Raw genomic sequence first — 115,343 nt, forward strand, 5'->3', positions numbered from 1 at the left:
CGGGGAGCCTCCCGTGAGATAGCCTCTGCTTCAGGTCGTTGGCATTCAGGATGGCTGCCAGCTCTTCAGCATACTCCATGTCGGGAAGGTCGACAGAAGGGTGGCCCACTACAATAGCCGGCTGCCCGGTGAAAACGTCGAACACCGTCCACGTCCCATCCGGTTCCCGCCTTACCTCGTACCGCAGAGTTGCCATGAGGGGATCACATAGGTCGCCGTTAGGGGTGGGAATATTTGGTCCACGGTGACGCGCCGCCTGAAAGCACCGAGACACAGTCGGCGCTCAGTAACGCGCCCGCCCACCCGACATGTCGAATACCGCGCCGGTATTGAAGTTGCTGGCGTCCGAGCACAGCCAGGCCACCATGTGGGCAACTTCTTCGACCCGGCCGAGCCGGTTCATTGGACTATCGGCGATCATTGTCTCGACAGCTGCGACCCCGAGGTTTCGGATCATGTCCGTATCGATTGGCCCAGGAGCGACGCAGTTCACGCGTATGTTTGNCAGCTGCGACCCCGAGGTTTCGGATCATGTCCGTATCGATTGGCCCAGGAGCGACGCAGTTCACGCGTATGTTTGCATTGGCGACCTCACGCCCAAGCGCCTTTGTGAAGACTACGATACCTGCGCTGGAGGCTGAATAGGCGGCAAGGTTGGCAAGACCTTCCTTGCCCGCCAAAGAGCCCATATTGACAATGCGGCCAACACCCCATTTTCGCATGTGGGGCAAAACCAACTGCGTCACTTGCATCGTGCCGATCAGATTGGTTTCGATGATGCTTCGCCAGTCTGCAGGTTCGTGTTGGTCAAACGGGTGAAGGGTTCCTAGATAACCGGCNGGTTTCGATGATGCTTCGCCAGTCTGCAGGTTCGTGTTGGTCAAACGGGTGAAGGGTTCCTAGATAACCGGCATTGTTAACCAGAACGTCTATACGCTGGCCACGACCGACGATCATGTTGATCGCATGGGTTACCTGATCGCCGCTGGTAATATCGACCTTCGTAGACACCACACCCTTCAGTTCGATCTGATCTCGATCCCACACGTGCACTGCAGCACCCGACGCTACAAGGCGCTCTACGATTGCCTTGCCGATACTCTTTGCTCCGCCGGTTACGACGGCTGTCTTGCCAATGAGGTCATATGATACCGGCACAAAGCCCCCATTCATGCGTGTTCACACGGGCTAAGTTTAGCANCTGCAGCACCCGACGCTACAAGGCGCTCTACGATTGCCTTGCCGATACTCTTTGCTCCGCCGGTTACGACGGCTGACTTGCCAATGAGGTCATATGATACCGGCACAAAGCCCCCATTCATGCGTGTTCACACGGGCTAAGTTTAGCAGGATCGCATATTTTCGCCAGCGGCCAGACCGGTGTCACCAGGTCTTGGCAGCGCCGGAGCCAGCTATGACCTGGTCGGCAGCGAGCCAGGTCGTACACCGACGATGTTGTTCTTTGTCCCGCTCTCCTGCGGCGACACGCCATTGCCCAGTTTGAAACAACCAAAGAGACAATCAGGACAGGNGTTCTTTGTCCCGCTCTCCTGCGGCGACACGCCATTGCCCAGTTTGAAACAACCAAAGAGACAATCAGGACAGGTCGGCGATATTTCGATGAGGGGCTTTCGCCATTAGTTAGCGAGGCTAATATGTGTTCTTCGCGGTCAGAGAGCCGCCTGCATGTTGGGCAGAGATGCTTTAGCACCTAATACAATCGTGCCAGCCGCGATGCCTATCCCCATTTGCCTTGGCGTCTCCCCCGACGGGCTCTGGCTAGAAGCATTCCAAACCGATCAGGACATCCGCGCGTATTGGAGAGGCTATGCCCTTGCGGGCGTGGTCTGCGCCGTTTTGCTGATCATCGAGCTTGTGGCAATTCACCTGCTGCTCTGAGGTAGCAGCGCTGTCTTGATGGCGCTACCGCTGTAGCGGTCGGACGGCTCTAGTGCGTCTTCTCCGCCTCCATTGTTGAGCGGTCAATTTCAGCTCGAGCGGGCTGAACGAGGGAAGCGCGGGCGCATGACCGTGGTGCCTACATTCGTCGTGACCAGGCGCCCACCTCATATCGGCCGACCACCACGCTCCGCTTGCATAAGCCTCGGCGCGAATTCGATCTTGCAGCGTTTCGGGACCGAGTTCTGAAGCTGCGATAACGCCCATCTGCTCCATCACCGGAGCCATGGTCGCTGCGAGATCGGAGATCAGATCAATGCCACTCATACTGTCTGATCCACCTCCGGCGAGAGCACTTACCGCCATGCTAGGGGCCGGCAGCCCGGCTTTTACGAAGGTCGCATGGAGCTGCAGGCCCATGTTGGGGTTGGTCCCTACACGACGAATGTCTCCACAATGCACCGAAAGCAGTTGTCGTACGTTGGGACGGAGGGAAACGAGGCAGCGCCAGTCCAGTCGACTTCGTGGAATACCATCACGCCCCCGGGACCAAGATGCCGCGCAACCCCCCTCAACATCTCGGCCGGATCGGGCGCGAACATTAGGACGTATCGGCCAACAACTGCGTCGAACGCTATATCGAAAGTGAAGGTAGCAGGATCACACTGGTGGAAGATTACATTCTCCAAACCACGTTGCGCGGCTCTCGCCCGAGCAGCGTCAAGAGCCTCCGCCGATCTGTCAGAGCCGATAACAAGACCTGTGGGTCCGACAATATCAGCCGCGAGAAAGGCGACATCGCCAGCGCCGCTCCCCACGTCAAGGACATGCATTCCCGCTCGAAGACCAGCTCGCAGCAGGTAATCCCGGGTCATCGGGTCAACCAATGCCGCCTGCGTAGCCAGCCTTCTCAGTTCTCTTTCCGAATGTCCCAACTCGTATTCGTGCTGACGTTCGCTTGTCATACTGTCGTCCCCCCGGATGAAAAAGCACAACAAATCAGAGCTTGATTGCAGGCCTTGGCGCAATCTGAAGCTGAGCGGCTCATCCCTACTTTAGAGATGTCTAACATAAATATCTGAAAGGGTGCCGTCTAGGCGCATCCTCAAACGAGAGAAGTCCTTCAGAGAGGGCGTGACGGCTTGGCCACCAGCACGGCAGACGACAAAAGCGCGTTGTCCAGCAGGAGCCTTCTGGCTTCTGGTCAGCACGGATGGGCTCAACTCAATGTCACTCCGATTCGAGCACGATTGTATCGCCGGAGCTCTGGAAAGAAGCTCAAGATGCCGTGGAGCACGGGCGGCCTGTTGAACAGCGTAACAACTCAGCATAACGTCTTGAACACCGCAGCCGGGTGGCAAATGCCTTCTGATCTCGCAAATGAATTTCTTTGCCTGGCAGACTTCGAACCTGCTGCACGTGATCGTTTGCCCCATGCCGTCTATGAGTTTATCGCCGGCGCGGCTGGTGACGAAATTACGATGCGGGACAATGTAGGTGCGTTTGACCTGCTGCGGATCAGGCCGCGGGTTTTGCGGGACGTCTCGAAGATCGACACAAGCATTACGCTCTTCGGTGAAAGGCTCTCTCATCCGATCTTTCTGGCGCCAACGGCATTCCAACGCATGTCACACCCCGAGGGCGAGGTGGCTGCCGCTCGCGGGGCGGGCGAAGCCGGTGCGATATTCACTCTGGGGACCAGCGGAACAGCAACCATCGAGGAATGCGTGGCCACAAGCCCTGTGCCGATCTGGTTCCTGTTGTATTGGCAGAGCGATCGATGTTTCAACCGTGACCTTGTCGCCCAAGTCGCTGCGGGCGGAGCGAAGGCGATCTGCGTAACGGTGGATATGCCAACACTCAGCGATCGGCGAAGGCAAATGCGAGCCGGTTTCAAAATTCCCGATGCGCTCACCACCCCTTATTTCAATGACCGCAATACAGGCCTCTTCAAGATCGGTGGTTCGCCAAGCGTGCAATAATTGACATGGCCGGATGTTGAGTGGCTTCGTTCTCTCACAGCTCTGCCTATCGTGTTGAAAGGCATCCTTGATCCTGAGGACGCTGAACTGGCGATAAGCTCAGGCGCCGACGCCATTGTGGTTTCCAATCATGGCGCACGGAACCTCGACACGCTGCCGGCAACGATCGATGCACTGCCGGCAGTTGCCGAGCGGGTGGCCGGCAGGATTCCAATTATTATCGATGGCGGCATCAGACGGGGAACGGATTTTTTGAAGTCTATCGCTCTTGGAGCAACCGCGGTGATGATCGGCCGCCCATATGTTTATGCGCTTGCCTTGGGCGGATCCGATGGGGTCAGGCACTGTGTTGACCTGTTACGCCGGGAATTTGAAACGGCAATGGCGTTAACCGGGAGGACCTCAATTGGCGAGATTGATCGAAGTCTCATCTGGTGACAAGCAGGGGGATGGATGTCGCTGAGGGCTCCGGGGATGCCGACACGGACCATCTACTTGTGCTCTGGCCAAGGTTGGGACGTTGCTTCGATGTGCATTTCAGAGTGGCGGGCGGGTCCTTACAGGAGAAGAACATTTGCTTGAAGTGAGAGGGGTCCACAATCATCATGAAGATAATCTCACATGCGGAACAGCGGCGGGAGGAATGGCGAGTTGGAGTAGAAACCCGGATGCTTATATCCGCTGAGAACGGCGCGCTTCAGCTGTGCATTTTCGAGCAATGGGTAGCGCCGGCTATGGGCGCCCCGACGCACAGTCACCGTGTTGAAGAAGTGCTCTCTGTGGTCACCGGCAAAGCAGAGATTTGGATTGACAACGAGTCGGTTAGCATAATCGAAGGGCAATCACTTGTTGTTCCGGCTAATCGAAAACACGGGTTTCGAAACGTCGGCTCTGAAACCCTTCACATATATGCCGTGCTCGCATCATCAATTTTCGAGGCGGCCTTTGATGATAGCGAGCCTGTCCGTCGCTGGCTTCTATCGGCGGCAGACTGATCCCGAATTTCGACGATTATCGAGGCGCGCAGTACGCGATCCGTGCCGTGGGCAACGAATGGGTCAAAGGAGTTCCGCGCTCTTTGATCGACAAAATGATGGCCTGCCCCAAAGAAGGTCATCGCACGCTCGCTGAGCGTATCTTGCTCGCCTAACCCACGGCTTTCAGTGAGCAGCAATCAACAACGGACGATTGCACCATAGCTTTTGAGGCCAGCCAAATGGCTTTGTCGTCCTGGGCGGGTTGCATAAGGCTGCACTCCAAACATGGCTTTCNAGCTTTTGAGGCCAGCCAAATGGCTTTGTCGTCCTGGGCGGGTTGCATAAGGCTGCACTCCAAACATGGCTTTCAAGGAAGCTGGACGATTCCCTCAAGCGCCGCGTAGACCGAGATTCGAAGCCAACGGTCCATGCTTCGCGCGAGGCCGGGGTCGCCGATGAGGAAAAGGCCGCCCCTCTCTTTCTCACGCTCGATGCTGGAGCGGCCCTCCAGGATGGCTCCCAGCGAAACAACGCCGGTCTCGACGTAAAGATCGACGTCCCGGCCGGGGTCGAGCGCGCATAGCTCGGGCAAGTCTGAGCCTGGCTCGACCACAAACCAGTAATGGGGACACCTCGGTGGGGGATCGTCGCGGAAATGGAAGCGGATGACGGCGCGCCGCCGCGGCAGTTCAGCGAGGTCAATCTTTCGCCGCACGGCCCACATGAGGGTCGAAACATCCACGTCGGCGAGCGCGATCTCCGCCTCGATGTTGCATTGCGCCCATTCCGCCAGCGCGTTCATCGCCGGCTCGAGCCTTATCGACTTTTCGGTACGGAAATAGCTGATGGTGCCCGTCGCCTCGTCCTCGACGCGCTCGACCAGGCCCAACGCTTCCATTTCCTTGAGCCGCCTCGACAAGAGGGCGGACGAGACGTTGCCCACCCCCTTGCGAATGTCATTAAAGCGGGTCGAGCCGTTCCAGAGCTCGGTCAGGATTTGAATTGTCCAGCGTGGCTCCAGGAACTCGCAGGCGTGCGAGATCGGGCAGACCAGTCCGTAAGGCCGTCGCGTCATGGCTGACCGCTCCTTTGCCGCAGGTTAGGCCTTNGGGGCTCCAGGAACTCGCAGGCGTGCGAGATCGGGCAGACCAGTCCGTAAGGCCGTCGCGTCATGGCTGACCGCTCCTTTGCCGCAGGTTAGGCCTTTCGGAGGTCTGAGGCCAGTTCACAATCTGAAGCGGAACGCTTCCGAAGCTGCCCTGGCGCCTTCTCGCCTTCTGCCGTCACGTGATCGCCATTCGCATTCCCGATCAACGGAGGTTCACCATGACTTGGCGTAACATGACGCAAACGACAATAGGCCAGACCGCACGGCGCTTGCCGGGCACTTTTCTTGACCCTCCGCTCGAACGCCTGCTGGCCCTTGTCCGTGAGTGGAGGACCCGCCGCAACATAGAGCGCGGGCTCGGTCACCTGTCCAACTTCCTTCTGCGGGACGTTGGCTTGACCGAAGCGGACGTCGAAGCGGCCTGCGCCGACAGCTTCGATAGGTCCGCCTCTCGCGCGCTCCAGAGTGCAGCGCAGAACCGCACGGGAAATTGGTGAGAAGGGAGAGCCCCGGGAGCGGAAGCCGTTTTGACGGCGGCAATTGATCAGCCGAACTCAGGGCCATCCCCAGTAGCGCCTTGGTTTCAGAGATCTAGCGCGCCGAAGCGATTCGAATGCATACTTCCAAGTGGTCGGCCGGCTCTTCGGATTCATCGTGAGGAACGTCTGCTGTTGGAAGAAACCCACCGAAGCTTTGACAACCGAGTTGAGGCGCTGAGCGCACGCTCGTGCGGTATAGTAGGTCCGATAGCGAGCTACGAGCACGGCACGATCCGCAACTATCGAAGCCCGGCAATGCGCAGCCCCTCTACATAGAGAGCCCGGTGCTTGTCGTGAACGATCGGATGAAACTTGTCTACCCATTGAAGGGATAGGGACGGTTGAAGGCGCTTGGCCTGCGAAAGCGCATGAACCGCGATGTCCATTTCACCGGCCATCCCAGCGGCCGCCGCGTACGTCCGCCATGCAGACCCAAAATGGGGCCGGAGTTCAACCGCGCGACATTCGCATTCGACCGCGTCTGCATATCGTCCAGCCATGAAATGACATAAGCCAAGGATGGAGAAATTCGCAGCATATGTGTGATCGCGAGGACTTAGCCTACCCGCGATTTCAAGATGGTCGAGCCCCTCGGCGGGCATGCCCCCATATCCGTAAGTTGAGCCCAGGATCGAATGCGCAAAGGCGAAGCTCGGGTTTAGCTCGATCGCTTCATTTAGTTCTCTCACAGCAGAGTCGAAGCCGCGCGAAATCATGTGGACAAACCCTGCCGCTAAATGCGTCCACGGGTCCTCGGGGTCGCCTTGGATTGCCCGCTGCGCGAGGGCGCGAGAGGTGGGCAGAATGTCTGCTGCGTTGGCCCATCCTGACAAAACGCGGGCCGCGTGAGCCCACGCCAACAGGCTGTTGGCGCGGGGATAGTCAGGATCGAGGTCCGTAGCCTGCTTCAGAAATCCCTGTGCAATCTCGATTTCCGTAGCCGAACTCCAGGTCCAGACATATGGCATCGCCTTCATGACGAATCCCCAAGCGTCAAGATTGGTGGGGGACCTGCTCTGAAAGCGTTGCTGTTCCGCCGTGTAGAGCCGCGGCTCGATCGTAGCGATGACACTTTCGGCAATCTGATCCTGAAGCGCGAAGAATTCCGACAATTCCACATCGTATCGTTCAGCCCACACTTGTACCCCGGTCGATGTGTCACTGACTTGCGCGCTTATCCTGAGTCGATGACCTGAGCGCCTTACACTTCCGTCCAGCACATACCGCACACCAAGCTCTCGACCGACTTGTTTTAAGTCGACCGCTTTTCCCTTGTAGGTGAACAAAGAGTTCCGGGCGGACACGAAGAGCCAACGAAGACGCGACAGCCGAGTAATAATGTCTTCGGCAAGGCCGTCGGCGAAGTATTCCTGTTCGGGGTCGCCGCCCATGTTCTGGAATGGCAAGACAGCAATCGAAGGGTTGTCGGGCAGCGCCAGCTGTTCGGAGGACCCGGCAGTCGCAGCCAGATCGGTTTTTGGGACCGTGTCGCGCATACATAGGCGATAGGTGCGCACCGGGCGTGCGATATTTTTGAGCTCTTTCTCGCCCAGATCGACAAATTCTTCCTTCAGTTTGTCGCGCACCTGTTCGTAAGCGGCGGCCGATAAACAGATGCCGTTCGGCTCAGCGATGCTTTCTAGACGGGAGGCAATATTGACACCATCTCCCATCAGATCGCCGTCGCTCTCCTCGACAACATCGCAGAGATGAATGCCGACGCGAAATTCAATGCGTCGCCCGGGCGGTAAGCCAGCGTTGCGCTCAATCATGCCGTTCTGCATTTCGATTGCACAGCGTACGGCGTCAACAACGCTCCGGAACTCTACGAGGGTGCCGTCACCCATAAGCTTCACAACGCGCCCATTGTGGACAGCGATGGTCGGATTGATGAGATCGCTCCGGAGCGCCCGTAGCCGCGCCAGCGTTTGATCTTCGTCCGACCCCGCCAACCGGCTGTATCCGACCACGTCGGCGACCAGGATCGCCGCAAGTTTCCGCGTCTGGCTCACTTTGCCCACTCCTGTCGACTAAGTGGCATAGCACAGATTACAAAATCCCGTTTTCGAAGGCGACGTTCGATAGGTGAATTCCGAGATAGCCTCAAACAAAGCAGCGCGGGATCTGATTGGAAGTGAATTACGGCAACCACGATCTGTTGGCGAGGCGGACCTTAGGTGCCGTTGAAAATTTTCAGTCAACGAAGCGCGTCCTGTCAGACTTGATGATGACCTCGGCGAAATCGGGCGAGACCTTGCCGCACCAGGCCATCAAGGGTTTTCTCACCGCCCTGATACGGTGAGCCGCGCCAGCACCGTTTCAGCCTCGAGGCGAGGCACCACGGCGATACCATCGCGGTCGCCGACCAGTATGTCTCCCCGCGAGATGGTCATTCCTCCCAGTACCACCGGGAACCCGGCCGTGCCTGGACCATTGCGCGCCGGCGAGTTCGCGACGATCCCGGCACAGTAAACCGGCACCCGCCCGCCTCGATCCCGACAACATCGCGCACGAGGCCGGCGCACCCCTTGTTTCGCACCATGCCAAGGACGAGATCCTCAGTGACCGCCGCACCAGCAAAGCTGTCGGTGGCCGCAACAATGATATCGGCCAGTATCGCAGTACCTGGCGAGAGTGCCTTAATCCCTGGTGCAACGCCCCTCGCCCGCCCATGGCGTCTAGGACTAGGCTCACGGGCAAGCCGGAAAAGGCACTGATGATCTCTGCCGCAGGCCGTTCGAAACGGCTTTTGATGGTGAGCAGCGGTGGGTCTTCAATCATGTGGCGGCCTCACACCCTGAACGAACGAAAGACGAGCTGCAGCGGGATATTTGCGGTTCCTCAAAGGCGCTGCCGCAACTTCCATGCCCTTGAGAGATATCGAAGGCGAGGATCTTCGCTCTGGGGGCGAGGTGAAGTTCAAGCACCTGGCAGCTGAATTCCTCGCCATCGTAAAGAGCTGCGCGTCGTCGATCGCATCGAGGCAGCGACCCAAGGCGCCTCGCCGAGAGTGGAAGACGAGGAATAGTTCGCCCGATTCGCGTGATCGCATTTCGCGATAGCCGCCGGCGAGCCAGTCATTGGCTTCTCGGCGCCGGCCGATCTGTACTCCAGCGACCAGGTTTCAGAAAAGTTTCAGAATTTCGCCGGTACGCACCGCTCCACATGCGCCATGATCCCTACAATCTAGGGAGTGGCCATCATGGAAAACGACGTCGAAAGGCTCCGCATACGGCAAGAGCTTTACGAGTTGTACTTCAGTGGGGTCAACAGCTTGGCCTGCGCGCCAATGCCCGGCACCTTCTTCGAACTTCTAGAGTTGGGCGCCCTGGCTCGCCATGAACCCGTGCCTGAGGGGGCAGAACCTGCGGCTGCGGCAAAGGTCTTGACCGTAAGCGCGGATGGCCCCTGTATGTCGACGAGCCCGGCTCGGTTTGGCAGAGCGCTTCTGAATGTCGCATACAGAATCAGGGAGCATAGCAATCGGCGAGTGCGTGTTTGACACTTCGCGCGGCTTGCTGTTGCGCCAGGGTCATCCCGTCAAACTTCGTCCCAAGACATTTGCACTCCTGAGCCATCTCGTTGGAAAAACAGGGCACGTCGTCAGCAAGTCGGAGCTGATGGAGTCCGTCTGGCCTGGGCTGTTTGTAACCGAAGACTCGCTCACCCAAGGCGTGCGCGAGTTGCGCAAGGCGCTGCGCGATGACTCACAAAGTATAATTCGCACCGTCTCAGGCCGCGGCTACCTCCTTTCACCGCTTGGCGCGCCGGCGAGGCCGCCGTCCGACCTGCCTTCTGTAGCGGTGCTGCGCTTCACTAATGAAGGCGATGCGACCGACACGCCTCTGGTCGATGGTTTTGCCGAGGACATTGTCAACGCTCTGGCGCGATTTCGCACTGCTGTTGTCCTGGCGCGCAACTCAAGCTTTTCCTTTGCGTCGGAGGACCCCGGCAACTGGACCGAGGTCGGCAGGAGACTCGGGGCAACCTTCCTGGTTCGGGGACGCATGGGCCTTCGCGACGGCACCGTACGGGTGGCGATCAACCTCATCGAAGCGGCAAACGGCGCGGTCTTGTGGGGCGAGAAGTTCACAGCATCGGGCTCAGCTGTTTTCGACATGCAGGAAGAGATCGCGCTGCGTGTGACGAACCGTCTTGTCGCACGGCTCGACGATGCGGGCTTGACGCGCGCCCGTCCAAAGCCTCCAGCAAGCCTGGCGGCTTATGAGCTTCTTCTCAAGGGGCTGGTGCATTTGCGTGGCTACGGCGCCGACGATAATCAGGCAGCACGGAACTACTTTGCTGCGGCCGTCACCAAGGATACGCATTATGCGCTCGCGCGCTCATACCTTGCATTTGCCGACCTGATTATCGGCGATTATGGAATGGCTCCTCCGGAGGTGCTGGCCGACATAGTAGAGCAAGCCCGCTTCGCGGTAGGACTCGCACCAGAGGAGCCTCGCTGCCATCGGATTCTTGCCCAAGCACTGCTGTGCACGCGCACATACGATGCCGCCGAGCGGCACTTTCGAAGATCCTATGACCTCAATCCCTTCGATGCGGACACGATCGCGCAGATCGGCTATCTGCTTGCCATCAGGGGCAAGCCTTTCGAAGCCCTGACCTGGATCGACAAGGCGGTTCAGATCAATCCGATACATCCAGACTGGTATCATTCCGACCGTGCATTCGCCCAATACGCGGCGGGAGACTACAAGGGAGCCGTTGTCAGTTGGTCGATGTTGCCCATGACTTCGGCCGTAAGGCTCACATGGCTGGCGGCGGCACAGGCGAAGTTGGGCAACCAGGACGCGGTATCGCGGCTCGTTTCGGAACTCAAGCGTATCGCGCCATCCTACACTCCACTGGAGTCGATCCGGGCCAGCATGCTTTACGAGCATGAATCTGACGCTGACCATCTTCTCGACGGAGTCGCGAAAGCGCTGATGATGTGGAGCGCCGCCTGAACTGTTTGGTTACCGGCCGGACTGGCGGAGCTTTGGGCAACGTTGAAACATTACGACACCGATGTGTCGGATGGTTTGCATTCAAAGGTTTTTGCGACGCTATCTGAGAGCTCTCGTCGGTGATCGCGGGAGGAACTATGGAATCGCCCGAGCATGCTTTCGAAATCATCCGCTACAAGAAATTGGACCGTCCGCGTGCCGGCCTATAGCAACACGCTGACCTTCGCTTTCGAGGCAGAAAGCTACGCACGCTCCTATGCGGATGGCCAGGCTTTCCGCCTTAGCGTCGAGGTGGCTGAGCGCAAGAAGTGTGCGTGAAGGGGGCCTACAATCCTGGTCGTTTCGCCCCAGACGGCTGAACCCGACGATGTCCGCCACCAGGATTGCCGCAATCTTACGGCGCTTCGGTCATTTCTGCTGCCAAAACCGCCACAAGCTTTCGTTCTGGGCGCGCCACGATCCCCTCCGGCCCTACACCTGGGTTTGCTCTAACGTGGCACCCCTGCCTACGCGCAACCAGCTACCAGAGTCCGCTTCAATCGGCGGCAGAGCTCGGCCCAATGGCCGAATTGCGGCGCATAGCGGAATATGGCATCGCGCCTAGACGGTTGAGATTCAACCGCGGCTCAGAACTCGCCGGAGAGCACTGAAACGAATGCGATATTGCGCCGGCGTCAGCCCGACCTTGCGGCGGAAGAGACGCCCGAAAAAACTCGCATCCTCGTAGCCGACTTCATTGGCCACCCCCTCGACCGCCAGGTCGCCGGTCTCCAGCAGTTCCTTGGCCGCTTCGAGCCGGAGCGCGTGGATGTAGTCGATTGTCTTCATGTCCGTGGCCCTTGCGAAGCGGCGCACGAAGGAGCGCTCGGACAGGCCTGACAGCTTGGTCATGGCGGTGACGGGCGAAGGGGTCCGGTAGTTGCGTTCGGCCCATTTCTGGCAGCGGTTGATCACCGCGTCGTCGGTCTGGCGAAAGCGCATCAGCGCTGCGAAGGGCTGCTGGCCCATGTCGTGCCACTGCAGCATGTAGACCTTGGCGACCTCCATCGCCTCCCTGAGGCTGACGAAGCGCGCGATCAGATAGAGGGCGAGATCCTGCCAGCTTGAGCCGCCCCCGGCCATGACGATGCGCTGGGCCTCGCCGCTCAGCACGAGCGACTGGCCCGGCTTCACCTTCACGCCGGGATAGTTGTTCGTGAGCGTCTCGACATAGCCCCAGTGAATGGTGGCCTCGCGATTGTCGAGCAGCCCGGCCTCACCGAGCAGCACCGCGCCCGAACATGCGCTGGCCAGCATGGCGCCGTCGTCATGCGCTCGCTTCAGCCACGCGGCTTCGGCGTCATACTGCCCGGCAACGCTTTCGCCCGGATTGACGAAGAAATCTGGAATACAGACGATGTCGGGTGGCGGGCAATCGGCAAGGCTGTGATCTGGGCGCACCCAGATGCCGTTTGCCGCGCGAAACGGGCTGCCGTCCCCGGCGACCACATAGGGCCGCATGCGTGGCGTGCCCGCGGCTCCGCTGGTGATGAACAGGAAATCCCTGCCGGGCGAGGAAAACAAGTCGAACATGCCGTAGATCGTGGAGGCGGTAGCCTCCGGAGCGGCAAGGATCGCCACATTCAATGGTCTCGCCTGTTCAACCATGGCAGAAATGACCGCCTTCCAGCATTTTCGACTTTAGCGGCCGTGCCCGCGCCGCGCTAGCGTGTGTCAAACGAGGAGACCGCTACATGGCCGCCACCGCTACCCTTGCACAATCGAGCATCGATAGCTTCCGTTCCATCTTGTGCGGCGAGGTGCTGGAGCCGTCGAACCTGTCCTATGACGCGACGCGGGTCGTTTGGAACGGCATGATCGACCGCCGTCCCGCCCTCATCGCGCGCTGCCGGAGTGCTGCCGATGTCGTGGCGTCGGTGAATTTCGGGCGCGAGCATCGGTTAGCGATCGCGATCCGCTCGGGTGGCCACAATGTTGCAGGCTACGCCGTCTGCGAAGGCGGCCTGATGATCGACATGTCGCTGATGAAGGGCGTGCGGGTCGCGTCCGGCCTCGACCGTGCCCTCGTCGAGGGCGGCGCGACCTGGGCCGATGTCGATGCGGCCACCACCCCGCTTGGCCGCGCCACGCCGGGCGGTCTCATCTCGGCGACGGGCGTTGCCGGCCTGACGCTTTCCGGTGGCATCGGCTGGCTGCGCGGCAGCCACGGCCTCAGCGTCGATAATCTGCTGGCCGCCGATCTGGTGACCGCCGATGGCCGGCTCATCCATGCCGACGCGACGCAGAACCCGGATCTCTTCTGGGCGCTACGCGGCGGCGGCGGCAATTTCGGCGTGGTGACGAGCTTCGAGTTCAAGCTGCACCCGATCGAACCGGAGCTGATGTTATGCGGTCCGGCCTATCCCGAGGAGCGCGCCAACGAGATCATTCCGCTCTGGCGCGACTTCATGCAGACCGCACCCGACCGCCTGAGCGGCCTGGCCGAGTTCTCCACCCTGCCCGACGACCCCTCGATTGCCGAGCATGCAAGGGGCCGGCGCGTCCTGGCGCTCGCGCATGTCTATGACGGACCGGCCGACGAGGGCGAACGGGTCGTGGCGCCGTTGCGCAGTTTTGGGGAACCGCTCGTCGATTTCAGCGGCCGCATGCCATATCGCACCATCCAGTCGCTCTATGACGGGCTGTTCCCGAAAGGCCGCGACCGCTGCTACTGGAAATCCACTTACCTCTCGCGCCTCGACGACGAGGTCGTCGGGGAGACCACTGCTTGGATGGCGAAGCGCCCCTCCGAAATGACCTTCGCCTCGATCTGGAAGTTCGGCGGTTTCGTCCAGCGCGTTGCAGCCGATGAGACTGCCTTCGGCGACCGCTCCATGCCCTTCATGCTCAGCCTCGACGCCATCTGGCCAGGCGCTAACGAGGACGATGCGAACATCGGCTGGGTTCGCAGCTTCTGGCAGGACATGCAGCGCTACTCGACCGGCCGCCTCTATCTGAACTTCCCCGGCCATGGCGAAGGATCGGATCTCGTCCGCGACGCCTTCGGCGCTGAGGCTTACGCGCGGCTCGCCAAGATCAAGCACAGATACGATCCGGACAATCTGTTCCGCCTCAACCAGAACATCCTGCCAATGCGCTGACGCACAATCAAAATCGGGTGTACGGTGCGACCCTCGTCTCGCCGTGGGAGCTTTGATCGCGCTGAGTCGCGAGCGACGACCAGCGTGGTCGCCGCGATGCCCGCTTTCAATCAGTGGCAAATCTGTCCGCAACGGCTGAGATGAAGCGCAAAGCTGTCGGGCAACCTTGGGGACCGCAAGCCAACTGGCAGCTTTAAGGCTTCAATCCGTCAGAAGTGGACGTTCAGCGTGCGCGAGTTCCGGTGGCCAGGATCACGTCTGCTTTATGACTTCATCTCGACACGGATACCATGCAGGGTCTTGCTCGAAGCGTTGAGCACGCGACCCGCTGGTTGGGGGGCCATATGCACCACGAGACAGCCTTGACCGTCCCATGCCTGAATCGCCTGGATGACATCTCGATTGGGCGGCATCATGGTTCCATCCGGCGCGAAGTCGTGGATAGGGCCTTCCACCTCATCGAACACGAATACTGAAGGCCAGCGGTGGTGATGTGTCGGCTCTTCCTCGTCGGGCTTGAGGATTACCTCAAGCACACGTAGCCGGTCATTCTCAAACAACACCTTATGGTTTCCGGGAGCCGCGATAACGGCGTCAAGCTTTGGATCCCACTGCGTAGGATCGGTCTGGTCGATCACCTTGGTAGTCATGGCGTAATTCTCCTCTCAGATAGACAGGCGGCCCTCACGCCGTCGTCACTGGTTGAATTGTGCCTTGGGCGCAGAACTGCTGCCCGTCCGCCAGTCGCGCATAGTTATGAACGATCTGGTTCTCGTGATCTTGAACCTGCACGACGAAGTTGCCGCCTTGCTCGGTCCAACTCACGATGAAAAGTCCGGGTCGAACGCCGGTCAGATTGCTCTGAACCACCTCGTCGATCTCGGTAGCGCCGATCGTCGCCTGCACCCGCAATTCGGTCGGCGACAGGACCGTCAACCTCGGTACGAACTGTCCGAATGAGCAATCAAAAGTCTTTCCGACGAGCGAGGTCGGAGCACCATTGGTGGTAGCCATCCTAATCCTCCTTGATGATTTTCGAAATCAGCTCGGCCGATGCTCGGGACAGATGCCGAACTGCTACTTTCAATTTTTGGAGCGCTCCAAGTGCAAGTTCCAACATTTTGGACCTAGCGTCAAGAAAAAACTTGGAGCGCTCCAAGAAATTGTCTAATTGAGGGAAATGAACGCTTCTAAAATGCCTACGCTCGCCGATGTCGGCCGGCTCGCTGGAGTCTCCCGCGGCACCGTCTCCAACGTATTCAACCATCCGGATCTGGTGCGATCCGATCTGCGCCAGCGCGTCGAGGCCGCGGCGCGTCAGCTTGGTTATGATGGCCCCGACCCGAGGGGACGCGTGCTGCGCGACGGCAAGTTCAACGCCATAGGCCTGATCCCCCCGGGCGCATACGCCATTGCCGATATGATCAGGAGCCCATATCTGCGCGAGCTGGTGCTTGGCGTTTCGCTTGCTTGTGACGAGGCTGGAGCGACATTGAGTTTGGTCAATGGTACGGACGAGACACGCACTTCCACCATTCGAGAGGCCTTGGTTGACGGCTTCATTCTGGGCCACAGCGCGGACATCGAGTTGATTGCGTCTTTACGGCGCCGGCGGCTGCCCTTCGTCATCCTCGAGAGCGATGCCGGTCCGGACGTCAATTCTATCCGGATAGACGGCAGGAGCGGGGCGCTGGCGGCCATCAGGCATCTGGCTGCTCTTGGACATCGGCGTTTTGCAATCCTTTCCATTCGGCGCACATCGGGGTCACCCATCGTCCATTTGCCTGGCAATTCCCCGCGCGCTATCTCTGCCGGTTTTCAACTCGATCAGGAGAGACTTTTCGGCTTCGCCCAGGGTTTGGCTGAGCTCGGTCTGTCAATCGACAATGTCCCGATCATCGAGACGACCCCAGGTGAGCCTTCGGCCGGAGCGGTCGTATTCGACCGGGCTCCGCAAGCAACGGCGATCTTGACTATGTCGGACTGGCAGGCAATCACCGTCCTGGACGAAGCGCGTCGGCGCAATATCAAGATACCCGAACACATGTCTGTCGTCGGCTTCGATGGCACTGCGGAGTCTTCGCGCACCACGCCCCCGCTCACGACAGTGGCTCAAGACATTGTCGGGAAGGGGAGACTTGCCGCCACGACGGTGTTTGCAAACGGCGCCCCGAGCCAGGTGATCATACCGGTCGAACTCTTGGTCCGCGGCTCGACCGCCCGACCACGCGGTTAGGCCGGTCACCTCATACTCGTCGTAACGCACAGTGCGCACTGCGAACTCCAGCGTGGTCGCCGTCAACGTCTGCTTTCAGAAGGTATCAAAGGTGGCTGCAACGGCCGAGATCAGGCGCATTGCGGTCCGGCAGCCTTGGGGCCGGGACCAGTAAGTCCGCTTGTGGTCAGTTAAGAACGACAGAGGCCGATCTCGACCCACATCAGCCATGCGGCAACATCCGGTTTCGCACAAGGCTAAGCCATGAGGGCAATGTCTTCAAAACGACGTGGTTGCATTATCGCTGTCCAGTAGGCCAAGCATGCTCGCATTCGAAACGCCAGTCGAATACGCTCAGCGAAGCTTTGAGCTAGGGAGGCAGGACAACCGCACATGGAGCGAAGGCTTACCGCGATCCTTGCTGCCGACGTGGTCGGCTACAGCACGCTCATGGGCGAGGATGAGGTCGGCACGCTCGAACGACTGAAGGGTTGCCGTCGAGAACTGGTCGACCCCGCGATCAAGGAATTCCACGGTCGGATTATCAAGCTCATGGGAGACGGGGCGCTGGTCGAATTCGCCAGCGTCGTTGATGCCGTCCAATGCGCTGCCGCGATTCAGCGCCGGATGGCTGTCCGAGACCCGGGCACCTCCGACCCCCGCCACATCCGGTTTCGCATCGGCGTCAATCTCGGTGATGTCATCGTAGAGGAAAATGACATCTACGGCGATGGCGTCAACATCGCCGCGCGCCTCGAGGCTATGGCCGAGCCGGGGGGTGTATGTATCTCCGGAACCGCATTTGATCATGCCGTTCACAAGGTTGATGTCGGCTTTGCCAGTCTTGGCGAGCAGCGCCTCAAGAACATCGCCGATCCGGTTCGCGCCTATCGATTGCTGCTGGATCCCGCAGCATCGGGAAAGGTCACGGCCGCGCCACACCGGCCGAGCTCGCGCGTCATCATCCTGGCAGGCGCCGCCGCCTTGGCGATCGCCGCGATTGCCGGCATTTTCGCATGGCAGAAGTTCTCAGTGCCATCGCGGCCATCGGTTGCCGTGCTGCCGTTTGCAAACCTCGGCGGCGATCCAGGCCAGGACTATNCCGTCCAGCACGAGATGAGCGGCGAGATCGCCAAGGCGCTTGGCATGCAACCTTCGGCAGCGGAAAGCGAGCGCATGGCGCGGCCGCCGACGAGCAATCTCGAGGCCTATGATTACTATCTACAAGCCGAGACGGCGTCACGCAGCGTCCTGCAGGCCGGCCTGCGGGAGGCGCTCACGCTCTACGACAAGGCGGAGGAGCTTGACCCCGCCTTTGCCGAAGCCTTCGCGGCCGACGCGCGCACCACAATCTATATCTGGCGGGAGGCCTTCAACGACGTCATCCAGAGCGCGCCAGCACGAAAGAGAGCATATGAGAAGGCGAGCCGAGCTTTGGAACTCGACCCTGACCTTTCGTCGCCCTATGCAATTCTTGGGATCATGCAGGTCGTGAATCGCCGCTACGAAGATGCGATTGCCTCTGCCAAGAAGGCTGTTTCAATCGGTCCGGGCATGCAGAGGCGCAAGCAGCCCTTGGATATGTTCAGTTATACGCCGGCAATCATGCCGAGGCAGCCACTGCGGTCGAGACGGCGCTCAGGCTCGACCCCGACCTCTCAGCGATCAACCGGGAAACTGCTGGGCTGGTTTTTCTGCTCCAGGGCAATGTCGAGAAAGCGATCGAGACTCTCGAGCACACACGCGACGATGCGTCCACGGTTGGCAACTTTCGGTTTACGCTCGCTGCGGCGTATGTCCGCGGCGGCCGCCTACCGAATGCGAAAGCCGCAATCGCCGAGGGGCTCCGCCTCGTAGCAGGGTCCAGCTACGTGGACTCTTTGGCTGGGTGGGAGATGACTCATGCACATTTTCGGAATCCGCAGGATCTGGCGATACTCGTCGCCGCACTGCGCCAGGCGGGCCTCCCCCAATGGCGCTTCGGCTTTACCCCGGCCGAACAGGACCAGTTACAGGGTGCCGAGATCGCGTCCCTCGTCATTGGCCATACACTGCAAGGCCAGATCGAACCCGGTCTCCAACCAGCCTTCCTTCAGATCGGAAGCGACGGCAAGGCGGCCTTCCGCTCTACGACGCGGCTAGTCACCGAGACCGTCTACGTCGATGGCGATCTGTTGTGCGAGCAGAGCGAGAACCTGTTCGGTCGCCCCGACTGTGGTCCCGTCTACAGACGCAACGACGCAGCCGGCAAAAGCTACTCCTATGCCAATACAAGCAAGGTGTTTCACTTCACCGTGGTTCGGTAGACGCACACGCGCGTCTCAATGATAGTGATCGAGTTCCAAATTGGCCGCGACCTTCGGCCAGTTGGCATCGGCTTTCGGGATATTTTCAGCTGCATGCGCGGCGAAATCGTCCGCATTGTCGACGTCGTAGATGAGGTAGAGCTTGCCGTCGATAATCTTGAATGCCTCAGGATCGACATTGACCGTGACCCCCCCGCCCACGACTTCGCCGGCGCAGTACCCGCCATATTGAGGAGCGTACTTGACCGGTTCGCTCATGAACATTTCCTGGTGTTTCTTGCTGGCGAAATGCCAAGGTGTCCCCAGCCATTCATAAGTGAACTCTTCGGAGCCCTTCACGGCCTTGCCGTCAGTGAAGTAAGCGACCGTGTCGTAGCCCATGATCGCCACACCACCAAAATAGCCGGTGTTTACCGAATCGTCGGCACATGCCGATCCCGCGCCGGCGACCACAGCTACCGCGACCAGGGCAGCCGTCCCCAAACTCCGAACCAGTCGTAGCTTGATCATCGTGCTCATCTGTATCCTCCGTTAATCGTGGATCTCGGCGCACTTCGCCGCGTTCGCCTCGCCAAGAATTTTGGCTTGGCAGGTAGCACCATGGCGTTTGAAAAGTCGTATGATATCCGTGTTGCCCTTCCAGAATGCGCGCGTTATCGGCATGTAGCCATGCCCCTCGGCATGGTTCACATTGGCACCTTTCGCAATGAGGAACTCGGCCAGTTCAATGTGGTTTTCCTCGCCGGCCACCAGCAACGGCGTAGCACCCGCCTTGTTGGCGGCATCGTCGAGCACCGCGCCTTTTTCCAGCAGCAGCTTGGCGATCGGCAGGCTGCCCGAGAAGGCCGCCGCATGAAGCGGGGTAAAGCCGCCCGAGTTACGCGCCATGATGTCGGCACCCTTGGCCAGCAAGAAGTCGGCGATTTCCGGCTGGTTATCGAGCGCTGCAGCGATGAGCAGCGTTGCCTGGTCGCGCGCCCGGCTGTCGACGTCGGCACCGCCTGCCAGGGCTTGCTCCACGGCACCCTTGTCGCCGGCGGCGATGGAGTCGAACAACTGCTCACCTGCGGCTGCTGTTGTAGCCGCCAAAACCAGCATTCCAAGTGCCAGCAATCCGCGCATTGTGCAAGGTAGCATATTAGCTTGTGGTCATACAAGCTGTCCTGGGCACATCAGGTGGATCCAAGGCGGACGGCGCGGCCAGACATAGCGAACGCGGCCCAGGGCGGGAAGGCGTTAGTGCTACTGGCTTCGTCAGTACGGCACCGGTCCAGGCTGAATTTTGAAGAGCGTCGATTACCGAGGCGCCGAGCGGCGTCGAGCGTAACCGCCTGTTGCTCCGTTGGGATAGCCGGTAAGCGCAAAGGTGGCCGTTGGCGGAAGTGTCCGCTTTCGGATGCAACTATGGCTTGCTCAATGACCGACATGGGGCGCAAAGCTGCCATTCGTAACCGGCGTACACATAGGAAGTGCATAGGACATTTCAGGAAAAGGCCCATTCCGCATCGGACGGCGTGACCAACCCCTGCCGCAGTCGGCTGTGAAGTTCATTCCACGACGGGTCTGTCACGAAGCCTTTCATGCTTCCACAAGCCTCGGCGAAGGAAATGTCGCCCAAACGGCCGATGAGATCACTCATCGCGCCGTTCCTGCCCTTCAGGAATAGCTCGAGCGGATCATCATCACACTCAATTACCCGATGTCCCCAAGCACCCGGTACGTCGTCGCTTGCGAGAGCCTGCTGAAGATCTTCATCCACGCCTGTGGCCTCAAGCGCCCGGGAGACGACATAGCGCATCAGGGGGTAATAGATCGGCTGATAGCTGCCTCCAAGCGCGCGCACGCCGGGCAGGATCGACAAAACCAGAAACATCAGCAGGAGATTCGGGACAAGGCTGCGATTTGCCAGCCGCTCAAGGATATCGGGGGCTGTGAAGCACGCCACCTTCATACCGGTCGCGGGATCGATGAGCTCTCCGGCAACCAGACGCAGCGGAAGGCGTTTGCCATTTTCGTAGAGCCAGAAGAAGTCGGTACCGCGCGCGAGCCAGCCACTCCAGGGGCCGGACGCGAGCCCATCGATGCCGGCAAGGATATTGGAGGCGAACTTCGGGTCTTCCAGCAGTCTCATGCGTAGCCAGGAATTTTCGTCCGACAGATGGTCGGCCACCAGGTCGGCGATATCCTCGTCGTCGATCTGCAGGAAGGCAAAGCGGTGTCCGAACATTCTTGGCCAAAGGATGAGATTGGCTGCCTTGATGGCATGCGCCGGCCGGTCGAATTGCGTTTTCGGCAGAAGGCTACGAAGCAGCGTGAGCGCGTCTCCCCCAGTATTTGGCTCCCTCGGTAACAACTCGAACCTGTAAGGTCCCGGCCCGGCTAGCAGGCTGTATCCGATCATCCGGCTTCGGCTCAGGCCAAAGACGTTGACCGGCTTGCCGTCAACGGTGATCCAGCCTGGTCCCTTGCGTGGCTTTTCGACGAGATTCACCGTCGAAACGGCGTAGGAAACGTAGGTCGAACAGCCATGCGCCGAGAGACCAAGGAGGCTGAAGATATGCGTATAATAGGCTTCCGGCTCCAGGAGGAGAAACAAATGAGGGCCTGTCTGCAACACGCGGCGCCTTTGGAAATCCCTGCAGATTTCCAAGGCGGTATCGGCAGACAACCCGTTTCGTGTCGCTGCCTTCCTGATGATGTCGAGTAGTTTGGTGAAGGCTCGGAGCCGGATTTCTGGCATGGGAACCGAAGCCGGCGCCGTAAACAGGCGAAACGCATAATCACGGATCGGCCGGGAATGGTATGGGCTCATCCAGGGGTAGAGTGCCGTCAGCGACCCCAGGACTGCCTGTTTCGCATCTACGCCTGCTGTTAGCTCTTCCACCTCACGTTTCACCTTTTTCTCGTGTCTGAATTACACCCACGCTCAAACACAAAATACTGACGAGGAGCGCCACGCCAAAGCTCAAGAAAATCGTCGAAGGAAATGCTCGATCTCCGACAGCGGCGGCGATGCCGAAGATGAGTAACCCGAGCACCACGGCCACACTATGCATAATGCCTTTGGCCCGGCCCAAAAGATAAATGGATACATGCGACTGCAATGTGACTTCAACGCTGACGCGTCCAAGATTGTATAGAAATCCGAGCGCGACAAAAAGGATCACTGTCCAGGGCGTGGGCAGAGATGCCAGCGCCATGAGTACCAGCGCCGTTAAGCCCAAAAGCATGAGATGCCGCACGTGGGTACTCATCGCTCTTTCAATCCGGAACAGAGAGACCGCACCGATCAGTGAGCCCGCCGACCATGCAGCCTCAAGGTAGCCGAAATCCGCGGCAGTACCCTTCTGCTCCTGGAAGACGAAGCTAGATCCCATGACGCTGACAAGCACCGCGCTTGTGTAGAGAAGCGCGTAGACGCCGATGAGACGACGCAGGCTTGGATCTAATTGTGCTGCCGAGATTTTGGCGAAGCGGACATCACGCGAAACCGGTTGCAGCCGCATCAAGGCTAGGCAGCCCGATGAAAACAAAAAGAAGGCAGCAATAACGGTGAATGGCAGGACTGGGGAGCGATCATGCAGCAAAGGCCCTGCAAGCAAAGCTGCGCCGAGATTGCCGACCTGCATGACGAAGAAGACGGCGGAATTCGAGGCTACAAGATCGCGGCCGTCAGCTGTCACGGGGATCATTGATTGAGAGCTTGTAAGCGCGACACGGTCGCAAACCGAAAAGAGGGCCGCTGACAGACAGATAATCACAAACACGTCCATGTCGAGAAGCGCGCAAGCGGTAGCCAGCATAACGACGAAGCGGCTGAGGTCTGCCGCAACGTTCAAGCATCGCCTGTCAAATCGATCCGCCGCTACACCGGCCAGAGGGCTCGCGATGAATTCGACAACGCTGACGATCGCAAGGAACGTCGCCACGCCGGCGGTTCCGTACCCTCGCTCGACGAGAATCCAGGCGGATGCGATGTAGTAGCCGTTTCGGGCAACGGCCGCCGATAGCGTGCTGGCCAGGAATCCGAGGCAGGGACTGGACCGGCCGGCCCGTCCTTTGCCATGATGAACTCGAACCAGGTTTGACATGAGCGGCGTATCCGGCTGACCGCCGATGGATACCGTCTTCCGCCAAGCCTGCTTTACTGTGATGTTGGGGTTTTCCGATACTTGCTGAGAACCGACAAGCGGCGGGCTAGATTCTGCAGTTACGACGAAACTCCGTCGGGACCGCGCCGAATGCCCGCTTAAAGGCGGTCGTGAAATGGCTCGAGCTGCCGAAACCACATTCCATCGCGATTTCCGTCGCCGACAGACTGGTCGATCGCAGCATGTCCGCGGCCTGCTCCAGCCGTCGCTGCGCAATGAATGCGTGCGGCGTCATGCCTGTCGACTGCTTGAAGGCCCTCCAGAAATGGAACCGGCTAACCCCAATTTCTTTCGCCAGATCGGCGAGCGTAGGTCTGCCGTCCGACAACGTCTCGATCATGTCCACCGCCCGCTTGAGATCGAACGATGACAAACCGCCTTTTGCCGGCTCCTGATGGAAGCCGTTCAACCTCAACATTTGGCCGAGCAATTGCGTGGCGTGGCACTCCACCATCGTTGCGCTGATGGGGTCAGGCTGCTTGAGCTCCAAGGCAATCCTCTGCAACGCCAACTCTACAGTGCCGTCCCGAAACCCGATCGACGGCGGCAGCACTGCCGGGCGATGGCGAGCCGTTCCCGCAAACACATCGTCGGCGAACTCTTTTGCAATCGAGACTAGGAGGTAGGAAGCGGTCGCGTCCCCCTCGTCCCACCCATTCCAATCACTGCCGGCGGGCATGAAGATTATCGAACCGGCCCGGCGCGGCAAAAAGGCAATCCGGCGCCCATCCACGATGTCTTCTCCGCGGCACGCCGTGCCCTTCAGGTTCATCAGGAACACATGGTTTGGCTGCAGGATTCTTGTTTCCTGGCGCTCAAGCCCGGTTCTTTTGACCACGTCCGCCCGCACGCTCCCCCAATTCTCATATTTGTGTGTAAGCGACTGGTGCCGGGAACGGCGATTCTGGGTCGGGTCGAGCGCAAGAGTATTCACGTATCCGCAGCCTCCTTACTGGCGAGCGGCCAGTCGGCGCATGATGTGGCGAACCATGGGTTGCTGAACAACACGCAAATAACTCTGGATTGGTAGAAGATGTGACTTTAGCGAAAAAATGGCAAACGAGTGAAAGCCGCCTGTATCCGGCAGGCCTACCAGTTGGCTCAGCCAATACTTGAGCCCGGTGAAATATTAGACCCCACTTATCTTGGTGGAATTTCCCCCATCGACGTATCGGCATCTCACCAATGGAACGGTGCTGGAGGCATACTGCGATGCGTGGACTCGACGACTTTCTGGCTGAGTGCGACCACGGCCCACGGATCAACGGACTGGCAGGCTTTTTCGCGGCGACCGCCGCTGGCAAGAGCGGGATGCCAATCCGCAAGCCCGTCGCCGACGCCCGGCTTCTGCCGAGCGATGAACTGCTGCGCGGCCTGGTCAGCCTGCATGCGGCACGACAAGGCTTTTTTGACCAGCATTATCACGGCAGCATTCCCTACAGATTGGAGGAGGAGTGCCGGACGGCCTACGCAATGCTGAAATACGCACGGGATCGTGGTGGTCCGCATTCGCTATACAGCCTTGGAACAGCGGAAGGCACGATGGCGAGGACACTGTCCGAACTGTCGGAGGGACAGATACGCACACTGTCGTGCAGCCCGAACGCGGAGAATTACAATTGCTTCATGGCTTATGGCGAACCGCCGCACGCTGACTTCTTCGTCGGCCCCTTTCATCATTTGACAAAGGACGTCCTGCGTTCAGATCCGCGACTGGCAAATTTTGCCCACGGGTTCGACATCATTCTCGAAGATACGACCTTTCAGATGTACTCGCCCAACAGAGCAAGCCAGATCGAATTCGTGACCCAGCACCTCAAGCAGGACGGAATCTTCGTCTTCGTCGAAAAGTTCCGGGCAACCGAGGAGCCGGACTACAGGCGTCGCGAATACCAGAAGGATTTTGGGTTCAAGGCGCGCTATTTTCCCCCAGATGAAATCGAGAAGAAGCAAACCCTCGTTCTGGATACGATGTTCGGCAATGAGGTGACTTTGGCACAGATGGCCGACGCCATACGCCAGCATTTCAGCTACTGCTCACTGACGTGGAACAGCGGAAATTTCTGTAGCCTGGCGGCGAGCAATAGCGAGGAAAACCTAAACCGGTACCTCTCCCAGATGGCCACTCCGGCCATTCCGCACGAGTACGTCTACGAAACAAGCTTGTGTCCGCCCCTGCCCGTTAGCGTCCCTGCCGCGCAGGAATAGGCTCCTGCGCCTTGGGACAGGTCGACAACACGCTCCGTCGTTTGGACCATGTCTTCGCGGCTGTCGACCATGGCAGCCTCAGGCAGGCTGCAAGAGTTCTCAGAGTGAGGGAATCCTGTGTCAGCCGCAACATCGTAGCTCTCGAGCAGTTGCTCGACATGCAGTTGTTTGACCGCGACGTCCATGGCGTTCGGCTGACCGAGGCAGGCCGGGCCTGGGTCGATCTTGTCCGGGCCCATTATGAAGGCTTGCAGGATGCACTGGCTGGAGGTAGTCGCGGTCACCAGGATGTCAAAACGCTCAGGATAGGATTATGCGCCCAGATGTGGCGCACGTTCGTGACACGTCTCATCGATCGTTTTGGCCGTTTACATCCAGACGTGTGCGTCGAGATCGAAGACGTTCCACTCGAACAGTGCCTGGCGGCTATACGCCGCCGGCGCCTCGACATCGTCTTCACGCACGGGCTTGAGAACGCCGCCCTGTGCCGTAGCGAGATATTTGCGCACGAGCGCTTGTTCGTTCTCCTGCCCGGCGGCCATCCGCTCGCAGAAAGGCCGGCAGTCAGATGGAGGGATCTTGCAGATACGTGCCTGCTGGTTTCGGTCGGATCGCCGCAGGATCCGGTTTTGCTGGAAAAGATTGCCGCGGATGGTGGCCCCGCTATCCAGATATGTCGCGCCAGCGAAGGAACGGTCATCCTCAAGGTGCAACTCGGTCAAGGCGTTACTCTGGCGGGCGAGGGTTTTGCCAGGACAGTCGCCATCGACGCCATGGTGTGGAAACCGATCAGTGGCCAGAGCAGCGTTAGTTCGATCAAGGCAGTGTGGCTGGAATCGAACCCAAAACGCGCGCTTTTGCGGCTGGTTGGGACCGCAAGAAACATGGTGGCAGCAACGCGACCCAGGACTACCCCTGTCGATACAGGACGTTCGGAACGCCGCGGCGCGATTTCTGAAGTCACGTCATGACTCGGAGGCGCGACTAAAACGGTTCGACTTCAGTCGTCCGGCCCTCAACCACCCTCCGAACGCTTTGCCCTGGCAAAGCCCCGATCCGTCGCAATAAACCGCGCCAACATCGCGACGATGAGGCGCGGCGCATCGGCGGGGCGTTGCCCCGCTTCGCGGCCGAGGATCTCGGCATAGGCGGTCAGGTCACGGTGCAATGCCGCGGGAAGCTCCACCATGACCTTGACCGGCTTGTCGTCAGCGATTGGCCCCAGTTTCAGCTTGGCCATTTCAGCCTCCATAAGGTTCAAGCACGAGATCGCGCGTGACGATGACGCGCACCGGGTATCCCGGTCGGATCGTGAGCGTCGGCGCTATGTTGAGCTGTCGCTGGACGATCTGCTGGCCTGTCTGGCTGATGCTGTCGGAAGCACCCTGGCGAAGAGCGCGCATGATGTCGCTCTCCTGGCCCGATGAGCCTGCCTGCGCGCCGATGCTCAGAACCGTGGAGAGCGCTGCAGCCTTGAAGAGCTCGCCCCAGTGATAGTCAACGCCGTCCTCGAGCCCAGCATAGCCTTCCGCGTCCGCGCCAGGCTCACGTTCCAGAACGATGGAGCGGCCGTTAGAAAAATCAGTCTGGTCCAGACCAGCAACACCCGACGCTGGCCAAAGCCGACACCATTGTCATACTGGCCGATGAGACGCGTCCCCTGCGGAATGAGACGGACGTGTCCGGTGGGGCTGTCATAGACATTCTCCGTCACCTGCGCGGTGATCTGACCCGGCAGATCGGACCGAATGCCGGTGATGAGGGCGGCTGCGACGACGGCGCCCGCCTGCAGGACGTTCTTCGACGCAGGCGGGGCAACACGATCCGACGAGACGGTGCGCTTGTCCGGCGGCTGATCGAGGAACGCGCGCTGCCGGTCCTGCGCCGAGGGCGTCGCTGGTTGCGGCGCGAGGCCAAGGCTGGCGAGCTCGGTCTGTGGCATGGTGCCTGTCGTGCCTGTTCCAGGCTGAGCGGCGGTCGCGTCGCTTGCAGGCCGCGTTTGCGTGGACGCGAACAAGCGCGCCGTCCTCGCCGCTTCCAGTTCCTGCTCCCGGCGCTGTTCCTCCTGGTCCGGTCCTACGGGACCTGTCGATGGCGCGGAGCCGCCATTTTGCGCGTTGAGGATCGGGCGGCCGAGATCGCCCGGAAGCGGTGGGCCAAGCTTCGGAACGCCCGCATAGTCCTTCGGCAGGCCGGCAAGCCCATCGGGTGTCGAACGATTGTCGGTTGAATACAGCTCCTGACCCTGGCCTTGCTGACGGTTCTGCAGCGCGTAGATCAGCGCACCGCCGACAGCGAGGCTTGCGGTGAGGGCCAACGCGGCCAGCGCCTTGCGGGACAGACGCGTCACGCGCGGCGGCTCGGCGCGCAGCCGCATGGCCGCGGCCGGCTCGCCTGTCAGGGGCCGGGCGTCATCCTCGACCGACGCCTCCGGCCGGGCGTCATTCGCGGGCCCCCGGCCTTCTTTCTTCCCGGGATCCATTTTGTCGCTCATGATGACGACCCTCCCCTGCCTGTTCGGAGGTTCGTCGCTGGCGGGGTCTCACCAGGGCCATGCATCCATGAAAATCGACTGCTCCTTACCCCATCGGTGCGAGAGACGCGGACGCGCCTCTGGTTCTTGCCGGCGCCGAAGCGCAACTCGGCGGCGGCAAACATCCGGTCGACGATCATGTAGTTGCCGCGCACGCGATAGTTGACCAGCTCGGACGTGTCGCCTTCCGGCCCTACCACGAAGAGTGGCGGCATCTCACCCTGGCCGATGCCCCGCGGGAACTCGATGAACACCTGCTTGCCATCGTCGAAGGCGCGCAGCGGCCGCCACGGTGCGCGATCGCCCGTCACCTGGTAGCGGAAATTGACGCGAGAAAGATCGATGCCTGTCGAGACCGGCTGTGCAGCCTCAGCTTGCTGGTTCTGCCTGCGCAAGGCGATGAGTTGGTCCTGCGGGTATTGCCAGGAAACCGACGCCATATAGGTCGACGGCGTCGAGCGCAGTTCCATGTGATAGGTACGCCGATCGGTATTGATGACGAGATTGGTGAGAAGGTCGGCGCGCGTCGGCTTGACGAGTATGTGGACCTGCTTGGCCGCGCCCGTACCGCTCTCGGTATCGCCGATGATCCAGCGCACGGTGTCGCCGGCGGCGACGGGACCGGAACCGACGAGCTGCTCGCCGGGCTGGAGCGCGATGTCGGTGATCTGCCCCGGCGAGGCATAGACCTGATAGAGCGCGCCATCGACGAATGGATAGACCTGCATCGAGTTGATGAAGCCGTTGCGGACAGGCTGGACGCGCGCGGCCGCATTGGCCAAGTTCACGCGCGCGGTCGGATCGGTCGGTTCCGGGTTGGGCTTTGCGGCCTTGCCGACCGGCTTCAACTGGCCTGGAAGCGGCAGCGGCTTGGACAGCTCCACCACCTTGACGGGCGGTGGCGGATCGACGGCATGCACGGCCGGGACCGGATCGTCATAGGAAATCTCCGGCGGCTTCTGCCTGGTGGCGCAGCCCGCAAGCGCCGAAGTGCAAAGCAAAAGCGCTGGAAGGGCCATTTTGCGGAAGGCGGGCATTGCGTGGATGAGGAAAACCAGACGCCCCCAGGGGGCGGCTTTGCAGAGTACGGGCATCATTGTCCAAGCTCCTTCGACCAGTTGATGGCGTTGATGTAGATTCCAAGCGGGTTCTTCCTCAGCGCATCAGCGTCGCGCGGGGGCTGGACGACAATGGTGAGGATGGCGGACCAGCGCTCCGTGGAAGCCAGTGAGCCGTCCTGATAGCGGCGTTCGACCCAGGCGATTCGGAAGCTCACCGGCGATGCGCGGATGACCGACGACACATCGACGGCGACCTGCTGCTTGCCGACCTTGGTGAACGGGTCATTGGCGCGCGCATAGTCGTTGAGAGCCAGCGCCCCGCCCTGCGTCGCGAAGTCGTAGGCGCGCAGCCAGTTCTGCCGCACGATGACCGGATCGGCGGGGATCGACCTCACCTGTTCGATGAAGTGCGCCAGGTAGAAGGCAATCTGCGGATCGTTCGGCTGATAGTCGCCGACCGCAGGTCCCACAGCCTGCGCCTGGCCGAGACGATCGACCTGCACCACCCAAGGCACGATCGAGCCTTTGGCGGATTGCCAGATGAGCGCGGCCGAGAACCCCGCGGCGAGCGCCAGGCAACCGAAGGCCATGGTGCGCCAGTTGCGCGCCTGCACGCGAGCCGAACCGATGCGCTCGTCCCAGAGCTGAGCAGCGCGTTGGTAGGGGGTCTCGGGTTGTGGGGACTTGCCGTAGTGCGTGGACGGTCGTTTGAACATGCTCAGTCACTTTCAGAGAGGTTGATCGAGGAGCCGCCGCCATGGCTGTCGCCACTGCGAACGGCGTGGGCCGCGGCCTGGACGCCATGGGTCATCTGTTGCGAGCGCTTCATGCGCTTCGCCCAGGCTGGCTGACTTTCGGTTGCGGAGGACGCGACGGGTGCGGAGCCGGCTTCGGGCGCGTTCGCGCCGATTGTGCCAGCCGTGGAGGATCCGCCCGTCGTCTCGAAGGCAGCGCGAGCGCCCGACTGGTAGCTGTGCTTCATGCTGCCTGCCGCATTATTGGCCGCACGCTTGAGCGGTGAGATGGCACCTTGGGCGCCGGCTCTGATGACACCGCCGAGCCCGGATGCGACGCCAGAAAAGCCAGACTCTCCGGCCGCGCTGAGGCCGTAGGCTGTGGACGCCCTGCCCGCCATGGCGGCACCGCCACGGGCCGCCGCTGCAGCACCGCCGCTGACAGCCGCGCCGCCGGACACGACGGAACCGGCGGCGGCGGCGCCCACTGCTGCCATGCCGCCGGCGGCGAGCCCGGTCCCGACAGCCGCGCCCGCACCGAGTTGCGGGCCGCCGGAGACGAGACCGTTGGCAATGCCCGGTCCAAAGATGCCAAGGCCGAGCAGCGACAACGCGGCCAGCACGATCGCCATGGCATCGTCGACCGACGGCGTGTTGCCGCTGAACCCCGCGGTGAACTCGGAAAAGAGCGTTGAGCCGATGCCGATGATGACGGCGAGCACCAGCACCTTGATGCCGGACGAGATGACGTTGCCAAGCACCCGCTCGGCCATGAAGGCGGATTTGCCGAACAGACCGAAAGGGATCAGCACGAAACCGGCGAGCGTTGTCAGCTTGAACTCGATCAGCGTGACGAAGAGCTGGATCGCCAGGATGAAGAAGGCCAGCAGCACCAGCGCCCAGGCGAAGAACATGCAGGCGATCTGGATGAAGTTCTCGAAGAAGGACCAATAGCCCATCAGGTTCGAGATCGAGTCCAGCAACGGCCGGCCGGCGTCGAGCCCGGTCTGCGCCACCTTGCCCGGGCGCATGAGATCGTTGACGGTAAAGCCCGTACCCGAGGCCTTCAGGCCGAGCCCGGCGAAGCTTTCGAAGACGATGCGGGCGAGATTGTTCCAGTTGGAGATGAGATAGGCAAAGACGCCGACGAAGAGCGTCTTCTTGACGAGGCGCGCCATGAAGTCGTCGTCCGCCCCCCAGGACCAGAAGAGCGCAGCCAATGTCACGTCGATGACGATCAGGGTCGTGGCAATGAAGCCGACCTCGCCGCCGAGCAGGCCGAAGCCGCTGTCGATGTAGCGCGTGAAGACTTCGAGGAAATGGTCGATGACCCCCATGCCGCCCATGTCAGCGAGCCTCCGGCCGAGGCGGCTCGACCTGCATCGCCGGAGCGGTCACATCCGCCCGCTTCCCTTCTTTCCGGTCGGCTGACGGCGGCACATTCGGAAACAGCGTTGTCGGCGCTACCGGAGCAGGCGCGGTTGCCGAGTCACGTTGACCGAGAAACCGGCGCCGGCTGGCTGCCCACGCTTTCAGACAGCCGGGATCGCGAGGACCGGCCTCGCCGATCCCGGAACAGCGGCGCAATTCGGCCGCGAGTGGGTGTTGTGGCGCGACGGAACGGTCCCCCGTCGCAAGGGCGTCAGGCTCGTCGTCCTCGCTGCTCATCTCGATTGCGGTCACTGTCAAAGCGACCGCGATGAAGATGACCGCGCCGATGCGAGCGAGGAGCTTGCCTTCCATCGCGCCGACCTCAGTTCTTGCCATAGAACATCTGCGCACTGCCGGGCTGGTAGCCCGAGCCCTGCGTCAGGAAGCGCCGGCGCTGCTCTCGGCCCTGGTCGGCAGCGGTGGCCTGTTCGGCCGATTGCAACGCTTGCGCCCGACCGTTCGCGGCGACGACAGCGGTGAGATCGGCGAGCTGCTGCGCCTGAAGCGCGAGGAGCTGGTTGCCGGCCTGTGTTGCCTGAAGCGCTCCGGTCGCACCCTGGCTTTGGCCGACCAGCGCCGACATCTGCGTTCGATTGGTGTCGATGTTGCCGACGACTCCCGCCTGCACACGCATGGCATCCTGAAGGCCACCAACCGTGTTGCCCCAGCGCGAGCGCGCGTCGGCGACGAGTTGCTGATCCGAAGCCGACAGCGAGACGTTGCCATATTTCTGCTGGAAGGCCTGATCGATCTGCTGCACGTCGTAGGCTACGTTCTGCGCTTGACCGAGCAATCGCTGCGTACGCTGCACTGACTGCTGGAGCTGTTGCAGCGAGGAGAACGGCAAGCTTGCGAGATTGCGGGCCTGGTTGATGAGCATCTGCGCCTGGTTCTGAAGCGAGGTGATCTGGTTGGTGATCTGCTCGAGCGAGCGCGCTGCCGTCAGGACGTTTTGCGAATAGTTCGAGGGATCGAAAACGATCAAGGCCTGTGCGGGTGTTGCCAGCATGGGCGAGAGCGCGGCGGGAGCGACAAGCAGGGCGGCAGCGAGCCGCATGCCAAGGGAGCGGTGCAGTTTCATGGGGACTTCTCCTTGTTGGTGAGGGCGGGGCTGGTTAGGGCGGGAACCAGTTCAGCGGCCCAGCCGACGCCACGGTGGCTAAGCCAGGCAGCGAGGAACCCGTCGCGGCCGTGCTCAGCGACGATGCGGGAGATCGCGGCCTGGTCGGTCTTCGCGGATACGGCGCAAAGCGCGAGCGCCACATCCGACAGTCCCAGCTCGAACAGCCGGTTGCCGCGACGGGACTGGCAGTAGTAGTCTCGCTTCGGCATCGCCCGCGCGATGATCTCGATCTGCCGATCGTTCAGGCCGAAGCGGCGATAGATCGCGGTGATCTGCGGCTCGATGGCGNATGGCGCGCTCGTTTGGCAGCAGAAGCCGGGTCTGGCAGCTCTCGATGATCGCGGGCGCGATTGCCGAACCATCGATGTCGCTGAGCGACTGCGTGGCGAAGATGACGCTGGCGTTCTTCTTGCGCAGCGTCTTCAGCCATTCGCGGAGCTGGCCGGCAAAGCCGTCGTCGTCCAGCGCAAGCCAGCCTTCGTCGATGATGAGAAGGGTTGGCGAGCCATCGAGCCGATCCTCGATGCGATGGAAGAGATAGGACAGGACCGCGGGCGCGGCACCCGTTCCGATCAGCCCCTCGGTTTCGAATGCCTGGACCGACGCCGATCCGAGATGCTCGTGCTCGGCATCGAGCAACCGGCCATAGGAACCTCCGACGCAATAGGGGCGCAATGCCTGCTTGAGATCGTTTGATTGCAGCAGCACGACCAGGCCGGTGATGGTGCGCTCCTCGACAGGCGCGGACGCCAGGGAACTCAACGCCGTCCAGATATGCTCCTTGATCTCAGGCGTGATCGTCACATTCTCACGCGTCAGGATCGCCACGACCCAGTCGGCGGCCCAGGCGCGCTCGGGGACATGATGAACACGCGCGAACGGCTGAAGGCTGACGCTGTCGGTTGCGCCATCGCTGAGATCGCCGCCGAGATCATGCCAGTCGCCGCCCATGGCGAGTGCCGCCGCGCGGATCGAACCGCCGAAATCGAAGGCGAAAACCTGTGACCCCTCATAGCGGCGGAACTGCAGCGCCATCAGTGCCAAGAGCACGGACTTGCCCGCGCCGGTCGGGCCGACGATCAGCGTGTGGCCGACGTCACCGACGTGAAGCGAAAGCCGGAACGGGGTCGAGCCTTCGGTCTTGCCGAAGAGCAGAGGGGGCGCTGCAAAATGCTCGTCCCGTTCCGACCCCGCCCACACCGCGGAAAGCGGAATGATGTGGGCGAGATTGAGCGTGGAGATGGGAGGTTGACGGACGTTGGCGTAAACATGACCCGGCAGGCTGCCGAGCCACGCGTCGACGGCGTTGATGGTTTCAATAATCGCCGTAAAGTCGCGGCCCTGGATGACCTTTTCGACCAGGCGCAGTTTTTCGTCGGCGATGTTGGGATCATCGTCCCACACCGTCACCGTCGCGGTGACATAGGCCATGCCGGCATAGTCGGCGCCGAGTTCCTGCAGCGCCATGTCGGCATCGGCGGCCTTGTTTGCGGCGTCGGCGTCCACGAGGACGGACGCCTCGTTGGTCATCACCTCCTTGAGGATCGCCGCCACTGACTTGCGCTTGGCGAACCATTGACGCCGGATCTTCGTCAGCAGCCTGGTGGCATCGGTCTTGTCGAGCAGGATCGCGCGTGTCGACCAGCGATACGGAAACGCCAGCCGGTTCAGTTCGTCGAGCAGACCCGGCGTGGTTGCGGTCGGGAATCCCGTGACCGTGAGAATGCGCAGATGCGACGCGCCAAGCCGCGGCTCGAGCCCGCCGGTCAGCGGCTGGTCGGCCAGCATGGCGTCGAGATACATCGGCGTTTCGGGAACGCGGACACGGTGGCGATTGGTCGAGACGCAGCCATGCAGATAGGTCAGCGTCTCGGCGTCATCGAGCCAGCGGCACTCCGGCATGAAGGCTTCGACAAGGCGCAGGACGCGGTCGCTGCGATCGGCGAACCCGGTCAGCGCCGCGTTGGGGTCGAGGCCCTTCTTCTCGCGGCCTTCGTAGAGCCAGCTTTCCGCGCGGGCGGTGTCTTCGGCGGGCGCAAGATAGGTGAGCGTCAGGAAGTAGCTGGACTCGAAATGCGCGCCGGCCTCCTCGAAGCCCGCCTTTCGCTCCGCATCGACTAGCGTGGAGGCCGCATCCGGAAAGCTGCTGTCGGGATAGCGGGTCGAGGCATGGCGCTGCGCTTCGACGAAGATCGCCCAGCCGGAGCCGAGACGGCGGAAGGCATTGTTGAGCCGGCCGGCGACGGCAATCAGTTCGGCCGGAACGGCGCTGTCGAGATCGGGGCCGCGAAAGCGCGCGGTCCGCTGGAAGCTGCCATCCTTGTTGAGGACGACGCCGGCGCCGACCAATGCCACCCAGGGTAGGAAGTCGGCGAGCCGGCTGCTACGGTTGCGATATTCGGCAAGGTTCATCATCGGTGCGACCTCGCTCAAACAGTGAGATGCGCTGGGATGCGCAAATGCCGGCGAACGACGTCGACGAAAAGCGGATCGCGCTTGGCGGCCCAGACGGCGGCGACATGGCCGATGGCCCAGATGGCGATGCCGACGAGCCAGAGACGCAGTCCCAGCCCCACGGCGCCCGCGAGCGTCCCGTTCATGATGGCAATGGCGCGCGGGGCGCCACCGAGCAGGATCGGCTCGGTCAGCGCCCGGTGCACGAGGACCGCATAACCCGGCACTGCGTAGTCCGGCATTGGGCCGCTCTGTTCGACAGCGCCCGCCATCAGACCAGCGCTCCGCCGCCGAACGAGAAGAACGACAGGAAGAAGCTCGACGCCGCGAAAGCGATGGACAGGCCGAACACGATCTGGATGAGCCGGCGGAAGCCGCCCGACGTGTCGCCGAAGGCGAGCGTCAGGCCGGTGACGATGATGATGATCACCGCCATGATCTTGGCGACAGGGCCTTCGATCGACTGGAGGATCTGTTGCAGCGGTTGTTCCCACGGCATCGACGAGCCGGAGGCATGGGCGGGCGCGGCCATCACCAGGATGAGCGTGGCACCCGTAACTGTCATGGCGAGACGATGGCGCGTGAGGCGCAGGCGTTGGATCATGGATTTTCTCCTTCAGGGTTTTGGACGAGCAAGGTCGGGCCCTCGTCGCCATCGAGGACGGCTGGCGCGACCCGGTAATCACCGTCCGGGCGCAGGCCATCGATACGGGCGAGTTCGGACAGCCGGCGCGCGGAACCGCGGCCGGAAAGGACGGCAACCAGGTCGATCGTTTCGGCGATCAGAGCGCGTGGAACCGTGACGACGGCTTCCTGGATGAGCTGTTCCATGCGGCGGAGCGCGCCAATGGCGCTGCCGGCGTGGATCGTGCCGAGGCCGCCGGGATGGCCGGTGCCCCAGGCCTTGAGCAGTTCGAGCGCCTCGGACCCGCGCACCTCGCCGACCGGGATGCGGTCGGGGCGCAGGCGCAACGATGAGCGGACAAGATCAGATAGAGACGCGACGCCGTCTTTCGTGCGCATTGCCACGAGATTTGGCGCGGCGCATTGCAGTTCGCGCGTATCCTCGATGATGACGACGCGATCGGCGGTCTTGGCCACTTCAGCGAGCAGCGCGTTGATCAGCGTGGTCTTGCCCGTGGAGGTGCCGCCTGCAACGAGAATGTTGGCGCGGTTGGCAACGCCCTGGCGCAGCGTGTCCGCCTGGCGCGCCGACATAATCCCGGCCGCGACATAGTCCTCAAGGGTGAAGATGGCGACGGCGGGCTTGCGGATCGCGAAGGCGGGCGCCGCGACGACGGGAGGAAGAAGCCCCTCGAAGCGCTCGCCCGTCTCGGGCAACTCCGCCGAGACGCGTGGGGCGCCGGCATGGACTTCGGCACCGACATGATGAGCGACGAGGCGAACGATGCGTTCGCCGTCCGCCGCCGACAGGCGCTCTCCTGTGTCGGACAAACCCTCGGACAGGCGATCGATCCACAAACGCCCATCGGGATTGAGCATCACCTCGACGATGCCGGCGTCGTCGAGATAGCGCGCGATCGCGGGTCCGAGCGCTGTGCGCAACATGCGTGCGCCGCGAGCCAGACCTTCTGAATTGTGAGGCGAAGCTGCCATCCTGTCCCCGTTTCGATCCGGGGAACATCGGCGGCCCCTGGACGGGGATGATTAAGAGAGCCGTATCTCGAGTGGTTTCAACACCTATGTTGAGGCGTAGTGACGTAGCGTGCAAATACAGGAGATTGGCGGTGCCGACGTAAACGGCGCAAGGCGGCCATTATTAGTTCTGCTTTAGGTACGGCGATTATATTATGGTCCTCGACAGGACGGGACCCGTAATCCACGTATTAGACTGCGCATGTCACGCCGTACAAAGGCGAATCCGCTGCGACAGCTGCGAGGGTTGCCCAGCGTCTCTTGATTTTGTACCCAGCCAAGATCGAAAACATGGAGCCTGATTATGGACGACTACGACAACGAAAAAGGCGCAAAGCCTGAAGACGTGCGCGCCTCGTTGAAGGGATGGGCTTGGTTTATTGCTCTGACGCTCGGGATCTTTGGTGCCGCCTACGCTTGGATTGAGGTCTAAGCGCGCGCCTTAGGTCCGGGGCTTAGAGAGCCGACGCTGGCGCGCTGCAACACCGTCGATAGCCTCGAAGTCGCTGCGAAGCCCAGCTGCGAAATTGTCGCCGTAGGTCTGACGAAGGGTGTCCACCTTCGTGCGTGCTTTTCGCTAATCCTACCGTCCTGTTGCGGTGGCGCCCATCCAAACCTGGACAATCAGTTGTGGGCTCTTCGGCAAAGCCGTCTGTTCAAGCGGCCTCAGCACGAGTTGACCGTCGAGGCTTGTGGCGAACCACCACGTCGACCTTGTAGTCGAGCCGGTCCAGACACCTAACCAGCCTGTCTATTGAAAACTTACCCGTTCGTCCGGTGACGATCGCGGAGACGTCCGGCTGCTTCATTCCGAGCAGTTCAGCCGACTTCGCCTGGGTCAGGCGCCGGCGCTTGATAATGGCGCGGATCTCGCGGGCCAGCTTGGCCTTGAGCAATTCCTCTTCGGGATTGTCAAAGCCGAGGTCCGCAAACACGTTTCCGCTGCTCACTTCGGCGGTGATGTCTTCTGTCATGACTTTGTTCCTTTCCCATAGTTTTCGCGGTAATGCGCCTCGGCCGCCTTCAATCGCACTGTCACGAGATCGATTTCTTGCCTGGGCGTCTCCCTGCCCTTCTTCGACTTCTTCTGGAAGCAATGAAGGACATAGATCATACCAGCGAAGCGGATGGTGTAGACGGCGCGGTAGGTATCTCCGTCGAAATCGTCGACCACCTCGAGGATGCTGCGGCCCCCAAACCCTTTCAGGGCTTTGACAGCCGGGTGCTCCTCGCCATTCTGGGCGTCGTTGATTGCGACACCCATCAACCGGCGAACATCGACCGGAAACTCGCGCAGGTCATCCTTTGACGACCCCATCCATATCGTGGGCTTTTGGCTTCTCATTCGCCCTTCCTTATAGCATACAGACTATAATTCTCAACGAAGAATCCTGATCGGGCTTGCAAAATCTCAGTCCGCCGGTCCATTTAGCCCACGGGACTGCCGGGCTGGTTTGCGTCCACGCCGCTATCGATATCCTCGGAGATCTCCTGTCGGAGCTTTGGACCTCTCGCTAGGCGCCGGCCGAGCGCGGTGACGAAGGCATCATAGCGCTCGCCAGCCTTGGCGTGGGCGGCCTGCGCCGCGGGCTCGGGCAAAGACGGCGTCGTCACCAACCAGAAGCGGACGAAAACTGCGAGCGTCTCCACGGCAATCGCGACATCGCGCTCCTGGCGTGTCATACGGCGATCGAGCTGGTCAAGCCGCTTGGTGATCGCCGCCTCCTGCCGCTCGGCGGCATCGGGTGAGAGAAACGACTCGATGGCCGCCTCCGCGACGAGCGACCGTGAAAGATCACGGCGCGCCGCATGTTCGGCCAGCCTGCTCATGACCTTCGGATCGAGATAGACGGACAGGCGTTGCTTGCGAGGTGGCTTTACCATGGCAGCCTCACATATCCACGCCGTCGCCGGGGTCGAGCGACGCCTGCCGCGCAACGCCTTGCATCAGGCGCGTCAGTCGACGGTTGCGGGCAACCTCGTCCTCTACATCGTCCAGGTCGATCTCGAATTCATTCCCGGTCGAAGGCTTCACGACCTGCTCGACGCGACTGAGCTCGGGTTGCCGACGACGCTCGGAATCAGTTGTGTCGTCATCCGTGGCCAACGGCGCCGACATGGCTTCGGCAATCTGCGGACGGGAAGGCAGAGGCAGTCTGGTCCAGTCGTCGGGCCTCCCCTCCGCCGCCGCTGCCAGCACCGGCGGCGGCAGGATACGCTCCCGGAGGCGAGCATCCTCATGATAGCGCGCCTTTTTGGCCCGGATCGGCGGAGCACCCGCGACCATGATAATCTCGTCGGTCGCCGGCAGCTGCATGACTTCACCCGGCGTGAGCAGCGGGCGAGCCGTCTCGGAGCGGGAGACCATGAGATGACCGAGCCACGGCGACAGCCGGTGGCCGGCATAGTTCCTCATGGCCCTCATCTCGGTCGCTGTTCCCAGCGCGTCGGACACCCGCTTGGCGGTGCGCTCATCATTGGTGGCAAAGCTTACCCGGACGTGGCAGTTGTCGAGGATCGAGTTGTTGGCGCCGTACGCCCGCTCGATCTGGTTGAGCGATTGAGCGATGAGGAAGCTTTTCAGGCCGTAGCCGGCCATGAAGGCGAGCGCCGACTCGAAGAAGTCGAGGCGGCCAAGCGCCGGAAACTCGTCGAGCATCAGGAGCAGCCGGTGCCCTTGCGCCCTCACCTGCAGATCTTCCGTCAGGCGGCGGCCGATCTGATTGAGGATCAGGCGAATGAGCGGCTTGGTCCTGTTGATGTCGGACGGCGGCACGACGAGGTAGAGCGTCGTCGGATGCTTGTCGTCGACAAGGTCGCTGATGCGCCAGTCGCAGCGCCGCGTGACCTCTGCCACGACAGGATCGCGATAGAGGCCAAGGAACGACATGGCGGTGGAGAGCACACCCGAGCGCTCGTTGTCTGATTTGTTCAACAGCTCTCGCGCGGCGCTGGCGATGACCGGGTGCGGACCGGCTTCACCCAGATGCGCCGTTTTCATCATCGCAGACAGCGTCGATTCAATCGGACGCTTTGGATCGGAAAGGAAACCGGCGACGCCGGCAAGCGTCTTGTCCCTCTCGGCGTAGAGGACGTGCAGGATCGCCCCGACCAGCAGGGCATGGCTGGTTTTCTCCCAATGGTTTCGCCTCTCAAGCGAGCCTTCGGGATCGACCAGGATGTCGGCAATGTTTTGAACGTCTCGGACTTCCCATTCGCCGCGGCGCACCTCTAGCAGCGGGTTGTAGGATGAGGATTTCGGATTGGTTGGATCGAACAGCAGGACACGGCCATGCCTGGCGCGGAAGCCTGCGGTGAGCTGCCAGTTTTCGCCCTTGATGTCATGGACGACGGCTGAACTCGGCCAGGTCAGCAGCGACGGGACGACGAGGCCGACACCCTTGCCCGAACGTGTGGGCGCAAAGCACAGCACGTGCTCCGGTCCATCGTGGCGCAGATAGGCGCGGTCAAACCGCCCAAGCACCACTCCATCGGAGCCGAGAAGGCCCGTTGCCTTGATCTCCTGCTTGTCGGCCCAGCGGGCGGAGCCGTAGGTCTCGACCTTCTTGGCCTCGCGAGCCCGCCAGACCGACATGCCGATGGCGACGGCGACGCAGGCGAAACCGCCGGAAGCCGCGATAAAGGCTCCCTCCACGAAGATCGACGGCGCGTAGGCATCGAAGCCATACCACCACCAGAAGAAGGACGGCGGAAGGTAAAACGGAAAGCCCAGGACATGGAACCATGGCCTGCCGAGCTCGGGCTGGAACGCCAGGCGCCAGGCCACCCATTGCGTCGCGCTCCAGATGGTGATCAGCACGATCATCAAGACCGCGAGGATCTGGCCCCAGAGTATCTTGGTGGCGGACATAGAAGCGGTCCTTTCTTCACAATGGGTTAGAGACCGAGGCTTCGCTTGCGTGCGAAGCTCCAGTCGATGCCGCCGTCATCGCGAGCGATGCCCGAGACGTGGCGGCCAAAATGCTTTTCGAGAGACGGCGTCCAGGGCACCAGTTGGAAACCGAGGCCGTCATCGATCATGGCGAAGCGGCCCGACGCGAGCGTGAAGCGCTGCCGGCAGGAACCGGCCACAAACTCGCCGCTGCGGACGCGGTTGAAAGGCTGGCCGGTTTCGGCCGAGAGCTTTTCGCCGAGCGCATCCAACTCGCGGCGACGCAGCGTGTCGATCAGGTTGCGAGTGAAGGTTGTGCGTTGGCCATGCCGCTCGCCGAGGCCATGTTGGACGAGGTGGTCGGCACGGCGCTGCATTGCCTGCCGTACCTCGGCGCCGAAACCGGATTCCGACAGCGCAATCGGTTCGCGGGCAATATTCTGACGGTCAAGCCAGGTCGCGCCGGCGGCGGTGACCTGCCGCTCAATATCGAGATCGGAACGGACAGCGAGTGCTGCGCGCCCATGTCCCTGCGCGTCATGGAACTTGCGCAGCTCAACGATGGAACCCGGAGCGCTGTCGCCGGCGGCATCGAGATCGGACAGCTTGATGTGATGGGTGCGGCCGTCGGTGCCATCGACCACGGCGTAGGCACTGCCCTTCAACTCGTCATCGAGACCGCGGTCGACCAGCCGACCGACGATCGGCGTGTCGAGGCGCTCCGCCGCCAGCACATAGGTCGCCGAGCCGCGCTCGATGCCCTGCTCTGTCAGGGCGCGGTGCATCCGCTTGATGATGTCACCGCGCTCGCCAAGCTCGCGCAGCGTTGCCTCGGCCTTGTCGTCGATCATCCATTGGCCCGGGCCGACCTGTTCGGCAAGGCCAAGGGTTTCGAGCTTGCGCACCCGCCCGACCTTCAGCACGTGAAACTCATCGGGCTGAGCGTTCGCCGGGGACCCAAGATCGACAACGCCTGTGTCGCGGCCGTCGCGAACAAGCTGCCGGTCAAGCTGGGTCCAGCGTTCGGCTTCGACCTGGCGCTGCAGATTGCGATGGATGTCGAGATCGGTGCGCGGGCCGAGCTCCTGGGTAACAAGATCGGCCGCGCGGGCGCGCATCCCCTCCTTGATGTAATCGCGCGAGATCACAAGATCCTGCCCGTCATCAGTCTGGCCGCGCAGGATGATGTGAAGGTGCGGATTGTCCGTGTTCCAGTGATCGACGCCAGCCCAATCCAGTTTTGTGCCGAGGTCCTTTTCCATCTGGCCCATCAGATCGCGGGCGAAGGATTTGAGGTCCGCCATGTCGACGGCATCTTCGGGCGAGACGATGAAGCGGAAGTGGTGCCGATCATCGCTGCACCGCTCGGCAAAAGCACCGCCATCCACCTCCCCGGCCTCCGGCCCGAACAGCCTGGCCTTCTCCCCGTCACGGGTGACGCCCTCGCGGCGCAGATAGGTGAGATGGGCGGCAAGCGGCGCGGCGCGCGCGTGATGGCGCACCAGCCGCGTCTTGATGATCACGGTTCGCGAGCGGCCGGTGAGGAGACGATTGGCGCGCACGCTCGCCGAGCGGCCACGCCCGAAGGTCGAGCGATTACCGGGACTGATCCGGCCGGAGCGGGAGATACGGGCGCCCGCCTTCTGGGCGGCGGCAAGCGCCTGCGCGATGAAGGGCCTGGCGCGCTGGGTGCCTGACGAGCGGATGCGGCCGGGGCGGATTCGAAGATCGTCCTCGCCAGTCATCTAAAGAGTTCCGCACATCGTGCCAAGGCACAGAAATCACACGCAAATCGTTGTTCGAGCGCGGTGCGCCAGATATTCGCACCTCGCGGAAATCCTGCATAACCTATTGAAACAACACAACCGACCGACGCCGCACCTCGCGGCCTTTTATCTCGCCATCTTCCGGTTGTTCTGCCCACCTTCCGCCTCCATCCACGCCACGGTGCGCGGGAGCATGCGGTTGCGCGAAAACGCCCATGCGCGCTCATGGCTGGATCCTGTCGCCGGCTCGCGCGACGAAGAGGCCTTCGGACAGCGGCACGATGGCGGATACATCGCGCAAGGTGGGCGCAGAGCTCGCGTCATTTGGTGGTCGCTCAGTTGGCACCCGAGCGACAGCTTGTTTGCGATCCGGCTGACCGACGAACAGCGAGCCGCGCTTCCAGGGAATGGCCTCGACAGACGTAACGGCGAAAGGGCGCATACCCTCGCTTTCACCGATCAGGGGCGCAAATGCGGCGACATAGGCGCGGGTCTCGGCCGGTAACGGACGCCCAGTGAGGTAGGCCTGGTAGCGTGCAGGTCCCGCATTGTAGGCGGCCAGAAATCCCGGAGAGCCGAAGCGATCGTGCAGTTCGCGCAGGTACGCCGTTCCAGCCAGGATATTGTCCCGGGCATCGAATGGATCGTGGCCGAGCGACCAGCGGGCGCGCAGTTCATCCCATGTGCCGGGCATGATCTGCATCAAGCCGCGGGCGCCTGCGCTGGACACGGCGCGCACAGCCCCCGCACTTTCCTTGCGCATGATGGCGCGTATCAACGCGGTCGGAACGCCGAAGCGGCGCGAGGCTTCTGCGATATGCGCGCCGAACGGATCGCGTTGCGACGATCGTGTGAGAGGTGTTTCCTGCGCCAAGGTCGCCGCCGGCATGACGGTCGCAACGGACAGGCCGCAAAGGAGGAGCAGAGCCATGCGCCGGGCAGCGCGAAGCGGCCCGGGCGCATTGCGATGGCTCGTCGACGGACGGCGAGCGCGCATCGTTCAATCCTTCTCGCTACGGTCGCGCGGGCGCGCCCAGTGCAGCGACCAGGACGTCTTGTCGTCGCCATTGCGAAAGAGGTTGGCGCGTATCGGCTGCGCGAAGGTCGGGTCGTCGAGCTGGATCGAGACATAGTCTCCGGCCTTTTCGCTGGAGCGTTTCCAGCCGGCGCCGATCTCGGGGCCGTCCTCGCTTGCGGCGTGAACGCGATAGTCAGGCGCATTCTCCGTTTCGCTCGCCTCTGCCGCCACAATGGCGATATCCAGGTTGAGACTGAGCGTGTGGATGCGCCCGCGATAGCCAGTCTTCTGGCGCGTGAATTCCCCGATCTGTTGCATGTCTGGCTCCTGTTTTCAGTTGTGCGGTGATGAAGACTGGCGGCACGACGCGCGCCGCCGGTCGCGCGCTCACCGCGTGGGCGCGCGCCATTCGAAGCGGCCGTTGCCGTCCTCGTCGGTCCACAGCGGGACGGCGCGGCCGATGATCTGGGCGGTGGAAGTGGGGCCGAAGTAGCGGCCGTCGAAGCTGTCGCGGACATGCCGGTTCATCAGGAAGACTTCGCCGCTCGCGATGCGGCGGCAACCCTGCCAGACCGGCAGGTCACGGCCGGCCCGGTCACGCGTCAACGCCATCCCCGCCTCGATACCATCGACAGTGATGGTGAGGTTCAAGCGACAGACCCATTGCCCGGCAACGCCAAGGATGCGCTTCAGGAGTGGCACGCCCCTCGGCAGATAGCCGCGATCGGCGAGGAACGCCGCGAGCGGCTCAGGCACGTCGACGGCCACAAGATCGGTGACCTCGAAGGGTCCGTCGAAGTCGATCGTGTAGAAGCCGATCGGTGCGCTGGCTGACGCATTCCAGATGAGCTTCGCGGGCATCGAAGTGAGGCCGGGATGACCGACGCCCATGGTTGCGATAACGCTGGCTAAGATGATCCCGGCGCGCGTCACGGCTCGGTCCGCTTGCGCAGCAGGAAGGCACGATGTTGGTCGAGTGTGTAGCTGCGCGGCGCATGGCCGGCGGTTATCCGGTTGTGGATGTGCCGCCAATGATCGGGCGACACCGACTCAGGCTCGATGCCGAGGCGCTGAATGGCGTCAATCGCCTGCAGCACGCGTTCGACCTTGGGCCAGCTCTCGACCTTCAGCAGGATGTCGCCGCCGGGTCGCACGAAGGGCAGCGTCTGATAGGCTTCGCCAGACGCGACCGCACGCACGATATCGATGCGTGAGAAGATCGTTCCGAAGTCGTTCGCGGCCCAGCGCACGAACGCGAAGACCGTGCCGGGGCGAAAGGACAGGATGCGCCGGCGACGATCAACGATCTGTTCGCGGGCGTGCGTGCCGAAAAGGATCCAGTTCTCCTGTCTCTTCGCGACCCAGGTCAGTTCGACATGGACGAGATCGTCGCGAGCGTGGTGCGTGGCCGGGAACGCGTCGCGCATGCGGGGAGCCGCGATGCCAGTCATTTCGGTTCTCCTGATGTGGTGGGAAATTCGCGCGCGAGCCTCGCGCGCAGCGTGTCGGCGACGCTGATGTCGTGCTGGAGAGCGGCGATGCGGTCGCGCTCCTGAGTCGTCAGCTCGGTGGTCGGGCGCACGACGAAAATCGCGAACTGATTTCCCTTGGAGGTCAATTCACGGGCGAGATGCAGCGTCAAAGTTGCCTTGCCGACACGGCTCTTTCGATTGAGGGGTGCGGCGCTCATCGGGTGGCTCCCGAGCGCGGATCAAGCGGCGGAGTCGGACCTTCGGAAGCGCTGGTTGCCGTGATGCGACCGCCAGAAACCGATGGCGCATTGGAGGTCTTGTCGGTCTCTATCCCGAGTGCGTCGCTGGTTCGGCGGATCAGCCTCTGCACATTGCGCGCGCGTTCTTCAAAGTTAGAATCTGGGTTAGAGTCTAAGTTAAGGGCGCGATTTCCGCTTTGCTTTCCTAGGGTTAGGCCCCGTTTCGGTTCCTGATAGCACGAGCCTGCGGTTCCCGGTGGCACGATAGGTCCGGTTCCCGATAGCACGAGGCCGTCCACAGGCCTTCCACAGGAGCCGATCCGCTCGAAGGCAAGCAGAACCCGGCCGCCAATCTCCACTTCCAGCGCAAGGGTGTAGCCGGGCAGCGGCTGGCGGCGGATGATGTCGCGCAGCTCGAAGGCAAAGCGCTTGTAGGGCGACAGGCTGCCGGATTTCTGGTGAAGGTGACGGAAGTCGAAGCGCCAGCCGTCGCGCTGGCGTCCGCCATGCTTGCGCACCAGCCGATAGAGCCAGCGCTCCAGCCCCCCAGTCAGGTCGAAATAGGCCCGATTGATCGTCAGCACGAGCGCGTCATCGAGGACCGCCCGGTAGAACCAGTCGGGGACGATCAACTCGATCCCCGCGGGCTTGCCATGGCGGTCGATGCGCTCCTGCCACTCATTGATCCAAGAGAAGCGGTGACGCCGGCCTTCGGCGGGCTGACGAATTGTCGTCGAGACGGTGGTCGACTGCAGTCGATCAAGCCCCGCCTTCAGGCGCTGATAGTCGCGCAGGCTCTTGCCGCGGCCGACGAAGGTAAGGATCTCATAGGGCGTTGCGGCCATAAGGCGCGAGGTGCGAAGCCCGGTGTCACGGGCCTCGACGATCTGGCTCGCGGCCCAGATCAGGATGTCGGCGTCCCAGATGGTCGCCATGCCATGATCGGGTACGGCCTCGACCCGGATCGTGACGTCGCCGGCGGCAAAATCGATCGGGGTGATGCGATGGGTCTTGGAAAGTGAGAAGAACGGATAGGCCATGAGATCCTGCGCGTCTCGTGGGGCGAAGTCGCCAGGCAGCGCCCGGAAAAGGTCGAGCTGCCCGCGGTCCGAAAGGGATTGGTTTCGCGCCACCATCTGGAAATCCGCGCGCGGTCAGCGTGCGTATCGTCCGCCATGCGCCGGCAGCGTCGGTGTATGACGCTTCGCGGGCAGGACCGACCCACGCGGATCGGATGTCGAAGTGACAGCGCCGCGTTCGGCCCAGGCCTGAAGGTCGTCGACGGCATAGACGACGCGGCCGCCGAGCTTTCGGTAGGAAGGACCAGTGCCATAGGTCCGGTGCTTTTCCAGCGTGCGGGCGGACAGGCTGAGGAAATCCGCGGCTTCCTTGGTGCGCAGGAAGCGCGGCGGCAAAACGGCGATATCGGGTCGCATGGGTCGAACCTCCGTGGGGTTTTGGGCAGCCGCTGGCGTTCAGCGGTGGACGGAGACCACGGTGGCGGAGAGTAAGCATCGTCAGGGATGGGGAAATTGAGGGGGGTTAAAACTCCACCCCTTTTGCGCGGCCAGACCCCGCTAGGATCGGCGGCGATGACGCAGGATTTGCAAATAGCCGCCGCCGATCATGGCGGTGGCGCCTTCGACGAGACCGATCACCGCATCGCGCAGCGCGGAGGTCTTCCAGGGATCAGCGGCGACGCGCTTAAACCCGTAAAGGGCGATGGCAATGTCGCGGTAGCTCGCGCCATTCGAGTGGCCGTCAGCGGCCTGCATCATCAGACGAAAGCGGCGTCGCTGCTGCGGGGTCATCCGCGTGTCCGAAGGTGTGGGGCGTCCCAGCAAGGAACGCCAGAAGCGGGTGAGTGCTTCGATCCGTCCCAACGTTTCCTCGTCCAGGGGAATCAAGGCTGCCAGAGGGCTGTGCGGGTCACTGCCGGGCAGAAGGAGAAGTTGAGTGACAACACCTGCACTATGGACAAAGTGGTGCCCTTCCGGGCTGTCGTGGACCACGCCCAGGCCGGTCAACGGCGCCGATCGCAAGGACGACAGGAATTCCGGCGCCGGCACGAGAGAAACCACAGCTGGATCGACGTCAGGCGACCACAGAACGTCTTGCGCCAAGGCGGACAAATCCGGCCTAGCCGGGAAATCGCAACCCCCACAGCCGCTGTGCCTCAGGCCGGAATGGTGCTTTCTCGGCTCTTGTGGTCAGGAGCGCTCGGTAGTGCCGTTGATAGGGTTCGTGACGTCGCAGACACTCCCAGGCGAGCCCTTCGATTGGTAAAGTATCGAAATAATCGTAGCTGTCATTGTCTCGCCAATGCGACGTATCCGGCCTCATCCAAGAGCTCCTCGCAAACGCGTAGACCCCGCCTCCAAACGATTCCGGGTTGTAGCGATTGGCGGAAGACCCTTGCCGGGCATCGGGTGATGCCACTTCGGCATCACCCGCGAACCGCAGGCGCTGTGGTGCTAGTTGCCGGGTCGACGCAAGAGATGACGGTAGCCTGCACGCGCCATCCAGCGCGCTCGCGCCAGATGGCTGTCGTGGATGCGCCGGGCGCGTTGTGGCTCCTTCGTCAGATCAATGCCGAAGAGAATTTCGACCACCTCGCGCCAGTCCGCGCCGTCGTCGGCGGCGTCAAGCAGGCGCATATAGAGCTTGACGTGTTCCCGATCGTATTCGGTGAGTTCGTCACTGGTCGGCGCGGTTTCGTCAAACGGCTCGATCATCGCTTGCCTCGTCTTCACCGTGTGAGCCTGCATTTTATAGAAGCAATTTTGCCAGCGGAGGATGGTTGATCAGCATCGGGCGATGCGGTTTCGGCATCGCTCTCGGCTTGGGAGAACCGAACCGGCGTCCGCGGAAGAAGGCCCCGGCCTTCCGGCCGGGGCCTGCGCGGGTCCTTAGTCACCCCGCCGCGCGTTCGGGCGGGACCAGATGAGCGAGAAACCCTCACCTTCCTCGTCGTCGAAGAGGTTGGCGTAGATCGGTGCGTTGAAGCTCGGATCGTCGAGCTTGAGGCCCAGGTAGTCGCGGCCCTCGTTGGAGGTCTTCGACCATGCGGCCCCGATCTCGGCGCGGCCGACCAGCACCCGGTGGCTGGGAGCGTTCTCGCCAGTGGCGCGAGTGTCTGGGACGATGCGCACGTTCTTGGCCTGGACGCTGAGGGTGACGATTTCACCGGTGAATTCGTTCGAGGCGGACTTCTTGAAGGTGCCGATGGTAGCCATTGTAAGTCTCCGTTTTCTGTTCCGAGCCCGCACCATGCGGCCTCGATGGCGATCGGTTGGCCGGAGGCGACCGACGACGCATCGCTTGCGACCGAAGCAAAGCGGAGGACGGCGCAAGAACGGCTTTCTTGTCTCGCGAGGAATGGCGGCGCTCGGGGTCCCAATGCGCTTGCCGCATGGGGTGGGCGCCGGCAGGGGAAGAAAGTCGAGACGCGCCGTTGCGGCTCAGGCGGTCGAGGCTTCAGCCGTCCTTCGGCCAGATCAGCCCATTGAAGAGGCCGTTTGGAGCGCTCTTGGGACAGATTGGCAACGGAGACGTTGGCATGCAACGCGCCTCGGGCAGATCGCTACAGGCTTCACCGCATCGCCCTCGCATTCCAGGCACAGATTCCGCGCACCTGCAACGCCGCCGCCACCGCCCGCTGCCGTCCTGCTACCGACTGGTCGGTCTGCCATGGGCATCGACTGAAGAAAGTCCAAGGCCATAGACGGGGCCGCGCCGGCACGTGGCCGTTGCTCGATTTGCCCTGGAACCCGATTGCTCCAGCCACCGATAATGAGGTGGCTAGGCCTTCCTCGGTCTGGTCCATCCGCCTCGTCCGCGCGGGTCTAGGCGCGAACCACGTTCCTGCCGGATCCGTCGGCGGCTGTCATGCCCACCACCCGGAGATATGCCGTGACGCCGACGACGGCGGTCGCGCCAATGACGGAAAAGACGACCTGCCAGGTTTCCGAAGTCATTATGTGCTTCGCGATGCCGTGGGAGGCATGGCAGCCGGTAACGATCGCAGGCGCGATGAAGACCAGCGTGATCGCCACCTTGGCCCACATGGGGCTGACAACGCCAAGGAGGATTGGCCGACGCCGAGCGTCAACCCGGCTGCGAGGCTTCCGACGAGGATCGCGTCAAGCCTGCCGGCACCGGTGTTGAATGCCCACGTGCCTGCGCTGACCCCGACGAACAACGGAAGGACGAAGATAGCAAGTGAAGAGCAACCAGCACAGGATGCCGATGGCCCGCGGTACAAACGAACATGCCGAGGATCATCATGGTGGTCTCTCCGAGAGAATAGCTCTGGCGATTGCGCCTTCCACCACCACCTCGGCGCAGCGCAGAGCATAGCAACGAAAAGCACCGGCGAGATGCCAAAGCTCTGTTTCGCCAGCGGCAATGTTCGCCCCGTCCTGGGGCGAACGGTCGATTTCGCCGACGATGGCGGTGTCGTCGCCGTCATACTTGTTCGCGGGCACGACCGAGAGAGTGCCGTCGCCGGCAGGAAAGATGACGATGATTACCAGAGGGTGGCGGCGAGGCTGAAGGCAAAGGCATGCGCGTCGGCGAGGGACATCGATCCGGCTCCTGTTTGAAGCGGAGGACCCTCCCCCGCTGACAGGCGCCCGATGTGTTCGGCCGATGGCCGCAATCACCGCGAAGGCGAAGCCGGAGCGGCGGCACGCTTCGCGTAGTCCGACCCCTGGCGGGTTGATGGCGTCAGGCCGTCGGCTGAACCAAGGATGAGCGTCGTATGGCAGGGAGGCGGATCTGGCCCTTTGCTCCTATTTCAGCGGCGACTATCAGCAGGCGGTCATGTGGATCAGGAAATCTCCGGCTTTGTCAAATCCGATCTACCAAGGGTTAGCGCCTTCGCATCCTTTTGAACGTAACCGACACGCGCCGGCCAGCGAGTTTCTCGTCACAGTCTCCGAAGAGTTGTCGGCCCCCAACATTGGCCGAGGACCGTCCGGAACGGCACTTGGCAGCCGAGCGCCGCTATCTGGTTCCGTGCTGGTGGAATGCCGCATTCCACAACGTTCGGCGCCCAATTCTAGGCATATCAATGGCGGATTCTCGAACTAGCGAATGCGATCGTGAATGGCCGCCTTGAGGCGCGAAGCAGCCATCCAGTTGTGAAAGACGTAGACATTGCATAGCTCCGACCAAACCTAGACTGGGATTTGAGCGGGTGAGGAAGGCGGCGCTCACGAGCCGCCGAGCCGATAGACCGGGATGCCGAGCTTGCGGGCCTTGTCCGCGAGGTTCTCCTGAATGCCGGTGCCCGGAAAGATGATGACGCCGATCGGCAAGACCGCCAACATCTGATCGTTGCGCTTGAAGGGAGCGGCCTTGGCATGTTTGCTCCAGTCGGGCTTGAAGGCGACCTGTGGAACCTTGCGATGATCGGCCCAGCGAGCGGCGGTCCTTTCGGCGCCTTTCGGTGATCCGCCGTGCATCAGCACCATGTCAGGGTGCTTGGCGCGGATTTGGTCGAGCTTTGCCCAGATCAACTCGTGATCGGCGGTATCGCCGCCTGAGAAGGCGATCTTGGGGCCGGCGGGTAACATGATTTCGGTTTCCGCGCGCCGCCTGGCCGCGAGGAAGTCGCGGCTATCGATCATTGCGGCGGTGAGATGGTGGTGGTTGACGATCGACCCTGTGCGCGGTCGCCAGGCCGAGCCAGTGTACTGATCGTAGTGGTCGGCGGCCTGGTCACGCATGAGTTCGAAGGCGTCGCGCCGTTCGATCATGGTCTGGCCCTGGGCGGTGAGGTTCTCGAGTTCAACCGCCTTGATCTCGCTGCCGTCCTGTTCGCGCTGCAGTCGGCGCTGGGCCTGCTCGTTGTCGTCCAGTTGCCGCTCGATCCGTTGTACAGCTCGGTGGAAGACATTGGTGACGGACCAGAGCAGGTCATCGAGGTCGGGTTCGAGGCGCGTGTCGGCCAGAGTGGCGATGAGGGCGTCAAAGATGTCGGCCACGGCTCCGGCCACGTGGTCGCCGCCGGGGAGCGGTCGCGGATCGGGCTCGTCCGCAAATGGGCGCCAGCCATAGAGCTGGAGTTCGGTGAGGATGTGATCGGTCGGACAAGCGGCGTGGTGCGGTTCGGTGTCGTGCTCGGCCATGGGATGCTCCCGTCGGTTTGACCGCGACCGTCGCGGCCTTCATGGCGACGAGAGCCCACGGGCAGGTTGGCCAGACACCCGCAGCGAAGCGGAGGGCCGGAGTGCAGCGGAGGATGGCGGTGGCCGGCTATTTTGCCTCGCGATGGAAAGGCGTCGCGACCAATCCCTGCCATTCGCGAGCAGTCGCGCGCCGCCGGAAAATAGTCGGCCGCCGCCATTGCCTGGCCGGCCAGTTCGTAGGCCCGATCGCCCTCTCGAAGGCCGGGTCGCGGCTCTCTGCCGGCGGGTCACTCATCCATGCGCCGCACCGGCACCGTTCGCCGCGCGCTTCCCCTCCCGGCTCATGCCGCCTGTGTCAGATAGCGGATGCGATCTTTGCGCATGAGCTGGTCTGCAATCGAGGCCCGGAAGGCGGCAAGTCCGAAGCGGCCGAGGTCTTCGTTGAAGTCTTGCATCGCCGGCGACAGCACGATTGCCTCGATTCCGGCGTCCGTCGCGCGCTCGAGCAGGCTGTCGCGGGCACCGTCACCGGCCGGATCGTTGTCGCGGATGACATAGAGCCGGCGCAGGGTTGGCGGGAACAGGATGGCGGCTAGATGGGCTGCCGAGAGTGCCGCAGCCATCGCCATATCGGGCAAGGCGCATCTGAGCGACAGCGTCGTCTCAATGCCTTCGCCTGCCGCCATGACGCTGCCGGGTGCACCGAAGCGGACGGCATGACCCAGAAGGTCACCCATTGCGCGACGCGGCGTGTCGACGAGCGCCTTGCCGGTGCCGTCCGGTGCGAGCCAGGTGCGGTGCGCGCCGGTCAAATGTCCATCAAGGTCGGTGACAGCAGCGATCATTGCCGGCAAGGTCTCGGTCCGTCCATGATCGCCGGGCCGGTAGTAGCAGCGCGGATGGAACCGCAGCGATCCGGTGCCGGACAAAGTCGCAATGCCACGTCCACGCAAATAGGTTTCCACGAGGGTGCTTATAATGGGCTTCGACATGGCGACCAGTCGGCGAGCCGCTTCCGGAGATCCAATGGGGACCTGCGTGATCGGCGCGGCCGGTCGGGGTGGCATGGCATCTGGCATAGCGAGAAACAGGCGCGCCTCATCGGCGACGTCCCGGAAGTTGACCAGTCCGAGGGATTCACGGATGACGTCGAGCAGGTCGCCATGCTCGCCGGTAGCGGCGTCGGTCCATTTGCCTGGCGGTCCCTTTGGGGATGGCTGCAGACGCACGAACATCGAGCGGCCCGGCGCATTGCGGACGTCGCCGACGGTCCAATAGTTGCCCTGACGATGGCCGTTGGAGAGGTAGTGGCGGCACACCGCCTCGGCATGTTCGGCGAGGCGGTGTGCGAGGTCGGATGCAGCGTGACGCGTCATCATGCAGCCTCCCGCTCGCTGACCCGCTCGATTGGGAAGCGCTCGAGCACGCGCTCCAGCACGGCGAGCCCGTTGGCGTCGATCGGCACGAACATCCTGAGCTTCCACGAAATGATCTCGTGGAAGAGACCGTAGGCGGTGAGGCGCTGCCGCATCGTGTCGGTGAAGCCCGACAGCTCGATGCGCCACGCGCCCATGACGCGGCTGCCGCGAAGCTGGAGACCCTCGGCGAGATCGAGGATCGTCCGCCCGTCGATCAGCGCCGCGAGCGCCTGCTCGGGCGATAGCGATGCCACGCCCGTCGCCGTGGCGTTGGCGACCCAGGCCGGCGAGACACGGCGGCCAATGATGCGCTCGCCCTCGTCGGTCTGAAGTCGATAAACGCGGGTCGACTCGTTCGGCAGACGCTTCCAGATCGGCAACAACAGGCCCGTCACCATGTGCAGGATGGCATCGGTGAACTCGGGAACCTCGGCGACCTCCGCAGCCCATGCTGCGGCGAAAGCTTCATGGTGGGCCTCGACCCAGCGGGTTTCGCCCATAGCCTTGAGCGGCATGTTCTGGCCTTCCATCGGCCGGACCAGGCGCACCCGCCGCTCGATCTCGCCATCGTCGAGCATGATGCTGGTGGTCGGGATCTGCACGGCGGCGCGGCCAGATTGCTCGTTGATCAGTAATATGGCGCGCGAATCGCGAAGATGATGGAGCGCCGCATCGAGCGTTACTGGCCGATTGCGCTTGCGTTCGGTGATCGTCAGCAGCCGCGTTTCGGCGCCGGTGCGCGGATGGGTGTAGATCACCTGCCGGTCGGTGATGACGAAGCTCTCGGCCCGCAGGGTCTCGAGCCCGGCATCGTAGGTGCCCGACGCGATCGCGCCCTCGATGCGCGCGGCCAGCAGTTGCTCGAAGGCACCGAACAGCACGCCCTGCAATTCGATGGTCAGCGCCAGCAGCCGGTTCAGGAAGGTGGTGATCGGCGGCAGTTCATCCTTGATGCCACTGGCATCCATCAGCTTGAGGCCCGTCGCCGCCTCGAAACGCTCGAGCGAGCAGCCCTCGACCTTGCCGCGTACGATCAGCAGATAGAGTTGCCGTAGCGCATCGCGGGCATAGTGGCTTTCCAGATTGTCCTGTGGCCGGAACAGCCCTTGGCCGCCGGTCTGGCGCTGGCCGCGCGTGATTGCGCCCAGCGTGTCGAGGCGGCGGGCGATCGTCGAGAGGAAGCGCTTTTCGGCTTTCACATTGGTCGAGATCGGCCGGAAGAGCGGCGGCTGCGCCTGATTGGTGCGATGTGTGCGGCCCAGTCCCTGAATGGCGGTGTCGGCCTTCCAGCCGGCCTCTAGCAGGTAGTGGACGCGCAACCGCGTGTTCCGGGCCGACAGTTCGGCGTGGTAACTCCTCCCCGTTCCGCCCGCGTCCGAAAAAACCAGAACGCGCTTCTGGTCATCCATGAAGGCCTGCGTCTCGGCGAGGTTGGCTGACCCGGCACGGTTTTCAACGACAAGGCGCTCGGCCTTGCGGACAATGCGGCGCGAGCGACCGGTGACCTCGGCCACGATGTCCACCCCGAAATGCTGGACGATCTGGTCGAGCGCGCCGGGGACAGGCGTCAAGCTGGCGAGCCTGGCGATCAGCTCGTCGCGCCGGGCGACCGCCTCGCGGCTCTCGACCGACTGGCCGTCGCGATAGACCGGCCGAGACGACAGATTGCCTTCACTGTCGGTGAAGGGCTCGTAGAGCTGCACCGGGAAGGAATGGGCCAGGTAGTCAAGGACATATTCGCGGGGCGTGATGTCGACCCGGACGTCGTTCCATTCCTCGGTCGGCAGTTCGGCCAGCCTCCGTTCCATGAGCGCCTCGCCGGTCGAGACGATCTGGACAACGGCCGCATGCCCCTCCTCCAGATCCCGGGTGATGGAGCGGATCAGGGTCGGCGTCTTCATGCTGGTCAACAAATGACCGAAGAAGCGCTGCTTGGCGCTTTCAAAGGCGCTGCGGGCGGCCGACTTGGCCTGGGCATTGAGCGTGCCGGTGCTGCCGGTGATGTTGGCCGCCTGCATCGCCGCATCGAGATTGTTATGGATGACGCCGAAGGCCCCAGCGTACGCGTCATAGATGCGGACCTGTTCGGGCGTCAGCTCATGCTCGAGCAGTTCGTATTCGACGCCGGAGAATGACAAAGACCGCGCCGTATAGAGACCGAGCGCCCTGAGGTCGCGCGCCAGCACTTCCATAGCCGCGACGCCGCCGCCCTCGATCGCCTCGACGAAGTCCGCCCGCGTCGAGAACGGAAAAAGCTCGCCGCCCCAGAGGCCGAGCCGCTGGGCATAGGCGAGATTGTGAACGGTGGTGGCGCCGGTGGCCGAGACATAAACGATGCGGGCATTCGGCAGCGCGTGCTGCAGCCGCAAGCCAGCACGGCCCTGCTGCGAGGGGGCGGCATCGCCCCGTTCGCTCTTGCCGCCGGCGGCATTCTGGATGGCGTGGGCTTCGTCGAAGATGATGACTCCATCGAAATCCGGACCCAACCATTCGACGATTTGTTTGACCCGCGAAACCTTCTCGCCGCGATCGTCGGCGCGCAGCGTGGCATAGGTGGTGAATAGGATGCCTTCCGGCAGCACGATCGGCCTGCCCTGCCGGAAGCGGGAGAGCGGCGTGACTAGCAAGCGCTCCATGCCGAGCGCGGACCAGTCGCGCCGCGCATCCTCGATGAGCTTGTCGGACTTGGAGATCCAGACCGCCTTACGCCGGCCCCGCATCCAATTGTCTAGGATTACGGCGGCGGACTCGCGGCCCTTGCCTACACCCGTACCGTCGCCGATCATGAAGCCTTGCCGGAAGCGCACGGCCCCCGCTGTGTCATCAGCCGCCGCGCTAACCACGTCAAAGGTATCGTCGAGCGTCCAGGCGCCGGCGAGATACTCGGCGTGAGCCTCGCCGGCATAGATGACGGTCTCGAGCTGCGCGTCCGAGAGCAGGTCAAGGACGTTCTTCGGCAGGCGCGGCCGGTAGCTCGGCTTGGGCGGCGCCACCGAGGCCATGGCCGCCGATTGAACGAGCTGGGTGGGGTGAGCCCGAGAGCCGGGGATGCGGATCGCCTGAAGCCCGTAGGCCTCATAGATGGCGTCGCTGATCTGGCCCCCCTCGGCCGCCTGCCAGTCGACAGCCTCATAGGCGAGGTCGATGGCTTCCGGTTCGGCGATCGACATGCGTGGCGTGGTTCTCCCCGAGCGTGCGAGATAGCTGTGCACGGTGCGGGGCGCGGCGACCTCCGATGCCGCGCTGGAAACGGCGGCCATCACGACCGGCGGCCGCGCGGGAAGGCGCTCCTCAAGCCACGTGAGGAGCGTTGCCGCATCCAGAGCGATGCCGGGAGCATCGGGGAAGAGCGAGGGATCGTCCGCCGGCACCCTGTCGATGACGGTGAGGCGCGTCGGGAAGGTCGTGCCGTGCTTGGCATAGACCGAGCCGTCGATGGCGGCGGAGAAGACCACGCGACCACGCTCCTGCAGCCGGGTGAAGGCCGGGGTCCATGCCGGATTTTCGGGGGCGAAACTCGCCCCGGTGATCGTCACCAGCCGCCCGCCGGGCGCCAGGCGCGCCAGCGCCGAGGCGATGTGCCGCCAGGCCGCGTCGGCCATGCGGCCCTCGACATTGGCCATGACCGAAAAGGGCGGGTTCATCAGCACCACGCTCGGCACGGCGCCAGGATCGAGATGGTCGTCGATCTGGGCGGCGTCGAAGCGGCTGGCGGAGACGGCCGGAAAGAGGCACGAGAGAAGTGCCGCGCGCGTCTCCGCAAGCTCGTTGAGGGTGAGCGACGCGCCGGCTATCTCGGCCAGGATGGCGAGCAGCCCGGTGCCGGCGGAAGGCTCCAGCACACGGTCGGCCGGCGTGATGGCGGCGGCCGTTGCGGCGACCAGGCCGAGCGGAATCGGCGTCGAGAACTGCTGGAAGGTCTGCGCCTCTTCGGATCGGCGGGTATGCGTCGGCATGAGCCCGGCGATCTTCGACAATGCGGAAAGCCGCAGAGCCGGAGACGCGGCTTTGCGGAACAACGCCTTTCCGTACTTGCGCAGAAAAAGGACCGTCGCAGCCTCGCAGGCATCGTAGGCCTGCTTCCAGTCCCAGGCGCCGGCGGCGTCGGAGGCGCCGAATGCGGCTTCCATCGCCGCGCGCAACTTTGGCGCGTCGATGTTGTCGCCGCGCTCGAGATTGGGAAGCAGAAGGCCGGCGGCGGCGAAGATTGCGCCGGCTGCACCGGTTTGGGGGAGAGGAAGCGCGGCTGAGGGGACCGCCACAGCGGGCGAGATCATGTACATGGTGTGAGCCTCGGGAGAGCGGGGACAGGATCGAGCCGCGCGGCGCTCTCTCTCTGGACCGCGCGGATTCAAACCCATCCCGGCCGCCTCTCCCTCTCAGACCCCCGCCGGAGCCAAAATGAAACAAGCGCCCCGCCATGAGGTGGAGCCCTTGCCGGTATCAACCGATCTCGATCGTATTTCCGCCGTCAGGCTCCGACTTCTGTAGGAAACCATTGGCGCCGTCGGATCGGGCGTCAGGTAGGCATCATAGGGATTGCCATCGGCAAGATGAGCGGACGGCTGCCCGGCGCTCGTCTCCGAGCCTGGGCCGCGATGGTTGAGATTAACGTTCTCGGTGGGGTGTGACGCCGCGCGAGCCAGGCTGCCGCCCGTCCTTCGACGACATCGGCGCCAACCTCGTCGGCGGTGATATCTTCAAGACGCGCATTGCGGTATCCGGTCTTGGCCAACCAGAGTTCGGCCGCATCGCGCCTCTCGGCGAGGTGGAGCAATTCGTCGTCGTCACCGACCTGCTGCAGGACCCGGACCATGCCGGTCGCGGGTCGCTCGATGAGCTCGAAGCTGAGCGTGCTGTCGACCGTGTGGCGGCGCATAACGGTCACGAGGATGATGCCGCCGGGGGAAAAGTTCCCTTCATTGAGTGTGATCGAGGCCGGGGCGCAGTAGGTGGGACGGTCGCGCGGTGGTGCCTTACGGACCAGGCGGCCGAGACCGTTGCGACGCTCCCAGTCCGCGAGCTTGCGGGGAAAGCGTCTGGGCGTGCCGTCCGAGTACCTTGTCATAGACGATGTGGGCGGGACATGGATGTGTCTCCTGGAACGAAAATGGCCCGGCGATACACCGGGCCGCGAGGTGAAGAAGAAAGGGCCGAGCGACCTGGGCCACTCCGCCAACGGTGCTATCCGGCGGCGACCGCGTGTGCGGCAGTCTCATCCGCGGCCGAGCCGTCCATGTCGTCACCGGCGAGGAATTCGGGAAGGTCGGCTTCCTCACCGTCATCCGGCTGCGCGGCCGGCGAGTCATTGCCGCTGAGGCGGAGCGGTTCGGGTAGCCAGCCACTATCGGCTAGGAGGCGCTCGGCCTCTTTGGCCATGTCGGCCTTCTTGAGATGGTCGATAAGCTGGGCGGCCTGGTCACCAGCGCCTTCGCGCACGGCTTCGAGAATGCGGGACTTGGTGACGCGACCGAGATAGTTATCCACCGTCGGCCGCCAGCCGGCATCTACCATGTCAAGCCCGGTGGCACGGGACAACCGATCGGCTTCACGCAGGCGCTGATCGAGTCCATGCTGGGAAACGCCGCTACCGTAGGGATTGGGTCGTTCGAACAGGGCGTTGATCCCATAGCTGACGCAATGCGCCAGCAGCGTCTGCCGGCTGGCTTCATCGAGTCCGTCGAGCCACGCCCATAGGGTTTCGTCGTCATCCAGTGGAATGACGCTCTTCCATGCCTCATGGCGCTCATCGACGGCCTTGGCCGCAGGGCTGTCCTTGAGACCGACGTCCTGCCACGGCAAGTGGACATGTCGGACGAAGGCCTCGACGCAGCCGATGGCGGAACGCTGACCGAAGGTGTCGAGGACGAGCCTGTGCAAGAGCGCCGTGATGGCCACATGCTGGTTCTCGGCCACTGCGTTGCGCAGCGCCAACGTGCGATGGGCGGTGAGTTCGATGACCAGGCGCTCGGGTAGCGGCTTGATGGTGTCGCCGTCATCCTCCTCGGGCTCGGACGCCTGTGCGCCGATGGTGATGGTGGCGCGGCGGGCCGAAGGATCGTGTCTGCTGTCCTCGTTCTCGGTAGCGCAGCCTGGCTCGGCAGAGTCGCCGTCGATCACCTGCATCGCTTCGTCCTCGGGGCGCACATGGCCCCGATCGACGACGAGACGGCCATCATGATCGATGCTGATGAACACACCGGCGCGGGCGATCTCGGCCCGATCGTAGTTCATCGGCCGGCTCTCGAAGGCCTCAAGCGCGGTCTCGATCTGACCGAGGCGCTGATCGACATCGTCGGGGAGTTCGTCGGATTCGCCATACTCGGCTTCCAGCCGATCGTACTCCGCCCGCAGGGCTTCGCGTTCCGCCCGCTCCTCATCAGTCAGATCGGCAGCGGTGCCGGCGAGTGCCCGCAGACCGTGATTGTGCCCGTAGGGCAGATCGGCATCGACCACGATCCACTTCCAGCCCTCCGCCGCGATCTCGTCGGCGATCGACTTCAGCCTATCGCGGACCAAGCGGTCGAGCAGAGCGGGGTCCTGCAGCCAGCCGCCATTGTCGGCCTCGAACAGGTCGCGCAGCACCATGCCGCCGGCAGCGACATACGCGTCGACACCGACGAAAAGCGCCCGGCGATCGCTTGCCCGCACAGTGGTTTCCGTCAAAAGGCGCCGGATCTGCTGCGGCTCCTTCGACCAGGAGTTTTCGAGCGCCTCCCAGACCTGCTCCTGACGGGCGTGATCGTCGGTCACGGTGAACGCCATGAGCTGCTCGAGCTTCATGCCATCCTGCTCGTAGACCTCCTGCAGCTTGGCCGAAACCCTGGCCAGCCTGAGGCGCTGCTGCACGAATGTTGCGGAGACGAAGAAGCGTGCGGCAATCTCCTCATAGCTCGCGCCCTGGTCATGAAGTGTCTGGAAGGCGCGAAACATGTCGAGCGGATGTAAATCTTCGCGCTGAAAATTCTCGGCCAGCGAGTCCTCCTCGATCGGGACCGCGCTGTGGGCGTCGCTGACGACGCAGGGAACTGGCTCGGTCTTGATCATGCGCTTCTGCCTGACCAGCAGTTCCAGCGCGCGATAGCGGCGCCCGCCAGCCGGCACCTCGAACATGCCGGTCTCGTTACCCTCGCCGTCCAATACTGGCCGGACGTTGAGGCTCTGGAGCAGGCCGCGCCGTGCGATCGACGCGGCGAGGTCCTCTATGGTTTCCCCGCGCTTGATGCGCCGGACATTGGACTGACTCAGCATCAGCTTGTTGAAGGGGATGTCACGTGAAGCGTTGAGGGTGATCTTCTGCTTGGGCGTAGCCATGGGATTATCTCCGCAACGGGGCGACCGAGACTCTCTCGACCTCCAAACCCGTCAAAAAAGACGGGCGCAGCCCTCTCACTCTGAGGACTGCGCCGCACACCGAAGATCCAGAGGGGGACAGGGCCCGCGGGCACGCTGGGCGGCGTGGTAGAGATGCGTTCGGCGTCGCGAAGGCTTCCCGCCCGGCGGGCGGCCTCTGCCCAGACCGAAATCGGCAGGTCGGTACCAAAGAGGATGTCGCGCTCGATTCCGATGCCGAAGGGCAGCCGGCCGACATCATCTCAAGCAGCGAGAAACTGCCCTGCCCCGGATAGCCGAGATCGGCGAGACCGAACATGGTGTCGCCATCGGCATCCAGCGCGGTCGCGAGTCAGGCTCCTTCGCCGAGTGGATTGAAGAACTTCACGGCCGGTACGTGTTCGGCGCCGCGCTCGCGGCCGTTGGAGAGCAGGCACGCGCAGTTCCTCGGTGAGAACGATCATGCCGCCCTTCTCTCGATTTCGGCCTCATCGACGTCGGCCGGGCCTTCCCTGGCTGCACGGTCAGGTTGCGGCAGGAAGGCGAGCAGCCAGTCGGCCGCCTTGCTGGCCTGGGAGGCGGCACGCACGATGGCGCGGTTGTCTTCGCGCAGGACCTCGAGCCAGGAGGCCAGGTAATCAGCGTGGCGCACGGTCGGCACGATGCCAAGCGAGGCGCAGCAGAAGGCTGCGTTCATTTCGGCGACCAGTTCCTCGAAAGCATATCGTTTTGTGCCGAAGACGCCGCCGAGGTCACGGCCGACGCGGGAGGCGTGGCCAGTCGCATGCCCAAGTTCGTGCAGGGCGGTGCGGTGCCAGTCGATGGTCTCGAAATAGGCCTGAGGGGGAGGCACCCGCACGTAGTCCTGCGCCGGCACATAATAGGCACTGCTGCCACCGATGCGGAAATCGATACCTGTCGCCTTGATCAGTGCGTCGACCGCCGGTTCGATCAGTCCGGGCTCTGGTGCGGACGGAAACACCGCCAGATCGTCGGGCAGATTTTCGCATTGCGCAACGTTGAACACGGTGAAGCGCTTCAGGAACGGTATCGCCTGGGCTGCCTCGCCGGTTTCCCGCGCGCGATTCTTCTCACCGTCAGGGATAAAACGGTCGGCATAGACGACGGTGGTCCCGTGTTCGCCCTTGCGGACATGGCTGCCCAGCGATAGCGCCTGGCGGAAAGTCAGCCAGCCCTGGACGGGAAAGCCATGCTCGACGACCGCACCCCACAGGATCAGCACGTTGATCCCCGAATAGGGGCGGCCAGAGGCGGCATTGGCCGGCATGGCGAGGGGTGCCTGCGCCGCCGTGGTGCCCCAGGGCTGCACCCAGGGAAAGCGCCCAGCTTCCAGTTCGGCGATGATCTTGTTGGTGATATCGTCATAGAGGCTTGTCCGGTCGGCGCCGGCGCGAGCGTAATGTCTGGACATCGCGGTTCTCCGCGACGGGCGCCGGAGGCCTCTCCTCCAGCTCTCAACCCGTCACGGCACACCGTTCCGTACTCTCACTCTAGAGCCTCCCGCAGAAGGCGGACGCTCGAAATTGGGGCAAAGGCGGACCGCGCCAAATCGGCAAATGTCGCGACCATCTAGTATGTTTATGCTACCGGACTGCGTGGCGGATGCGGTCGGTAAGCGTTTGTGCGACGTCGAAATAACCTTCCCAGGCTTCGGGCAACTGAGCCCGCGCGGCGGCGACGAAAACATCGAAACCGTTGGCGCTTTCGCAGGAGGGCAACTCATCCCAGCTGACGGGCACCGCGCACGACGCCCCCGCGCGTGCCCGAGTCGACCAGGGGCAGATTGCGGTGGAGCCCTGGCCGTTGCGGAGGTAATCGAGAAACATTCTGCCCTTACGCTTCGCCTTGCTCATGTTGGCGACGAAGCGCGACGGATCTGTACGGGCCAGCAGTTCGGCGAAGTCCTGGCAGAAGCTCTTGACCTCGTCCCAGTCTGCCTCCGGGACGATCGGCACGACCACATGAACGCCCTTGCCGCCGGACAGCAACGGCCACGACTGCAGTCCAAGCGCCTTCAGAATGCCCCGAATGTCGAGGGCTGCCTGCTTAACAGCAGTAAAGCCCAAGCCCTCGTCGGGGTCGATGTCGAAGATCATGCGGTGCGGCAGATCCGGCTGCTTGCGACGGCTTCCCCAGATGTGGAATTCGAGCACGTTCATCTGGATGCCGGCGATCAGCCCAGCCAAGTCATCGACCCACAAGATGCGGCTTTCCTTGCCGGACATCTTCTCCAGCTGGCCGTCATGGATGGCCTTGGGCATGCCTGGCAATCTGTGCTTCTGAAAGAAGGTCTGTTGCAGGTCACCATCGGTATCGCGCACCAGCGACAGCGGCCGATCCTGGATGTGCGGCAGCATCTTCTCGGCGACCACGGCGTAGTAGGCGGCGAGCGTGGCCTTGGTCACCTTGGTCCCCGGATACATGACCTTGTCTGGATGCGTCAGCTTGACGCCGACAGCAGCGGCGATCTCCTTGCCTATTCCCGGATCGAGATTGGCGGAGCCAAGCGTTGCCGGTGTCTTCGGCATTTCCATCACCACCTGGTCGGCCCGCTTGTCTTCGCGCATGCCCTCAAAGCTTGGATGCCGCAAGTTGCCGTCCGGTGTCACTTCGGCATAGGTAACCTCGGCAACAAGCTCGGGCTTCACCCATTTGGCACGTCGTGCAATGTCTCTCGGAACGGAGGCGAAAGCCGGTTTCTCAACACGGCGTTTCTCGAGCTTTGCGAGGATGTCCTTGCGCATCGCCGCGGTGAACCCCGTGCCGACGCGGCCGCGATAAATGAGCTCGCCATTGTCGTAGGTGCCGAGGATCAACGATGCCATGCCACGCCCCGTGTCACTTGGACGGTAGCCGCCGACGACGAATTCCTGTCGCTTCGTGCACTTGATCTTGAGCCAACTCGAGGTGCGGTCGCCGACGTAGGAGCTGTCGGCGCGCTTGGCGATGACGCCTTCGTGGCCGCCCTCGCACATGGCCTCGAACACCGTTTTGCCCTGGTCGATGATGTGGCTGGAGAATTGCAGGCTGTCGTCTGGGCGGCGCGCGCCAAGCAGGGACTCAAGTCGTTCCTTGCGCTTTAGGAGCGGCTGGTTCGACAGATCTTCGCCATCGAACTCAAGCAGATCGAAGGCGTAGAACTTGAGCGGCATACCCGCGGCAATGCCGGTTTTCAGCATGGAGAAGTTCGTACGGCCCTGGCTGTCGATGGCAACGATCTCACCATCGATCAGAACCGCGCCTTTGGTCAGATTCTGAAGCGGCGGCAAGATGACCTTGAACTGTCGGGTCCAGTCGTGGCCATTGCGGGTATAGACGACGACATTCGAGCCGGAGATGGCGACTTGGGCACGATAGCCGTCGAACTTCATCTCGAAGAGCCAATCCCCGCCCACCGGTATGTGGTCTGTCAGCGTGCATAGCTGGAAGGGACGAAACTTCGGGAGTCGATATGTGGGGACAGATTCTGAGTCTCTGCGCCGTGCGCGGCTTTTACTGAGGGTGCCGTCTACAGCCGACATGCGGAATCTCGGATACATAGTCCGATTCAATACCCTGCCTGGGATTCGGTTCCATGCCCAAGCATCCCGCGCCGGTGACCGTCGGCGCTCAAAGGAATAAAGGCGTATAAGCCGCAGCCCTGCGCGCGGCCGCAACAGCGGACAATTGTCGCGCGCAGGACGGAGGAAATTCGCCCCCGCCACGGGCGGTAAACGGGACAGCCGTAGGAGCGTCAGCATAGCGCCGGCCGCAGGACGGGACGCGGGACCGACTGTCCCCGTCCGCGGCGGTCCGCATATTTTGCGTCGAAGCCGACTGGCGGAGATCGCGCGCATTTCCGGCTCTCGACAGTCCGGCCGCTGACCGAGATCGGATGTCCAAACCAGAGCCGAGATGGCCCGGACGAAATCGATGACGTCTTGCCTCCGTTCACCCAAGCCCGCAACACATGCCACTCGCGAAGATCGCCGAGCGCGACGTCGAGGCCCGCGTGAACGCTGCCAGCGATGATGGCCTGCGGCGAGATATTCACCTCGCCCGGTGTCAGGATTTTCTCCATCACATGTCGGCTGTTGTAGTGGATCAGCAACATGCCTGGCCGCCGCCGGATGGCAGCTTGCCAGGCTGCCTGACTCACAGTTAAATCGGGGGAACGCGAAATCGTTTCCGACAAAGCCTGCTCGTCGCGATCCCATACCTCGATCCGAAAATTGTCTTCCGCGGTTTTTGCCATAGCTTCGCCGGCTAGCGTGATTGACGCCGAGCCATGGTCCTCTGCTGCTCAAGATCAAGCTGAAATAAGGAACATATTCCTCTCTCGTCAAGGGTATGCTTGACTCTGTGTTCTCGTTTTGTTCACCAGCGACGGAATTAGCCGTAGGAGCAATGGAACTTCGCTTGGACATTGAAGATGCCACACCGCAGGAACTCGCATGCGGCAGTGCGGCGGCCGAAGCAGTGTTTGCACCGGCCGACATTACGGCTTTGCAAGGCGCGGAAGGACCGTTCGCGTTGGAAGGCTGGGATATCAAAAGCTTTCCAGAAGACGACAAGCCAACCGACGAGAATCAGGCTGCCACGGTTTGGTTCGTCGGTCCACTTCGGATCATCGACCTTGAGGTCAGCGTAGGGTGTCCCCTTCTCGCGAAGCAATTGGAGCGGCGTCATCCCCATCGCCTTGATCAACTCCACGAGCTTTTCCCGCGACGGCGGGTTCTTCAGGTACTCGGTCACCTCCGGCTCCTGGCCGGACTGTTTGCTGATCGCGAGCGTGTTGCGCGACGTGCCGCAGTCGGGGTTAATGTAAATTGCTATGGTCATTCTGCAGCTTTCATCTGTCTGACTGGTTTTCGGCTCGGCGAGCAGCCATCCCGCCAAGGCCATTGGCGAGCAGCGCGCCCAAAAGTTCGGCGACAGAACGACTGATAGGTGCGAGATGTATGAAAAGAATAGCGCTACGGGGAAGGGCATGGGCCTGCCCCTGCCATCCACTAGGTGTGGCGCCAGACCTTGATCGCCGACAGCACCAGGATGACGGAAAGTAAGGGGAGCAGCAACGCACTGGGAATAAGGCCGAGGAGTTGGCCTCCGACGAATGTCCCGGCGACAGAGCCGGCAGCCATCACAAGGAGAAATACGCGGTTGCGGCCCAACACCGAAAAACTTTGGTCCTGGCTGTATCGTGCAAACCCCACCAGCATTGTTGGCAGACTAACAGCCAGGGAGAGGCTGCCCGCCAGTTTGATATCAATGCCGAACAGCAACACAAGCGTTGGAATTAACAACTCGCCGCCCGCCACCCCCAGCAGGGCGGATATGACACCAATCACCAACCCGGCGAAAACGCCTGCAATAATGAGAACAGGCGCCGTAAACAACCCGCCTCCCGCCTTCGCGTCGTGACCGAAAACCAGCACGGCAGCGATGATCACCAACATGACCGAAATAACCCGATAGAGGGTTTCTGACCTGAGACGGGTGGCCCAACCGGCGCCGAACCACGCGCCGATCAAACTGCCGGCAAGGAGGTTGACGATAACTGGCCAATGCGCGGCTACCTGTTCAAACGGCACCGAGCGAGCCCGAAAGGGCAATGCTGATCCAACCACCACAAGGCTCATCGCCTTGTTCAGGATCACTGCTTCCAATGCTGGGAAACCAAAAAGGCCAATCAACAGCGGTAGGCGGAACTCTGCCCCTCCAAGACCGATCAAGCCACCGAGAGCGCCTATCGTGCCACCACCGACAAATGAGCCGAACATCCTATTCTGTCGGGAAGCGCTTTCGCCTGAATCATGCATCGTCGTTGTTGTTCCGCGAATATAGCGCCATGTTAGCGCCTTGAGCCGCAAGCGCAACCTGAGTACGGCCAGTTGGTTCACTGCAGGTGGACATCAGCCGGGCGCTTTTCGCGCATTCGTCTAACTTAGCAATCCTAGACTTAGACCTTATCGACGACGGCTAGATGGCCTCGGCCCGCCGTCGCCGGATCGCCTCGGCGATGAAGACCCGCGACAGCGCATGATAAAGCGGTTCGTGCGAGATCATGCGTGCGGTGCCGTAGCCAAGCATGGAGGCGCACATCAGGGCGATGACATTGTCGTGGTTGCCGGTCATTTCGAGGATGATGACGAAGGCTGTCATCGGCGCCTGCACGATCGCCGGCGAAATAGCCGGCCATGCCAAGCAGCGCTGCAATGCCGGTGCTGGAGCCGAAGATCAGCCCGAGCGAGCTGCCGATTCCGGCGCCCACCGCCAACGAAGGCGCGAAGATGCCGCCGGGTATGCCCGATATCATCGACAGCAGCCCTGCCAGTAATTTCTCGGCGAAGAAGAACCAAGGCAGCGGTGTGCCTTCCACCGCGCTGCGCGCCTGAGCGTAGCCGGTGCCGAAGGTCAGCCCGCCCGACGTGATGCCGATCACCGCCACGGCCAACCCGCAAATGGCAGCGACCAGCAACGTGCGCCACAATGGCTGCAGGGCGTTCCAGCGCCGAATTCGCCGTGTCGCTTTCAACGCCAGCAACGAAAACAGTGCGCCGAAACCGCCGCCAATGACGCCGCAGAAGAGCACCAGCGGCCACGCGGCAAAGGAGATCGTCTCCTTCGACACGCCGAAATAGGTGTAGTTGCCGAGCAGCCCGAGCGAGGCAAGGCCGGCCAGGATCACCGCCGTCAGCACCAAGCCGTTGGTGCGCGCCTCGTAGGTGCGGCCCATTTCCTCGATGGCGAAGACGATACCGGCGAGCGGCGTGTTGAAGGCGGCAGCGATGCCGGCAGCCGAACCGGCAAGGATCAGGCCCCGCGCCTGCGCCATGCCGCCCCAGCGCGCCACCTGCAGCATCAGCGAGGCGCCGACCTGCACGGTCGGACCCTCGCGGCCGATCGAGGCTCCGCAGAACAGGCCGACGATGGTAAGCACGATCTTGCCCACCACCAGCCGCAGCGACAGGATGTGACTGCGGTCGTGGTCCTCGCGCAGATGGCGGGCCGCAATCGCCTGCGGAATGCCGCTGCCTTGCGAGCCGGGAAAAAAAGCGTAGGCCAGCCAGGCGCACAGGACGAAGCCGATCGGCGTCACGATAATCGGAAGAAACCCGCGCCAGCCGGTGCCCCTATTGCCCATCATCACGTGGAACAGCTCTTGCGCCTTGTCGGCCATCACGGCGAACAGCACGCTGATCAGACCGATGGCGATGGCGCCGGCCAGAAAACCAGGCGCGGCTGCCAGACGCGCCTAGAACCCCACATCGCGCGCGAACGCCGCAGCATGGGATATTTTCGCGATTTGGCGGTCATGGTCTTTTCCTGATCGAAGGCTACGGCTCTATACAGCCAACCATACCGACCGAGAAACCCGCCGCCGCATGAAAGTTGCACAGCGGTGTCCGTGATCGCCTAGAGCAGTTCAGATTTTGACTGAATCTGCGGGATTCCCGTGAGAGTGGTTTTGTGATTCAAGATGCTGGCTGGATCGGAGGCCAGCATCAGATGACGGCTCCCCTTTCGAACGATCTACGTGAGCGTGTTGTTGGCGCGATCGAGGCTGGCGAGAGCTGCCGCTCGGTGGCGGCTCGTTTGGCGTGGCGGTTTCGTCGGCGGTGAAGTGGTCGCAGCGCTATCGGGCGAATGGGTCTGTGGCACCGGGTAAGATGGGCGGCCACCGCAAGCGTGTTCTGGAGCCGCACCGGGCGTTCATCGTGGAACGGATCAACCAGACGTCGCATCTGTCGCTGCATGGGCTGAAGGACGAACTTGCGGCGCGCGGTGTGAAGGTCTCGCACGACACGGTATGGCATTTCCTGCGGCGCGAAGGATTGCGGTTCAAAAAAAACGCTATTCGCCCTTGAGCAAGCTCGCGCCGATGTTGCCCGCCGACGACAACGCTGGCGTTCCTGGCAGGCGGGTCTCGATCCGGAACGGCTGGTGTTCATCGACGAAACCTGGATCAAGACCAACATGGCACCGCTGCGCGGCTGGGGACCATGCGGCAAACGCCTGCGCGGCTTTGCTCCGCACGGCCACTGGCGCACGCTGACCTTCCTCGGCGCCCTGCGGCTCGACCGTCTTGCTGCCCCTTGCGTCTTCGATGGACCGATCAACGGCGAGAGCTTCCGGGCCTATGTCGAGCAGCAGCTCGTGCCAGTGCTCCAGCCCGGCGACATCGTCGTCATGGATAATCTTGGCTCCCACAAGTCGGCCGCCATCCGGCAGATGATCCGCGCCGCAGGCGCCAGGCTTTGGTATCTGCCGCCATACTCGCCCGACCTCAACCCAATCGAGCAAGCCTTCGCCAAGATCAAACACTGGATGCGAGCCGCCCAGAAGCGAACCACCGACGACACCTGGCGACACATCGGCCACCTCGTATCAACCATCCAACCCAATGAATGCAGAAACTACTTCGCAAACGCTGGATACGCTTCTGTCAAAATCTGAAACGCTCTAGTGCAAGCTTGTGCCGAGGAACTTACTCAATAACCCTTCTACACCGCAGGCCGATTTGCCTGCGGCGTTCCATCTCCCATCAAAACCCGCAATTCCCCGCCGGTAGGATTTGAAAAGCGGATCCGTTGGGTCAAGGCGTTCGTATTTGTCGGCCTGGCGCAGGTATTCAAGGGGATCTGACACCCAAAGGTGCCTGCATCTGGCCAGCGCCGCTGACTGAGAGCCAAACTGATAGGCGTTGTATTCGTCAATGGTCGTAGCCTGAGCTGCAACCACTAACCATAGAGAGATGGCGAATGTTGCTCCTCGGACCATGTCCCAGCCTTTCCCGCGCACAAATAGGGCAGAAAGCTACGCTTTGCCAGATCGAGTCCCGATATAGGGTCTGGGCCGACGAGCAGGCAGGTAAGTCCGGCCTACGGCCTAAACCGCTCGCGTCGGCATCTCGCGCTTCAGGCGGGACGCCAATGCGCTTGCACCTACGACATACACCAGGCAACCCAACGCTTGAGTACTTAACGGCACACCCATGTCGAGCAGGACGCCCATGACGACAGGCGCCGCGCCACTGGCGACCACGTTGGCGGCTTCGACAGAGGACCGGACCCGACCGAGCTGGGCGGTTCCATAGAGATCCACCCACAATGCGGTCGAAAGGGTCGAGGCCACGGCACCGGAAATACCGCTTAGGATCAGGAACGCCGGTGCGCCATAGGGTGAATTGGTCAGCACCAGAACGGCCATCCCTGCCGCCTGCGGGATGAGGAACAGCGACATCAGCCGTCTCGCGCCAAAGTGGTCAATGACCGGCCCGGCGGCAAGCTGGACCACGGCCTGGACCACAGCGAATGCCGCGAACGAGCCGGCCAGCAGACCAAGCGGCCAATGCTTTTCCTCACCGAGCCGGACGAGGTGGAAAACAAAGCCGGTACCGATAAACGGCGACGCCAGGATGGCCGGCAGCGTCAGCAGCAAACGATGGTCACGCCAAAGCGCGGGGCTGGGTGCTGTCGGTCCAGAATCGTCATGAATGTGCTTTGCAGGGCCGCTTTCTGCGCCACGCGGAAGAAACCGCAGGGCGATGGCGGCGCCGGCAACAGCAATGAACGCGCTGACGCCCCAGGTGGCACGCCAGCCGATCAGACCCATCAACGCCACGGTACCCAAAGGCAAAAGCGCCTGGGCGCTGGAAAATCCAAGTGAGACCACCCCAAGAGCCTTGCCGGCGTCCGCCGGAAACGTGCGGGCGGTGGCTGTCAGCGCGGTATGCACCATCAGCCCCTGCCCGCCCAGGCGCAGCAGGTAGAACGATAGCGCCAATACAAACACGTTGGGGCTGATTGCGGTTAGGACGCAGGCAACGCCCAGCAGCGCCGCCACGCCGACCGTGTAGCGGCGGACTGTGGTCAGATCGATCCAGCGGCCGACCCATCCGAGCGTCATGGCACTCAGGACCGTGCCAATCGCGTAGGTGGTCCCGAGCCCCCCGTCCGAGAGATGGAAATCCTGTCTGAAATGAGTGCCGAACAGTGAAATGAAATAAGTCTGCCCGAAGCTTGAAAGCGCCAGCAGCATCGCGCCGAACAGCAGGTGGTCCCAGTTTCGCCGCGCGAACCGGCCGTAGGTCAGAAGAAAATGCATGCCCGTCCCAATACTTGATGATGACCCGCTGCCTTAGCGGAACAGCAGGATAGGCACCTTGCAGGAGCGGATCATTTCCGAGGTGGTCGAGCCGATGATCAGGTTGCGGATGCGCGAATGTCCGTAAGCCCCCATGACCAGAAGATCTATATTCCCATCCTCCACGAACTGCGTCAGCACGACATCAGGCTGGCCCTGTGAGATAAAGCCTTCGACGTCATAGCCGGCGCCCCGCAGGATTGCCTCGGCATCGGCCAGGCGCTTGCGTGTTTCATCCGAGTTGGCGCCCACGGTGACCAATCGACAACGCAGTCCAGCGAAGATCGGACTGCGTGCCACATGGTCGACCGCTTTCATGCTGCTTGTGCCGCCGTCATAGGCGATCATGAACCGCTCGACCGGCTTGAAGGCGCGGGAGGCTACAAACACCGGCTTAGGGCTCGACCGCGCAACGCGCTCCATATTCGACCCGAGATGCAGCTTGGCGAAATCCGCTGCCTCACCGCGCTTGCCGATCACAATCAGGTCCGCATCGGATTCATACTCCGTGACGGTATCGACCAGGTCGCCGATACGAAGCTTCACAGTGACCTGCTCGACGCCGGCCGCTTCGATCGCGGCCTTGCCATCATCGAGGACGGCACGGCCGCGCTTTTGGGCCAGCTTGGCCCGCTGCTCGTCAAGGGCGCTCAATTCAGCGAGGAGCGAGGTGCGCGCGCCGAGCGCAATGCTACCGCTTAGGTCGGAGGGAACCGTTTGGGTTTCGCGGCGGCCCAGCACATGCAGCAGTTCGACCGGCGAGCCGGTTCGAAGAGCGAGCCAGGATGCGTAGCCACACACGCTTTTTGCGTAGACGGACCCATCAACCAGGGCGACTATCTTAGCCATTGCGTTCCTCCCTAATGACCCATGAGGCGTTCCAGCGCCCCGGGCTTGTCGTGAATCGCCAGCCGATCGACGATGGTCTCGCTGGCCTCGTTCAGGCCGACGATCTGGACGTCAGCCCCCTCCCTGCGGAACTTCAACACCACCATGTCGAGCGCGGCGACGCTCGAAATGTCCCAGATGTGCGCCTGGCTGACGTCGATCGTAACCTTTTCCAGCGCCTCCTTGAAATCAAACGAGGCGGTGAAGTCATCGGCCGAGGCAAAGAACACCTGGCCCTCGACCACATAGGTGCGAGAACCGCCATCCTCCGAAAGCGTCGATGTGACCCTGAAGATCTGCGCGATCTTCCAGGCGAAGAAAATGCCCGAAAGCAGCACGCCGACCAGCACGCCGATCGCCAGATTGTGTGTGGCGACGACGCAGGCGACCGTGGCCAGCATGACCACGGACGAGCTGCGCGGGTGACTGCGCAAATTCTTGATCGACGACCAGCTGAACGTGCCGACCGACACCATGATCATGATGGCGACGAGCGCAGCCATCGGGATCTGCTTTACCCACGGGCCGAGCACGACAATCATGAACAGCAGGAAGATACCGGCGCAAAATGTTGAAAGCCGGCCCCGGCCCCCGGATTTTACGTTGATCATTGACTGTCCGATCATGGCGCAGCCCGCCATGCCGCCGATGAAGCCGGTGGCCATGTTGGCAATCCCCTGCCCCACGCACTCCTGGTTCTTGTTGCTGGGGGTGTCGGTTAGATCATCGACGATGGAGGCCGTCATCAGCGATTCAAGCAAGCCCACGGCGGCGACCCCCGCCGAATACGGCAGGATGATCACCAGTGTCTCCAGATTGAACGGGATTTGAGGGATCAGGAACACCGGCAGGGTCGAGGGCAGTTCACCCATGTCGCCAACGGTGCGCAGATCGAAGCCAAAATACATCGCGATCGCCGTCAGGACGATGATGCAAATCAGCGGTGACGGCACAGCCTTGGTGATCAGAGGGAAGAGATAGATGATGCCGAGGCCTGCCGCGACCATCACGTAGGTCAGCCATGGCACCCCGATCAGCTCGGGCAGTTGGGCCATGAAAATCAGGATCGCCAGGGCGTTGACGAAGCCGGTCATGACGGAGCGCGACACGAAGCGCATCACGTAGCCAAGCTTGATAAGGCCTGCGCCGATCTGGAAAAGCCCGGCCAGCACAGTGGCGGCAAGAAGATACTGCAGGCCATGGTCCCTGACCAAGGTCACCATGAGCACAGCCGTCGCGGCTGTGGCGGCTGAAATCATCCCGGGCCGTCCGCCGGTGATGGCGGTGATGACCGCAATCGAGAATGAAGCATAAAGGCCGATTTTAGGGTCGACGCCGGCAATGATCGAGAAGGCAATCGCCTCTGGAATAAGCGCCAAGGCGACAACAAGTCCTGCGAGTACGTCGCCGCGAACGTTGCCGAGCCATTGATCCCGGTAGACGTGAAGTGAGAGCATAAGATTCCGGTCAAATTCTACCAACCGCACAGGCCTGGCCGGCCCGTCCTGCAATACTGGTTATGCGGTTGAGTTGTCCGGCGGATCGGCGGCCGGAAGAGCCACCCGGGGTTGCACCGGGTCCAGTCGAGATATCCCACTTAGCCGCATCGTTGTTGCAGTGCAACAAGTCTTTTGAGCGAAAGCTCCGCTGGAAAGTAGGTTTGGCCTGCCCGGAGGTATTTGCTATCATAGAGATCGGCACTTTAGAAGACTGATGGCCAGCGTCTGGTTGAGTGCTTCGCCTGCGGCACAGCATAGACGAGCGGCAACGCCTGCCTTAAGTTTAGAACTGCGTCGTCAGCGCAGTGAGCCATTCGGGTGAGGCATTGACGAGTGCCGTTTCCTGCGCCTTGTCAAACCCCGACAGGATTCCTGCAGCAGTAACCACCAGCAGGATGCCGAGCGCAATTTTCAGGCCACCACCGGTTTCGGCAATGCGGCTGCGCCAGCGCAAAAGAGTGTCGCGAGACAGCGTGCCGAGGACAAGCAACGGCAGCGCCGCACCGATGCCGAACACGATCATGGTGGCCGCAACCTGGCCGAGGTCATGCCCCTGCGCAGCAAGGAGGGAAGCTGCACCCAGTGTGGGACCAACGCAGGGGCTCCACGCAGCTCCAAGCAGGACGCCGACGCCAAATTGACCGAAGAGACCGCTGGACGAAAATCCGCCAAAGCGCTGCTCGACCCAGTTGCCGGCCGGGCCGGCGGCCAGCGCGACGCGCGCCTGAAATGCCGGCACGATCAAGATCGCGCCGAGGACCAGCATCAGCACTGCGGCGGCGCTGCGAAAGACACCGCCGTCAAGACCGATGGAGAACCCGATCGTGGCAACGAAAAGCCCAATCACCGTAAAAGATATCGCAAGTCCAGCAGCCAGCGCGACGGGACCGTGGCGATGCTGACTGGCGGCGGCCCCCAGCACGACCGGGATCAGCGGCAACACGCAGGGTGACAGGGTCGAGCCGTCGGCCGCATCTATTACGCTGCCTCGACGTTCATCTGCACGCCTGCCTCGCTGTCGCAAGAGGTTGGGCTCGGCCTCGGCGCCCAGGCTGGCGAGGCCAGGCTGCGCAAGGTGGTTACGGGCGGCGGCTTTCGCCGCTTCCGCCGCGCCACTGAGACACCATTCAACATGGTTCTGGAGGCTCGCCCGTAAGCGCGGCATCAACAGTTTGGAGGAAGCCATGACTGCTTACAACCTTGTCCGGTTTCGCACCAAGCCTGGCAAGGAACAGGCCTTCATCGACGCGCATAGGAAGGCGACGCTCGACGTCAGGGGCTTCCGCAAAGCCGCGCTCGTCAGGACCGGCGACCGAACTTCTGCGTCGTCGGTGAATGGAACGACATGGACAGCCTCGCCGCGGCCCGGCCGCAGATGATCGGCCTTCTCGATTCGATGCGCGATATGCTGGAGGATCTCGGCGGCGACCTCGGCGTGACAGATCCCGTCTCCGGCACGTCCGTCGTCGAGATCCGGCCCTGAAGTGGCCAACTGCAGGTTTGTTGTGCATGGCACGACCGTCAGGGTGGGCCAATGCATCAAAGTCAGCGAGCGACGCACGAACTGCTGGAGTGTGACCAGTCTTCGACGTATAATTAGGCGCCCAATCATCCGGAGGATGAGCCATGAATGCAGTGCCTCAATGGCGGCTCGCTGGCGACTGGTTCGACATCTGCAGCTGCGACATCCCTTGCCCTTGCGAGTTCGCCCAACGGCCAACCGGCAATCACTGCCAGGGTGTGCTCGCCTGGCACGTGCGTGAGGGTCAGTATGGCGGCGTCAAGCTCGACGGCCTGACGTTGGTGGCACTCGGCGAATTCGAAGGCAACCTATGGGCCGGCGAGGCAAAGGCCGTGATGGGCATGTATCTCGACGAGAAGGCGGATGAGCAGCAGCGCGAAGCCCTGCAGGTGATCTTCGGCGGAAACGGCGGCGGCTGGCCGGCGGGCTTTGCCGCTAATATCGGCGAGATGCGTGGCATGGAGTTCGTGCCAATTACTTTCGAGGTGGCGGGCGACCTGGCCACCCTGGCGGGTCGAAATTCCTGACCTCGTGGTTGGGCGCGCAGAGGCGCTTTCCGGCCCCACCACACCACCTGGCAAGCGGGTGCAGACGATCAACCCGCCGGGCTCGGAGGTCGGCCCGGGCCAGGTTGCCACCTGGGGACGTTCTGTCGAGGTGAGCACCAAAGGCTTCGGGCTCGACTGGACTGGCACGGCCCGCTCCAGCAAGCACATTCCGTTCGAATGGACCGGCCCGAACTAGGGCATGACAATGGCTGACGCGTTCCCCAGGAAATCGCGGCGGTTCACCTGGAATTTGCACGGCATCCCCCTGGGTCTATTCGCATCGCTCGTGGGGCTGACAGCAGCGGCGTGGGCGCTGACCCTCTACCAGACCTTCAGTATGGATATGCCCATGGGCATTGCCGTGCGCGGCGGTATTGGGGGTATGGAAGGCATGGCCGGCATGGCGATGGACGGTATTGCCGCGGACGGCTGGTCAGTTGCCGGCGCCACCGCTTTCCTCGCTGTGTGGACCGTAATGATGGCGGCCATGATGCTGCCAGCTGCAGCACCCATGATCTTTATGTTCGCGGCGGCGCAGGCGAGGCGCGAACAACACGTGGCCATCCCGACTTGGACCTTCGTCGCGGGCTATCTGCTCGTCTGGGCGGCGGCGGGCCTCGTCGTGTATGTCCTGGTCCAGTTCGGCAGCGAGTTTGCAACGAGCCTCGATCCGCCCCAGCGTTCGAAATGGGCACCGCTCGCGCTCGGTGCCACGCTTGGCGTGGCCGGGCTCTACCAATTCACTGCCTTCAAGCACATTTGCCTCAGCCATTGCCGTTCGCCGCTTGCTTTCGTTGCGCAGCATTGGCGGGACGGGCGTGTTGGCGCGCTCAAGATGGGGATGCGCCATGGCCTCTATTGCTTTGGCTGCTGCTGGGCGCTGTTTGCCGTGCTGGTCGCGACCGGCGTCATGAGCGTCGCCTGGATGCTGCTTTTGACGCTGGTCGTCTTCGTCGAGAAGCTCCTGCCCGTGGCCGCCGCTTCGAAGGTAGTTTGGGCGTTGCGCTAGTGGCCCTCGGGATCGTTGTATCGCTCGGGGCGATCGATATGCCTTGGATGGGCTGATAGACGAGCAGGACATAAGCATCTCTGCTGTCACTGCAGACGCTTTTGAGGCAATCCATTCGCATCGCGCTGATTTTTTAGTAGGCTGTCTGCGGTAAGGCGGCAAGGTTGAGGGTCAGGCGTGACGGTAGTCGACGATCGTCTTCTCGAAAGCAGGATGACCAAAGTGGAGCAGGCGCGAGCCTGGAGCCCACGCGTCATCTCGAAATTCGAGACGCTGATCAGGAACGACGACGATCATGCACTGTATCGCGTCAATCCGCTGAGCTTTGCTCGCGACCGTGCAATCGCAGAGCCTGAAGCTATCGACCTGTTCCTCCATGCCACTCGCTGTGGCCTGTTCGACATGAGCTGGGATGTGCTGTGTCCCCAGTCCGGGATGGTGCTTGATAGTTTCGGCGCCCTGCGCACGTTGAGGACGCACTATGTCTGTGGCTTATGCGATGTATCAGGCGACACCGACCTGGACGACTACATCGAGGTCACCTTCTCGGTTTCGTCGAAGTTGCGCCGCCTGCCGCACCACGATCCCGAGACGCTCCCCGTCGAGGATTTTCATTGGAAGCTCCACTTCGGACATGACGGGCGGCTACCGGGGCAACACGTTCGCTTTCTTGACGTTCTGCGAGGCTTCGTTCGGGGCATAACGTTTCTGCCGCCCGGCACCACGACAGTGCTCCGCACCGACTTGAGTCTGGGCGCGCTTTCGGGGGTCAACGTGCAGACGCAGGCTGCATTCGCCGTGCCAATATGTGGCAATCCGGTGTCGGCACCCACAGTCCTGAAGATTAATTATGACGGCAAACGCTTCCTGCCTGGATTGCCAGCCGTGCCACCCGGCCCGATCGTCATAGAGGTGGTGAATGCTGGGCCAGTGCGTGGTTCGTTGCTCGTCATCAACTGGCCGCCCGAGCTTGTCGCGCTGACCACCAAGCCGGCGCTCGATTTCGATCCTTATGTATCCGGTGGAGCACTGCTTGCGCGGCAAACCTTCCGCCAGCTCTTCCGGTCCGAGCGTATCGACGAGAAGGAGGGACTCGGCATCCGGCAGATCACCTTCCTGTTCACGGACCTCAAAGGCTCGACCGCCATGTATGAACGCTTGGGTGACCTCAACGCCTATGCTTTGGTCCGCGAGCATTTCGCTCTGGTGAACGCGACGGTTCAGCAACATTCCGGAGCAGTGGTCAAGACGATTGGCGACGCGGTGATGGCTGTATTCTCGCAGCCATCGGATGCGATCTCGGCTGCACTCCACATCTTTGAAGAAATCGATCGCTTCAACGGCGACCATGACGGGCCGGGGATTATCCTCAAGATCGGAGCCCACTGTGGACCGTCGATCGCCGTGACGCTCAACGACAACCTCGACTATTTCGGCCAGGCGGTGAATGTTGCCGCGCGCGTGCAGTCCCTGGCAGAAGGCGGACAGATCTGCATTTCCGAGGCGCTCCACTCTGCGCCCGGGGTTCGCGAAATGCTTTCCGGGCATCGCGTGGAGGCGTTTGATGCGCCTCTTTGGGGTGTGGAGGGTGATGCAACTGTCTATCGCATTATGCGGGAATAGGCCCGTGCCAACTCCCTTTCGCGCTGCATGGAGCCAAAGCTTATGGCGTCGAAGAAACACAATATATCTCACGCATGAATTTCTGGCGCGGTGAGATCATGATTGTCGCCCGCGCCGGAATGATAAAACTCACAAATGCTCCTTACGAGGAGGAGCAACATCACTTCGGCCTGGCCTCCTCCTGGATGGTCCAGGATCAGACAAAACCTTGAGGGCTGACCAACTCCTGCAGTAGATCGTGTTTGCTCAGGATTTCGGGGAGGAATTCTCGGACCCACACCCTTTTACACTGTCTCGGTTGAAAGAGCTGCCGAAGCCTGTGTTCTTTCCAAAGGCAAGGCCGGTTGCTCTTATCGCGCAGCGATCCGCGCCATCCGGATGCCAAGCTACCGACCGAGAGATGTTGGCGGCATCCATCGTTCACGGCGTGCCCATCGCTTTCGACGTGCGAACGGCTAATGGCGCAGAACCACGGCTCCATTCTTAGGGCCAACCATGGCCGCGCTCGCGCAGACGCCTACCTCATCAGACGTTCGCCAGGCGATTGTCCGCTACCTGATCGAGAAGGTCGGTAGGCCTAGCATTTCGATCTCCGAGGTTAGCGACGCCGAAAGGAGAATGCTTCCGCCCTTCGCCGGCGCGACCGCGAAGCTCATCGATCAGGCGCTGGTACGCGACGCGGTGCCGCGCGAGACGCCGAGCTGAGCGGCCATGTCACGCGAAGCTTTGGGGGGCAAGGTCAACCGCCGGTAAGGCTCGGAGCCTTCTTTTTTGTGCCAGTGCTCTAACCAGAGGCCGCGTAAATAAAAGGACCAAGAGCCTCATCACCTCAGCATGGCGCTTGCGCAATGACTAATTTAGTGAAATCTTAAATTATTCTGGGAGTAGACGAGAGACCGGTCGGTCCAATTATGGGGCGGCATTGAACTTAAATGTTTTTTCCGCGATTCCTGGTCGGGATGTTTGCCACGTCGACCGTGGTGGCGTTATGGATTTATCTAGCAACGGGTTCGTTCTGGAAGTCGCTTGCATGGACCTTGCTGATTTTGATCATATTCCAGGTTGCATATTTCCTGTTTTCATTCGCGCTTTTCCACACGCTTTGGACGAAGAGAACCGAAGAAAAACCGAACACCGCCGAGCCTACCCGTCGAGACGGTGGTGTCTCATCTAAAGGCGGCCGATGATGCCCGACGAGCCGGCCACGCAGCATCGTCAAATCGCCGGGGAAGGTTGACCGTCTTAAATCGCGCCATCCTTGGGCGGATGCGATGGCACCAGCGGACAGCAATACCGTCTTTGAATCGCAGAATATGGTCGGCTTCGACGCAATGAGTGGCCGACAGTAGGCCGAGAACGAAAGAGCTTCGCTTAGTCAATGGCGGCGCTGTCAACTCTCCGACGAGAACCATTCAGACACTCAGCACCCACGAGTTCATCCAAAAGGTGGATTAGGCCAGCGTCGATGTTGGTTCAGGGGGGCTCCGAACTCAGCGTGTAGTCGGTCGTCCTCGAATTCACTCGAAGGGTGTCTGCGGGCGCGCGTTCCCGCTGTCCGCTCTCCACCCCAAATCGTCAAGCGATCCCGGCGGCAGCCAGCTTGCGCGCGGGTCCTCCTAGGTGATCACGCCATAACGCCGATCGACCGTATCGGTCATGACTTCAACTGCGGCGGACCTGATGTCTGCTTGGCCGCCGCCGCACAGCCCAGCAGCTCCCACCTGGCGCCGGCCATCTTCTCCAGGTTCGCTGCGGGCCATCGTCCAAAAGGCTGTGTTCCAACAACTCTACCGACAGAGATACACTCCTGCTACTCGGCGCCGCTTCCCTCAAAGCGCTGTCTGGTAAAAAAGGCTCGGCGCCCTTCTGGTTTGTTCAGGGTCAAAAGGAGGGCGCCGGCCCCAGACTTTTCCGCCCAGAATGGCGATTAGCGCTTCGGGGTGATCTCGTCGACCCTCACCTGTCGCCGATCTTTTTCGCCCAGGCCAGCGCCTTGGTCTTGGCTTTTGTGGTGAAACACCGTTGAGCAGTGAGGCTATTCAAACACGCTCACAACGTAGGTCGCACCGACTGGTCGAGCCTGCTCCACCTTTGCTTAGTCCATAAAGGTGTGGTGCGTTCATATTAGCATGAGCATATATAACTTGGCAGCCGGCGCATGTCCCCAGTCCCCAGCCGGTTAGGCCCGGCTGCTCTCTACCCCAAAAGAAAGCCGGGCCGTCCCCGCGGCCAGAGCGTTCCGTGCTCTTGGTAGACAGCTCGCCGAGCGATACCCCAACCACCTCGAGCCCGGCGAGCCTGACTTTCACGAATCGTTGACCGCGCTGTTCCAGAATAGGACGGCGCGGTCAGACCCCAACCGGAGCGCAGGCGGCTTCGGCGCTCAGCGCCCGCCGAACTGTCGGAGCCGCCACCCACAATCCCACATTATACCAGCAATGGTTGAATCAACTATTGCTGCTCGTGCAAACGGCCTGCCATGGGAACAAAAGAGGGATTCACATCGAATACGGTTCGATCAGGATCGGACCATGGAACCAATCTTTGACGATCTCTCCCCAACCGCGATCGCTGACTCATAGACCTCCGTCAGGTAGGACCAGATCAAAGGATCGCGGCGCCATTCAACAGCTCGGCAAAGAAGGCCGTAGACCTCACGTTTGGTTCCGACGTCCACGCCGGACGGGGTTTCGTCAAAGATGAAAAAATCGGCAAAAATGTCCCATTGGAGCAGGACCTTGATGTCCTTCTCGACCATGCCCAGGCGTGGGCTCGACGATCTCACACTGAAAGTTGCGACCTGACGGAGTCGAAGCGTTGAATGGGTGGTGCGCCCGTCGGGTGTTCATGGTTGTAGTAGCACCGCAGCACGATCACACCGGATCAATTGTCAACCCATCAGACCTGCTGACCTGGGACCCTTGTTCCCTCCAGTTCAATGGAGAGTCCGGAGTTTCATTTCTGGCCTCATGCGGCCTGTTTTCCAGAGCCATTTTGATGGCGAATTCGATGGGCGTGATGTTGCGCAGGGCTGGTCTGTTCTGGTTGTAGTCCTCCTTCCATGGATCGATTGCTGCCCGTGCTTGCGTGAGAGTGGAGAACAACGTTTCGTTCAAGCATTCGTCGCGAAATCGGCCGTTGAAACTCTCCACGAATCCGTTTTGCATCGGCTTGCCGGGCGCGATGTAGTGCCATTCGACGCCGCCTTCCTGGCACCATTTGAGGATCGCCATCGACGTTAGCTCGGTGCCATTGTCCGAGACGATCGTGCGAGGCCTGCCGCGGCGGGCGAGGATGGCATCCAGCTCCCGAGCGACGCGGGCGCCCGACAGCGATGTATCAGCGACCAGCGCCAGGCACTCGCGCGTGAAGTCGTCGACGACGGCCAGAACCCGGAACCGGCGTCCGTCCGTGAAGGCATCGCTTACGAAGTCCAGGCTCCAGCGCTCATTCGTCCGACCCGGCGCGATCATCGGCCGTCTTGTTCCCAAGGCCCGTTTGCGGCCGCCACGTTTGCGGACCTGGAGCTTCTCCTCCCGGTAAAGCCGCCGCAGTTTCTTCTGGTTCATCACGATCCCTTGCCGTTCAAGCATGATGTGGATGCGCCGGTAGCCAAAGCGGCGGCGCTCGGCAGCCACCGTCTTCATCGCGGCTCGAACGGCGGCATCGTCCGACCGGATGCTTGTGTAGCGAACGCTTGAGCGGTCGACGAAAAGAGCCTTGCACGCCCGACGCTGGCTCACCCCATGCCGATCGCAGGCGTGGGCCACAGCGCATCGCTTGGCATCGGGCGTCACCATTTTTTTGCGGCGACATCCTTCAGGATGGCATTGTCCAGCATCTGCTCGGCCAGCAGCTTCTTCAGCTTGGCGTTCTCCTCTTCCAAAGCCTTCAGCTTGCGCGCATCGGAAACGTCCATGCCACCGAACTTGGCCTTGTATTTGTAGAAGGTCGCTTCCGAGATCCCATGCTTGCGGCAGACATCGGCGGTCTTCATGCCCGCCTCCTGCTCCTTCAAAATCGCGATGACTTGTTCTTCCGTGAACCGTGAACGCTTCATTCGTCCGTCTCCTTGAGTGGGACAGACTCCACCAAAAACTGGAGGAGCTTCAGGGTCTCAGGTCACNCGCTTCATTCGTCCGTCTCCTTGAGTGGGACAGACTCCACCAAAAACTGGAGGAGCTTCAGGGTCTCAGGTCACGCCGAGAGAATGGGCGGATTGGTGAACGTGATGTCGCACCCCGGTAGCAGTGAGCATCTTTTGGGCTTTGGACCTTGCCGACCTGCGCAAGGCGTTTGGAAAGTTCGTTCAAGAGCGCGAGACAACGCCTCTTGAGTGGAACGAGCACACCAAGCTGTTCCTTGAAGAACGAAGGGAACTTCCAGCCGGTTGTTTACGAGCCCTGTGCTGGATCGACAAGCGCGGCGTTCCTTTGGCGTCCACTAGACTAGTGCTGCGTAGCTTTGGCGTGCTCTACGCATTCCGGCTCCGCGCAAATCGTCGAGGTGCGTAGTGACGACGGATGGGGCCGGATTAGAAATCGGATGATGGGTGGGGCAGATATCTGAGTTAGTGGAGTTCGTGTGCAAAAATAGCACACGAAAGTTCTGCTTCTCTTCTTTTTCGTTCCCACGACAGAGTCGCCGATATTCCTTTTCGGACGCTCTTTTGCCGTCGATATTGGCCGCTCCAACGCGGATGTCCGCCAAGATATCCGTGACCCTCATTGTCCGCCGCCGCGTTCGGTTTGCTAGGGGTTCTTGGTTCTTGGAAGCCCTTCGAGCTTTCTGTCCTACTCTCCGCCGAATTGCGCCGTAGATCGTGTCCCGCGGCGTGGTCTAGCTGGCGGCATTAGTCGCCGTGCTCTCCGGCATGGGCGGGGCTGATCAGCGCGCCACGGCTGGCAGGCTGATCAGCGGATCATCGCTCATCTGGCTGATCGTTTCCAGAGTCATATATCTGGCCCGCTGCACTGCCCATTCATCGTTCTGTTCGAGCAGGATTGCGCCGACGANTCGTTTCCAGAGTCATATATCTGGCCCGCTGCACTGCCCATTCATCGTTCTGTTCGAGCAGGATTGCGCCGACGAGGCGCACGATCGCATCGTCGTTCGGGACGATTCCGACGACCTCGGTGCGCGGCTTTATCTCGCCGTTGAGACGTTCGATCGGATTCGTCGAGTGGAGCTTGGCGCGATGTTCCTTGGGGAAGGTCATGTAGGCCGGTTGCGACCGCGGGCATCATCGCGCCATCGAGGGCACGGTCTCAATGATCGTGTAGGACACGGAGAGGCCGCTGTGATGTCCCGAAACGGATCAACCACGCTTGGCACCGCAATTGCTTGTGTAGAAAGACAAGCGGGATACTCCCTACATGATTGAAAGTGATCCTAAGGTTGGCTGCAATCGATGCAAAGTGCCCCTTATGGGTGTCACTCGGTCTCAAGGGTCCGACCTGTTAGCTTGCCCCAGTTGCGGCCTCTCGGACACTTACGACAATGTCATGCTTGAACTTGATCAGCGCACCGCAGAAGCACTTTCTCGTGCGCTCTGCCAACCGGTCCCGCCAAAGGCGTATCGTTTCGCACTGCTATTTCGGGCAGGGACGCGAATAGGCTAAGCTAAATATCAACCTCAGAATTTTGCGGTGACAACTTATTATTGGAGGCCGACACGGCCGGCTGAAGATCAACCAGCTCCATAAGTTCGTAGTAGACAAACGAACCGAGACTTTTCGAGCCAACAGTTTAGGCACGAATAGGCCCCGGCGACGGGTGAGACGTCGAGGCCCATGGACATGAACGAATCACATGGCATGTCCACAATAACAATGCGCCTGAATTTTCAAACAAATGATAAACCGGCATGCAACCTGACGAGGGCAAGTGGGAGAATCTCGGCTCGGGTTTGCGCTTGTATCGTCTGGCATCCGCTTGGTCGGCGCCTTCTTCAGTGGCGCAGCCTTACTGCCAAGCGGATGCACAATGACAATGTCGATCCTTCAACGGCCGCATGCGTGAAGAAACTCTTGAAGGAGTGCCTGTTCTTCGGCCGCGACCACGTCCGCAACGCCACCATCGAATTGCGGCAGGACTTCAACACGGCAGGGCCTCGTTCCCCACTCGGCTATCACCCCCTGCAGCCTTCGCCTAGGTCACCACCGTAACGGCTCCGGCGCTGCGATGATCGAAGGCTCTGTGCCTCCGGTTGCTCAACCGCGGTTGGTGCGGGAGGATCTGCCAACTTGAAGCATGCTGATGGCGCCGATAGAAGTGCGAATACAGTACGACGAGGCATACTCTTGTCACGCGAAGTGAGAAAGGGGGCGGCGGCATTAGCCCGAATTGCGCTAGAGTCCCCGCGTAAAGCGCCACACGGACAACAGACCTGTGAACGAGCCGAAAATGCCGATGACCCAGCCGATCCGCGCCACGGCAGCCCGCCATTGTTCCTTGCGTTCTTCCCGGACCGCGTTCCGGATATCCGAATATCCGCTTGCCGTCAGGATCCAGCAGTCAAGCTGGATTGACCGTTTCCACAGCGCGCCATCCTCAACCGCGTAGTCAATCGCCAACTTGTCTGCTTTCCGCAACAGTCGCCGCGTCCTAATCGCTTCGATCTGCTCTGAGTACAACAATGTCTCCCAATGACGTTTGTACCGTGCCCTCTCGCGTTCTGCGTCCGAGCCAGCCTCTCCTAGGGTGAGTTCATACGCGTGGTCAATTGCCTTGATCGTTCGCCGGTAGGCGTCAAGTTCTAACAACTCTCTGATTGGTAACGCTATCACAATTCCCCCCAAAGGCGCACTGCCCCTGCTGAGTCTACAACTCGGCAGAAAGGTCGGTCCATTCCGCAACTTGGATAGTGCAGGCATGCGAAGGGACTAGCCCTGTCGAACTATTCAAATACCGGTTCACCACCGAACGGTTTTGCGCCAGGTCCACGGATTGTGCGTCCTCACCCGTATCGCCAAACCTTCGTAGCGAATACGTGAGGAGGTCGTTACGGGCGCTGGCGAGACCGACTGTTCCTCGCAATTAGATAAGCCGCCAAGACCCCGGCAACACCCGCAGCAGCCTTAACGACAGCGTCATCGACGGCCGGGTGTCGTGTTGGGCTTAACAGCTGCAACGCCTCGATGCCGAACGCTGCAGCAACGACAAGGCAGAGCGTCAGGAGCCAATTTCGATGGTACGCGAGCCCGAGCAGCAAGCCAAAGGCTAGAAAAGCGGCTATTCGCTCGGGTTCCGGTCCAAAGCCTGAGATTGGCCGCAGCCCTATGGGATCAATCGTCACGACGACGATAGCAATAAAGGTTAGCCACGCGGCAGTCCGGCAGACGGTCACAAACATTCTTCACCACTAACAAGCAATCAGGTATGCATCTACCCTCAGTTTGATGGCAGCGGCTAGCCTTCTGCCCACATCCAAACGTACTAGCAGCCGCACCGACCATTTCGGTCTATCATCCTGCCTTTCGGGCCAGGCAGAGTGCGGGAATGCAATGAAATCTACCCATCACTATCTGGCGATAGACCTGCTGCGCATTCTGGCGGCGACCCTGGTGCTGTTGAATCACTTTGCAACTTTCGGAGCGGCCGCGGCGTCGGTTGTCGACCTCGACCAAGCCGCGTTCGGGTTCCTTTCGGCTTTCGCCGGCGTGGGCGCGGTGGGGGTCGAAATATTCTTTGTAATTTCCGGCTTTGTGATCGCCATGAGTGCTTCCGGCAAGGGGGGATTGTCGCACGCATTCCAGTTCGCGCGACTCCGCGCCGTTCGTATATTGCCAGCCTTATGGATATCTGCGCTGATCTGCCTTGCAGCTAGAGCTGCCTACGGAGAGAATATATCATCGCTGCCGATCGCGTTTCTTAGATCAATTATCCTATCACCAAAGGGGCCATACATTGACGGCGTCGTATGGTCGTTAGTTATCGAAGCGGTATTTTATACTACGATTCTAATCTGTATAGTTTCTCGATTTCGCCTAGCTCTTTATGGTTTGGCAATCGTTATAGGCGTATGCAGTTCGGTCTACCTAACAGCCCTGTTTCTTATCAATATCATGCCGGCCAATGGTTTCTCACCGGAGGTAATTGGGTCGTTATCCCGGTTCCATTTCAAGTTATTGCTTCTTCAGCACGGTGTTTTTTTTGCCTCCGGGATGATTCTGTTTAGCTTGAACGATGGTCTGCAGAAGCTCCGTCGTAAACAGATGGCTTCGTTGATGTACATTTTCCTCGCAATGGGCGTGCTGGAGGTAATGTCTTCGGTGGATAGGGCCTATTCCTACAGAATCACCGCAGCTGCAATCTGGGCCTTATGCGTGGCAGCAGCAATTCTAAACGTCGTTTCACAAGATGCAGTGAATTCACGACTCCTGAGATATAGCAGGGCGATCAAGTTCTTCGGCAAGTTGAGTTATCCTCTGTATCTCAATCATTACGCTTCTGGGATGATTATTGTTTGGTTTGTAAACTCGTTTGGAATTCCCACGCCTGTTACCTTTGGGATTTCTTTAATGACCGTATTGATTTTAAGCTTGGCTGTCCTGTGGCTGGAGGGCAAGATCCAGAGCGTGGCCAGAAGCTGGTTTCACAACCCCGCGTCAGCTTCGCAGGTCAAACCTGCCGGCGACGACACTCGCGTCCGGGTGGTCGCCGCAGGCGCCTTGCGCATTCTTGATCTGGGCAGCGGCCGTGCGGCGCCTGGGATATCGTCCGGGGTCGCAAGCCTGGGCTTGGACGGCCATGCTTAGCCGACCGGTTATCCGAAGGGATGAAGCCTTATTCAAACTGTGCAGTGGTCGCGGCAGGCCTTTCGATGTAGCAAAAAAGCGATCCCTTCGTCGCGTCGAGCAAAGACCCATAACATCACATGGACCGCAAGCCGCACGACTTCACCTTGGACTTCCTGCGGATACTCTCTGCGATCTTGGTGCTACTAAGCCATTTCGCTACATATGCCGCGACGTCGGCATCGGTAACCAGCGGAAAGGATGCGGCCTTTGGGTTCCTATCTGCCTTTGCAGGATTGGGAGCGGCAGGTGTAGCCACCTTGTTTGTAATTTCGGGATTTGCGATTGCAATGAGCGCCTCTCGCGGGGGCGGGGTCTCTGCGGCCCTGAGGTTCGCGCGTATCCGGGCTACGCGCATACTGCCTGCCTTGTGGGTCTCGGCGATCGTCAGTTTGGGCGCGCGCGCCTTTTACGGCGAAGACTTCCGAGCTCTGGTGATGGACGTTGCCAGATCTGCTGTTTTATCCCCCAAGGGACCATACGTTGACGGAGTCGTCTGGTCCCTTGTTGTGCAGGCGGTTTTCTACCTGTTGGTCGCGGTTTGTGTCATGTCCAAATTCCGTCTGTCGATCTATGATTTGGCAAGGTTGATAGGTCTGTCCAGCTCGGCATATCTTCTCGTTTTGAGCGGCCTTCATTTGGCGCCATCCTCCGCCGGGGCGGAGGATGCGATAGCTGTGCTCTCCCGCTTTCCTTTCAAATTGCTCTTGTTGCAGCACGGCGTCTTCTTCGCGTCCGGTATGGTCTTTTTCGTCGCCAGCAACCAAGATCGTGGACCAAGGCCCAGTTACATGACAATGACCATTCTGTTTGCTACGTTCTCGACAATGGGAGTAGTTGAGATATTGATAAATCTGGACAGCCCTGGAGAACACACATACATAGCGGTTTCAATTTATATCTTTCTGCTATCAACAATGATCCTTGGGAAACTGCGGGACCAGACAATCGGTAAAAGAATTGGGATGTGCGGCGATATAGTGAGATATATGGGCAGGGTAAGCTACGCCATATACCTAAATCATTATGCACTAGGAATGGTTATGGTGTGGGTTCTGTTCCGCAGAGGACTCTCAGCCCAGGCCGTGTTTGTCGTGTCTGTAACCTTGGTCTTGATTGTCAGTGCTGGCGTCAGCTGGTTGGATAGAAAAATCCAGAACGCCATTACCGGAAGGGTCGCGCGTCCAGCTTCAGGCGCAGCCAAACTGGCGGCTATGTGAACGCTCGCAACGCCAGACGGGGCAAACCCGCGGCAGGTTTTTTGCAACGATGAGTTGGTGAGTGCTGCGGAATCCTTCGCAGGATCAGTTTCCCAAATGCCGACCTCGCGACGAATGCCTTGCGTCGAGCGGTCCGCTTGGGGTTCTAGCCTGTCAATGAGCTACAGCTAACTTGGTAGGCGCCATACGCTGTGTCAGGCTGTTGAATAGGGCTAGTATGGTCCAGATTCTGACAACGGCGTGCGTTGTAGGTGGGTCCGGTTCGGAAAGGTCGAGAGATCAAAGATGGGAAAAAGGAAGTCACGAGGCAGACCGGGCGGCGACCTGCTCGTTGTGCAGTGCAATAGACCCCAGGCAATAGCACTTGCTGCCTTGCATGTGAGCGAAGCGCTGTTGCTCGAATTGGAAGCATCCGAGATACTCACGGCCAGAGAAATCAGGGGGGTGCTGAAAGACGCCGCAACGACGCTGCGGAATGCTGCAACGCAAGTGGACAACCGAAGTTGCATGGTGGCAAGTGAGATGGTTGAGGCCATCCGAGAAAGTTTCAAGAAAAGCAAAGCCTGATCCGCGCCTGGCGGGCGCTGTTTCGGCAGATTGGCTGCGGCCAACGCAAACCCGACGTCGCTTCTTCATCCAATAGGTGTAGCTAATATAGGCTACTCATCTACTCGAGCCTGATATACACTAACCCCTGGGTTGTCAAAAGGAGGGGCTGGTGGGGTTCAATGGTATCTGCATCGCATCCATCGTTAACCGGGATCGAAAACCGTCCTTCATCGACCCGACTGGACGATGATGACAGGGATTACATCAAGGCGCTCGGCTTCGTGTTGAGGCGGTATCCGGCCGAAACGGCAATCGTTGATCAAGGCCAGCGCGCTGCTCGTGTCTTCCTAATCGACTCTGGTTGGGGATGCATATCGCACAATCTAGCCGGCGGTCAGCGTCAGATCCTGGATTTTGCATTGAAGGGCGACGTCGTCCTGCCACACTCTTTCCCAGGAACTGCTCCGGAGACGTTTTTCGCACAGACCGATCTTGCGGTATTCGAGATATCAACCAAGACGTTCGCGCTCGCAGTCGCCAACTCGCCTCGCATAGCTTCCCTATTCCTTGAAGCTCTGGTTCATCAGCGGGCGCTTGTCGCTCAACATCTGACAAATGTTGGCCGGCGCAGTGCGTTGACGCGCACCGCACACCTCCTCCTCGAACTGAGGACGCGCTTGGAGCGCGTCGGTGGTGTTGCCCGCAATGGCTATTCTTGCCCGCTTACCCAGTACGACCTCGCCGACGCGCTAGGGCTGACGCCTATCCACGTCAATCGCATGTTGCGAGAATTGCGTGAACGCAAGCTTCTGGAGTTCCGTCAAGGCCATGTCCGGATCCTGGATCGAGAAGGCATCGCAAAGTTTGCAGGCTTCGACGACAAGTATGTCGACAACTGACGCATGTCCCCCATCTGCTTGTCCGAGACGGTCCATTCGGCCACCCGGGGGCGGGCGCTTCTATGCGGCCCGGAGAGTGTCGCATTTCGCACCCCAACAACACGAGCTCTTGCTGAGGGTTCTGCAACGAAACCGGGCGATCTTCCTCCCACCAGGTTAACTCAATTTTTTTACGTTTCCTTAACTTATATTAGTGAAACCGTGCAATCCCGCTGATAGCCTGAGTAGATTGGACGTGTGGCGACGGCGGGGGCCTGGGACGCACTGTCTGTCAATACTTGGCGCGAACATACAGTTTGTTCGCAGTATTTGGCTTTTCCCGAAATCCCCGTCTCGTCCCGGTCTCAAGCGTGGGTGATGTTTAGGGGTGAGTGGCATGATTACGGCAATTCAAACAGATACCAAACCGATCGTTGGGCTGGAACTCGTCGGTCAAAAAGGCGGAGCAGCAACAATACGTCTTCACGGACAGGCAACTGCTGAAACCTGCCTGGTTCTACTCGATGAACGTGTGCTTGACCGGCAATGCCTGGCGCAGTGCTTGACAACTTACCGTGTCGGGAAAGATATCGCGTCATTCGGTTCAATCGACGAATGGCAGTTATGCGAGCATATGCCGTCGGCTTCGGCAGTTCTGCTAAATCTGGGGAGCAGGAAGGTGAGTGATGCAAAGACAGGTGACGCGATAGCCGAGCTCGTCAAGAAGGCTCATCCCGCGCCAGTTGCGATCTTGGCCGACACTGACGAGTTGGAGCAGATTCTCAGGGCCCTGGGCTATGGGGCCAAAGCGTATATCCCCTCGTCCCTCCGCTTCGAAATTTGTGTCGAAGCAATAAACTTCGTCATCGCTGGCGGCACGTTTGTTCCGGCAAGTAGCCTTGCAGGGCTGCACAGGACCATCGACCCTGATGTCGAAATGTCAAGACATATGGCGAGCGTGTTTACCGAGCGGCAAGAGGACGTTGTCCAAGCTCTCAGACGCGGTAAGGCGAACAAGATAATCGCCCACGAGCTCAATCTCCGCGAAAGTACGGTCAAAGTTCATATCCGCAATATCATGAAGAAGTTGAAGGCAACCAACAGGACAGAGGTTGTCTATATGCTGAACGAGATGTTTCCCGGCGCAAGTCAGCCGCTACGAGCGAGTTGAAGCGATCTTTTGTGTTGATCTGGCATGCCTTGTGTTGGAGAGACTTCTCAGCGGCGACTCTCGCGAGCTACGCTGGCGTAGATTGTAATTCCAGTTCACAAGCGCTCCGAGATTTGCGTCGACGCCTGCCGCCGCGCTTCTCAACGGAAGCTATTGACGATCTGTGTCACGCCTGAGCCGGTTGAAAGCGTCATGACTGCTCGAATTTCTTGTTTTGTATTGAGTGGCGGAGTTGGTGCCCGGCTATGGCCGCTGTCTCGGGAGGACAACCCCAAGCAGTTCCATGATCTCGCTGGTGAAGGGTCAATGCTGACCCAAACCGTCATGCGACTGAAGAGCCGCTGCAACGCCGAGACGCCGATCCATCTGATAGCATCGGAACGGAACGCAGACAGAGTCTGGTCTGATCTCGCCGGAATTGACCTTTCTGGTGGAAGTGCCGTCTTCGAACCGGTCGGACGCAACACAGCCGCTGCCATCGCCACTGCGACACTGCACACGATCGCTCGCCATGGAGATGGGATCGTTCTCATCGTGCCCTCTGATCATGCGATCTCCACCAACCTGGAATTCTGGGAGACAATCGAGAAAGGCGTGCCAGCTGCGGACGAAAGCAGCATTGTTGTGTTTGGCCTGCGTCCAAGTCGCCCTGAAGCTGGATATGGCTATATAGAGGCCGGGGCGCCCACGGGTGAAACCGACATTCGCAACGTGCTTCGGTTCATCGAGAAACCCGAACTCGAGGTGGCAAAGAGGTACATCGGCACTGATTCATTTTTCTGGAACACCGGCATCCTTCTGTACCGCGCGAGCACCATGCGCGAAGCCTTTCTTCGCCATCGTCCCGAGATTTGGACTGGCGCTGAACAAGCCCTGGATGCGGCCACGACAAACGTCTCTGGTACTTATCTCCCGCTCGATCTCTATGCCTTAATCCCGGCGATTTCCATTGACTACGCCATCATGGAAAAAGTCAGCAATATCGCTTTAGTACCTGCAAGCTTCAATTGGAGCGACCTTGGCTCTTGGCAATCATTGCTGGATTCAAGCGTGACCGACCAAAGTGGAAATGTGGTGATCGGCGATGTCGTTGCCATAGACTGCGAGAATTCCTATCTGCGCAGCCGCGGCAGGTTGCTGTCGGCAATCGGGTTGAAGAACGTTGCCGTTGTCTCGACAGCCGATGCGACCTTCGTGGCCCCTGTGGCCGAAAGCCAGCATGTAAGGCGGGTTGTCGAACGGCTTGAGAAATGGGGCCGCCTCGAAACCAAGTTCACGCCTTCCCACAATCATGTTCTGCTGCCGGGCGCCTGGCGCGAGCGTGTTGCACACTGGCTTTTCAACGAGACATTGCCGCACTGGTCGACCGTGGGGGTGGACGAACGCCACGGAGGCTTCTACGAGGCATTATCGCTAGACGGCAAGCCGCTTGCCAAGCAAAAGCGCATGCGAACAATGGCGCGGCAGGTCTATGCGTTTTCAGTCGCCAAGCTGCGCGGATGGGACGGGCCTGCCGATAAGATCATCGCGCATGGCATCGAGTTCATGAAGCGTGGACGAACCCGCCGAGGCGGATGGGCACGTACACTTAGTGTCGACGGAGCCGTCGCGGATCCGTGCGAGGATGCCTACGATCATGCCTGCGTTCTTCTGGCCTTGGCCTACGCCCACCAGGCACAAAACCCGGAGGCGTTCAGGCTCGGCGAAGAGACCATGGCTTTCGTTGCCGCCCATCTCGAAGATGGCCGTTTCAACGGCTTCCTCGAAACGTCGAGCGGGACGGGGCTACGCCGCAGCAACCCTCACATGCATTTGCTGGAAGCCTTCTTGGCGTGGCATACGGCTACTGGCCAGCGGAGCTATCTTCGCCATGCAGCGCGCATCGTCGATCTCTTCCGTATGCATTTTTTCGATGCCGACAGTTGGACGCTCGGGGAGTATTTCGACGACAAATGGAAGCCGGCTGCCGGTGAGCAGGGGCAATGGACTGAGCCCGGCCACCATTTCGAATGGGCCTCGCTCCTTGTCGAATTCGCGGCCAAGAGCGGGCAGACTGATCCCATACCCTATGCAAGAAAGCTCTATGCTTCCGCTATAGCCAATGGGCTAAATCGATCGACCGGACTGGCCTATGGTGCCGTGTCGCGTTCAGCTTTGCCGCTCGACATGATCTCGAGGAGCTGGCCCCAGGCGGAGGCGATCAAGGCCGCGATCGCATTGGATGGGACCGGCGGGCCAGACCTGAAGCCGGAGATCGAAACCCGTGTTGGACGCTTGTTTCGCTGGCATATCGACCCGGCCCCGGTTGGACTGTGGATCGACAGGATCGATGAAAAAGGTAAGGCCTTAGCCACGGAAACGCCTGCCAGCATATTCTATCACCTGGTGACGGCTTTGATGCAGTATCTTGACAAGACGGAGAGCGCGACAGTTCGGCCGATATCGGCATCGCCTGGCGCACCAGTGCCCGGTCTGGATCGAGATATGTTCGATCAGGCGCTTCGGGATTCGGCTTAGAATGCCTATCATACCGGGGGAGGTCATTAAATGAGCCCACACCACCTAAATTGATAGCAACACCCCTCGGCGCATTGTACACCATTTAAACGGGTTTTCGCAGCGGAGGCGACAGCCTATCTCTCAATTGCTGGAATTGGTCCAGTCGTAAATATGGATTTCAAGCATGTTACAACGGTCGCTGGCGATGAACGACAGGTCGTGGCGAGAAGTTGGCATGTCGCATGAATTTATCAGCCTTCACGATGTATTCTACTTTGTGAGACAGTATATTGTCGTCATATCCACGTTTTGTGTCGCCGGTCTCCTGCTATCGGCGTTCTATGTCATCACCTCTGATCCAATCTATTCGGCGCGAACGCAAATCTTGATCGAGCCGAAGATTCCCCGCGGCCTTCAGCAACAGCAGCCCGCCGAAGTGAACCTGTCTCTCGACACCGCCCAGGTCGAGAGTCAGCTCGCGGTTCTGCGCTCCCAGAAGATTGCGATCATGGTAATAGACGACCTTGGACTTATGAACGATCCAAGCTTCAGGGACATTCATGGGCCTGGTATTGAGGCTAGGATTCGAAGGGCCTGGGCCAGCATCGTTGACGCCGCGTCGCTGCGCGACCACGGCGGCTACGCCGCGTTGGGGAATTTCCTGGGATCAGACGACAGACAAACGGAAGTTCCGCAAACGGAATCGGAGCGCGAGCGCGTCGCGGTTGAGGTGTTTGCTGAGGGTCTGGAGGTGCAGCGTGTCGGCGTCTCATACGCGATCGATATCACCTTCCAGTCCTTGGAACCGGCTTTGGCGGCACGTATTGCAAATGCGACGGCCGATGCATTCGTGCGCGAGCAGGTTCAAACGACAACGCAGGCAGCTGGAGAAGGGATCGCTTGGTTGGAGAAGCGGATGCAGGAGGTCGGCAACCAGATGAACGAGGCCACCCGCATCACCCAGGAGTTTCGGGCAAAGCATGACTATAGTATTGATCAAAACCAAACGCCTGTCGGCGGCCAGGATGGCGTGGCTGGTGGCGAACGTCAGACCACCCTGGAGCAGCTGGAAGTTACCGCGGATACCTATCGCAAGATGTACGAGAGCCTGCTTGCGGCATACACAAATTCGGTTGATCAACAGCCATATCTAATCGCAAACGCTAGGGTAATCACCTCCGCGACCAGCCCTAAAGTGGAAAGCTGGCCACGTAGGAAACTGGTCCTTGCCTTCGGGGGACTCGCCGGCTTGGTCGCCGGCATCGGCTTTGCCGTTGCTCGACGAAGTCTTGATCGCAATGTACGCTCGGCGCAGCAAATCGGCCGGGAACTGGGTCTGGCGTGTATTGGAGAGTTGCCTCACGTTCGTTTCAAACGAGGTGGCTTCGGTCGTCTCGACGAGGTGCTTAGAGAGCCTCAATCCGCCTTCGCGGCCAGCTTGAAAAATGCCAAGCTATCGATCAACATCGCTAGAGCGCCCCGCCAGCCGCGGATCGGGATCACTTCAGTGTCCCCCGGAGACGGAAAAGCCACCGTCGTGAGCAATCTGGCGGCGCTCTATGCAGCATCCGGCATTCAAACTCTGGTCGTTAATGCCGATAGTAACTCCGCCTTGGCCAACGATTTGCTGCAGACCCCGAACTTCGATGTATTTGAGCAGGAATCGGTCGATGCAAAAGAGCATGTAAGAAAGATCCAGTTAGTTCGGGAAACTGGATATTATTGCTTGAACGGTTCCGAGAATGGAGCAGGCAAATTAATTATTGCCAAGAATCTGGAGAAGGCTCTGAAGGAAATTGGCCTTTACTACAAGATGATTTTTGTAGACCTGCCGCCTTTAACGTCGGGATCCGATGCGCTTTCAATCTGTCCGATGCTTGATGGTGTGATTGTTGTGGCGCAGTCGGGCGTAACTTCCATGGACCAACTCGCAGAGTTAGCGGCGGTCCTCAAGAACAACAATTCAACCGTCCTGGGCGTAATCCTCACTAAAGTCCATTCAGGTTCGGCGCGTAGTCACCGTCAGCTCGCAGCTCAGGCTCCACGCTGACGATCGCCCGCTGGCGCGTTGCAGTCTCGGATTGAGCACCCCGTCGATTTGGTTCGGCTGACACGACAGTCTGGAATCCTGCCGATGGAATGCATAGGCGCCCTGCAAAGCCGATGACAGACATCGCCAGGCATGGCTGCACGCCATCGCCCCGTTTCGTTTCGCCCTGAACGACAGTCTGGCCGCCGCTCCGTCCGATAGGCCCGCCTCACACCCGCCAGCGTAGCCGAGCGGGCTGCGGCAAGGCTTGCGCCGATACTCGCAGGTGTCGCCGGTGCGCTATCGCGGATAAACGCTGGCGGGTGCGCATATTGGGATGGGGCACCAGGGACGTTCTCTAGCAACTTCGGCGTAAGTTGGGTCAAGTGCGTAATCGCACACCTACTACCTTTTCGTTGCTTGCTGACCGGCATGCTCGATTGCGAATATGTCAAGGAAACAGAAAGTTGTCGCTACAAATGCCGGACATGTTTGAAAACAGCCTGCAGCAGCTTGGAATCCCGAGCCCTTCGGTGGGGGCGCGAGCCGCGTCGGCGGCATTGTTTACCCTGCCGAAGGTCAGTGCAAGCATCAGGCCGCATGTACAAACTGTCTGTTCAAAAGAAGTCAGCGCCAGCCACCCCCCCAACGCCGTGACTCCCGTGACCGACATCTCATCGGCAATCGCCAACGACAATGTGCCAAGCCGACGCCTGCAACCAATCGGGGGGCGTGCAAAACGGCTGCTGGATCTCCTGGTTGCCTCAATCGCGCTCGTTCTGGTAAGCCCCGTCATGATATTCATCCCCCTCGTCATTAAAATAACGACGGGCGGGCCGGTACTATTCGTTCACCGCCGCATCGGGTTCAACGGAGCACCCTTCGACTGCTACAAGTTCCGTACCATGGTTCGAAATGCCGAGGAGGTGCTGGAAAGACATTTGAGTTCCAATCCTGACGCCGCTCAAGAGTGGGAGGCCAACCAGAAGCTGAAGTGCGATCCACGTGTTGTGTTTTTTGGCCATATGCTGCGGAGATCGAGCCTGGATGAACTGCCGCAGTTGTTCAATATCATGCGTGGCGACATGAGCTGCGTTGGTCCGCGACCTGTCGTAGCCGACGAACTGGAACGCTATGGAACCGCATCGCTGGACTATCTGAAAGCGCGCCCAGGGCTGACCGGCCTTTGGCAGGTGAGCGGCAGAAACCTCGCCGAATATTCTTCCCGTGTATCGATCGACACGCAGTATATCCAGACATGGTCATTCGCACGCGATCTCAAAATTCTTGCAAGGACAATCCCGGCTATTTTGCGATTTGATCAGACTTCCTAGGTGGCACCCGCTGGAACTGCTCCCAACGCGCTTGCAACGCTACCGGGTGCGGTGGCGCAGCAGTCCGATCGCAAGGCCGATCAGATAGAAGGCCTGTGCGACCAGAACCAGGCAGAGTGTAGAGCCGATCATGGTTCGAACCGAAAGCTGGAGAACACTGCCGGTGATGACGCCCATGAGGATCACCACAAGCGTAGCCACAATGATCGCTGGCGCGCGGAACTTCAGCCCGATCAGCAAGGAAAGGCTTGCAACGCCGGCGACGGCAAATAACACGACGATCTCCCCAGGTCGGCTTGGCACGGTCGATCTGATCAGCGTGCGCAGGAGATCAGAGTCGGCCCTTCGTGTGAAGCAGATGATTTGTCCATACGCATGCCCATCGTACGCCCGTTATTGGAGGATTTGAGTGCAGATCTCCGTCGTTGGCCTGTTGATATGCTGTGGAATCCTAGCAGTTGTGACTTACATGCGTTGGTCAATGATCACGGCCCTTATTGCCTCGCTGGCGTTCGGCGCGACCGCAATCGGTACAATAGGCACCCTGGGAGGATCATCTCCGCTGATCTTCACGATTTTCAACATACTGCTCATCACGACGGCGTTGGCGCGGCGTGGAATATGGCGCGAAATTGGAACAGCCTTCGGCCATATTGGTGCAACATGGATCGTGTGCGCGCTGATGATCTATGTGACTTTGGGCGCGCTGCTGCTCCCACGCCTGTTTGAGGGACAGACCAGTGCCTTTGTTGCTTCTCGAACCGGCAGGGGCGTCTACGAAGCGGCATTGGCGCCGGTGTCGGCCAACATTTCTCAGACCGGATACTTCGTGCTTGCTGGGCTTACGTTTCTAGCGGTCTGCGTGCTGGTTCAGCGCGAGGGTACGTTAACGGGCATCAAACGCGGTTACTTCTTGTGGTTCATCTTGCACGTGTCGATGGGCATGCTGGATCTGTTGGGGAAAGTCGCAGGCCTCGGCGACATCCTCGCCCCCATCCGGACCGCCAACTACTCCATGTTAACAGATGTTACAGAAGCCGGATTCTTTCGCATCGCGGGGGCGTTTTCAGAAGCTTCGGCCTTCGGCGGCGTCTCCCTGTCAGGCCTTGCGTTCAGTTACACCTACTGGACCAAGACCGGATCCAAGTTTGCGCTCGGCTTGGGAGCCGTATTGTTCGGACTCCTGTTGCTATCGACGTCATCGACCGCCTATGTCGGTCTTACCGTCGTCAGCTTGCCGGTCGTGATATCCATCGCAAGGTCCCTGGCTTCAGGTCGGCTAAGATCTGGGGAAGCCCTGCTTGTGACGCTTCTCATGCCCCTGCTGCTCCTGGCTACGGGCGTCATCTTGTTTTACCCTCACTTCCTTGATCCGGTGGTGCAGCTTGTCGACACCACCATCATCAACAAGGTCACTTCGACCTCCGGCCAGGAGCGCAGCTACTGGAACTACAAGAGCCTGCAGTCCTTCTTCGATACGGCGGGGCTGGGAGTCGGCCTGGGCAGCTCTCGAGCGTCAAGTTGGCCGATAGCACTTCTATCTCAATTGGGGTTGTTCGGTACGGTTATCATGATGGTTCTACTGGCGATGCTGATGCGGGGTCTAAAGGGCAGCAGCCATGTCGATCCGCAGGTGGACGCCATTGCCTCGAGTGCCCGCGCATGCGCATTGTCCTCACTGGTGGCTGGATCGCTGGCCAGTGGCAGCCCCGACCCAGGCATCGTGTTCTATATTCCACTTGCTGTCGTTCTCGTGTGTCGACGCTTGCCCGTCAAAGACAATCGCGCCGTGGTTGACGCCATACCGCGGTTCGAAAATCCAGCACGTTCCGGCAAGCGTCGGTCGGGTTCGATCCTCGGGGCGCGCGTGACAAGTCGCGAATGCCCGCTGTCGTGGCCTACGGAATAGCGATAGTATTGGCGGCGTCTTCCCGAAGTACCATACTAGGCGGCTGCTTGCGTCCCTTTAATGTTGCGCCAAACGCACCCGGGTCATCCGAGAACATCCGTAGGTCGACTTTTATGGTATCCCCGGGCTCGACAGTGCTCGTCTCGCTCGCTTCCATCTTCTCTGTCGTACCGTCCGCGGATTGCCTGAAAATAGTGTAGATCGGCGCTGCCGCTTCCGTATCGGCCCGGCGGGCTTCCAGGCTTGGGGCGGAGACTTCGGAATCGTACAACAGCTGCTGTGTTGTCTCTGTCTTGCTGGCGAGGGCATCGAGCTCAGCCTGCGTTTGGCGCAAGTCGACCGTCACCTCGTTTCTTCTCCCGTCCTGGAGTTCGAGAATGGAAATGTCCGTCTTGCTAATCTCCTGGCGGCCCCGCAGCAGGCTGGTCTCAGCCGCAAGTCTTTCACTTTGGGCCTGCGCGAGGGTCCGTTCCAACGAGAATTCGCGAGGCGCAACTGCGAGACCTTTGTCCACCAGCGCTGAGACGCTTTTCAGCTCCTTTTGAATCGACTTGATCTGCGTATCCAGGAAGACCAGCTGCTCCTCAAGAGACATGAGTTCTTTTTCAAGGAAGTCTCGCAGGTTTTGAAGCGCCTTGATCTGGGTATCCAGGCCTTCGCTCCGCGCCTGGAAGACCAGGCGCTCCTGCTTGACGATCGTGGCGATTGCACTTTCTTGAATGTGGGCCGTCACTTCCGGCGGGAGGGCTAACTCGCCGGCATGAGACAGTTCCGCCTCCAGCCGCGCTTTACGTACGAGCAGATTGACTTCGTTCAACCTGATCAGACCAAGATCCCCGCGGGCCTGGATCGCCTCGCGCTCGTACCTCGCGTCCTTGTCTTCCCGGGTTCGCAGTCCGCCTGCAAGACTTAACGCCTTCAAGACCGTCAGGCCCGGCCGATACGCGAACTCTCCCGACTGCGAGACCTTGCCCACCACGTAAATCGGTCGGAACTGGACGATTTCCACCGCTGCGGCCGGTGGTCTTGCAAGACCAATGCTTCGCATCAGGCTTCCGCCGACGAAGCCCGCGACCTCCTGGGCCGTGAAGCCGGCAGCCTTGACTTCTCCGACCAATGGAAGGGAAACGAAGCCATCTGGGCCGACCGTATAAACGTCATTGAGCGCATCCCATGCAAATATCGAGTCCCGAGACGCGCGCCATTCGTAGACCTTCACGCGAATCTTGTCTTGTGCCCCCAGAACATACCCCGTGGGGTTGGCAGATGAAGCGCCAACGGCTGCGCTGGCTGAAAGTCCAGCCAGCAACGCCACACGAAGCAAATGCATGGTCCTCCATCGATTGAACAGCTTACGTGAGCACGCCACGCGATCGGTCAACCAAGCGTAAATCGAACGAGTTGGCTCTTCCAGCATCACTACCTCTGCACTAGATTTCCAAGATATATTCTGGCTGTACTCGACCTCTCGCCACATGTGATATGGCAAGAAGATTGCCCCGCAGGCGCCCCCGCCGATCAACATAGGACTCCGGCCAGAGGCTGCGTGCGAGATTGGCGAGAAGATTCTTGCCCACCAGCCGCAATGCGAAGGTCAACGGAACTGTGCCTTTGCGGAGAAGATATATCGGGTTGGCTACCTGAGAATAACCGAAGCGAACACCACTAACGCGGCCGCTCTTCACGCCGAGGTGGACACCCCTGACCGAGTTCAAGCCAACAACCCGCCCTTTGACTCTAAGTTGGCTGGTGAAATCGACGTCTTCCTGCCACCCATAGAGGACAAGGCGCTCGTCAAAGCGCAGATTGCCTATGAATGCCGCTCTGATGGACATGTTACAGCCATAGCCGCACAGCTTGTCCACGCCCCGCGCTTGCGCGGCGGGGCCGGCATCTCCAAGCGCTTGCATACCCTCATCCCACGTGAGGCCTGCCGAGCTTGCTCCATCCCTCAGCACGTTGCCTGTTATGACCGCCCAGTCGGGTTCCTGCTCGAAGGCCGTCGACACGCCGGCGAGATAGGTGTCTTCAGGAATGAAGTCGTCGTCGAAAAAAGTGACAATGTCGAACCGGTCAACGACCGCGTCGAGAGCGATGTTTCGCTGAGCGGGCAAACCGGTCTTGCCGAGCAGTATCGAGACGGGGAACGTTGAGATCATATAGGTTGGGATGTGTCCGGCATCCGGTGCGGAGATGATGACGGCGTCCGGCAATCTGGACTGCTTCTCAAGCTGTGCAAGAAGTCGGGTCACGTGTTCAGGACGTCCGAACGTTGCAATGGCCACGACCACTTTCATCGACGATCAGCTCTTCCTTTGGCAAACAAAACCAGATGCAGGCTCTAGGCCGCATGATGCATCCTAGTGCGGCAAACGCAGCGATGCAGCCTGTGCATAAGGTTGGCGCTGGTGCCCGCTCTTAGGCACATCGAAGTAGCAGGCTTACTCCGTTGGAATGCACGCATGCATGCTCCGTCAGGGACGCAGCTCAGCCTGAAAGGGAGCTTGTGCAGATCGGACGCGCAACACACTGTCGCATCATGGCAAGGGGTCGGGGGCAATCACATGCGTCATGAGCGGCGGACAAAATCTTCTGACTCGCAACGTTTTGGTGGCAGTAGCACCCGTTCCACGGCCGCGGCGCCATTGCCTGCTATCGACCGCAATGCCCGCATCGCGGTCGTGCACGACTGGTGCCCAAATTTTCGAGGCGGGGAGCGCGTTCTCGCTCGTCTCTGCAAGATATTCCCCCGGGCCGAAGTCTTCACGCTGTTCGATTTTCTCCCGAAGGATGTAAAACAAGAACATTTCAGAGATGTCGTATTCCACGTGTCTCCGATGAACCGCCTTCCGTTTGTGAGGAAGTATTACCGGTCACTGTTCTTTCTCTGCCCATTCATGGTCGAGCAATTCGATGTAACCGGGTACGATGCCGTCATTTCCTCGTCTGCAGCCTTTTCCAGAGGGGTTCTGACGAGGCCGGACCAGCCCCATCTTTGCTATGTCCACAGTCCGGTGCGATATGCCTGGGACGAGCAATTCTCTTACCTGCAGCAAGGTGGGCTAGGATTCGGGCCGAAGGGCCTGGCGTTTCGGTATCTGCTTCACAATCTGAGGATATGGGACGTTCGCACAGCGCATGGTCCTGATCTGATGCTGGCAAACTCGACCTATGTCCGTTCGCGAATCCAGCGGATCTACGGTCGCGATGCAAGGGTGGTCCATCCGCCTGTGGCCATCCAGGAGCTCGAATTTGTCACTGACAAAAGCGACTACTATGTGACGGCTGCGTTTCACGCTCCTTACAAGCGCACGGACCTCATCGTTGAGGCATTCAGCAAAATGCCGTCGCGCCGACTAGTTGTTGTGGGCGACGACGTGCAATCAAAGCACCTGAGATCGATCGCCGGTCCTAACATTGTCTTTACCGGATACCTGCCGCGGCACCAATATGTCGAGAAGATCGCGAGAGCTCGCGCCATGGTTTTCGCCGGATGCGAAGATTTCGGGATTGCCCTTGCCGAGGCGCAAGCGTGCGGTACCCCGTTGATCGCTTTCGGCCGCGGCGGGGCTCGTGACATCGTTCGGCCGCTTGGCGACAGCAATCACCCGACCGGCGTGCTCTTCGACAAGCAGACACTAGGCTCCCTTTCGACCGCTATCGAGCTGTTTGAGGCGAACACAACCTCTATTGCGCCGAACGCATGCCGCCTGAATGCAGCCCGGTTCTCCGAGGAACGGTTTGATTTGGCGATATGTGACGCCCTTGGCATTGCTCAATCCGTCCAGTCTGCCCGCGAAATGGGACACAACGCATATCTCGGGGCCGAGAGTACGGCCCGAGACATTTCCGATAGCCTTGCCGAGGCAACCCTGCCGTGAATTCATTCAATCCGCATGCTGCCGGCCAGGCACTTCGAGCTACGGCGTGCCCGTGCTGCTCAGCGGCGGTCGGTCGATCAATTTATCGCGTCGAATCCGTCCCGGTTCATAGTTGCGTGCTCTTGAACACGGCTGAGGAAGCTCAGGCCTTTCCCCGTCGCCAGATTGATCTGGCATTCTGCGAAGCGTGTGGCTTCATATTCAACAAGGCCTTTGACGAAGGCGTTATGCTCTACTCGACCAATTTCGAAGAGTCGCAGCATTTTTCGAGCACATTCAACAAGTTCGCGAAAGAACTCGCACATGAAATCTCTCGCAAATGTGAGATAGCGGGCAAGAGGGTACTGGAGATAGGCTGCGGCAAGGGAGAATTCTTGCGAGAACTCTGCCAGTCAGGCAAGGCCACGGGAGTCGGCATCGATCCAGGGTATCGCGCCGATAAGGGGCGGAACGAAGACTTCCAGAACATCGAGTTTATCGTCGATTTCTTCGGAACGCGGTATCGGCATCTTCAATCCGATACGGTCCTTTGCCGGCACACGCTCGAGCACATAAATTGGGTTGCCGCATTCGTGCGGCTGATCCGCGAGATGGTTGGCGAGCGGACCGAAGACTGGATATTCTTCGAAACCCCCGACGCAAAACGTGTGCTCGCCGAAAGTGCCTTTTGGGATATCTACTACGAGCATTGTTCTTATTTCAGTGCCGGTGCGCACGCGCGACTATTTCGGCAAGAAGGCTTCGACGTCACCGATCTGGAACTCGTCTACGACAAACAGTACATCGTGCAGTACGCCAGGCCGTCAAAAGGTCGATCAACGCCAAGGCTGCCGCTGGAGCGCGACCTGGAGGAAATGCACCGCTTGGCCGAAACGTTTCCCATGCGCGTAAGGGCTTCGCAACATCGATGGCTGGAGCGCATCCGTTCTGCCCATGCCGCTGGCCGGCGCGTGGTGCTGTGGGGCGGCGGCTCTAAGGCGGTGTCATTCCTGACGACACTGAACATAAGCGAGGAGGTGTCTGCTGCTGTCGACATTAATCCTTACAAGCAAGGCAAATTTACGCCGGGGAGCGGCCACCCAGTGATCGCTCCGACAGAGCTTGTTGATCATCCACCCGACCTCGTCATCGTCATGAACCCGATTTATCGAGACGAAGTAGTCCAATCCCTGGACGCCTTGGGCTTGCGGCCGGAAGTGGTCTCGGTCTGACGGTGTGCGCGGAGCGACCTGAAAATGGAACAATCCATGCCTCCACCACAGGTATCCTTAGGTCTGCCCGTCTATAACGGCCAGAATTTCCTCGCAGAGGCGATCCGTTCGATCCTCGATCAGGACTTCAACGATTTCGAGCTGGTCATAACCGACAACGCCTCCACGGACAGGACCTCGGATATCTGTAAGGAATTCGCACGACGGGATGGACGCATCCGTTATTTTCGCAACGAACGCAATCTGGGCGCCGCCGGCAACTTCAACCAGGCTTTCAAACTGAGCACCGGCAGGTATTTTAAATGGTGCGCGCATGACGATACGGTGAATGGAGGTTTTCTCACGGCGTGCGTTCGTGCACTCGACGAGAACGACACCAATGTGATTGCTTACCCCCGCTTGCTGGGCATCGACGAGGCCGGACAGTTGACGGGCTATGTCGAACGTGTGCTGCCCGGCATGGAGAGAGCGCCGCCCGCGTCCCGCTTCCGGCTGATGGTTGCGGCGCACGGTTGGGACGCGGCCATGTTTGGCCTTTGGCGGCGAGACGCCTTGGTCAAAACAACATTGCACGAGCCGTACTATGGGTCTGACTGCGCCCTTCTGGCCGAGATCGCTCTGCTGGGGACGTTTGTGGGCGCTCCCGAGGCCGTTTTGTTTAGCCGTGACCATCCGATGCGTTCGGTTCGACTGCCGAGTTCCGATCGACTGGCCTGGCAAAATCCGGATGGCTCCAAGGCAAACGCCTTTGAACTGTCGACACGGCTAAGGCACCTGGTCGCGATTGCCTATCGGCACCGCGGGATCGTACCGTTTGGTCGGACACTTTTTCATCTGATTGCCTGGACCCTCAATCCACTGCTTGTCGCACGGTTGTGCCTTGAGGCCGTGGGGGTCGTTTCTCCCACCTTGCGCACCAAACTGCGCGGTGCCGGCCTTGGTGCGCTAAAACGCATCCAAACCTTCTCCAATCGAACTGGCTAAAGGAGCAATTTTGGTGACCATCCGCTCGGAGGTCGAATGAATCGCCGCAAGCTGGCAACGAGTGCATCGGCCTTCCCAATCCCGCGACGATTGCCCAAAGGCTCGGGCTTGAGGAATCTCGTGATTGTACGGGCGGGACGCGGCTCTTTGCATCCCGGCTGGGTGAATGGGGCGGGCAAGACCGGTTTTGACCTTCTGGTCGCCGCCTATGAGGCTGGTGTTCCTCATGGAACGACCGATCTTCTCAACGTCTTCCTCCCCGGCCGCAAGATTGCCGGATATCATGCCTTGTTCCAATGCTACCCAGAGATCTTGGACAACTACGATCTTATCGCGCTGATCGACGATGATATCGACACCACCAAAGACGATATCAACCGCCTTTTCGAAATCGGCAAGACGTACAATCTTGATTTGTTTCAACCGGCCTTGTCGTCAGACAGTTATTTTTCGTACGCGTCGACCCTCACCAGCGGAAGGCAATACGTCTTGCGATATACCAACACGGTCGAAATGATGTGCCCCGTGTTTAGCACACGTTGCCTCCGTGCCGCGCTTGGATTGTTCGGACTGGGCTACGAGACAGGGATAGATTTGCTTTGGACCCGCCTGACTGACACACCATGGCTGCGGTACGCCATAATTGACGATGTCGTCGTGCGCCATACGCGGCCCGTGGGAACGACAAAGACCCTGCAAGGCTTTGGTGCGTACGAACGTTACGATGTTCAAATCAATGCCGTGCTGAAGCGGTTTGGCGCTGAGTTTCGTGGGGTCGTAACATACGCGGCCATCAGTCGCCGAGGGAAGCTTGTTCGCTCCCGCTTTCTGATCGGCCTGAATTCCCTGAAACTTTTGCGATCGCTGTTCAAAACGCCACTCAAGTGGACCCAGTTCCTGCGTCTTGCCACCGACTACACACGACATTGCTGGTCGAGGCCGATCAATCTGCAGCGGATCGACATCGCTAGTATCAAGAAGCCAGGCCTTCAGTGCGAGAGGGCGTCTCGTTCGATCATGCCACGATGATCTCCGACCCAAGGCCGAGCTGGCGGGCGGAGTGGGCTACTTCGTCGCGATAGAGAGGGTTCATCACGATGATCGAATGTAAAGGCCTGCCACGCAGGTGCTCGGGCCCGACCACCGGGGTGCCGGACCCCGGAGCAAAGCGGCCTTGCTTGTGCGGATTGACGTCGACGAGCGCGCTTATGCGCGCGCCCTCGGGAACGACGTTGACGAAAGTGATACCTTTCGACCCCGCACCCCACACAACGGTCTGCGCCGGATCCTTTTTTGTAAGGTACTGATGCCACCATGCCACTTTACCGCGGTAAGTTCGATCGAACCTGCGGACCAGCGCTTCAATCGTTCCGGATGTTGAGAGACCGACAGCCGTCGGAGCTGCTAGAGGTCTTGCTTCTATGAAGAGGTATTGATCGCCGTATGATGAACCCTCGTCCAGCACCTCGAAACCGGCTGCCTGCATCGCTGCCCGCAAAGAATACGGTGTAAAATAGGAAACGTGTTCATAAATCAGATCCCAGATGCCCATGTCGCGCAATGTATAAAGAGCATTGGGCACTTCGATGTAGAACACCGACTTGGCTCCAACTCCAGGATGAGAGCAAAGCCCTTGCAGGAAGGCTATTGGGTTGGCCATGTGTTCCAGAACATGACGGCAGGAGACCAAGTCGGGGTCGACGTTCGGATATGCATCGCCGAACCAATCGTTGATGAACTCTACGCCGGCAACTTTTTCGCCCCGATTGTCTTCGTAACTCCTGTCAAAGCCAATGCCCCTGGCGCCGCTGATCGAACAAATGCGTTTGAGGAAATCCCCTTTGCCGCAACCAATGTCAACGACCAGTTTTCCTTCGAGCGCGTAAGTGCTGGATAGGCGGTGCGCGAGATCTTCGACGAACTTTACGAAACGTGGCGAGAAGTGCAGCGAATTCTCATAATCTGGGGTGTATCCGATGCGATCGTCTTCAAATGCTGCGTTGAAGAAATGTTCGCAGCTACGGCAGAAGGCCAGGGCGAAGTGACCGGTCGGTGCAGCGACGGCCGACTTCGCGTCCGCGTGCAGTGAGTTGCACGAAACCGGCACTGCCTGGAAGGAGACTGAATGCAGCAAATGCTGTCCTGCGCACACGGGACATTCCCCACGAAGGCGCGCGGGACGTGGGACGGCGCTGCGCAACTCGCCACCGAGCGCGGTCTGGATTCCCATGATCATATGATCCGTGGGATCGGTACTGGCACGATGAATTTGCCCCCTCGAGCGCGATATTGCGACTGCTGCGCCACGATCTCGTCGATGAAGTTCCAAGCGAGGACGAGAACGTAGTCCGGCTGAGCGTCCAGCAAGGCTTCGGGCGGGCGGATGGGGATTCTCTGCCCTGGCATGTATTTGCCCTGCTTGTGAGTGTTGCGGTCAACCACGAAATCGAGGACATCGCGTCCGATCCCGGCGGTGTTGATCAAGGTGGCCCCCTTGGCCGCGGCCCCATAGGCTGCGATCGTGGCGCCATCGGCCTTCAAACGATGCAGCAGACTGCGAAGGCCCACCTTCAGCTGGTCGACTTTCGCGGAAAAATCGCGGTAGTATTCAACAGCATCCAGTCCGCGTGATTTCTCGTGTGCCAGCTGATTCCTCACGCTCGCTCCGACGCACTCGATCTTCTCGACATAAAGGCGAAGTGAGCCCCCATGGATTGACAGGTGCTTTATCTCATTGAGATAGAGCCCATGCCTGCGAAACAGATTGTCCAATGCCGTCACTGAGAAATAGCACAGATGTTCGTGGTAGATAGTATCGAATTCACAATGATCGATCATCGGCTCGACATACGGCGCCTCTATGACCGCGACGCCGTCGTCCTTGAGGAGCCGGGCTACGCCGGCGACGAAGCCATTGGTGTCGGCGACATGGGCAAGCACATTGTTTGCGTGAATGACATCGGCCTGTCTGCCTTGCTCACGAAGTTTTTCGGCTAGCTCGAGCGTGAAAAAGGCAAGATCCGTCGGAACACCGATCTTATTTGCCGCAGCGACAGGTCCATCGGCCGGGTCAATGCCCAGTACCGGAATATCAGCCACGACATAGTTCTTCAGGAGATAGCCGTCGTTGCTCGCCAGTTCGATTACGAAACTGTCGCCGGTCAGTCCGCGCCGCTCGACCAGATCCAGAACGTTCTCCCGCGAGTGCTCCAACAACGATTGCGAAAATGACGAGTAGTAGGGATAGGCGTCGGCAAACAAGATCTTGGGGTTCACCGTTTCGGTGATTTGCACCAGACTGCAGTCTTGGCAGAACGCGACATTGAGCGGAAAAACGGGCTCCACCTCGCCACGGTTGGCGTCCGTTGTAAGCCGATCCGCAAGAGGCGTCCTGCCGAGCTTCAAGAACGTATCCATGTGAGGCCCACCACAAGACCTGCAGGTCTGTTCGGTCACAGACGCCGCACCAGCAATCATCATGGTCATCGTCCCCAACTACAATATTTGTCAAACTGCCATAGCCAGCATTGGCCTGCGACGCAGGTCACCATCCAACTCGCCGTCTCGGATCAATTTCTGTACATGGGCGATGCGTTTGAAGCGCTCGCCCTCAAAGTCTTCCAGCGTCAGACTTGCGGCCTGGAAGGTGTTGTAGAGTTGCTCGATACCGCGCCGTGCAGTCCATTGCGGTTTGAACCCGTGCAGCCGCCGTCCGATGTAGGAACAGTCGACGCGATAGCATCGCTTGTCCGGCCCGGCGTCTGGCGCGAACTCCACACGGCTTCCGGGAACGATCGCCTGCACCAGGGCGGCGATCTCACGGATCTGGTAATTTTCCGTCGTCAACCCGACATTGAATGCCTCGTCGTGGACAAGTTCCCGGTCGGCTTCGAGCACGGTGATGTAGGCGAGTGCAATGTCCTCGACGTGAACGATTGGGCGCCATGGCGATCCATCGCTTTTGAGGTAGACGAGGCCGGTCGTATAGGCCCATGCCGTCAGGTTGTTGACCACTAGGTCGAAGCGGATGCGCGGCGACAGGCCGTAGGCGGTGGATGCGCGGAGGAATGTCGGACTGAACGTTTCGTCGGCCATAGGAGAGACGGCGTGCTCCACATTCGCCTTCGATACGCCATAGGGCGTAACGGGATTGAACGAGGCGTCTTCGGCCAGGAAGCAGTCCGCGGCCGCTCCATAGTTGCTGCACGATGACGCGTAAAGGAAGCGCTGGACGCCGGCCGCCTTGGCGATCCTGGCGAGCCTTACCGAGGCGTTGCAGTTGATTTCCTCGGTGAGATGCGGCCGGTAATCCCCCAACGGATCGTTTGAAAGGCCGGCGAGATGGATGACGGCATCGAAGCCAGCGACATCTTCGGGTTCGATATCGCGAATGTCTTTCTCGATCGTCGGCGTGTTGGCCAGCGCGCCGACAAAAGTGCACGCCCGGAATATGTCACTGTCAAGGCCTGTAACCTCGTGACCGCGTTCCAGCAGCATCGGCGCCAGGACAGAGCCAATATAGCCAAGATGACCCGTGACCAGAACTTTCATCGATCAATCCCATGTCTTCCAGGGGGCGTTGCCGCCGTCCCACAGTTTCTGAAGCAGATGCTTTTCGCGCACCGTGTCCATGCATTGCCAAAAGGATTCATGGCGATAGGCCATCAACTGCCCGTCATTAGCGAGCCTCTGCATGGGGGAATGCTCGAACATGACGTCGTCGCCGTCGATGTAGTCCGTGATCCCCGGTTCGAGCACGAAGAAAGCGCCATTGATCCAGCCCTCGGAGGCCTGCGGCTTTTCCGTGAAGTCGACGACCCGATTGCCATCGAATTCAATGTGCCCATAACGGGCTGGCGGTCGCACCGCCGTCATGGTGGCCAGCTTGCCATGCGATTTATGGAAGGCGATCAGCTCGTTGAGATTTACATCCGAAACGCCGTCACCCCATGTGAGCATCGCGGTCTCGCCGCCCATCCATTCGATAAGCCGCTTTATGCGGCCTCCCGTGAGTGTATTCAGTCCTGTTTCAACCAGATCGACGGACCAGTCTGGCAGCGAATTGGAGTGACGCTTGATGCTGCCCAATCCGGCATTGACCGTTAAACTGCCGTCGAATGCGACATAGTCACTGAACCAGCGCTTGATGTATTCCCCCTTGTATCCCAAGGCGATCGCAAATTCGCGGTGGCCGTAGGCGTAATAGTGCATCATTATATGCCATAGAATCGGCTTGGCTCCGATCTCGACCATTGGCTTTGGCTTGATTTCGGTCTCTTCCGCCAAGCGCGTACCTAGTCCGCCAGCTAGAATTCCCACCTTCATTATTTTCACACCCCTTACCTGTGGTTTTGCTAACATGCGTTTGTCTGGTTGAACCAGACCAAAGAAGGGATGATGGGAAGACATGGATGCTTAACTTCAGGCATACGTTTGGCGCTATTCTCGACAGAGCGATGATCAGGGGGGCTCATCCATTCGAGGTAGCGGACTGGCGGTCATCGGCGGTCATTGTTGCACCGCACCCAGACGATGAGACCTTGGGATGTGGAGGTGTCGCGTGCAAGAAACTCCACTGCGGGGCTGACGTGAGATTTGTGTTCGTTACAGACGGTGCGGCCTCCCATTCGGATCATGTCGATCCGCAGGCACTAAGGACCATCCGGGAAGCAGAGGCGGCCGAGGCCGTTTGCCGGCTGGGCGGATCGCCCGACCGCGTGACATTCCTGCGCGTTCCGGACGGTGCGGCGAGGACCCATGTTGGAGCGATCGCCAACGCGCTCGCGCCACTGTTTGTCGCCTGGGAGCCCCAAAGCGTTTTCGTCACACACGCGAAGGAGCCGCCTTCCGATCACGTTGCAGTCAATCTTGGCACCAGGCAGGCGCTGCGAACTTACGGCCGCCATGTCAGCCTTTTCGAGTATCCCGTCTGGTATTGGCATCAGTGGCCCTGGGTTAGCCTGCACAGCAATGTGCCTGGGCTTCATCGCGCCGCGCTCCGTCAGACGCTGAGGACCCTTGCCGGCCTGCGTAGCATCGGATTGTTCAACTGCGTTGTCGATGTCGGCGACATGATCGATGTAAAACGCCATGCCTTGATGTCACACCGATCCCAGGTCGAACGGCCGGCGGGACTAGATAGCTGGCCCATTCTGGGGGATATCGGCGGCGGCGACTTCCTCACTCGGTTGCTAGGCAAGCACGAGCTGTTCACGCGCTATGAGGTTAACGTGTGACATCGGGCATGTCGATGCGGCCAGGTGATTACCTGGGGTACCGCCAGAAGGATGTGACCGCAGCAACTGATGTATGACTCGAAAGCCGCGCCTCGTTCTGCGATATTCGACGTGTGCTTGCTGGGAGCCAGCTCGTGAGGAAGATCGATGCGACTACCGACTAAGCTGCATGATGTCCTGTCCGGCATGCCGACAATTGCCAAGGGAGAAGCCGCGGGCCTGAAGATATTTTCGCGCGGTGCTGATCCGGATTTTGCCAAAGGAATCTATGAGATTCCCGTCCAGAAGGCGATTGCATCGCGCCTGAGAGCTGGTGATGTTTTCTATGATATAGGCGCCAACATAGGTTTCTTTTCACTGATTGCTGCGCGCCAGGTCGGCGCCACCGGCCAGGTCTATGCCTATGAGCCTGTCCCCCGAAACGCTGCCGCTATCGAGCGAAGCCGTGACGCCAACGGACTGACCGGGCTTCGTGTTTTTGCCGAAGCAGTTGGTGCCCTCAGCGGGCAGGTCGAGTTGTTGCTGGCTCGCCACCTCGGAGGCGCCACCCTGGCCACGGTGTCCATTCCTCCAGATATGAATGGGCGTCTCGAGGTCAAGATGACGACCCTTGACGCCTCCATAGTTGAACGCGGATTGAGGCCGCCGAGCCTGATCAAGATTGATGTCGAAGGCGCGGAAATGGATGTCTTTCGTGGAATGGTGGCGACCTTGGAGGCGCATCGCCCAAAGCTGATTTGCGAAATTGATGATGCCACAAAGGAGGGCGCCGATCGGAAGATGGGTGAGATCGCGCAGTTCCTAACTTCAGCCCGATACATCGTTTCGGCGTTGCCGGTGGCTTATGCCAATGATGGCTGGCAGGTGTCGCATTTGCTTGCCCAGCCCATGACGATGTGAGGATATCTTCTTGGATCGGCAAGCCCGGTCGCAGCCGGCTGAAAGGGTAGAAGCCAACGACGCTTTGCCCAGCACCATACTCGTCGATGACTTTATCGATGATCGCGCACGCGGAACGGTGATAGGAACGCTGGCGACGACCGGAGGCATCAGGCACGGCCGCGATGTCGAGGGGCAGATCGCGATCGATCACGGTGCCCTGCGCTTTCAGCCGCTTGTGCGACCGGGCTGGGGTCGGCAAGGCATCGCCTACGGCCCTTTTCAGCGCGAACCCGGACTCGTGCTCATGGTCTCCTTGAGTAACGGACACAACACTTCGCAGGGTTCACCATTGCCCGACGACATCGCCAGGCGCTTTTACCGTTGGCTGCGGGGACCAGGCATCGACCCTTGGCCCCGCCGATTGCTTGCCTTGGTGCGCTCGCCGCGAAAGAGCCTCACAGTCCGCCGGTTTTTGTGGTGGGCGCTCAGCACGTCAAGGACCTACCGGGGACCGAACATCAATGAGAATCTGGCTGTTGGTTGGTTCTCCAACGAGGCTCCCATGGATCCGTCCGCAGACGGCTGCTGCTTTGTCGTTCACGCTGCGGAAGGTGAGAACGGAGAGTTATGGGCTCGTGTCGGCGAGCGTTGTCTGAGTGCGTTTCGGCGCTTGAAGAACATTCATATGTATTACGTCGTGGCATTGCGCGAACAGGGGGCCGTCTACTACGCGGCAGCCGACCAAACCTCGTTCGGCGTTCCGGCCTTCCCGATGATGCGCCCGATCGCAATCGACCCGTTCAACAAAGACGAAAAGCTTTTCGCCGGTGTCCATCAAGCCGCGCTGGGTCAGATCGGGTTTAGGGTCGACACGCGCGTCGAGGCGATCCACGTCGGAACCGTACCGCAGTTCGCCAAAACGTTTGGATCCGCTCACGCCGCAGACGTATTTGACGGAGGATTGCCAACGCGGCCTGCCAAAATCGGCGGACCTTGGCGTAGCGGGGGGGATGAATCCGGCAATTTCTGCCTCGTCGATCCCGGCCGTTCGTCCGGACTGATCCACGCACTGGTGCAGATCGACAAGGCCTCTGGCGCTGGGGGCCTCGTCTGGCGGTTCGGCGACATCGATAACTACTGGCTGCTAAAACTCTCGGCGCTCGGATGCAGTCTGGTCTCCAAGCGCTTTGGCAAAGAGATAGCCATCGCCTCACATGCACAACACGGGCTGCGAGCCGGCATTACGCATTCGGTCCAGATTCTCGACTGGGGCGGCCAGGTGAGCTGTTTTCTGGACGGGGTTCGTCTTTTCGAGGCGCATGCGGGTGTTGTCGACATGGAGACCGCGACCGGAGCAGGTATATGGAAATGTGACGCCAGTGCGATCCGATGGCACAGCTTCGAGGCCCATCCGAGCGAGGTTCCTGTGCCCTTAATGGCGCCTTTGCGCGAGCATAGGCGGCTGCTCGGCACATGCCTGTCTTACGCCGACAGTTTTGTCGGCCCTCACGGAGAGCTGGAACAACGCACGACGGAGTTCGGCAACGGACAATGGACCCGAACGCTTGGAGGCGGGATCATCGACCTTGACGGGCGCGGGGGCGCCTGTGTGCGGGCAAGCGTGGAACGGCCGAACCCTGGCCGCACGTTCTACTCGCTGCCATGGGATCTTCCGCGCTTCGCCGATCTGGAGGTTTCGATTCTGCCCCCCGGAGAGCGTCGAGGACAGGATCAACGCAGCCGGGCCGGTTTGGTCTTCTGGCAAGATTGCGACAACTACGTTTGCGTCACGACCTGGCTCGACGACGTTTACCCGGGGGCCTCGATTTCAGTGTTTATCAAACGCTTCGGCTTTGAAGAACTTTACGATGCGATATGGACCAACGTGGCGGACAAGGTCGTTTGGGGGAAGCTCTTTCGCATGCGCGTCGCATTCGACGGCAACCGCTTTGAGATCTTCATCGATGACGAACCTGTGATGCAACGCAGCCTAACCGACATATATCCGAATGATCCGGCACTGCGCGTCATGCGGGTCGGACTTGCCGTCAACTGGGAGTGGGGCGACGACACGGGTTCGGTCTTCACCTCGTTCCAGGCCCAGCGTTGATCCGAGAGGGCCTTGCCTCAAAGACGCGCACGGCGCGCAGAGATGGCCGTCGCATACTGGGCAAGGGTTGATTCAGCAATTTTTTCCCATCCATAACGCTCGGCGATCCCGGCGGTTGCTTGGGACCCCATCATTGCCGCTCGCGCCGGGTTGGCCAGAAGTTCGATCATTTGAGCTGCCAGCGCCTGCGGATCGTTCTTTTCCACAAGAACGCCACCCCCGATCCCTTCGACAATTTCCGTCATGCCGCCGACGCGCGTTGCCACAACGGGAGTGCCTGCCGAGAGGGCCTCGATCAGGCTCATTCCGAAGGATTCGCTTAAGGAGGGATTTACGAGGAGCGATGCCTCGACGTATCGCTGGGTCAACAATCTGTAGGGCAGGGCGCCAAGAAAGCTGACGGTGGAAGTGATTGATGCGGGTAACATGGCGCGCAATGCCGCTTCGTAAGAACCGAGGTATCCGCGACCGCCCTTATAAAAGCGAGCGAGGTCGCGAACGTCATAATCCGAGCTCAAGTCAATCAGAAATTCGCGAGGAAGAGTGGCAGACGGACCAACGACCTCGAGGCGGGCCGTGGGAAATTCGGCACTCACAATCTGCCAGGCTTCCATCAATGTGTGGAGGCCCTTTTCGGGAGACACGCGGCCGACAAACAATACCCGGCCAGGAATTCGCGCTTTGGCCGAGACGCCATGATTAACGGGGGCTCCATTCGGCAGAACCGCGAAGGCTTTGTCCAGGTCGGCAAAGCGATTGCGCGCGCCGGCCACGACATGTCCAGAGCACCCGACCACAAGATCGGTGGCGGCCAGCGCGAGCTTCATAGCTTCGCGGTCAAGTTCGACGAGCCAGTCGCAATGCATGTGCAGCATGATTGCCGCTTTCGGCGCCGCCCGCCGGATCGCCGGCACGAACTGAGGGAAGTTCTGCACGTGGATTACATCAGGCGAGATCCGACGTATCGCCCGCAACGCCTGGACTAGATAATCTAACGCATAGATGCTTTGCGCGACCAACGGCGATCGCGGGCTGACATGCCTCCAGACATGCGAGGCGAGGCCCCAAATACGTGAAGGCGCGCATTTCAGCAGTTCAAAACGTACGCGGTCGATCTCCAGTTGCGCAGGCATGCCTCGCAAACGCCGCGCCAAAACCGTCGTTTCGCAATCGCCACCTAGCCGCCTCGCAACCTCATATGTCCATATGCCAATCGAATTTTGGGCCGGCGGTGTGACTGTGTCAAAGGGCTGGCTCAGGATGACAACCTTCATCGGGCCCTCAGTCCAAGCACAAAATTGCGTGCATTGAGCAGGTCGGGCCGCACCAGCACGAAGGAGGCCGCGGCATAGACGACCGCGCCAACAAAGATACCGCCGATCAGGACAAAGCCTGGCGCGGCGTTGGCAGGGGCGCGCCTTACCCACATAGTGACGAGTGCAAACATCACTAGCGATGCCACGCCAAGCCGAGGGAAAATCACCAGCGGCCTGAGGACATCAATGTGGGCAATTCGGCGGATCTGGACAAGGAAGATCGGCAGAAGCAGTACGTTGCTAGCCACGAGGCCGGCGATGGCCCAGGCGAAGCTGACTTGAACGCCACCGGTTATGAAGACCAGGGCCAAAGCCGTATAGATCATGTTTAGCTTAAGCAGCAGGCCGGAGCGGCCGAGCGCGAGAATCGTATGCGCGCAGATTCCGTCAACCGTTCTTTGTACACCCAATATCATCAATATCTGGACGGCCACGACGCCAACCGACCAATGTTGGCCGAAGATGAATGGAACGGCGACGGGCGCCACGGCTGCGAAACCGAAAAAGGCTGGAAAACCAATGATCGCGGCGACGCGGATCGTCGTGTTGAAAAAGCTGTTTATCTTTTCTGGTTGAGCCTGAATGCGGGAGACAGTTGGCATCGTGATGGCCATAATCGGCCAGAGCAGGAATTCCACCAGAAGATCGAGAGGTCGACGCGCAAGGGCATATATGCCAACGGCGCTCGGACCGACGAACGCACCAAGCACGATCTTGGGGAGTTCATCGTTGCCCAGGTTCCAGATGGTTTGCACAATCAGTGGGCCGGCAAATCCAAAAAGCTCCCGGACGCGGGCCAAGGAAAATCGGAAGCGCGGCTTCCATGCGCTGCCAATGAGAATGACACCTGTCTCGACAATGGCTTTTGTGAGCTGCATCCAGACGAGGCTCCACACGCCAAATCCGGCAAGCGCCATTGCCACTCCCAATGTGCCGCCCACTACAGAGCCTGTCAGCGTGCGCACCGCAAAAAGGCGAAAGCTCAACTCGCGTTTCAAGATAGCCGCAGGGACGACGTTAAAGGCCTGAATCACAACAACCGCGCTGGTCCACTTGACTAGCGCGTATAGCTGCGGCTGGTCGAACGCAGCTGCAATCATCCCGGCGGACATCCAGATGAGGGTACTGATTACCGCCCCTGTCGAGATAAGCAGCCAGAATGCAGAGTCCAGATGAATGGGTTCGATTTCGGCCCGCTGAATAATGGCATCGGGCAGTCCCCGCGTTACCGGAGCGGCGAAAATATTCGGCACAACCATAGAGAGGGCGGCAAGCCCGAATGCCTCCGGGCTAAGGTGGCGCGCCAGCACCACGAAAACGGCAAACATAGCGGCCTGCCGACC

Annotated in this window: 96 protein-coding genes, 11 pseudogenes and 1 other annotated feature (1 of these 108 running past the window's edge); of the genes and pseudogenes, 35 read left to right on the forward strand and 72 right to left on the reverse strand. The window is 60.6% G+C overall.

What is annotated here, in order from left to right:
- Positions 1–283: 283 nt before the first annotated feature.
- The 3 genes from X728_RS1000000170460 to X728_RS1000000170470 form a co-directional block, all read right to left on the reverse strand.
- Positions 284–457 carry an SDR family oxidoreductase gene (locus X728_RS1000000170460; RefSeq protein ID WP_155924013.1) on the reverse strand — a complete coding sequence of 58 codons (174 nt, stop codon included), beginning with the start codon at positions 455–457 and terminating at the stop codon, positions 284–286.
- Entirely contained in the window at positions 408–884 is a 477-nt protein-coding gene (locus X728_RS1000000170465; RefSeq protein WP_155924014.1) for an SDR family NAD(P)-dependent oxidoreductase, read from the reverse strand. The genes X728_RS1000000170460 and X728_RS1000000170465 overlap by 50 nt, the downstream gene beginning before the upstream one ends.
- Positions 808–1,173 carry an SDR family oxidoreductase gene (locus X728_RS1000000170470; RefSeq protein WP_196815096.1) on the reverse strand — a complete coding sequence of 122 codons (366 nt, stop codon included), beginning with the start codon at positions 1,171–1,173 and terminating at the stop codon, positions 808–810. Before X728_RS1000000170470 ends, X728_RS1000000170465 begins: the two co-directional genes overlap by 77 nt.
- Before the next feature lie 1,394 nt (positions 1,174–2,567).
- Between X728_RS1000000170470 and X728_RS1000000171740 the strand changes: the two genes are divergently transcribed.
- From X728_RS1000000171740 to X728_RS145240, 3 genes and pseudogenes are all read left to right on the forward strand, one after another.
- Positions 2,568–2,909, forward strand: a complete 342-nt coding sequence (locus X728_RS1000000171740; protein ID WP_245266187.1) for a hypothetical protein — start codon at positions 2,568–2,570, stop codon at positions 2,907–2,909.
- Between the two features lie 351 nt (positions 2,910–3,260).
- Positions 3,261–4,319, forward strand: a pseudogene (locus tag X728_RS01000000167000) (alpha-hydroxy acid oxidase).
- 167 nt (positions 4,320–4,486) lie between these two features.
- Positions 4,487–4,876: a cupin domain-containing protein gene (locus tag X728_RS145240; RefSeq protein ID WP_023832355.1), complete on the forward strand. Its 390-nt coding sequence runs from the start codon at positions 4,487–4,489 to the stop codon at positions 4,874–4,876.
- A 349-nt stretch (positions 4,877–5,225) separates the two neighbouring features.
- Here the strand turns inward: X728_RS145240 and X728_RS145235 are convergent, their stop codons facing one another.
- The 3 genes from X728_RS145235 to X728_RS1000000172105 form a co-directional block, all read right to left on the reverse strand.
- Entirely contained in the window at positions 5,226–5,933 is a 708-nt protein-coding gene (locus tag X728_RS145235; RefSeq protein WP_023825148.1) for a helix-turn-helix domain-containing protein, read from the reverse strand.
- A gap of 811 nt (positions 5,934–6,744) precedes the next feature.
- Entirely contained in the window at positions 6,745–8,517 is a 1,773-nt protein-coding gene (locus X728_RS145225) for an adenylate/guanylate cyclase domain-containing protein (protein WP_023716187.1), read from the reverse strand.
- Positions 8,518–8,787: 270 nt separating this feature from the next.
- Positions 8,788–9,030, reverse strand: coding sequence for a hypothetical protein (locus X728_RS1000000172105; protein WP_081726213.1), 243 nt, complete (start codon positions 9,028–9,030; stop codon positions 8,788–8,790).
- A gap of 969 nt (positions 9,031–9,999) precedes the next feature.
- Here X728_RS1000000172105 and X728_RS145220 point away from each other — a divergent pair.
- Both X728_RS145220 and X728_RS1000000172110 read left to right on the forward strand, forming a co-directional pair.
- Positions 10,000–11,472: a winged helix-turn-helix domain-containing protein gene (locus tag X728_RS145220; protein WP_023829984.1), complete on the forward strand. Its 1,473-nt coding sequence runs from the start codon at positions 10,000–10,002 to the stop codon at positions 11,470–11,472.
- A 195-nt stretch (positions 11,473–11,667) separates the two neighbouring features.
- Complete coding sequence (locus X728_RS1000000172110) at positions 11,668–11,790, forward strand: hypothetical protein (RefSeq protein WP_023825152.1); 123 nt, start codon at positions 11,668–11,670, stop codon at positions 11,788–11,790.
- Positions 11,791–12,087: 297 nt separating this feature from the next.
- On the opposite strand, the gene X728_RS145215 is transcribed toward X728_RS1000000172110, so the two are convergent.
- Positions 12,088–13,092, reverse strand: a complete 1,005-nt coding sequence (locus tag X728_RS145215) for a helix-turn-helix domain-containing protein (protein WP_245260153.1) — start codon at positions 13,090–13,092, stop codon at positions 12,088–12,090.
- A 113-nt stretch (positions 13,093–13,205) separates the two neighbouring features.
- Here X728_RS145215 and X728_RS145210 point away from each other — a divergent pair, with 113 nt between their 5' ends.
- Positions 13,206–14,612 (forward strand): FAD-binding oxidoreductase, encoded by a 1,407-nt coding sequence (locus X728_RS145210; RefSeq protein WP_023716192.1) that lies wholly within the window; start codon positions 13,206–13,208, stop codon positions 14,610–14,612.
- Between the two features lie 263 nt (positions 14,613–14,875).
- On the opposite strand, the gene X728_RS145205 is transcribed toward X728_RS145210, so the two are convergent.
- Entirely contained in the window at positions 14,876–15,262 is a 387-nt protein-coding gene (locus X728_RS145205; RefSeq protein ID WP_023832357.1) for a hypothetical protein, read from the reverse strand.
- A 34-nt stretch (positions 15,263–15,296) separates the two neighbouring features.
- Positions 15,297–15,626, reverse strand: a complete 330-nt coding sequence (locus tag X728_RS145200; RefSeq protein ID WP_023832358.1) for a hypothetical protein — start codon at positions 15,624–15,626, stop codon at positions 15,297–15,299.
- Positions 15,627–15,792: 166 nt separating this feature from the next.
- On the opposite strand from X728_RS145200, the gene X728_RS145195 reads away from it, so the two are divergent.
- The gene (locus tag X728_RS145195) at positions 15,793–16,848 is read left to right on the forward strand and encodes a LacI family DNA-binding transcriptional regulator (RefSeq protein WP_023825156.1); all 1,056 of its coding nucleotides are present in this window, start codon (positions 15,793–15,795) and stop codon (positions 16,846–16,848) included.
- Between the two features lie 372 nt (positions 16,849–17,220).
- Positions 17,221–19,133, forward strand: a pseudogene (locus tag X728_RS01000000167010) (tetratricopeptide repeat protein).
- A gap of 15 nt (positions 19,134–19,148) precedes the next feature.
- On the opposite strand, the gene X728_RS145190 reads toward X728_RS01000000167010, so the two are convergent.
- The 5 genes from X728_RS145190 to X728_RS145170 form a co-directional block, all read right to left on the reverse strand.
- Positions 19,149–19,652, reverse strand: coding sequence for a YHS domain-containing (seleno)protein (locus X728_RS145190; protein WP_023716196.1), 504 nt, complete (start codon positions 19,650–19,652; stop codon positions 19,149–19,151).
- Positions 19,653–19,664: 12 nt separating this feature from the next.
- Positions 19,665–20,255 carry an ankyrin repeat domain-containing protein gene (locus tag X728_RS145185; RefSeq protein WP_023695862.1) on the reverse strand — a complete coding sequence of 197 codons (591 nt, stop codon included), beginning with the start codon at positions 20,253–20,255 and terminating at the stop codon, positions 19,665–19,667.
- Positions 20,256–20,616: 361 nt separating this feature from the next.
- A complete protein-coding gene (locus X728_RS145180; RefSeq protein ID WP_155923635.1) occupies positions 20,617–22,029 on the reverse strand; it encodes a hypothetical protein in 1,413 nt (470 codons plus the stop codon).
- On the reverse strand, positions 22,019–23,224 hold the full coding sequence (locus X728_RS145175; protein ID WP_023832359.1) for an MFS transporter: 1,206 nt from the start codon (positions 23,222–23,224) through the stop codon (positions 22,019–22,021). The genes X728_RS145180 and X728_RS145175 overlap by 11 nt, the downstream gene beginning before the upstream one ends.
- 106 nt (positions 23,225–23,330) lie before the next feature.
- Positions 23,331–24,218, reverse strand: coding sequence for an AraC family transcriptional regulator (locus X728_RS145170; RefSeq protein WP_023832360.1), 888 nt, complete (start codon positions 24,216–24,218; stop codon positions 23,331–23,333).
- A gap of 278 nt (positions 24,219–24,496) precedes the next feature.
- Between X728_RS145170 and X728_RS145165 the strand changes: the two genes are divergently transcribed.
- Positions 24,497–25,492 (forward strand): class I SAM-dependent methyltransferase, encoded by a 996-nt coding sequence (locus X728_RS145165; RefSeq protein ID WP_023694972.1) that lies wholly within the window; start codon positions 24,497–24,499, stop codon positions 25,490–25,492.
- A gap of 11 nt (positions 25,493–25,503) precedes the next feature.
- Complete coding sequence (locus X728_RS145160) at positions 25,504–26,463, forward strand: LysR family transcriptional regulator (protein WP_081732456.1); 960 nt, start codon at positions 25,504–25,506, stop codon at positions 26,461–26,463.
- A gap of 44 nt (positions 26,464–26,507) precedes the next feature.
- On the opposite strand, the gene X728_RS145155 is transcribed toward X728_RS145160, so the two are convergent.
- The 11 genes and pseudogenes from X728_RS145155 to trbB form a co-directional block, all read right to left on the reverse strand.
- Complete coding sequence (locus X728_RS145155) at positions 26,508–26,732, reverse strand: DUF2274 domain-containing protein (protein WP_023832362.1); 225 nt, start codon at positions 26,730–26,732, stop codon at positions 26,508–26,510.
- 1 nt (position 26,733) lies between these two features.
- Positions 26,734–27,986: pseudogene (locus tag X728_RS01000000167015) on the reverse strand (TrbI/VirB10 family protein).
- Entirely contained in the window at positions 27,983–29,122 is a 1,140-nt protein-coding gene (gene trbG / locus X728_RS145150) for a P-type conjugative transfer protein TrbG (RefSeq protein ID WP_023832363.1), read from the reverse strand. Before trbG ends, X728_RS01000000167015 begins: the two are co-directional and overlap by 4 nt.
- Complete coding sequence (trbF, locus tag X728_RS145145) at positions 29,119–29,802, reverse strand: conjugal transfer protein TrbF (protein ID WP_023697518.1); 684 nt, start codon at positions 29,800–29,802, stop codon at positions 29,119–29,121. The genes trbG and trbF overlap by 4 nt, the downstream gene beginning before the upstream one ends.
- A 2-nt stretch (positions 29,803–29,804) precedes the next feature.
- Positions 29,805–31,166 (reverse strand): P-type conjugative transfer protein TrbL, encoded by a 1,362-nt coding sequence (trbL, locus tag X728_RS145140; protein WP_023832364.1) that lies wholly within the window; start codon positions 31,164–31,166, stop codon positions 29,805–29,807.
- 1 nt (position 31,167) lies between these two features.
- On the reverse strand, positions 31,168–31,563 hold the full coding sequence (trbK-alt, locus tag X728_RS145135; protein WP_023715511.1) for a putative entry exclusion protein TrbK-alt: 396 nt from the start codon (positions 31,561–31,563) through the stop codon (positions 31,168–31,170).
- Positions 31,564–31,573: 10 nt separating this feature from the next.
- A complete protein-coding gene (gene trbJ, locus X728_RS145130) occupies positions 31,574–32,332 on the reverse strand; it encodes a P-type conjugative transfer protein TrbJ (protein WP_023832365.1) in 759 nt (252 codons plus the stop codon).
- A pseudogene (trbE, locus tag X728_RS01000000167020) lies at positions 32,329–34,789 on the reverse strand (conjugal transfer protein TrbE). Before trbE ends, trbJ begins: the two are co-directional and overlap by 4 nt.
- Before the next feature lie 14 nt (positions 34,790–34,803).
- The gene (locus tag X728_RS145125; protein ID WP_023832366.1) at positions 34,804–35,100 is read right to left on the reverse strand and encodes a VirB3 family type IV secretion system protein; all 297 of its coding nucleotides are present in this window, start codon (positions 35,098–35,100) and stop codon (positions 34,804–34,806) included.
- On the reverse strand, positions 35,100–35,393 hold the full coding sequence (locus tag X728_RS145120) for a TrbC/VirB2 family protein (RefSeq protein WP_245266203.1): 294 nt from the start codon (positions 35,391–35,393) through the stop codon (positions 35,100–35,102). The genes X728_RS145125 and X728_RS145120 overlap by 1 nt, the downstream gene beginning before the upstream one ends.
- 35 nt (positions 35,394–35,428) lie before the next feature.
- Positions 35,429–36,445: a P-type conjugative transfer ATPase TrbB gene (gene trbB / locus X728_RS145115; protein WP_023832367.1), complete on the reverse strand. Its 1,017-nt coding sequence runs from the start codon at positions 36,443–36,445 to the stop codon at positions 35,429–35,431.
- A 343-nt stretch (positions 36,446–36,788) separates the two neighbouring features.
- Here trbB and X728_RS1000000172115 point away from each other — a divergent pair, with 343 nt between their 5' ends.
- On the forward strand, positions 36,789–36,917 hold the full coding sequence (locus X728_RS1000000172115) for a hypothetical protein (RefSeq protein ID WP_023694925.1): 129 nt from the start codon (positions 36,789–36,791) through the stop codon (positions 36,915–36,917).
- A gap of 223 nt (positions 36,918–37,140) precedes the next feature.
- On the opposite strand, the gene X728_RS145110 is transcribed toward X728_RS1000000172115, so the two are convergent.
- From X728_RS145110 to X728_RS01000000167035, 29 genes and pseudogenes are all read right to left on the reverse strand, one after another.
- On the reverse strand, positions 37,141–37,458 hold the full coding sequence (locus tag X728_RS145110; protein WP_023707464.1) for a helix-turn-helix transcriptional regulator: 318 nt from the start codon (positions 37,456–37,458) through the stop codon (positions 37,141–37,143).
- Positions 37,455–37,802 carry a type II toxin-antitoxin system RelE/ParE family toxin gene (locus tag X728_RS145105; RefSeq protein WP_081732463.1) on the reverse strand — a complete coding sequence of 116 codons (348 nt, stop codon included), beginning with the start codon at positions 37,800–37,802 and terminating at the stop codon, positions 37,455–37,457. Before X728_RS145105 ends, X728_RS145110 begins: the two co-directional genes overlap by 4 nt.
- A gap of 110 nt (positions 37,803–37,912) precedes the next feature.
- Entirely contained in the window at positions 37,913–38,368 is a 456-nt protein-coding gene (locus tag X728_RS145100) for a ribbon-helix-helix protein, CopG family (RefSeq protein WP_023832369.1), read from the reverse strand.
- 7 nt (positions 38,369–38,375) lie between these two features.
- Positions 38,376–40,355, reverse strand: coding sequence for a conjugal transfer protein TraG (locus X728_RS145095; RefSeq protein ID WP_023832370.1), 1,980 nt, complete (start codon positions 40,353–40,355; stop codon positions 38,376–38,378).
- Positions 40,356–40,381: 26 nt separating this feature from the next.
- Positions 40,382–42,121, reverse strand: a complete 1,740-nt coding sequence (locus tag X728_RS145090) for a VirD2 family relaxase/mobilization nuclease (RefSeq protein ID WP_023832371.1) — start codon at positions 42,119–42,121, stop codon at positions 40,382–40,384.
- A 244-nt stretch (positions 42,122–42,365) separates the two neighbouring features.
- Positions 42,366–43,139 carry a lytic transglycosylase domain-containing protein gene (locus X728_RS145085; RefSeq protein WP_023715505.1) on the reverse strand — a complete coding sequence of 258 codons (774 nt, stop codon included), beginning with the start codon at positions 43,137–43,139 and terminating at the stop codon, positions 42,366–42,368.
- Positions 43,140–43,142: 3 nt separating this feature from the next.
- Positions 43,143–43,478 (reverse strand): DUF736 domain-containing protein, encoded by a 336-nt coding sequence (locus tag X728_RS145080; RefSeq protein ID WP_023715504.1) that lies wholly within the window; start codon positions 43,476–43,478, stop codon positions 43,143–43,145.
- Positions 43,479–43,547: 69 nt separating this feature from the next.
- The gene (locus X728_RS145075; RefSeq protein WP_023832372.1) at positions 43,548–44,093 is read right to left on the reverse strand and encodes a S26 family signal peptidase; all 546 of its coding nucleotides are present in this window, start codon (positions 44,091–44,093) and stop codon (positions 43,548–43,550) included.
- A complete protein-coding gene (locus tag X728_RS145070; protein WP_023832373.1) occupies positions 44,090–44,611 on the reverse strand; it encodes a DUF2840 domain-containing protein in 522 nt (173 codons plus the stop codon). The genes X728_RS145075 and X728_RS145070 overlap by 4 nt, the downstream gene beginning before the upstream one ends.
- The gene (locus tag X728_RS145065) at positions 44,608–44,850 is read right to left on the reverse strand and encodes a hypothetical protein (protein WP_023822855.1); all 243 of its coding nucleotides are present in this window, start codon (positions 44,848–44,850) and stop codon (positions 44,608–44,610) included. The genes X728_RS145070 and X728_RS145065 overlap by 4 nt, the downstream gene beginning before the upstream one ends.
- Positions 44,847–46,007 (reverse strand): replication initiator protein A, encoded by a 1,161-nt coding sequence (locus tag X728_RS145060; RefSeq protein ID WP_023832374.1) that lies wholly within the window; start codon positions 46,005–46,007, stop codon positions 44,847–44,849. Before X728_RS145060 ends, X728_RS145065 begins: the two co-directional genes overlap by 4 nt.
- 18 nt (positions 46,008–46,025) lie before the next feature.
- Entirely contained in the window at positions 46,026–46,307 is a 282-nt protein-coding gene (locus tag X728_RS145055; RefSeq protein ID WP_023822857.1) for a helix-turn-helix domain-containing protein, read from the reverse strand.
- A gap of 141 nt (positions 46,308–46,448) precedes the next feature.
- Positions 46,449–46,994 carry a DUF2285 domain-containing protein gene (locus X728_RS1000000169295; RefSeq protein ID WP_245266189.1) on the reverse strand — a complete coding sequence of 182 codons (546 nt, stop codon included), beginning with the start codon at positions 46,992–46,994 and terminating at the stop codon, positions 46,449–46,451.
- 16 nt (positions 46,995–47,010) lie between these two features.
- The gene (locus X728_RS1000000171745) at positions 47,011–47,214 is read right to left on the reverse strand and encodes a DUF6499 domain-containing protein (protein ID WP_245266190.1); all 204 of its coding nucleotides are present in this window, start codon (positions 47,212–47,214) and stop codon (positions 47,011–47,013) included.
- A gap of 131 nt (positions 47,215–47,345) precedes the next feature.
- Entirely contained in the window at positions 47,346–47,606 is a 261-nt protein-coding gene (locus X728_RS145050) for a DUF2285 domain-containing protein (protein ID WP_023715497.1), read from the reverse strand.
- A gap of 174 nt (positions 47,607–47,780) precedes the next feature.
- The gene (locus tag X728_RS145045; RefSeq protein WP_023731557.1) at positions 47,781–48,107 is read right to left on the reverse strand and encodes a DUF736 domain-containing protein; all 327 of its coding nucleotides are present in this window, start codon (positions 48,105–48,107) and stop codon (positions 47,781–47,783) included.
- Positions 48,108–48,716: 609 nt separating this feature from the next.
- Positions 48,717–49,158: pseudogene (locus tag X728_RS01000000167030) on the reverse strand (hypothetical protein).
- 929 nt (positions 49,159–50,087) lie between these two features.
- Positions 50,088–51,005 carry a DUF2493 domain-containing protein gene (locus X728_RS145035; protein ID WP_023832377.1) on the reverse strand — a complete coding sequence of 306 codons (918 nt, stop codon included), beginning with the start codon at positions 51,003–51,005 and terminating at the stop codon, positions 50,088–50,090.
- Positions 51,006–51,346: 341 nt separating this feature from the next.
- Positions 51,347–52,381: a toprim domain-containing protein gene (locus tag X728_RS145030; RefSeq protein WP_023832378.1), complete on the reverse strand. Its 1,035-nt coding sequence runs from the start codon at positions 52,379–52,381 to the stop codon at positions 51,347–51,349.
- Positions 52,381–56,706 carry a strawberry notch family protein gene (locus X728_RS145025; RefSeq protein ID WP_023832379.1) on the reverse strand — a complete coding sequence of 1,442 codons (4,326 nt, stop codon included), beginning with the start codon at positions 56,704–56,706 and terminating at the stop codon, positions 52,381–52,383. Before X728_RS145025 ends, X728_RS145030 begins: the two co-directional genes overlap by 1 nt.
- Positions 56,707–57,071: 365 nt before the next feature.
- Positions 57,072–57,491 (reverse strand): annotated as a pseudogene (locus X728_RS0135770) (hypothetical protein); the annotation flags it as partial.
- A gap of 116 nt (positions 57,492–57,607) precedes the next feature.
- Positions 57,608–59,737 (reverse strand): ParB/RepB/Spo0J family partition protein, encoded by a 2,130-nt coding sequence (locus tag X728_RS145020; RefSeq protein ID WP_023832381.1) that lies wholly within the window; start codon positions 59,735–59,737, stop codon positions 57,608–57,610.
- Between the two features lie 152 nt (positions 59,738–59,889).
- A pseudogene (locus tag X728_RS1000000171750) lies at positions 59,890–60,219 on the reverse strand (DUF2958 domain-containing protein); the annotation flags it as partial.
- The gene (locus X728_RS145015; RefSeq protein ID WP_023832382.1) at positions 60,216–61,187 is read right to left on the reverse strand and encodes a zincin-like metallopeptidase domain-containing protein; all 972 of its coding nucleotides are present in this window, start codon (positions 61,185–61,187) and stop codon (positions 60,216–60,218) included. The pseudogene X728_RS1000000171750 and the gene X728_RS145015, both read right to left, overlap by 4 nt.
- Positions 61,188–61,359: 172 nt before the next feature.
- Positions 61,360–63,516 (reverse strand): DNA ligase D, encoded by a 2,157-nt coding sequence (gene ligD / locus X728_RS145010; protein ID WP_245266191.1) that lies wholly within the window; start codon positions 63,514–63,516, stop codon positions 61,360–61,362.
- Positions 63,510–64,010: a hypothetical protein gene (locus X728_RS1000000171755; RefSeq protein ID WP_023832384.1), complete on the reverse strand. Its 501-nt coding sequence runs from the start codon at positions 64,008–64,010 to the stop codon at positions 63,510–63,512. The genes ligD and X728_RS1000000171755 overlap by 7 nt, the downstream gene beginning before the upstream one ends.
- A 137-nt stretch (positions 64,011–64,147) precedes the next feature.
- A complete protein-coding gene (locus X728_RS1000000171760; protein ID WP_023832385.1) occupies positions 64,148–64,597 on the reverse strand; it encodes an arsenate reductase in 450 nt (149 codons plus the stop codon).
- A gap of 170 nt (positions 64,598–64,767) precedes the next feature.
- Positions 64,768–65,577 (reverse strand): sulfite exporter TauE/SafE family protein, encoded by an 810-nt coding sequence (locus tag X728_RS145005; protein WP_023832386.1) that lies wholly within the window; start codon positions 65,575–65,577, stop codon positions 64,768–64,770.
- A gap of 160 nt (positions 65,578–65,737) precedes the next feature.
- A pseudogene (locus X728_RS01000000167035) lies at positions 65,738–67,075 on the reverse strand (chloride channel protein).
- Positions 67,076–67,267: 192 nt separating this feature from the next.
- Here X728_RS01000000167035 and X728_RS1000000169310 point away from each other — a divergent pair.
- Positions 67,268–68,215: pseudogene (locus X728_RS1000000169310) on the forward strand (IS630 family transposase).
- Positions 68,216–68,221: 6 nt separating this feature from the next.
- Here the strand turns inward: X728_RS1000000169310 and X728_RS1000000170475 are convergent.
- The 5 genes from X728_RS1000000170475 to X728_RS0135795 all read right to left on the reverse strand — a co-directional run bounded on the left by X728_RS1000000170475 (position 68,222) and on the right by X728_RS0135795 (position 73,315).
- Positions 68,222–68,539 (reverse strand): hypothetical protein, encoded by a 318-nt coding sequence (locus tag X728_RS1000000170475; RefSeq protein ID WP_155924016.1) that lies wholly within the window; start codon positions 68,537–68,539, stop codon positions 68,222–68,224.
- 108 nt (positions 68,540–68,647) lie between these two features.
- Positions 68,648–69,865 (reverse strand): MFS transporter, encoded by a 1,218-nt coding sequence (locus X728_RS144995; RefSeq protein ID WP_023832388.1) that lies wholly within the window; start codon positions 69,863–69,865, stop codon positions 68,648–68,650.
- Positions 69,866–69,898: 33 nt separating this feature from the next.
- Complete coding sequence (locus X728_RS144990; protein WP_023832389.1) at positions 69,899–70,753, reverse strand: universal stress protein; 855 nt, start codon at positions 70,751–70,753, stop codon at positions 69,899–69,901.
- A gap of 11 nt (positions 70,754–70,764) precedes the next feature.
- Positions 70,765–72,249 (reverse strand): SulP family inorganic anion transporter, encoded by a 1,485-nt coding sequence (locus X728_RS144985; protein WP_023832390.1) that lies wholly within the window; start codon positions 72,247–72,249, stop codon positions 70,765–70,767.
- A gap of 71 nt (positions 72,250–72,320) precedes the next feature.
- Positions 72,321–72,376, reverse strand: a sequence feature (sul1 is cis-regulatory element that is thought to sense ions involved in sulfur or methionine metabolism; They are found in Alphaproteobacteria).
- A 198-nt stretch (positions 72,377–72,574) separates the two neighbouring features.
- The gene (locus X728_RS0135795) at positions 72,575–73,315 is read right to left on the reverse strand and encodes a cytochrome c biogenesis CcdA family protein (RefSeq protein ID WP_348625641.1); all 741 of its coding nucleotides are present in this window, start codon (positions 73,313–73,315) and stop codon (positions 72,575–72,577) included.
- Here X728_RS0135795 and X728_RS1000000172280 point away from each other — a divergent pair.
- From X728_RS1000000172280 to X728_RS08165, 7 genes and pseudogenes are all read left to right on the forward strand, one after another.
- Positions 73,256–73,447: pseudogene (locus X728_RS1000000172280) on the forward strand (SAM-dependent methyltransferase); the annotation flags it as partial. The gene X728_RS0135795 and the pseudogene X728_RS1000000172280 overlap by 60 nt on opposite strands.
- A gap of 189 nt (positions 73,448–73,636) precedes the next feature.
- Positions 73,637–73,774 carry a hypothetical protein gene (locus X728_RS1000000171765; protein WP_245266192.1) on the forward strand — a complete coding sequence of 46 codons (138 nt, stop codon included), beginning with the start codon at positions 73,637–73,639 and terminating at the stop codon, positions 73,772–73,774.
- 143 nt (positions 73,775–73,917) lie between these two features.
- Positions 73,918–74,340: a DUF1326 domain-containing protein gene (locus tag X728_RS01000000167050; protein WP_245266193.1), complete on the forward strand. Its 423-nt coding sequence runs from the start codon at positions 73,918–73,920 to the stop codon at positions 74,338–74,340.
- 4 nt (positions 74,341–74,344) lie between these two features.
- Entirely contained in the window at positions 74,345–74,557 is a 213-nt protein-coding gene (locus X728_RS1000000171770; RefSeq protein ID WP_245266194.1) for a hypothetical protein, read from the forward strand.
- 9 nt (positions 74,558–74,566) lie between these two features.
- Complete coding sequence (locus X728_RS0135810; protein ID WP_245266195.1) at positions 74,567–75,370, forward strand: DUF2182 domain-containing protein; 804 nt, start codon at positions 74,567–74,569, stop codon at positions 75,368–75,370.
- Between the two features lie 177 nt (positions 75,371–75,547).
- Positions 75,548–76,993 carry an adenylate/guanylate cyclase domain-containing protein gene (locus X728_RS144980; RefSeq protein WP_023832392.1) on the forward strand — a complete coding sequence of 482 codons (1,446 nt, stop codon included), beginning with the start codon at positions 75,548–75,550 and terminating at the stop codon, positions 76,991–76,993.
- Positions 76,994–77,488: 495 nt separating this feature from the next.
- Complete coding sequence (locus tag X728_RS08165) at positions 77,489–77,698, forward strand: hypothetical protein (RefSeq protein WP_023832394.1); 210 nt, start codon at positions 77,489–77,491, stop codon at positions 77,696–77,698.
- A gap of 1,813 nt (positions 77,699–79,511) precedes the next feature.
- Here the strand turns inward: X728_RS08165 and X728_RS144970 are convergent.
- The 4 genes and pseudogenes from X728_RS144970 to X728_RS1000000170490 all read right to left on the reverse strand — a co-directional run bounded on the left by X728_RS144970 (position 79,512) and on the right by X728_RS1000000170490 (position 83,568).
- Positions 79,512–79,751, reverse strand: a complete 240-nt coding sequence (locus tag X728_RS144970; RefSeq protein ID WP_023832396.1) for a hypothetical protein — start codon at positions 79,749–79,751, stop codon at positions 79,512–79,514.
- Between the two features lie 115 nt (positions 79,752–79,866).
- Positions 79,867–81,053 (reverse strand): IS3 family transposase gene (locus X728_RS144965; RefSeq protein ID WP_245266196.1). Its coding sequence is split into 2 segments (ribosomal slippage): positions 79,867–80,792 and positions 80,792–81,053, totalling 1,188 coding nucleotides; the frame shifts between segments, so codons are not numbered across the junction.
- Between the two features lie 827 nt (positions 81,054–81,880).
- Positions 81,881–82,217 (reverse strand): annotated as a pseudogene (locus tag X728_RS0135825) (transposase); the annotation flags it as partial.
- A 1,126-nt stretch (positions 82,218–83,343) separates the two neighbouring features.
- On the reverse strand, positions 83,344–83,568 hold the full coding sequence (locus tag X728_RS1000000170490) for a hypothetical protein (protein ID WP_155924017.1): 225 nt from the start codon (positions 83,566–83,568) through the stop codon (positions 83,344–83,346).
- Between the two features lie 930 nt (positions 83,569–84,498).
- On the opposite strand from X728_RS1000000170490, the gene X728_RS1000000167930 reads away from it, so the two are divergent.
- The 8 genes from X728_RS1000000167930 to X728_RS1000000169315 all read left to right on the forward strand — a co-directional run bounded on the left by X728_RS1000000167930 (position 84,499) and on the right by X728_RS1000000169315 (position 95,471).
- Complete coding sequence (locus X728_RS1000000167930) at positions 84,499–85,752, forward strand: acyltransferase (RefSeq protein WP_023832400.1); 1,254 nt, start codon at positions 84,499–84,501, stop codon at positions 85,750–85,752.
- 119 nt (positions 85,753–85,871) lie between these two features.
- A complete protein-coding gene (locus X728_RS144945; RefSeq protein WP_023832401.1) occupies positions 85,872–87,011 on the forward strand; it encodes an acyltransferase in 1,140 nt (379 codons plus the stop codon).
- Positions 87,012–87,296: 285 nt separating this feature from the next.
- On the forward strand, positions 87,297–87,578 hold the full coding sequence (locus X728_RS144940; RefSeq protein ID WP_023832402.1) for a hypothetical protein: 282 nt from the start codon (positions 87,297–87,299) through the stop codon (positions 87,576–87,578).
- 161 nt (positions 87,579–87,739) lie between these two features.
- Positions 87,740–88,459 carry a Crp/Fnr family transcriptional regulator gene (locus X728_RS144935; protein ID WP_023832403.1) on the forward strand — a complete coding sequence of 240 codons (720 nt, stop codon included), beginning with the start codon at positions 87,740–87,742 and terminating at the stop codon, positions 88,457–88,459.
- 376 nt (positions 88,460–88,835) lie between these two features.
- Complete coding sequence (locus tag X728_RS144930; RefSeq protein WP_023832404.1) at positions 88,836–89,609, forward strand: response regulator transcription factor; 774 nt, start codon at positions 88,836–88,838, stop codon at positions 89,607–89,609.
- A 192-nt stretch (positions 89,610–89,801) separates the two neighbouring features.
- Positions 89,802–92,126, forward strand: coding sequence for an AGE family epimerase/isomerase (locus X728_RS144925; protein WP_023832405.1), 2,325 nt, complete (start codon positions 89,802–89,804; stop codon positions 92,124–92,126).
- A 217-nt stretch (positions 92,127–92,343) separates the two neighbouring features.
- Positions 92,344–94,158 (forward strand): GNVR domain-containing protein, encoded by a 1,815-nt coding sequence (locus X728_RS144920; protein WP_196815098.1) that lies wholly within the window; start codon positions 92,344–92,346, stop codon positions 94,156–94,158.
- 446 nt (positions 94,159–94,604) lie between these two features.
- Entirely contained in the window at positions 94,605–95,471 is an 867-nt protein-coding gene (locus X728_RS1000000169315; RefSeq protein WP_081732458.1) for a sugar transferase, read from the forward strand.
- Between the two features lie 39 nt (positions 95,472–95,510).
- On the opposite strand, the gene X728_RS144915 is transcribed toward X728_RS1000000169315, so the two are convergent.
- Positions 95,511–95,747, reverse strand: a complete 237-nt coding sequence (locus tag X728_RS144915; protein ID WP_023832408.1) for a hypothetical protein — start codon at positions 95,745–95,747, stop codon at positions 95,511–95,513.
- A 205-nt stretch (positions 95,748–95,952) separates the two neighbouring features.
- Between X728_RS144915 and X728_RS144910 the strand changes: the two genes are divergently transcribed.
- Positions 95,953–97,380 (forward strand): hypothetical protein, encoded by a 1,428-nt coding sequence (locus X728_RS144910; protein WP_245266197.1) that lies wholly within the window; start codon positions 95,953–95,955, stop codon positions 97,378–97,380.
- Here X728_RS144910 and X728_RS144905 read toward each other — a convergent pair.
- Entirely contained in the window at positions 97,370–98,797 is a 1,428-nt protein-coding gene (locus X728_RS144905; protein ID WP_023832410.1) for a polysaccharide biosynthesis/export family protein, read from the reverse strand. The genes X728_RS144910 and X728_RS144905 overlap by 11 nt on opposite strands.
- Before the next feature lie 13 nt (positions 98,798–98,810).
- A complete protein-coding gene (locus tag X728_RS144900; protein ID WP_023832411.1) occupies positions 98,811–99,677 on the reverse strand; it encodes a glycosyltransferase in 867 nt (288 codons plus the stop codon).
- A 267-nt stretch (positions 99,678–99,944) separates the two neighbouring features.
- On the opposite strand from X728_RS144900, the gene X728_RS144895 reads away from it, so the two are divergent.
- The 4 genes from X728_RS144895 to X728_RS1000000167935 all read left to right on the forward strand — a co-directional run bounded on the left by X728_RS144895 (position 99,945) and on the right by X728_RS1000000167935 (position 104,485).
- A complete protein-coding gene (locus X728_RS144895) occupies positions 99,945–101,261 on the forward strand; it encodes a glycosyltransferase (protein ID WP_023832412.1) in 1,317 nt (438 codons plus the stop codon).
- A 116-nt stretch (positions 101,262–101,377) separates the two neighbouring features.
- Positions 101,378–102,472, forward strand: a complete 1,095-nt coding sequence (locus X728_RS144890; protein ID WP_245266198.1) for a class I SAM-dependent methyltransferase — start codon at positions 101,378–101,380, stop codon at positions 102,470–102,472.
- A 24-nt stretch (positions 102,473–102,496) separates the two neighbouring features.
- Positions 102,497–103,456, forward strand: coding sequence for a glycosyltransferase family 2 protein (locus X728_RS144885; protein WP_023832414.1), 960 nt, complete (start codon positions 102,497–102,499; stop codon positions 103,454–103,456).
- A 36-nt stretch (positions 103,457–103,492) separates the two neighbouring features.
- A complete protein-coding gene (locus X728_RS1000000167935) occupies positions 103,493–104,485 on the forward strand; it encodes a hypothetical protein (RefSeq protein ID WP_023832415.1) in 993 nt (330 codons plus the stop codon).
- Here the strand turns inward: X728_RS1000000167935 and X728_RS144880 are convergent.
- From X728_RS144880 to rfbF, 4 genes are read right to left on the reverse strand one after another with little or no spacing between them, the layout of a single operon-like run.
- Positions 104,472–105,686: a class I SAM-dependent methyltransferase gene (locus tag X728_RS144880; protein ID WP_081732466.1), complete on the reverse strand. Its 1,215-nt coding sequence runs from the start codon at positions 105,684–105,686 to the stop codon at positions 104,472–104,474. The genes X728_RS1000000167935 and X728_RS144880 overlap by 14 nt on opposite strands.
- Before the next feature lie 2 nt (positions 105,687–105,688).
- Entirely contained in the window at positions 105,689–106,942 is a 1,254-nt protein-coding gene (locus X728_RS144875; RefSeq protein WP_348625640.1) for a class I SAM-dependent methyltransferase, read from the reverse strand.
- Positions 106,943–106,963: 21 nt separating this feature from the next.
- Entirely contained in the window at positions 106,964–108,007 is a 1,044-nt protein-coding gene (locus X728_RS144870) for an SDR family oxidoreductase (protein ID WP_023832418.1), read from the reverse strand.
- A 3-nt stretch (positions 108,008–108,010) separates the two neighbouring features.
- Positions 108,011–108,781 carry a glucose-1-phosphate cytidylyltransferase gene (gene rfbF / locus X728_RS144865; RefSeq protein ID WP_023832419.1) on the reverse strand — a complete coding sequence of 257 codons (771 nt, stop codon included), beginning with the start codon at positions 108,779–108,781 and terminating at the stop codon, positions 108,011–108,013.
- Between the two features lie 131 nt (positions 108,782–108,912).
- Here rfbF and X728_RS144860 point away from each other — a divergent pair, with 131 nt between their 5' ends.
- The 3 genes from X728_RS144860 to X728_RS01000000167065 all read left to right on the forward strand — a co-directional run bounded on the left by X728_RS144860 (position 108,913) and on the right by X728_RS01000000167065 (position 112,684).
- A complete protein-coding gene (locus tag X728_RS144860) occupies positions 108,913–109,692 on the forward strand; it encodes a PIG-L deacetylase family protein (protein WP_245266204.1) in 780 nt (259 codons plus the stop codon).
- A gap of 147 nt (positions 109,693–109,839) precedes the next feature.
- Complete coding sequence (locus X728_RS144855) at positions 109,840–110,592, forward strand: FkbM family methyltransferase (protein WP_023832421.1); 753 nt, start codon at positions 109,840–109,842, stop codon at positions 110,590–110,592.
- Between the two features lie 10 nt (positions 110,593–110,602).
- A complete protein-coding gene (locus X728_RS01000000167065) occupies positions 110,603–112,684 on the forward strand; it encodes a hypothetical protein (RefSeq protein ID WP_023832422.1) in 2,082 nt (693 codons plus the stop codon).
- Positions 112,685–112,701: 17 nt separating this feature from the next.
- On the opposite strand, the gene X728_RS144850 is transcribed toward X728_RS01000000167065, so the two are convergent.
- A complete protein-coding gene (locus X728_RS144850; protein ID WP_023832423.1) occupies positions 112,702–113,958 on the reverse strand; it encodes a glycosyltransferase family 4 protein in 1,257 nt (418 codons plus the stop codon).
- Positions 113,955–115,343: the 3' portion of a lipopolysaccharide biosynthesis protein gene (locus X728_RS144845; protein ID WP_023832424.1), read on the reverse strand. 60 nt of this gene lie beyond the right edge of the window; 1,389 of the gene's 1,449 nt are visible here — the last part of the coding sequence; its start codon lies off the right edge, out of view; its stop codon occupies positions 113,955–113,957. The genes X728_RS144850 and X728_RS144845 overlap by 4 nt, the downstream gene beginning before the upstream one ends.

It is taken from the genome of Mesorhizobium sp. L103C119B0 (assembly GCF_000502235.1).
GTDB lineage: Bacteria > Pseudomonadota > Alphaproteobacteria > Rhizobiales > Rhizobiaceae > Mesorhizobium.

Bases quoted from the DNA above. Each gene is read 5' to 3' on its own strand.
- X728_RS1000000170460 (WP_155924013.1), bottom strand. From the start codon at position 457: ATGATCCGAAACCTCGGGGTCGCAGCTGTCGAGACAATGATCGCCGAT.
- X728_RS145240 (WP_023832355.1), top strand. From the start codon at position 4,487: ATGAAGATAATCTCACATGCGGAACAGCGGCGGGAGGAATGGCGAGTT.
- X728_RS145235 (WP_023825148.1), bottom strand. From the start codon at position 5,933: ATGACGCGACGGCCTTACGGACTGGTCTGCCCGATCTCGCACGCCTGC.
- X728_RS145210 (WP_023716192.1), top strand. From the start codon at position 13,206: ATGGCCGCCACCGCTACCCTTGCACAATCGAGCATCGATAGCTTCCGT.
- X728_RS145205 (WP_023832357.1), bottom strand. From the start codon at position 15,262: ATGACTACCAAGGTGATCGACCAGACCGATCCTACGCAGTGGGATCCA.
- X728_RS145200 (WP_023832358.1), bottom strand. From the start codon at position 15,626: ATGGCTACCACCAATGGTGCTCCGACCTCGCTCGTCGGAAAGACTTTT.
- X728_RS145195 (WP_023825156.1), top strand. From the start codon at position 15,793: ATGAACGCTTCTAAAATGCCTACGCTCGCCGATGTCGGCCGGCTCGCT.
- X728_RS145190 (WP_023716196.1), bottom strand. From the start codon at position 19,652: ATGAGCACGATGATCAAGCTACGACTGGTTCGGAGTTTGGGGACGGCT.
- X728_RS145185 (WP_023695862.1), bottom strand. From the start codon at position 20,255: ATGCGCGGATTGCTGGCACTTGGAATGCTGGTTTTGGCGGCTACAACA.
- X728_RS145175 (WP_023832359.1), bottom strand. From the start codon at position 23,224: ATGTCAAACCTGGTTCGAGTTCATCATGGCAAAGGACGGGCCGGCCGG.
- X728_RS145165 (WP_023694972.1), top strand. From the start codon at position 24,497: ATGCGTGGACTCGACGACTTTCTGGCTGAGTGCGACCACGGCCCACGG.
- X728_RS145155 (WP_023832362.1), bottom strand. From the start codon at position 26,732: ATGGCCAAGCTGAAACTGGGGCCAATCGCTGACGACAAGCCGGTCAAG.
- trbG (WP_023832363.1), bottom strand. From the start codon at position 29,122: ATGATGCCCGTACTCTGCAAAGCCGCCCCCTGGGGGCGTCTGGTTTTC.
- trbF (WP_023697518.1), bottom strand. From the start codon at position 29,802: ATGTTCAAACGACCGTCCACGCACTACGGCAAGTCCCCACAACCCGAG.
- trbL (WP_023832364.1), bottom strand. From the start codon at position 31,166: ATGGGCGGCATGGGGGTCATCGACCATTTCCTCGAAGTCTTCACGCGC.
- trbK-alt (WP_023715511.1), bottom strand. From the start codon at position 31,563: ATGGAAGGCAAGCTCCTCGCTCGCATCGGCGCGGTCATCTTCATCGCG.
- trbJ (WP_023832365.1), bottom strand. From the start codon at position 32,332: ATGAAACTGCACCGCTCCCTTGGCATGCGGCTCGCTGCCGCCCTGCTT.
- X728_RS145125 (WP_023832366.1), bottom strand. From the start codon at position 35,100: ATGGCGGGCGCTGTCGAACAGAGCGGCCCAATGCCGGACTACGCAGTG.
- X728_RS145120 (WP_245266203.1), bottom strand. From the start codon at position 35,393: ATGACAGTTACGGGTGCCACGCTCATCCTGGTGATGGCCGCGCCCGCC.
- trbB (WP_023832367.1), bottom strand. From the start codon at position 36,445: ATGGCAGCTTCGCCTCACAATTCAGAAGGTCTGGCTCGCGGCGCACGC.
- X728_RS1000000172115 (WP_023694925.1), top strand. From the start codon at position 36,789: ATGGACGACTACGACAACGAAAAAGGCGCAAAGCCTGAAGACGTGCGC.
- X728_RS145110 (WP_023707464.1), bottom strand. From the start codon at position 37,458: ATGACAGAAGACATCACCGCCGAAGTGAGCAGCGGAAACGTGTTTGCG.
- X728_RS145105 (WP_081732463.1), bottom strand. From the start codon at position 37,802: ATGGGGTCGTCAAAGGATGACCTGCGCGAGTTTCCGGTCGATGTTCGC.
- X728_RS145100 (WP_023832369.1), bottom strand. From the start codon at position 38,368: ATGGTAAAGCCACCTCGCAAGCAACGCCTGTCCGTCTATCTCGATCCG.
- X728_RS145095 (WP_023832370.1), bottom strand. From the start codon at position 40,355: ATGTCCGCCACCAAGATACTCTGGGGCCAGATCCTCGCGGTCTTGATG.
- X728_RS145090 (WP_023832371.1), bottom strand. From the start codon at position 42,121: ATGACTGGCGAGGACGATCTTCGAATCCGCCCCGGCCGCATCCGCTCG.
- X728_RS145085 (WP_023715505.1), bottom strand. From the start codon at position 43,139: ATGCGCGCTCGCCGTCCGTCGACGAGCCATCGCAATGCGCCCGGGCCG.
- X728_RS145080 (WP_023715504.1), bottom strand. From the start codon at position 43,478: ATGCAACAGATCGGGGAATTCACGCGCCAGAAGACTGGCTATCGCGGG.
- X728_RS145070 (WP_023832373.1), bottom strand. From the start codon at position 44,611: ATGACTGGCATCGCGGCTCCCCGCATGCGCGACGCGTTCCCGGCCACG.
- X728_RS145065 (WP_023822855.1), bottom strand. From the start codon at position 44,850: ATGAGCGCCGCACCCCTCAATCGAAAGAGCCGTGTCGGCAAGGCAACT.
- X728_RS145060 (WP_023832374.1), bottom strand. From the start codon at position 46,007: ATGGTGGCGCGAAACCAATCCCTTTCGGACCGCGGGCAGCTCGACCTT.
- X728_RS145055 (WP_023822857.1), bottom strand. From the start codon at position 46,307: ATGCGACCCGATATCGCCGTTTTGCCGCCGCGCTTCCTGCGCACCAAG.
- X728_RS1000000171745 (WP_245266190.1), bottom strand. From the start codon at position 47,214: ATGAGGCCGGATACGTCGCATTGGCGAGACAATGACAGCTACGATTAT.
- X728_RS145050 (WP_023715497.1), bottom strand. From the start codon at position 47,606: ATGATCGAGCCGTTTGACGAAACCGCGCCGACCAGTGACGAACTCACC.
- X728_RS145045 (WP_023731557.1), bottom strand. From the start codon at position 48,107: ATGGCTACCATCGGCACCTTCAAGAAGTCCGCCTCGAACGAATTCACC.
- X728_RS145035 (WP_023832377.1), bottom strand. From the start codon at position 51,005: ATGGCCGAGCACGACACCGAACCGCACCACGCCGCTTGTCCGACCGAT.
- X728_RS145030 (WP_023832378.1), bottom strand. From the start codon at position 52,381: ATGACGCGTCACGCTGCATCCGACCTCGCACACCGCCTCGCCGAACAT.
- X728_RS145025 (WP_023832379.1), bottom strand. From the start codon at position 56,706: ATGTACATGATCTCGCCCGCTGTGGCGGTCCCCTCAGCCGCGCTTCCT.
- X728_RS145020 (WP_023832381.1), bottom strand. From the start codon at position 59,737: ATGGCTACGCCCAAGCAGAAGATCACCCTCAACGCTTCACGTGACATC.
- X728_RS145015 (WP_023832382.1), bottom strand. From the start codon at position 61,187: ATGTCCAGACATTACGCTCGCGCCGGCGCCGACCGGACAAGCCTCTAT.
- ligD (WP_245266191.1), bottom strand. From the start codon at position 63,516: ATGCTGACGCTCCTACGGCTGTCCCGTTTACCGCCCGTGGCGGGGGCG.
- X728_RS1000000171755 (WP_023832384.1), bottom strand. From the start codon at position 64,010: ATGGCAAAAACCGCGGAAGACAATTTTCGGATCGAGGTATGGGATCGC.
- X728_RS1000000171760 (WP_023832385.1), bottom strand. From the start codon at position 64,597: ATGACCATAGCAATTTACATTAACCCCGACTGCGGCACGTCGCGCAAC.
- X728_RS145005 (WP_023832386.1), bottom strand. From the start codon at position 65,577: ATGCATGATTCAGGCGAAAGCGCTTCCCGACAGAATAGGATGTTCGGC.
- X728_RS1000000170475 (WP_155924016.1), bottom strand. From the start codon at position 68,539: ATGGTCCGAGGAGCAACATTCGCCATCTCTCTATGGTTAGTGGTTGCA.
- X728_RS144995 (WP_023832388.1), bottom strand. From the start codon at position 69,865: ATGCATTTTCTTCTGACCTACGGCCGGTTCGCGCGGCGAAACTGGGAC.
- X728_RS144990 (WP_023832389.1), bottom strand. From the start codon at position 70,753: ATGGCTAAGATAGTCGCCCTGGTTGATGGGTCCGTCTACGCAAAAAGC.
- X728_RS144985 (WP_023832390.1), bottom strand. From the start codon at position 72,249: ATGCTCTCACTTCACGTCTACCGGGATCAATGGCTCGGCAACGTTCGC.
- X728_RS1000000171765 (WP_245266192.1), top strand. From the start codon at position 73,637: ATGGACAGCCTCGCCGCGGCCCGGCCGCAGATGATCGGCCTTCTCGAT.
- X728_RS01000000167050 (WP_245266193.1), top strand. From the start codon at position 73,918: ATGAATGCAGTGCCTCAATGGCGGCTCGCTGGCGACTGGTTCGACATC.
- X728_RS0135810 (WP_245266195.1), top strand. From the start codon at position 74,567: ATGGCTGACGCGTTCCCCAGGAAATCGCGGCGGTTCACCTGGAATTTG.
- X728_RS08165 (WP_023832394.1), top strand. From the start codon at position 77,489: ATGGCCGCGCTCGCGCAGACGCCTACCTCATCAGACGTTCGCCAGGCG.
- X728_RS144970 (WP_023832396.1), bottom strand. From the start codon at position 79,751: ATGGTCGAGAAGGACATCAAGGTCCTGCTCCAATGGGACATTTTTGCC.
- X728_RS1000000167930 (WP_023832400.1), top strand. From the start codon at position 84,499: ATGAAATCTACCCATCACTATCTGGCGATAGACCTGCTGCGCATTCTG.
- X728_RS144945 (WP_023832401.1), top strand. From the start codon at position 85,872: ATGGACCGCAAGCCGCACGACTTCACCTTGGACTTCCTGCGGATACTC.
- X728_RS144940 (WP_023832402.1), top strand. From the start codon at position 87,297: ATGGGAAAAAGGAAGTCACGAGGCAGACCGGGCGGCGACCTGCTCGTT.
- X728_RS144935 (WP_023832403.1), top strand. From the start codon at position 87,740: ATGGTATCTGCATCGCATCCATCGTTAACCGGGATCGAAAACCGTCCT.
- X728_RS144930 (WP_023832404.1), top strand. From the start codon at position 88,836: ATGATTACGGCAATTCAAACAGATACCAAACCGATCGTTGGGCTGGAA.
- X728_RS144925 (WP_023832405.1), top strand. From the start codon at position 89,802: ATGACTGCTCGAATTTCTTGTTTTGTATTGAGTGGCGGAGTTGGTGCC.
- X728_RS144920 (WP_196815098.1), top strand. From the start codon at position 92,344: ATGTCGCATGAATTTATCAGCCTTCACGATGTATTCTACTTTGTGAGA.
- X728_RS144910 (WP_245266197.1), top strand. From the start codon at position 95,953: ATGATCACGGCCCTTATTGCCTCGCTGGCGTTCGGCGCGACCGCAATC.
- X728_RS144905 (WP_023832410.1), bottom strand. From the start codon at position 98,797: ATGCTGGAAGAGCCAACTCGTTCGATTTACGCTTGGTTGACCGATCGC.
- X728_RS144900 (WP_023832411.1), bottom strand. From the start codon at position 99,677: ATGAAAGTGGTCGTGGCCATTGCAACGTTCGGACGTCCTGAACACGTG.
- X728_RS144895 (WP_023832412.1), top strand. From the start codon at position 99,945: ATGCGTCATGAGCGGCGGACAAAATCTTCTGACTCGCAACGTTTTGGT.
- X728_RS144885 (WP_023832414.1), top strand. From the start codon at position 102,497: ATGGAACAATCCATGCCTCCACCACAGGTATCCTTAGGTCTGCCCGTC.
- X728_RS1000000167935 (WP_023832415.1), top strand. From the start codon at position 103,493: ATGAATCGCCGCAAGCTGGCAACGAGTGCATCGGCCTTCCCAATCCCG.
- X728_RS144880 (WP_081732466.1), bottom strand. From the start codon at position 105,686: ATGGGAATCCAGACCGCGCTCGGTGGCGAGTTGCGCAGCGCCGTCCCA.
- X728_RS144875 (WP_348625640.1), bottom strand. From the start codon at position 106,942: ATGACCATGATGATTGCTGGTGCGGCGTCTGTGACCGAACAGACCTGC.
- X728_RS144870 (WP_023832418.1), bottom strand. From the start codon at position 108,007: ATGAAAGTTCTGGTCACGGGTCATCTTGGCTATATTGGCTCTGTCCTG.
- rfbF (WP_023832419.1), bottom strand. From the start codon at position 108,781: ATGAAGGTGGGAATTCTAGCTGGCGGACTAGGTACGCGCTTGGCGGAA.
- X728_RS144860 (WP_245266204.1), top strand. From the start codon at position 108,913: ATGATCAGGGGGGCTCATCCATTCGAGGTAGCGGACTGGCGGTCATCG.
- X728_RS144855 (WP_023832421.1), top strand. From the start codon at position 109,840: ATGCGACTACCGACTAAGCTGCATGATGTCCTGTCCGGCATGCCGACA.
- X728_RS144850 (WP_023832423.1), bottom strand. From the start codon at position 113,958: ATGAAGGTTGTCATCCTGAGCCAGCCCTTTGACACAGTCACACCGCCG.